Origin of the sequence: Microcoleus sp. Pol14D4 (assembly GCF_036701245.1) — a bacterium.
In the GTDB taxonomy this organism is placed as follows: Bacteria; Cyanobacteriota; Cyanobacteriia; order Cyanobacteriales; family Microcoleaceae; genus Microcoleus.
The window spans coordinates 1-115,343 of record NZ_JAUBQM010000006.1 but is presented as its reverse complement, the minus strand read 5'-3'; the positions used below and the strand labels follow the sequence as shown (position 1 = coordinate 115,343).

General features: G+C 45.6%; 95 protein-coding genes, 1 tRNA gene and 2 pseudogenes (1 of these 98 running past the window's edge). 49 read left to right on the top strand and 49 right to left on the bottom strand.

The genetic code is table 11. The features are described from left to right. Positions 1-83, bottom strand: the start of a protein-coding gene (locus tag QUA33_RS05000) for a molybdenum cofactor synthesis domain-containing protein (RefSeq protein WP_333146977.1). Its footprint begins 1,192 nt before the window's first position; only the first 83 of its 1,275 coding nucleotides appear in the window; its start codon is at positions 81-83; the stop codon falls past the left edge of the window. A gap of 117 nt (positions 84-200) precedes the next feature. Here QUA33_RS05000 and QUA33_RS04995 point away from each other — a divergent pair, with 117 nt between their 5' ends. From QUA33_RS04995 to cobO, 3 genes and pseudogenes are all read left to right on the top strand, one after another. Further along, positions 201-818: a hypothetical protein gene (locus tag QUA33_RS04995; protein ID WP_333146975.1), complete on the top strand. Its 618-nt coding sequence runs from the start codon at positions 201-203 to the stop codon at positions 816-818. Positions 819-988: 170 nt separating this feature from the next. After that, positions 989-1,567 (top strand): annotated as a pseudogene (locus QUA33_RS04990) (Uma2 family endonuclease). A 70-nt stretch (positions 1,568-1,637) separates the two neighbouring features. Beyond that, positions 1,638-2,273, top strand: coding sequence for a cob(I)yrinic acid a,c-diamide adenosyltransferase (cobO, locus tag QUA33_RS04985; protein WP_333146973.1), 636 nt, complete (start codon positions 1,638-1,640; stop codon positions 2,271-2,273). Positions 2,274-2,322: 49 nt separating this feature from the next. On the opposite strand, the gene QUA33_RS04980 is transcribed toward cobO, so the two are convergent. From QUA33_RS04980 to ribBA, 7 genes are all read right to left on the bottom strand, one after another. Beyond that, positions 2,323-4,860 (bottom strand): CHASE4 domain-containing protein, encoded by a 2,538-nt coding sequence (locus QUA33_RS04980; RefSeq protein WP_333146971.1) that lies wholly within the window; start codon positions 4,858-4,860, stop codon positions 2,323-2,325. Between the two features lie 188 nt (positions 4,861-5,048). Continuing rightward, positions 5,049-5,546 carry a hypothetical protein gene (locus QUA33_RS04975; protein WP_333146969.1) on the bottom strand — a complete coding sequence of 166 codons (498 nt, stop codon included), beginning with the start codon at positions 5,544-5,546 and terminating at the stop codon, positions 5,049-5,051. A 469-nt stretch (positions 5,547-6,015) separates the two neighbouring features. Further along, the gene (locus QUA33_RS04970) at positions 6,016-7,020 is read right to left on the bottom strand and encodes an RNA polymerase sigma factor, RpoD/SigA family (RefSeq protein WP_333079500.1); all 1,005 of its coding nucleotides are present in this window, start codon (positions 7,018-7,020) and stop codon (positions 6,016-6,018) included. 877 nt (positions 7,021-7,897) lie between these two features. Next, positions 7,898-9,631, bottom strand: coding sequence for an ATP-binding protein (locus QUA33_RS04965; protein ID WP_333096085.1), 1,734 nt, complete (start codon positions 9,629-9,631; stop codon positions 7,898-7,900). 98 nt (positions 9,632-9,729) lie between these two features. Further along, on the bottom strand, positions 9,730-11,169 hold the full coding sequence (locus QUA33_RS04960; protein ID WP_333096084.1) for a pentapeptide repeat-containing protein: 1,440 nt from the start codon (positions 11,167-11,169) through the stop codon (positions 9,730-9,732). A gap of 48 nt (positions 11,170-11,217) precedes the next feature. Continuing rightward, the gene (locus QUA33_RS04955; protein ID WP_333146967.1) at positions 11,218-11,673 is read right to left on the bottom strand and encodes an HAD domain-containing protein; all 456 of its coding nucleotides are present in this window, start codon (positions 11,671-11,673) and stop codon (positions 11,218-11,220) included. Between the two features lie 264 nt (positions 11,674-11,937). Further along, a complete protein-coding gene (gene ribBA, locus QUA33_RS04950) occupies positions 11,938-13,650 on the bottom strand; it encodes a bifunctional 3,4-dihydroxy-2-butanone-4-phosphate synthase/GTP cyclohydrolase II (RefSeq protein ID WP_333146965.1) in 1,713 nt (570 codons plus the stop codon). Positions 13,651-13,820: 170 nt separating this feature from the next. On the opposite strand from ribBA, the gene QUA33_RS04945 reads away from it, so the two are divergent. Both QUA33_RS04945 and QUA33_RS04940 read left to right on the top strand, forming a co-directional pair. After that, entirely contained in the window at positions 13,821-14,669 is an 849-nt protein-coding gene (locus QUA33_RS04945; RefSeq protein WP_333146963.1) for a site-specific DNA-methyltransferase, read from the top strand. 147 nt (positions 14,670-14,816) lie between these two features. Beyond that, entirely contained in the window at positions 14,817-16,169 is a 1,353-nt protein-coding gene (locus tag QUA33_RS04940; RefSeq protein WP_333146961.1) for a DUF4339 domain-containing protein, read from the top strand. On the opposite strand, the gene QUA33_RS04935 is transcribed toward QUA33_RS04940, so the two are convergent. Together QUA33_RS04935 and QUA33_RS04930 are read right to left on the bottom strand one after the other, a co-directional pair. Next, positions 16,143-16,382, bottom strand: coding sequence for a hypothetical protein (locus QUA33_RS04935; protein WP_333146960.1), 240 nt, complete (start codon positions 16,380-16,382; stop codon positions 16,143-16,145). The two genes, QUA33_RS04940 and QUA33_RS04935, sit on opposite strands and share 27 nt — an antisense overlap. Continuing rightward, a tRNA-Phe gene (locus QUA33_RS04930) sits at positions 16,353-16,425 on the bottom strand. Before QUA33_RS04930 ends, QUA33_RS04935 begins: the two co-directional genes overlap by 30 nt. A gap of 132 nt (positions 16,426-16,557) precedes the next feature. Here QUA33_RS04930 and QUA33_RS04925 point away from each other — a divergent pair. Next, positions 16,558-19,275, top strand: coding sequence for a phospholipid carrier-dependent glycosyltransferase (locus QUA33_RS04925; protein ID WP_333146958.1), 2,718 nt, complete (start codon positions 16,558-16,560; stop codon positions 19,273-19,275). A 77-nt stretch (positions 19,276-19,352) separates the two neighbouring features. Beyond that, the gene (locus tag QUA33_RS04920; RefSeq protein WP_333146956.1) at positions 19,353-20,306 is read left to right on the top strand and encodes a cobalamin-binding protein; all 954 of its coding nucleotides are present in this window, start codon (positions 19,353-19,355) and stop codon (positions 20,304-20,306) included. Positions 20,307-20,426: 120 nt separating this feature from the next. Here the strand turns inward: QUA33_RS04920 and QUA33_RS04915 are convergent, their stop codons facing one another. The 8 genes from QUA33_RS04915 to thrS form a co-directional block, all read right to left on the bottom strand. After that, positions 20,427-21,056: a fasciclin domain-containing protein gene (locus QUA33_RS04915; RefSeq protein ID WP_333146954.1), complete on the bottom strand. Its 630-nt coding sequence runs from the start codon at positions 21,054-21,056 to the stop codon at positions 20,427-20,429. 165 nt (positions 21,057-21,221) lie between these two features. Continuing rightward, positions 21,222-22,004 carry an MBL fold metallo-hydrolase gene (locus tag QUA33_RS04910; RefSeq protein ID WP_333146951.1) on the bottom strand — a complete coding sequence of 261 codons (783 nt, stop codon included), beginning with the start codon at positions 22,002-22,004 and terminating at the stop codon, positions 21,222-21,224. A gap of 265 nt (positions 22,005-22,269) precedes the next feature. Then, positions 22,270-22,857, bottom strand: coding sequence for an aminodeoxychorismate/anthranilate synthase component II (locus QUA33_RS04905; protein WP_333146949.1), 588 nt, complete (start codon positions 22,855-22,857; stop codon positions 22,270-22,272). Positions 22,858-23,038: 181 nt separating this feature from the next. Beyond that, positions 23,039-23,548 (bottom strand): diacylglycerol kinase family protein, encoded by a 510-nt coding sequence (locus QUA33_RS04900; protein ID WP_333146947.1) that lies wholly within the window; start codon positions 23,546-23,548, stop codon positions 23,039-23,041. 161 nt (positions 23,549-23,709) lie between these two features. Then, positions 23,710-24,246 (bottom strand): rRNA maturation RNase YbeY, encoded by a 537-nt coding sequence (gene ybeY, locus QUA33_RS04895; RefSeq protein ID WP_333146945.1) that lies wholly within the window; start codon positions 24,244-24,246, stop codon positions 23,710-23,712. A gap of 208 nt (positions 24,247-24,454) precedes the next feature. After that, the gene (locus tag QUA33_RS04890; protein WP_015179243.1) at positions 24,455-24,673 is read right to left on the bottom strand and encodes a DUF3285 domain-containing protein; all 219 of its coding nucleotides are present in this window, start codon (positions 24,671-24,673) and stop codon (positions 24,455-24,457) included. A gap of 202 nt (positions 24,674-24,875) precedes the next feature. Next, positions 24,876-25,664 (bottom strand): DUF4058 family protein, encoded by a 789-nt coding sequence (locus tag QUA33_RS04885; RefSeq protein ID WP_333146943.1) that lies wholly within the window; start codon positions 25,662-25,664, stop codon positions 24,876-24,878. Between the two features lie 117 nt (positions 25,665-25,781). Next, complete coding sequence (gene thrS, locus QUA33_RS04880; protein WP_333146941.1) at positions 25,782-27,611, bottom strand: threonine--tRNA ligase; 1,830 nt, start codon at positions 27,609-27,611, stop codon at positions 25,782-25,784. A 410-nt stretch (positions 27,612-28,021) separates the two neighbouring features. On the opposite strand from thrS, the gene QUA33_RS04875 reads away from it, so the two are divergent. The 9 genes from QUA33_RS04875 to QUA33_RS04835 all read left to right on the top strand — a co-directional run bounded on the left by QUA33_RS04875 (position 28,022) and on the right by QUA33_RS04835 (position 38,147). Next, a complete protein-coding gene (locus QUA33_RS04875; protein WP_333068139.1) occupies positions 28,022-28,351 on the top strand; it encodes a DUF2605 domain-containing protein in 330 nt (109 codons plus the stop codon). A gap of 158 nt (positions 28,352-28,509) precedes the next feature. Next, positions 28,510-28,821, top strand: a complete 312-nt coding sequence (locus QUA33_RS04870; RefSeq protein ID WP_333068140.1) for a DUF2973 domain-containing protein — start codon at positions 28,510-28,512, stop codon at positions 28,819-28,821. Between the two features lie 676 nt (positions 28,822-29,497). Continuing rightward, on the top strand, positions 29,498-31,513 hold the full coding sequence (locus QUA33_RS04865) for a DICT sensory domain-containing protein (protein WP_333146939.1): 2,016 nt from the start codon (positions 29,498-29,500) through the stop codon (positions 31,511-31,513). Positions 31,514-32,604: 1,091 nt separating this feature from the next. Beyond that, entirely contained in the window at positions 32,605-33,105 is a 501-nt protein-coding gene (locus QUA33_RS04860) for a peptidoglycan-binding protein (protein ID WP_333146937.1), read from the top strand. Between the two features lie 300 nt (positions 33,106-33,405). Then, positions 33,406-33,831: a photosystem I reaction center subunit II PsaD gene (locus QUA33_RS04855; protein WP_333100147.1), complete on the top strand. Its 426-nt coding sequence runs from the start codon at positions 33,406-33,408 to the stop codon at positions 33,829-33,831. Positions 33,832-33,994: 163 nt separating this feature from the next. After that, the gene (locus QUA33_RS04850) at positions 33,995-34,855 is read left to right on the top strand and encodes a GNAT family N-acetyltransferase (RefSeq protein ID WP_333146935.1); all 861 of its coding nucleotides are present in this window, start codon (positions 33,995-33,997) and stop codon (positions 34,853-34,855) included. 131 nt (positions 34,856-34,986) lie between these two features. Further along, positions 34,987-36,534: an anthranilate synthase component I gene (gene trpE, locus QUA33_RS04845; RefSeq protein WP_333146933.1), complete on the top strand. Its 1,548-nt coding sequence runs from the start codon at positions 34,987-34,989 to the stop codon at positions 36,532-36,534. A gap of 76 nt (positions 36,535-36,610) precedes the next feature. Beyond that, positions 36,611-37,495 carry a PhzF family phenazine biosynthesis protein gene (locus tag QUA33_RS04840; protein ID WP_333147008.1) on the top strand — a complete coding sequence of 295 codons (885 nt, stop codon included), beginning with the start codon at positions 36,611-36,613 and terminating at the stop codon, positions 37,493-37,495. A gap of 160 nt (positions 37,496-37,655) precedes the next feature. After that, on the top strand, positions 37,656-38,147 hold the full coding sequence (locus QUA33_RS04835; RefSeq protein ID WP_333146931.1) for a hypothetical protein: 492 nt from the start codon (positions 37,656-37,658) through the stop codon (positions 38,145-38,147). A 2-nt stretch (positions 38,148-38,149) separates the two neighbouring features. Here the strand turns inward: QUA33_RS04835 and QUA33_RS04830 are convergent, their stop codons facing one another. Beyond that, positions 38,150-39,001 (bottom strand): hypothetical protein, encoded by an 852-nt coding sequence (locus QUA33_RS04830; RefSeq protein WP_333146929.1) that lies wholly within the window; start codon positions 38,999-39,001, stop codon positions 38,150-38,152. Positions 39,002-39,036: 35 nt separating this feature from the next. On the opposite strand from QUA33_RS04830, the gene QUA33_RS04825 reads away from it, so the two are divergent. Further along, the gene (locus QUA33_RS04825) at positions 39,037-39,243 is read left to right on the top strand and encodes a hypothetical protein (protein ID WP_333146928.1); all 207 of its coding nucleotides are present in this window, start codon (positions 39,037-39,039) and stop codon (positions 39,241-39,243) included. A 79-nt stretch (positions 39,244-39,322) separates the two neighbouring features. On the opposite strand, the gene QUA33_RS04820 is transcribed toward QUA33_RS04825, so the two are convergent. The 3 genes from QUA33_RS04820 to petH all read right to left on the bottom strand — a co-directional run bounded on the left by QUA33_RS04820 (position 39,323) and on the right by petH (position 42,862). After that, the gene (locus tag QUA33_RS04820) at positions 39,323-40,639 is read right to left on the bottom strand and encodes a homoserine dehydrogenase (protein ID WP_333146926.1); all 1,317 of its coding nucleotides are present in this window, start codon (positions 40,637-40,639) and stop codon (positions 39,323-39,325) included. Between the two features lie 136 nt (positions 40,640-40,775). Continuing rightward, positions 40,776-41,510: a Uma2 family endonuclease gene (locus tag QUA33_RS04815; protein WP_333146923.1), complete on the bottom strand. Its 735-nt coding sequence runs from the start codon at positions 41,508-41,510 to the stop codon at positions 40,776-40,778. Between the two features lie 146 nt (positions 41,511-41,656). Beyond that, positions 41,657-42,862 (bottom strand): ferredoxin--NADP reductase, encoded by a 1,206-nt coding sequence (gene petH / locus QUA33_RS04810; RefSeq protein WP_333146921.1) that lies wholly within the window; start codon positions 42,860-42,862, stop codon positions 41,657-41,659. Between the two features lie 587 nt (positions 42,863-43,449). Between petH and QUA33_RS04805 the strand changes: the two genes are divergently transcribed. After that, complete coding sequence (locus tag QUA33_RS04805) at positions 43,450-44,454, top strand: phosphoribulokinase (protein ID WP_333035850.1); 1,005 nt, start codon at positions 43,450-43,452, stop codon at positions 44,452-44,454. Positions 44,455-44,545: 91 nt separating this feature from the next. On the opposite strand, the gene QUA33_RS04800 is transcribed toward QUA33_RS04805, so the two are convergent. The 4 genes from QUA33_RS04800 to QUA33_RS04785 all read right to left on the bottom strand — a co-directional run bounded on the left by QUA33_RS04800 (position 44,546) and on the right by QUA33_RS04785 (position 48,270). Further along, positions 44,546-45,742 carry a 5-methylcytosine restriction system specificity protein McrC gene (locus QUA33_RS04800; RefSeq protein ID WP_333146919.1) on the bottom strand — a complete coding sequence of 399 codons (1,197 nt, stop codon included), beginning with the start codon at positions 45,740-45,742 and terminating at the stop codon, positions 44,546-44,548. 56 nt (positions 45,743-45,798) lie between these two features. Then, positions 45,799-47,442 carry an AAA family ATPase gene (locus QUA33_RS04795; RefSeq protein ID WP_333146918.1) on the bottom strand — a complete coding sequence of 548 codons (1,644 nt, stop codon included), beginning with the start codon at positions 47,440-47,442 and terminating at the stop codon, positions 45,799-45,801. Positions 47,443-47,640: 198 nt separating this feature from the next. Beyond that, entirely contained in the window at positions 47,641-47,976 is a 336-nt protein-coding gene (locus QUA33_RS04790; RefSeq protein WP_333146916.1) for a PIN domain-containing protein, read from the bottom strand. A 66-nt stretch (positions 47,977-48,042) separates the two neighbouring features. Then, entirely contained in the window at positions 48,043-48,270 is a 228-nt protein-coding gene (locus QUA33_RS04785) for a hypothetical protein (RefSeq protein ID WP_333146914.1), read from the bottom strand. Between the two features lie 207 nt (positions 48,271-48,477). Here QUA33_RS04785 and QUA33_RS04780 point away from each other — a divergent pair, with 207 nt between their 5' ends. Further along, positions 48,478-50,130 (top strand): FAD-dependent oxidoreductase, encoded by a 1,653-nt coding sequence (locus QUA33_RS04780; protein ID WP_333146912.1) that lies wholly within the window; start codon positions 48,478-48,480, stop codon positions 50,128-50,130. Positions 50,131-50,201: 71 nt separating this feature from the next. Here the strand turns inward: QUA33_RS04780 and QUA33_RS04775 are convergent, their stop codons facing one another. Further along, a complete protein-coding gene (locus tag QUA33_RS04775; protein ID WP_333146910.1) occupies positions 50,202-50,579 on the bottom strand; it encodes a GxxExxY protein in 378 nt (125 codons plus the stop codon). A gap of 329 nt (positions 50,580-50,908) precedes the next feature. Between QUA33_RS04775 and QUA33_RS04770 the strand changes: the two genes are divergently transcribed. The 4 genes from QUA33_RS04770 (at position 50,909) to QUA33_RS04755 (ending at position 55,060) form a co-directional block, all read left to right on the top strand. After that, positions 50,909-53,632 (top strand): valine--tRNA ligase, encoded by a 2,724-nt coding sequence (locus tag QUA33_RS04770; RefSeq protein ID WP_333146908.1) that lies wholly within the window; start codon positions 50,909-50,911, stop codon positions 53,630-53,632. A 196-nt stretch (positions 53,633-53,828) separates the two neighbouring features. After that, positions 53,829-54,140: a DUF433 domain-containing protein gene (locus QUA33_RS04765; protein ID WP_333060152.1), complete on the top strand. Its 312-nt coding sequence runs from the start codon at positions 53,829-53,831 to the stop codon at positions 54,138-54,140. Then, complete coding sequence (locus tag QUA33_RS04760) at positions 54,141-54,488, top strand: DUF5615 family PIN-like protein (protein WP_333146906.1); 348 nt, start codon at positions 54,141-54,143, stop codon at positions 54,486-54,488. A gap of 74 nt (positions 54,489-54,562) precedes the next feature. Then, complete coding sequence (locus QUA33_RS04755) at positions 54,563-55,060, top strand: hypothetical protein (protein ID WP_333146904.1); 498 nt, start codon at positions 54,563-54,565, stop codon at positions 55,058-55,060. 142 nt (positions 55,061-55,202) lie between these two features. Here QUA33_RS04755 and crtB read toward each other — a convergent pair whose 3' ends face one another. Together crtB and pds are read right to left on the bottom strand one after the other, a co-directional pair. Next, the gene (gene crtB / locus QUA33_RS04750; protein WP_333146902.1) at positions 55,203-56,132 is read right to left on the bottom strand and encodes a 15-cis-phytoene synthase CrtB; all 930 of its coding nucleotides are present in this window, start codon (positions 56,130-56,132) and stop codon (positions 55,203-55,205) included. A 91-nt stretch (positions 56,133-56,223) separates the two neighbouring features. Beyond that, positions 56,224-57,597: a 15-cis-phytoene desaturase gene (pds, locus tag QUA33_RS04745; protein WP_333146900.1), complete on the bottom strand. Its 1,374-nt coding sequence runs from the start codon at positions 57,595-57,597 to the stop codon at positions 56,224-56,226. 140 nt (positions 57,598-57,737) lie between these two features. On the opposite strand from pds, the gene QUA33_RS04740 reads away from it, so the two are divergent. Then, entirely contained in the window at positions 57,738-58,367 is a 630-nt protein-coding gene (locus QUA33_RS04740; protein WP_333146898.1) for a DUF6009 family protein, read from the top strand. 93 nt (positions 58,368-58,460) lie between these two features. Then, positions 58,461-59,099, top strand: coding sequence for a restriction endonuclease subunit R (locus QUA33_RS04735; protein ID WP_333146896.1), 639 nt, complete (start codon positions 58,461-58,463; stop codon positions 59,097-59,099). Between the two features lie 79 nt (positions 59,100-59,178). Here the strand turns inward: QUA33_RS04735 and QUA33_RS04730 are convergent, their stop codons facing one another. From QUA33_RS04730 to QUA33_RS04705, 6 genes are all read right to left on the bottom strand, one after another. After that, positions 59,179-60,441, bottom strand: a complete 1,263-nt coding sequence (locus QUA33_RS04730) for a hypothetical protein (RefSeq protein ID WP_333146895.1) — start codon at positions 60,439-60,441, stop codon at positions 59,179-59,181. A gap of 86 nt (positions 60,442-60,527) precedes the next feature. Continuing rightward, the gene (locus tag QUA33_RS04725; protein WP_333146893.1) at positions 60,528-61,616 is read right to left on the bottom strand and encodes an SPFH domain-containing protein; all 1,089 of its coding nucleotides are present in this window, start codon (positions 61,614-61,616) and stop codon (positions 60,528-60,530) included. A 92-nt stretch (positions 61,617-61,708) separates the two neighbouring features. Further along, positions 61,709-62,755 carry a DUF6745 domain-containing protein gene (locus QUA33_RS04720; protein WP_333146891.1) on the bottom strand — a complete coding sequence of 349 codons (1,047 nt, stop codon included), beginning with the start codon at positions 62,753-62,755 and terminating at the stop codon, positions 61,709-61,711. A 124-nt stretch (positions 62,756-62,879) separates the two neighbouring features. After that, positions 62,880-63,110, bottom strand: coding sequence for a hypothetical protein (locus QUA33_RS04715; protein WP_333146889.1), 231 nt, complete (start codon positions 63,108-63,110; stop codon positions 62,880-62,882). A gap of 53 nt (positions 63,111-63,163) precedes the next feature. Then, positions 63,164-64,414, bottom strand: a complete 1,251-nt coding sequence (locus QUA33_RS04710; protein WP_333146887.1) for an FAD-dependent oxidoreductase — start codon at positions 64,412-64,414, stop codon at positions 63,164-63,166. Positions 64,415-64,506: 92 nt separating this feature from the next. Beyond that, complete coding sequence (locus QUA33_RS04705) at positions 64,507-64,677, bottom strand: hypothetical protein (RefSeq protein ID WP_333146885.1); 171 nt, start codon at positions 64,675-64,677, stop codon at positions 64,507-64,509. Between the two features lie 55 nt (positions 64,678-64,732). On the opposite strand from QUA33_RS04705, the gene dnaK reads away from it, so the two are divergent. The 8 genes and pseudogenes from dnaK to QUA33_RS04665 all read left to right on the top strand — a co-directional run bounded on the left by dnaK (position 64,733) and on the right by QUA33_RS04665 (position 72,919). Further along, positions 64,733-66,841: a molecular chaperone DnaK gene (gene dnaK / locus QUA33_RS04700; protein ID WP_333146883.1), complete on the top strand. Its 2,109-nt coding sequence runs from the start codon at positions 64,733-64,735 to the stop codon at positions 66,839-66,841. A 182-nt stretch (positions 66,842-67,023) separates the two neighbouring features. Next, positions 67,024-67,374, top strand: a pseudogene (locus QUA33_RS04695) (four helix bundle protein). Between the two features lie 77 nt (positions 67,375-67,451). After that, positions 67,452-68,675, top strand: a complete 1,224-nt coding sequence (locus tag QUA33_RS04690) for a DnaJ C-terminal domain-containing protein (RefSeq protein ID WP_333146882.1) — start codon at positions 67,452-67,454, stop codon at positions 68,673-68,675. 414 nt (positions 68,676-69,089) lie between these two features. Next, positions 69,090-71,525 (top strand): dynamin-like GTPase family protein, encoded by a 2,436-nt coding sequence (locus QUA33_RS04685; RefSeq protein WP_333146881.1) that lies wholly within the window; start codon positions 69,090-69,092, stop codon positions 71,523-71,525. Positions 71,526-71,610: 85 nt separating this feature from the next. Next, entirely contained in the window at positions 71,611-71,814 is a 204-nt protein-coding gene (locus QUA33_RS04680) for a hypothetical protein (RefSeq protein WP_333146879.1), read from the top strand. Then, a complete protein-coding gene (locus QUA33_RS04675) occupies positions 71,795-72,163 on the top strand; it encodes a type II toxin-antitoxin system PemK/MazF family toxin (protein ID WP_333146876.1) in 369 nt (122 codons plus the stop codon). Before QUA33_RS04680 ends, QUA33_RS04675 begins: the two co-directional genes overlap by 20 nt. A 28-nt stretch (positions 72,164-72,191) precedes the next feature. Then, positions 72,192-72,623: a KGK domain-containing protein gene (locus QUA33_RS04670; protein ID WP_333146874.1), complete on the top strand. Its 432-nt coding sequence runs from the start codon at positions 72,192-72,194 to the stop codon at positions 72,621-72,623. Positions 72,624-72,673: 50 nt separating this feature from the next. Further along, positions 72,674-72,919: an HNH endonuclease gene (locus tag QUA33_RS04665; RefSeq protein WP_333146872.1), complete on the top strand. Its 246-nt coding sequence runs from the start codon at positions 72,674-72,676 to the stop codon at positions 72,917-72,919. A 91-nt stretch (positions 72,920-73,010) separates the two neighbouring features. On the opposite strand, the gene QUA33_RS04660 is transcribed toward QUA33_RS04665, so the two are convergent. Next, positions 73,011-76,823 carry a sugar-binding domain-containing protein gene (locus QUA33_RS04660; RefSeq protein ID WP_333146870.1) on the bottom strand — a complete coding sequence of 1,271 codons (3,813 nt, stop codon included), beginning with the start codon at positions 76,821-76,823 and terminating at the stop codon, positions 73,011-73,013. A gap of 229 nt (positions 76,824-77,052) precedes the next feature. On the opposite strand from QUA33_RS04660, the gene QUA33_RS04655 reads away from it, so the two are divergent. From QUA33_RS04655 to QUA33_RS04640, 4 genes are all read left to right on the top strand, one after another. Beyond that, positions 77,053-82,560, top strand: a complete 5,508-nt coding sequence (locus tag QUA33_RS04655) for a PAS domain S-box protein (RefSeq protein ID WP_333146868.1) — start codon at positions 77,053-77,055, stop codon at positions 82,558-82,560. 152 nt (positions 82,561-82,712) lie between these two features. Further along, entirely contained in the window at positions 82,713-82,889 is a 177-nt protein-coding gene (locus QUA33_RS04650; protein WP_333146866.1) for a hypothetical protein, read from the top strand. Between the two features lie 72 nt (positions 82,890-82,961). Continuing rightward, positions 82,962-87,089, top strand: coding sequence for an ATP-binding protein (locus QUA33_RS04645; protein ID WP_333146864.1), 4,128 nt, complete (start codon positions 82,962-82,964; stop codon positions 87,087-87,089). 105 nt (positions 87,090-87,194) lie between these two features. After that, complete coding sequence (locus tag QUA33_RS04640; protein ID WP_333146863.1) at positions 87,195-88,517, top strand: response regulator; 1,323 nt, start codon at positions 87,195-87,197, stop codon at positions 88,515-88,517. A 264-nt stretch (positions 88,518-88,781) separates the two neighbouring features. On the opposite strand, the gene QUA33_RS04635 is transcribed toward QUA33_RS04640, so the two are convergent. Together QUA33_RS04635 and QUA33_RS04630 are read right to left on the bottom strand one after the other, a co-directional pair. Further along, positions 88,782-89,321 carry a GIY-YIG nuclease family protein gene (locus tag QUA33_RS04635; RefSeq protein WP_333146861.1) on the bottom strand — a complete coding sequence of 180 codons (540 nt, stop codon included), beginning with the start codon at positions 89,319-89,321 and terminating at the stop codon, positions 88,782-88,784. 59 nt (positions 89,322-89,380) lie between these two features. Beyond that, a complete protein-coding gene (locus QUA33_RS04630) occupies positions 89,381-89,707 on the bottom strand; it encodes a hypothetical protein (protein WP_333077206.1) in 327 nt (108 codons plus the stop codon). A 230-nt stretch (positions 89,708-89,937) separates the two neighbouring features. Between QUA33_RS04630 and QUA33_RS04625 the strand changes: the two genes are divergently transcribed. Further along, entirely contained in the window at positions 89,938-90,738 is an 801-nt protein-coding gene (locus QUA33_RS04625; protein ID WP_333146859.1) for a hypothetical protein, read from the top strand. Between the two features lie 83 nt (positions 90,739-90,821). Here QUA33_RS04625 and QUA33_RS04620 read toward each other — a convergent pair whose 3' ends face one another. Next, positions 90,822-91,685, bottom strand: a complete 864-nt coding sequence (locus tag QUA33_RS04620; RefSeq protein WP_333146858.1) for a sulfite exporter TauE/SafE family protein — start codon at positions 91,683-91,685, stop codon at positions 90,822-90,824. A 94-nt stretch (positions 91,686-91,779) separates the two neighbouring features. Beyond that, entirely contained in the window at positions 91,780-92,622 is an 843-nt protein-coding gene (locus QUA33_RS04615; RefSeq protein WP_333077249.1) for a pentapeptide repeat-containing protein, read from the bottom strand. Between the two features lie 241 nt (positions 92,623-92,863). On the opposite strand from QUA33_RS04615, the gene QUA33_RS04610 reads away from it, so the two are divergent. Both QUA33_RS04610 and ilvD read left to right on the top strand, forming a co-directional pair. After that, positions 92,864-94,114, top strand: coding sequence for a transposase (locus QUA33_RS04610; RefSeq protein WP_333146856.1), 1,251 nt, complete (start codon positions 92,864-92,866; stop codon positions 94,112-94,114). 139 nt (positions 94,115-94,253) lie between these two features. Next, on the top strand, positions 94,254-95,939 hold the full coding sequence (ilvD, locus tag QUA33_RS04605; RefSeq protein ID WP_333146854.1) for a dihydroxy-acid dehydratase: 1,686 nt from the start codon (positions 94,254-94,256) through the stop codon (positions 95,937-95,939). Positions 95,940-96,056: 117 nt separating this feature from the next. On the opposite strand, the gene QUA33_RS04600 is transcribed toward ilvD, so the two are convergent. From QUA33_RS04600 to QUA33_RS04590, 3 genes are all read right to left on the bottom strand, one after another. Then, entirely contained in the window at positions 96,057-96,587 is a 531-nt protein-coding gene (locus tag QUA33_RS04600) for a hypothetical protein (protein ID WP_333146852.1), read from the bottom strand. Positions 96,588-96,827: 240 nt separating this feature from the next. Next, complete coding sequence (locus tag QUA33_RS04595) at positions 96,828-98,756, bottom strand: ATP-binding protein (protein WP_333146850.1); 1,929 nt, start codon at positions 98,754-98,756, stop codon at positions 96,828-96,830. A 345-nt stretch (positions 98,757-99,101) separates the two neighbouring features. Next, on the bottom strand, positions 99,102-99,263 hold the full coding sequence (locus QUA33_RS04590) for a hypothetical protein (protein ID WP_333146848.1): 162 nt from the start codon (positions 99,261-99,263) through the stop codon (positions 99,102-99,104). A gap of 99 nt (positions 99,264-99,362) precedes the next feature. Between QUA33_RS04590 and QUA33_RS04585 the strand changes: the two genes are divergently transcribed. Together QUA33_RS04585 and QUA33_RS04580 are read left to right on the top strand one after the other, a co-directional pair. Beyond that, positions 99,363-101,006: a GTP-binding protein gene (locus QUA33_RS04585; protein WP_333146846.1), complete on the top strand. Its 1,644-nt coding sequence runs from the start codon at positions 99,363-99,365 to the stop codon at positions 101,004-101,006. Between the two features lie 233 nt (positions 101,007-101,239). Further along, positions 101,240-102,169 carry a phosphoribulokinase gene (locus tag QUA33_RS04580; RefSeq protein ID WP_333146845.1) on the top strand — a complete coding sequence of 310 codons (930 nt, stop codon included), beginning with the start codon at positions 101,240-101,242 and terminating at the stop codon, positions 102,167-102,169. A 110-nt stretch (positions 102,170-102,279) separates the two neighbouring features. On the opposite strand, the gene QUA33_RS04575 is transcribed toward QUA33_RS04580, so the two are convergent. Together QUA33_RS04575 and QUA33_RS04570 are read right to left on the bottom strand one after the other, a co-directional pair. Further along, positions 102,280-102,792, bottom strand: coding sequence for an ARC6/PARC6 family protein (locus tag QUA33_RS04575; RefSeq protein ID WP_333146843.1), 513 nt, complete (start codon positions 102,790-102,792; stop codon positions 102,280-102,282). Between the two features lie 154 nt (positions 102,793-102,946). Further along, entirely contained in the window at positions 102,947-103,153 is a 207-nt protein-coding gene (locus QUA33_RS04570) for a hypothetical protein (protein ID WP_333146841.1), read from the bottom strand. A gap of 109 nt (positions 103,154-103,262) precedes the next feature. Here QUA33_RS04570 and QUA33_RS04565 point away from each other — a divergent pair, with 109 nt between their 5' ends. Continuing rightward, positions 103,263-104,243, top strand: coding sequence for an ABC transporter ATP-binding protein (locus tag QUA33_RS04565; RefSeq protein ID WP_333146839.1), 981 nt, complete (start codon positions 103,263-103,265; stop codon positions 104,241-104,243). Positions 104,244-104,333: 90 nt separating this feature from the next. On the opposite strand, the gene QUA33_RS04560 is transcribed toward QUA33_RS04565, so the two are convergent. Next, entirely contained in the window at positions 104,334-105,983 is a 1,650-nt protein-coding gene (locus QUA33_RS04560) for an NB-ARC domain-containing protein (RefSeq protein WP_333146837.1), read from the bottom strand. A 376-nt stretch (positions 105,984-106,359) separates the two neighbouring features. Between QUA33_RS04560 and QUA33_RS04555 the strand changes: the two genes are divergently transcribed. Next, positions 106,360-110,130, top strand: coding sequence for a VWA domain-containing protein (locus tag QUA33_RS04555; RefSeq protein WP_333146836.1), 3,771 nt, complete (start codon positions 106,360-106,362; stop codon positions 110,128-110,130). A 174-nt stretch (positions 110,131-110,304) separates the two neighbouring features. On the opposite strand, the gene QUA33_RS04550 is transcribed toward QUA33_RS04555, so the two are convergent. Both QUA33_RS04550 and QUA33_RS04545 read right to left on the bottom strand, forming a co-directional pair. Beyond that, on the bottom strand, positions 110,305-110,715 hold the full coding sequence (locus QUA33_RS04550; RefSeq protein WP_333138237.1) for a type II toxin-antitoxin system VapC family toxin: 411 nt from the start codon (positions 110,713-110,715) through the stop codon (positions 110,305-110,307). Next, positions 110,706-110,906: a hypothetical protein gene (locus QUA33_RS04545; RefSeq protein WP_333146834.1), complete on the bottom strand. Its 201-nt coding sequence runs from the start codon at positions 110,904-110,906 to the stop codon at positions 110,706-110,708. Before QUA33_RS04545 ends, QUA33_RS04550 begins: the two co-directional genes overlap by 10 nt. 19 nt (positions 110,907-110,925) lie before the next feature. On the opposite strand from QUA33_RS04545, the gene QUA33_RS04540 reads away from it, so the two are divergent. Genes QUA33_RS04540 through QUA33_RS04530 form a run of 3 tightly spaced genes read left to right on the top strand, consistent with a single transcriptional unit; the run spans position 110,926 to position 111,940 of the window. Further along, a complete protein-coding gene (locus QUA33_RS04540; protein WP_333146832.1) occupies positions 110,926-111,195 on the top strand; it encodes a hypothetical protein in 270 nt (89 codons plus the stop codon). Between the two features lie 38 nt (positions 111,196-111,233). Next, positions 111,234-111,644: a hypothetical protein gene (locus QUA33_RS04535; protein WP_333146830.1), complete on the top strand. Its 411-nt coding sequence runs from the start codon at positions 111,234-111,236 to the stop codon at positions 111,642-111,644. Next, a complete protein-coding gene (locus tag QUA33_RS04530; RefSeq protein ID WP_333138225.1) occupies positions 111,644-111,940 on the top strand; it encodes a hypothetical protein in 297 nt (98 codons plus the stop codon). Before QUA33_RS04535 ends, QUA33_RS04530 begins: the two co-directional genes overlap by 1 nt. Before the next feature lie 78 nt (positions 111,941-112,018). Here the strand turns inward: QUA33_RS04530 and QUA33_RS04525 are convergent, their stop codons facing one another. Beyond that, the gene (locus QUA33_RS04525) at positions 112,019-113,035 is read right to left on the bottom strand and encodes an adenosine kinase (protein ID WP_333146828.1); all 1,017 of its coding nucleotides are present in this window, start codon (positions 113,033-113,035) and stop codon (positions 112,019-112,021) included. A gap of 159 nt (positions 113,036-113,194) precedes the next feature. On the opposite strand from QUA33_RS04525, the gene QUA33_RS04520 reads away from it, so the two are divergent. Together QUA33_RS04520 and QUA33_RS04515 are read left to right on the top strand one after the other, a co-directional pair. After that, positions 113,195-114,760, top strand: a complete 1,566-nt coding sequence (locus QUA33_RS04520; protein ID WP_333146826.1) for an AAA family ATPase — start codon at positions 113,195-113,197, stop codon at positions 114,758-114,760. An 86-nt stretch (positions 114,761-114,846) separates the two neighbouring features. Then, the gene (locus QUA33_RS04515; protein WP_333077221.1) at positions 114,847-115,173 is read left to right on the top strand and encodes a hypothetical protein; all 327 of its coding nucleotides are present in this window, start codon (positions 114,847-114,849) and stop codon (positions 115,171-115,173) included. The last annotated feature ends 170 nt before the right edge of the window (positions 115,174-115,343 follow it).

The following is a 115,343-nucleotide window of genomic DNA, read 5'->3' as shown; positions in this document are numbered from 1 at the left end:
TCTACAGTTTCTACATCCCGCTGACTGTCGAGGGGTTGCGCCAAATTTAGAACGATCGATTCTGCTTCTTTCACTGACAGCATGACTGTCTCCTTATTTTGATAACACTCATGATTAAGTTTAGCAAAATCTCCAGAGATATTGGTGATATAATTTTTTTGTATTTTGGCAGGAAACCTAATTTTTGGTATTAATTGCTGATGACTATTTCTCGCTTGGTTGTCCGACTAAATTGTTTATCCTTCTTCCTAGTGGCGCTGCTGATAATTTTTACTCAACTTTCCGGCTTAAAAGTCAGCGATTTATTCTTTCACCCTTATTTTTCCCCCAATCCCAATGTCGCCTTGTTAACTCGGACTTTCCAGATTTTATGTTCTGTACCAGTCATTGTTTGTACTTTTACCTATAAATTAGCTCAAAGTATTCAACCGCGCACTTCAGAAAATCGATTTATTCTCTCTTCGGCTTTGTTAACAGGTGGATTTTTACTAAATGAAATTTATAGAATTCATATATATATGGTAGCACTGGGAATTCCCAAGCTAGGAGTAAGTCTTTTTTACGCCGTTGTTTTGTCATCCTACGGATGGTTTTTTCGGCGAGAACTACAGTTGACTCCCTACCAAATACTGTTAGCTGGTTTGGGATTGTTGTTTTTTGCGATCGGCGTAGATTCCCTGCATTTAAAAAACAAAATATTCTCCAGTTTACTAGAGGGAGTACCTAAATTGTTTAGTGAAATCAACATTGCATTTTATTATTGGTATGTGTGTAAGTGTTTTCTCCAGAAAGCTTTTTATAAAACTAGGGAGATCTAGTTGTAAGTAGGTGATATAATGACATTACAATTGCCTGCAAAAAACTACTACTAAAATCCTCATTCCCACATCAATAATATTTACAGCATCTGCATTGCTCGGCATTTATCCGCATTCAGATACATTATATTATGTGGCTTAAAAATCCCAACTCATCCTGATAAAATACCATGATAGCAGTTACCATCAACTTCAACTCCATAGTTAAACTAACCGACGACCAATTTTATCAACTGTGTCGCGAAAACCCCGATGTCAAATTTGAACGCAATGCCAAAGGAGAAATAATCGTTATGCCACCCACAGGAGGATAAACTGGAAATTACAACTCAGAAATTAATGCTGACTTTGTGATTTGGAACAGACAAACTCAACTGGGAATTTGTTTCGATTCTTCAACTTGCTTCAAACTGCCCAGCGGTGCAAACCGTTCTCCCGATGTCTCTTGGATTGAAAAATTAAGATGGGATGCACTCACTCCCGAACAAAAACAAAAGTTTCCTCCCATTGCCCCGGATTTTGTCTTAGAGTTAATGTCGCCAACCGACAGTTTAAAAGATACCCAAGACAAAATGCAAGAATACATGAATAATCAAGTAAAACTCGGCTGGTTAATCAACCGCAAAACCCGGAGAGTCGAAATCTATCGCCAAGGACAAGAAATAGAAGTTTTGGAATGTCCAACAGAACTTTCAGGAGAAGATATTTTGCCAGGTTTCGTGCTAAACTTGAAAACACTGTGGCAATAACTAGAAATATTGCATCTATCAGCGTTTATTTTGGTTCATCTTTCTCGTTCATCTGCGGTTAAAAAATACTATGGAAACCAATATAGAAACCACTGCAACCACTGGCTTAACAGCCGAACAACACAAACAGAAAATGCAGCGCCGCCAAGAAGTACAGGCGCAGCGAATCGCTAACTCCTCAAAAGAAAAAGGTTTAATTATAGTCAATACGGGTAACGGGAAAGGCAAAACCACGGCAGCTTTGGGAATGGTTGTGCGATCGCTCGGTCACGGCTACCGCGTCGCCATAGTACAATTTATCAAGGGCGCGTGGGAACCCGCAGAGAAAGCCATTTTTCAACTGTGGGAAAAACAGCTAGAATTTCATGCAATGGGAGAAGGTTTTACCTGGGACACGCAAGACCGCGATCGAGATATCGAAACAGCTCAAAAAGCTTGGGAAAAATCCTTAACTTTTATCCGCAATCCCGAATTTAAATTAGTTCTTCTAGATGAAGTCAATATAGCATTAAAACTAGGTTATTTGCAAGTAGAGCAAGTGCTTTCCGGGTTAGACAAAAAGCCAGAAGAAACCCACATTATTTTAACAGGCAGAGGCGCGCCGGATGCACTGATTGAACGAGCCGATTTGGTGACAGAAATGACTTTAGTTAAGCATCCATTCCGAGAACAAGGCATTAAAGCTCAACCAGGGATTGAGTATTAATGTTGTTTGTCTTCAAGACTTTTTCCCCGATATAAAGTTTCAAAGAGAGCTATGCTGGCAACGTTAAAGTAAAAGTTGACCCCTTGCCAAATTCGCTACTCACAGTAATTTCTCCCCCCAGCATCTGAGAGTATTTCTGCGCTATTGCCAAACCCAAACCCGTACCTCCGTACTTGCGGGTAGTCGAAGCATCAGCTTGCGTAAAAGGTTGAAATAACTTTTGTAGCTGTTCAGGAGTAATCCCAATCCCCGTATCAGTACACTTAATAATTAACTGTTCCGAATCCCAACTATTTTCGTCATTTTTAATTCTTTCAACGCTGAGTGTAATTGTCCCTTTATGAGTAAACTTAGCTGCATTGCTGAGCAAATTAAACAAAATTTGAGTAAACTTAATTTGATCGGAATACAATTCGCCAATATTATTAGGACACTCCACCTTCAGGCGATTAATGTTTCGCAAAAATAGCGGTTCAACAGTTCTGGCTACATCTTGAACTGCCTCCGACACGTCAAAAGTGTCTAATTCAAGTTCCGCGTGACCGGCTTCAATCTTCGACAAGTCCAGAATATCATTAATTAAGGAAAGTAAAAGCTGGCCTGAATGGTGAATTCTCTCCAAATCCGACACAAAATTTTCTTCGCCCAAATCTAAAGCCTCTTCTTGCAGGATCTCGCTGTAACCGATAATCGCATTCAGAGGAGTTCGCAGTTCGTGGCTCATGTTAGCCAAAAACTGACTTTTAGCCAAACTAGCTGCTTCTGCGGCTTCCTTTGCCTTGTAGAGTTCTGCCTCAGCTTGCAAACGGTCGGTCACGTCGTGAGCCAGCACTAATTCAGCATTTCTGCTATCAAATACCAGAGCATAAGAAGTAATTTCTACATCAATAATTGTGCCGTCTTTTTTCTGGTGCTGCCACACACCTGCAAACTCAATACCGACATCTACTTGGGAGATATTTTCTAACAATCTCGGCAGCTCTTGGGGGGGGCGAATGTCTGTAACGGTCATGTTGAGAAATTCGTCGCGAGTGTAGCCGTAGTGTTGGACAGCAGCCTGATTGACGGCTATAAATTCCAGAGTTTCTAAATCGTAAACCCACATCGGATGGGGGTTATTTTTAAACAAAAGTCTGTAACGTTCTTCCGAGGCTCGCAGTTCGGCTTCGGCTTGCTTGCGCTCGGTAATGTCGCGGACAACAGTGCAAATAATCTCGCGGCCGCCGTAGGAAATCACGCTCCCGCTCACTTCTACATCCACGCAGGAACCGTCTCGGCGGCGGTAGAGAACTTCGCCAATTCTGAATTGTTTGTCCGTCAGCAGTAACTCGATATTGTTGTCAATTAGGTCTTTAGAGTAAGCGATGATATCGTAAATAGTTAGTTGCGAAATCGCATCAAGATTGTAATCGAGCAGGTCTCTAAACGCTGTATTGGCTTCCAAAAGGCGTTTGGTTTGAGCGTCCCACAGGAAAATACAATCTGTAGCTTGCTCGACTACGGCTCTGTAGCGGGCTTTTTCCTCAAGTTGTTCGCTTTCGGCTTGGGCGATCGCACTCAACATTCCGTTGATAGTATGGGCAAGGTCGGACAACTCGTCTTCGCCCGTTACCGGTAGTCGCACCGAGAGGTCTTGGCTGCTGCTGACGCGTTTCACTGCTTTCGCCAAACCGCTCAACCGAGACAGCACTAGACGCTCTAGCAGCAGCAGAGTGCAGCCGACCAACCCAACTCCGGCTAACGCTACAGACCCGAGCAGGTACAGCAAACTAATTTGACCTTGCCGATATATTTCTCTGGGGATATCAACCCGCAATAGCAGCGCAGGTTGGTTGTAAATATCCCGGATCAGAGCGTAACCCGCGATCGACTCTTCGCTTAAAGGACGCACCAAAATCGGTTTTTTTTCCGACAGTTTCTCCCGCATTTGCTGAAAGTCAGCAGGCAAATGAGCCTCATTAACGCTATGCACGATCAGCGGCAAGCGAGTAATTTTAGAAACTTTCGCAATACCAGCAGCATCCAAATTGCGCCCGAATATCAGCGTACCTCGGATCGGGCCGGTGCTTTTAGTCGTGAGAATAGGCCGGGAAGTAATCAGTATTGGCCCTGACGGTAGTAGCAAGATACCAGCGAGGCTGCTTTTGGCGTTGGGGTGCTGCAACAGCGGGTCGCTGAGAGAAATGCGCCGTTTTAATGCTTCTGGAACAGGCGTTAGTTTCAGCTTTTCGCTGTCTAAACCCGTACCGTAAACTATTTTGCCAGAAGTATTGACAAATATGGCTATATTAACTCTTATATTAGCCAGCCCTTCTGGAATTAAATTGGAGGCAATGAATTTTGAGTTGCGGTTTTGGATGAAAGTGTAGGTGTCGTCCCAGGACGACCAGTCGGCAAAGCGCGAGTTAAAGTCATCTGCGGTTTGCCCGAACACATTGAGCACTCCCTTGACAACCTGTGTGGCTTCTTGTTCCTCTGCTTTGATCATGCTGCCCAAGAGGATGCTTGAGGAGGCGACATACAGAATGCCAGTCAATCCAGCGATGGTAATGCCAATGATCGATAGTGTTTTCCGACGCAGTTTCATCTTGCCATGTGTGTGGTGTCCGTCCGAAATTCTCAACTCAGGAGCAATTTTACTACTGTTTCCTGAACCCTGACCGAAAGCAATTTGGTCCGGGGGCTCCCGATGTATCAGTGGGGTTGCTTTCTTCAAATCTAAAATCTAAAATCTAAAATCTAAAATCTATTGACTGGTGGCGCAGCGCGTGTTTCCTACTTTTCCCATACCTGCTGTTTGTGAGATTCTTTGCAAATACCCAAGATGCGCCGATCGTTGTCGCTGATGCTGGAAATTGGGTAATATTGTTGCAGGTTTACGGAGTAGGGAGAGCGACTGCCGTCGTAACTGTCCACTACTATTAAATTTAACTGAGTTCGATCGCTTGTGCCGTAAAAACAGTAAAAAGCAGACCGAGGCAGGTAAAAAGCGCCGACTACCTTACTTTGCCGCATTTCAAATACAAAATATTCTTGTTTAATTTCCTCTGGCTTGCTCGACTGGCCGTAGAGGTAAATGCCATCTGCTAAACCTGTGCTAGCTGTATCTGGCTCAGGATTTGGCGGAGATTGCGAGCTTAAAACGCCGGATTTGATGTCCGAGTCGTGTGCCCGGCGTGCGGGGAATGCGATGCTCAAGTTACCGGGCCAGAGAGCAAGCACGATCGCGATCGCTTCTAAACTTCGTGTCAATATCAAATAAGTCAAAACCACTCCCGACCCCAAAATTTAAAATAGCTGGTTCCAAACGCCTCTTGTACCAGTTTCACAAAGATTGTAGAGAAACCGGGTATTTTGCTTAATGTTGGCTATTAACTTGAAGGAACGATCGCCCGCCCGATGCCTGAACTTAAATCTAAGCTTAGCTGTGATAAATTTTGCGTCCACCCTGATTGGGAAATCCACCCGTCCAATAATACCATTTTAGATTTTAAGTTTTATAGTCTTGGACGCATATACTACGATTTTCTGTCCGAAGACAACGTAGTGAACCAATCTCAAACCCTTGATTTAACTTCGATAGTGCGTCAGTCCTGTTTGAGATTAAAGAATGCAGTAATTGGGAATGCCCTATTGCCTAATGGTTTGAATTGCTGGCCTACATTAACATTCTTTTTTTTTAACTGGTATAGACATAAAAAAAAGTTGAGATTTACCAAAATCTCAACTTTTTTATTAGTGACTAACTAGCCAAGTATTCTCGAACTTGAGATTGGCGTCGCCGCAGGTGGGCAAGGGCTTGATGTTCTAGCTGCCGCACCCGTTCCCGACTGAGATTTAACCGTTCTCCGACTTTCGCCAGAGACATTTCTGTGCCGTCCTCCAAACCGAAGCGCAGAATTATCACATCTCGCTGCTGGGGGGTCAGTTCTGATATCAAAGTATCGAGGTCTTGCCGCAGCAACTCCGAGGTAATGTAGTTGTCTGGAGATGCAGTTTCGTCTTCTAAGAGTTCTTGCAGTTCGGTATCTTGGTTGTCTCCTACCCGCAAGTCCAAAGAAACTGGATGTCTTGCCATCAGCAGGTATTCCCGAATTTGGGAAGGGTGCAGTTCCAAAGCTGCAGCAATTTCGGCAGGAGAGGGAGATCGGCCCAACTGTTGGGTAAGTTCCCGCTGCACTTTTTTGATTTTGTTGAGTTTTTCGGTGATGTGAATTGGCAATCGAATTGTGCGGGCGTGTTGGGCGATCGCGCGGGTAATTGCTTGGCGAATCCACCAGTAGGCGTATGTGGAAAATTTGTATCCCCGCATCGGGTCAAATTTTTCGACTCCTCGTTCTAAACCGAGGGTGCCTTCTTGAATTAAATCCAAGAATTCCATATTGCGTTTCTGGTATTTTTTGGCGATCGCCACTACCAGCCGCAAATTCGCTTCAATCATCTTTTGCTTGGCCCGCCGCCCTATGTGTAAGATGCGGCTAAGTTCAGGTTCGGTCAACTCCATTTCGGCAGCCCACTCTTGATTCGTCAGATCCCGCTGCCATTCTTTAGCAAGTGCTTGTTTTGCTTCGATTAATTTCATCATTTGCTGCACCTGCTTCCCGAAAACAATTTCTTCTTCTCGGGTTAGCAGGGGTACGCGACCGATCTCGTGCAGATAGGTACGAACCGTATCCGTTGAGGAGTATGGCCGGCTGCCCATGCGATCGGCTTTCACTGTTTTGTTTTTGGGGGTTGTGGTGGACATGGGTGAGTATTGCACTCCTTGTAACAACAGATAAAAAGTTGGTGATACCCTGTCCCACTTTTACAAGTGGGATAAAGACTGCGACAAGGGGGATGTTTTCCCTCCTGTTTATCGGTGACGATCGGTAGAAGCTTTTTGTTTGGGATTACTTTTGTGCTGGATTTTCCAGTAATCGCCGTCGATTTTCGGTAGCTCGCTAGCTTTAACGGCTAGTTCCAGGCGAAGTGAAGCAAGAGTTTAGTTTTCTCAATATTATTCCCAATTTTGAGGATCGTAAAGAGTAAAAACCTCTGTCTTAAGGTCAAGATTCTACATTTTTCCTTAAGGTTTTGAATTCCCTGTTAGTTTTAACTGCCACTCAACTTCACAATACTCATGCAAACAGACTCATGCAATTCGAGGGCTTTGTTTTGCTCTCTGTTCCATCATCGCTTGAAATTTTCTCGCTGCCTAGATGGTGGGATGCGAGATAACCGAACTCGATCGCCGTATTAGATGGGAGTAACTGTTTAAAATATTTATTGACATTTTTATTTAAATATGCTAGTCAAATTCTGCTACGAGTAACGACAAGGTGTATAAAGGCTGGCTGTTGCCCTGTTTGACTTTCATTGTGCCCTAGGCTCCATCATCTCCATCATGTTTAAGCTTATGCAAATTTTGGGCAGTTAGGGATGAGGGGTGAGGGGGTGAAAGGGGAAAAGCTTCTGACGGAAAGCTGAGGCCTAATTTTTTCGACGTTCGATCGCACTTTTTCGTTTATAACTGAAGCAAAAATCAGATATTTCTGTCATTGCCAGCGATCGCCAATTGTTCGCCAAGACTAATTTACAGTAACATTTGCTTAATTTCTGTAATGAATCTAGCAGTTGTCAATCTAAAATCCTAAATCCATTTTGGCAGATTCTGCCTCGGCAAATACTTGTTCGTCGGGCATTTCTTGCCAGTCAATATCCCCGATTTCCCTGTAGAATTGCTCGTCATAGGGGCGAGTTTGCACGACTACGGGCATGGGTACGGCGTGCCCCAAAACTAATGCTTGCTGTTTGGAGTCGAGTTTTGCCAAAACTGAACGCAAACTCTGCCCTCCAGAAACGCCGGTGAAAATAGCATCGATGTCTTTATCGTCGTTTAGCAAAGCTGTGATCCGCGTTCCGACTTGCGACATGACTTCGGCATCGATGCCGGAGGGACGCTGGTCTACAATCAGCAGGGTTACAAAGTATTTTCGCATTTCTCGCGCGATCGTACCGAAAATAGTCGATCGCACGATCGCCGGATCGAGAAAGCGGTGAGCTTCCTCTATGGTAATCACCAACGGCTGCGGGCGATCGCACGGATTTTTGCTCTGCAAAAACTTCTCCGCTTTCCGCACGTAAGCTTGGTGAATGCGGCGAGTAATCACGTTTGCCGCCAACATATACGACAGCAAATCCGAGTGGGAACCAAACTCAATTACTACATTCTTCCCGCCATCCAAACACTGCAAAACTTCAGTTACATAATTTTTAGGGCAGCGTGTGCGAATATACTTCAAATCATTCAGTCGCTCTAATTTGCGCTGCAAAGCCATAATCGAAGACTTATTTCCCCGCTTTTCTTCGCAAAACATTGAAATATCTTCATTGCTCATTTCCAGCAACTTGTTGATCCAACCGCTTCCCAACTCATTTCGCAAAATAATCGCATTTTCGATACTAGCTTCCGACAAATTTAACTCGCGCTGCACCAACGCGATGTCTTCCACCTCAATTTGATCGAAACTCAAAAACAACTCTTGAGCATCGCGGACTCCCCGGCGTTTTGTCGATTCTGGATCGAGGGTATAAATCTGCATTTTATCGGGAAACAACTGCCGCAAACCTTTAACAGTGCTGAACTGTTTCCCTTCCGAAACTGCTTCCCACCCGTACTCCGAGTGCATATCAAAAATTAGATTGACAGCAGCTTGCTTGCGAATAATTCCCGACAATAGCAAGCGAGTCAGAAAAGATTTTCCCGTTCCCGACTTGCCAAAAACTCCGTTGCTGCGTTCCACAAATCGGTCTAAATCCAAGCACACAGCAACATCCATGTCAATCGGTTTGCCGATCGCAAAATTGCGGCGGTACGGGTCATCTTCCCAGCCAAAAACTGCCCGAAAATCCGTTTCTTTGGCATCAAACACCTGCGAAAAGTGGCTGGGAATAGTTTTGACAGGCAGCAACTCAATATCCGCGCCCGTTTGTGACTCAAAAGAAGCCAAATTTCCTAACGCCAGCTTATTCTCGCGAACTCCGCCGTTTTTCGTCGGGTCGAAAATTGCCTGCTGTTTTTCTCGTTCAGCAGTCAACATCAACATCGGCGACAGTTCGATCGTACCGTAGGTGCTGCTACCGGCTAGCACTGCGAGCAGAAAATCGTCGTCGGGATTGGGAGGATTCGATAAAATGCGGGCGCTAGAAGTTCCGAGAGACACGTCGGTGAGCATACAGAAAAAGTGCGATCGCACCCCCCGCACTACTAGAAATTTCCCCACCCTCATATCTTCCACCGAAACGTCGGCGTGCAGTCGCACTTCTAATCCCTTGCTCAGAGAACCTTGAATAACAGAGCCTAACGGTCGATCCATTTTAGATTTTAGATTTTAGATTTTAGATTGTTAATAATCGAGCAATTTTCGCTGGGCGAGTTTTGATTTTAGATTTTCGATTGTTAACAGTCAACTAATTACCATTCCGATTCTAGTGGCAATTCAAAATAACTCGGACTCAGATGTATATCGGTCAAATCCGTTTCGCTCAAATAAGCGTCGGTCAAAAATACCCCTTTTAAACTTGCGCCTTTGAGGTTAGTACCTTTCAGGTTAGCACCTCTGAGATTAACTCGGAATAAATGAGCATCGCTCAAGTCTGCCTCAGTTAAATCTGCTCCCTCCAAATTTACTCTCATCAAATCTGCTTTTCGGAGGTCAGCTTCCGTTAACTTAGCGCCGCTGAGGTCAGCTTTTGTCAAGTCTACACCTCTCAAGTCGGCCCCGCTCAAGTTAGCGAACAGCAAAGTAGCTCCCGTGAAATCTGTCTCCCTCAAATCGGCATCCCTTAAATTAGCGCCGCTGAGGTCAGCCCTTGTTAAGTCTACACCCCGGAGGTCAGCAGAACTCAAGTTTACTTGGTGTAAAATTGCCCCACTTAAATCGGCTCCTCTCAAATCTGTTTGCTCTAAGTTTGCACCTTTGAGGTAAGCTTTTTTTAAGCTAGCTCTGCTGAGGTCTACATTTTTGAGATTAACCGAACTTAAGTTAGAACCGCTCAAATTAGCTCCGCTTAAATCTGATCCGTTTAAGTCGGCTCCCGTTAAGTTTACCCCTTGCAGCGATACATTGGGAGCAATTAAATAAGCTCCGCCCAGAGCGGGGTCAATGCCTTCTGAAAACAATGTTTTGTTGCTGTAAACAGCTTTCTCCAAAATCGTGCCGCTCAAACTAGCTTCCCTCAAGTCCGCTGCGCTGAGGTTGGCTCCTGCTAAGTTTGCCCGATCGAGTTTTGCGCCAAATAAAATAGCTTTGTATAAGTTTGTCCGCCGCAAATCGGCTCCTTTTAAATCGGCTTCGGTCAAATCTACCATAGCCAGATTTAAGCCAGGGAGCGAAGCATTGGGAGCTAGCAAAAATGCTCCCAGTGCACCCGGATCAATATCATCCGGAAAGATAGTCCGGTTGTTGTATACCGCCTTGTCTAAAATCGCCCCGCTCAACTGAGAACCGCGCAAATCTGCCCCGCTAAGGTTGGCTCTGGTTAAGTTGGCTTCGTGGAAATTGGCTCCAACTAAATTAGCCTTGATCAAACTTGCTTGTTTGAGGTTGGCGCCCGTGAATTCGGCTCCTACGAGATTAGCTTCTCGCAGGACAGCACCAGTCAAATCAGCTCTAGTAAGGTTAGCTAAATTAAGAAATGATTCAGCTAAATCCGCCCCGCTGAGATTAGCACCGCTGAGGTCGGCTTCAATCAAGTCTGCATACCTGAGCATAGCGCCGCTGAGGTTGGTTTCTCGGAGATCCGTGCCTCGGAGGTTGGCTCCCCGGAGTTCCGCACCGCCAAGGTTGGTGCCTTTAAGTGCTTGTCCCCTGAGATCGAGTCGGTGCAGAAAGTCACCAACGTTCATTTGCATGTCAAATTCACCCTCTCTATTCCGATACTTTTTTCCTAACCTTTGAAATCAAGTTAGATATTCTGAAAGTACCTTGGCTGAGTTCTGGTCAAAACCATTGTAATCATCAATAGCCACAACTGGTGCATCTGGCGGATAGTGTTCTGGAATATCGTCAATGGCTACCCAAGGTGAGTTTTCTGCTTGATTTTGTCGAAGATACTCAAGAACTTCCTGGTGTCGTAAATATTTGTATTGGTGAATATTTTTGGGGTTGAGAAAAGGGGTGAATCCGATAACACGGATAGCGATATCTGGTGAAAATAATGGCTGGATTACCTCGAAGGGGAATATTTCACGCCAGGAAGATGAAATTACTATTCGCGCATTAGGATAGGAACGAAGCACGTTTTCAAAGTGATTAAGGCAAACCGAATTAAATTTCATTATATCTGCGTGCAAACTCGATGTTTCATGTCTTCTGTCAGGAATAAGTACACCATCAATGTCTAAAAAAATTAACATTAACTAAAAGTCCTAGTGAATATTTTAATAACTATTAATACTATTTGATAAAATAAATGTGCAGCGACGATTCTCTCTCAAGTGTTCGCTACATCGAGTTGTTTGACTGCAATCAACATTGTTATTCACTGTTTTTATTTGTAGGTGCTTTCTGACGAAAGGAAGATGCTGGTATAAACAAGTATTGTTCTGAAATTCACACTTTTTCTTGGCTTCTGCCTTCCCCCCTGCTGGGGTAGGGGGGCTGGCTTCTACCTTCTGCTTTCAGGCAAGAGGAGCAAAACTGTAGATTTTTTGAGGTTCGAGCCGATCGCAAATCCCGGTTAATTCCGACAAAAGGAATGTCTCGCGATCGAGCTGGACTTGCAGGGTTTTGAGCGGATCTCCACCGGAGGAAACCATGAATTCTAATGTTTCCAAATTCGGCTCAGTGCTGATTTCGCCCAAAATTTGACCGATCGCCTTGACGTAAGGATGGTTTACATCCGAGTACCAGTCGGGGGCTGCGAGTCCGGGTTGATCGAAGCCGAGGTGAACGATGAGGGAGCCTTCTCCGAAAAGGGCTATTCCCACCGGCCGCGCTTCTTCTTGCAGCAGCAAGTGCTGGTTAGCCGCCAAATGCCGCAGTTTTTCGAGGTGTTCGTACCGATTTTGAATGGCAGAATCTTCCTCTTTTCCTTCTTTCTGGGTTCTACCTTCTTCCTTCGTTTCGTTCCACTGAATCGCCACTGTTACTAGATAAGTTTGCAGTAGCATATGACCGAGTTTTTCGGCTTTTGTTGCCAGATAGATCGAGTTATAATCTGTGGCTTCAATTAGTAATGGGACGCGATCGGCTACTTCAATCCCGTAACCTTTCAAACCGGCTATTTTGCGCGGGTTGTTGGTAATCAACCGAATTTTTTTTACTCCCAAATCGTTGAGCATTTGTGCTCCGACGCCGTAGTTCCGCAAGTCGGCGGGAAATCCCAACCGTTCGTTGGCTTCTACAGTATCCAATCCCAAATCTTGCAGCGAGTAAGCTTTTAGTTTATTTACCAATCCAATACCCCGACCTTCTTGGCGCAAGTAAACTATGACGCCAGAACCGACATTTTCGATCATTTTCAGTGCCGCTTGCAGTTGCATCCGGCAGTCGCAGCGCAGGGAACCCAAAGCATCGCCGGTCAGGCATTCGGAATGCACCCGCACCATCACGGGTTTATCTTTAAATTCTGCCGGGTCGCCCTTGACAATAGCAACGTGTTCTGAATTGTCTTGGGTGTCGCGGTAGGCGTAAATCATAAACTCGCCAAATTGAGTGGGCAATTTGGCGACGGTTTCGCGGCGGACGAATCGATCGTGCTTGAGCCGGTAGCTAATTAAGTCGGCAATACTGATTATTTTGAGGTTGTGGGTTTTGGCGTACTCGATTAATTCGGGCAACCTAGCCATCGAACCGTCGGGGTTTTGAATTTCGCAGATGACGCCGCTGGGATACAGGCCAGCGAGTCTGGCGAGGTCAACCGAAGCTTCGGTGTGACCGGCGCGTTTGAGGACGCCACCGTCGATCGCCCGCAGGGGGAAAATGTGACCGGGACGCCGCAAGTCTTGAGGTTTGGTGTCCGGGTGAATGGCTACTTGGATCGTGCGGGCTCTGTCTTCGGCGGAGATACCGGTACTGACGCCGTTGACTGCATCGATGCTGACGGTGAAGGCAGTTTGGTTGTTGTCAGTGTTTTTGCTGACCATCAGGGGCAATTCCAGGCGATCGAGCCTTTCGCCACTCAAGGCCAGACAAATCAAACCCCGCGCGTTCACAGCCATAAAATTGATGTTGTCGGGGGTGGCGAATTGGGCGGCACAAATCACATCGCCTTCGTTTTCGCGATTTTCGTCATCGACCACTACCAGGGGGCGACCTGCTTTGAGGTCTGCCAGGGCGCTGTCAATTGAGTCAAATTGAAAGGATTGAGTTGAGGAGTTGTTATTTGGCACAGAGAATTTCAAGCTATAAACAGTAATGTTATGGAAATAGAATGTATTTGTGATTGTAACCTTTTGTTTCCGACAGGGCGATTCCCCTGTCCAGATGAGTTTGACAAGTTTTTTAAACTCACTTACTATAAATTTTACACTTTGTCAACAAAATATCTCCCCAATATTTCATGAGCTTGACTGATATCGCGAAGATTTTAGGTAAACCGTACTTCCAAGCTCCTAATTGCGTAATTTATAACATGGATTGTTTGGAAGCATTGAAGCTGCTACCGGATCAATTTGTAGATTTAACCGTTACCAGCCCGCCTTATAACATCGGCAAAGAGTACGAAAAATCCTTGGTGTTAGATGAGTATTTAAACTGGTGCGAGCTGTGGATAGCGGAGGTTTACCGGGTAACGCTCGATCGAGGAGCGTTTTGGCTGAATTTAGGCTATTTGTCAATTCGCGATCGGGCAAAAGCAATTCCGATTTCCTACCTGCTTTGGGACAAAGTGCCTTTTTATCTGATTCAAGAAGTTGTCTGGAACTACGGCGCGGGAGTGGCGGGCAGCAAGTTCTTTTCACCCCGCAATGAAAAGTTTCTCTGGTATGTAAAAAATCAAGACAAGTATACATTTAATTTGGATGAAGTGCGCGACCCAAATGTGAAATATCCAAATCAGAAAAAGAACGGCAAGATTAAAGTAAACTTAAAAGGCAAAAATCCGACGGATGTTTGGCAGTTCCCAAAAGTTACGTCGGGGAAAAACCGAGCTTCAAAAGAACGCACGCCTCACCCCGCTCAATTTCCTGTTGCCGTTGTCGATCGCATCATCAAGTCTGCATCGAATTTAAACGACATTGTTTTAGATCCGTTTATGGGTTCCGGGACTACAGCAATTGTGGCTCTGGGTTTGCAGCGTCAAGTTATTGGATTTGAAATTAGGGCTGATTACTGTGAGATTGTAGCTAGTAGAATAGATAATTTTTTGAGGGACAAGGAACTCAGAGAAGCACAGTTATCTTTATTCTAGAGTTGGTAAATTGCAGCAACTTAATTTAAATTGTCCCAGAGCGGGCGATCGGTCTCAAGCGATCGGCCCTCAAGACGATTGGATCGCACTGCCCAGAACGATCGGCGCAATGGGACAATATTGATATCCCGTCAAATTATCCTAACCATGAATAATTGGCCGAAATTCCTCCCCAATCCTACATCGTGCGCCAGAGGGTTTGCCTTAAGCATTAGCTTTTGGCTGATTGTTTCTCTACTGTGGTCCAATGCTTACTATTATTCCTACGGATTTAGCAGGAGGTACTGGTACACCATCAGGAGCTCTGACTTTCAAGCCGTAATAACATTTGCTTGGTTGTGCCAAATCTTGTTATTTTCTTTCTATCACTGGGGAGTAACGAAGGTTGCCGAGTGGATGGAAATTCGCCGACACAATCAGCAACCGCCGACTGTATCGGCTTGGCAGCACTGGAGGGAAGGCGTTATTGCATTTCTCACGCTGCCAGCAGCAATCGTGATGGGAATTCCCGCGATCGCCCTTTTTATGCTGCCGATCAGAAGCTCTTCGGGCGCGCTCGTGGCTTTAATTCTAGGAAGTGCGATCGCATCTGCTTACCTGTATCACTTCCGCTTTGCAAAGCTGCTTAAAAATCTTATTAAATTCTTATGGGTTTTCTATGCAGGGCTTCTAAAGATACTTGAACTTTTGTTAGTTCCATTATTAACTGGTACTCCATTTTTCCTGCTAACTGTTGCGACGGCCGAAATCGTGCCAAAACAGCTACTGCCGCTGACAACCTTTCTGTTAGTTATTTGGGTACTGCTGAGCGGGATAGTGGGATATGCAGCTTTGCAGTATTGGTCAGCGCATCTTGTTAATTGGGCCGCGACGTGGTGGCCCGCTGACTCTCCTGGTTACGGCCGGATTCAAGCCCGAAAAGCCTGGAAACACAACAGGACAGCAACCAGCCAATCTTTTGTTCGGCACACAACCAGTTGGCACTTAGCCGCTAACGACGCTACCAACCTAATTTACCTAAACTTCATAGCGACCGTACTCGGTGCGATCGCTTTTCTGTTTTTTGGAGAGTCTTCAGAAGGGTCAGAAACACAAGAAGAGATTTTAGGATCTGCTGTAGCGCTAGTTTGGGTGGCCCTGTGGCATTTCTGGGGGTGGCCTCGCGAAGTTGAAATTGCTAGAGGTAAGCCGGAGGCTAAGAAAAAGCGATCGCCCAATTCTAACTCACCGCCTCCGAATCCGGTAGAACAAGAACTCAACCAGCTCAAAGCCACAACTGGAATGAATCGGATGAAGCCTGTGAGACCATCGACCCAGCCAACTCCTGAAGTTGCTCAATGGTACGTGTTTCGCAGCGGTGAAGCCAAGGGGCCCTATACCAAATTGCAATTATGGGAGGTTCAGGAAATCACAGCCCGAACCAAAGTCCGGCGCGGGGAAGCCGAGTGGCAGCGCGCCGGTGAAATTCCAGAACTAGCGTCGTACCTCACTCAAAAATAAGGCGCTATCCCGACAAAACTCTTGTCGGCGGGGCTGAATCCTTCTCCACAGCTTCAAATATTCAGGTCGAACAGATTCACCCATCTCGTTAGCTAAAATTTCAGGCAAATCGAGTTCGATAAATGACTGCATTGCCCGCATTTTTCCTAAAAAAAAGCCCTCAACTTTGTGAGGGCTTTGCGATGCCAGGAACGAGACTTGAACTCGTGACACGTGGATTTTCAGTCCACTGCTCTACCAACTGAGCTATCCCGGCTTGTTTTTTCGCGCTTTACTATCTTAGCAGACACATACAGAATTTAGCAAGCACTTTTCTCAATTAATTTTCGATCGCCCGGAACCGCCCGCCTGTAAGCTAAAAGCTGCAACCTAAAATCCAAAAATCGCAATGGCACAGCAACATCGGGACAGCGGGAGTAAGAGTCTGCTTGTCTTGGGCATAATTTGGCTGCTGGGGGCAATTAGCGATCGCCTCTGGTTTGCCCTCGATCGATCTGTCCCGGCGTGGGATCAAGCAGAATACCTGACTAGCACCCTGAAATACTTGCAGGCGTTGCAGCATCCTCAGTGGCTTTCCGGGGAGTGGTGGACAAACTTCTGGCTGCTTTCGACGAAAATTCCGCCCTTGGCATACATCTTAACGGTTCCGTTTCTTCAGGTTTTCGGTACTGGAGGCGATCGGGCAACCCTCGTTCATTTATTATTTAGTGCAATTCTCCTCGCCTCAGTCTACAATCTGGGCGTCCAATTATTTAACAGGCAAGTCGGTTTGTGGGCCGCTGCAATTTGCGTTTTGTTACCGGGACTTTATCGGTTCCGCTTGCAATTTTTACTCGACTATCCCCTCACTGCTGCGATTACTTTTGCTTTCTATTGTCTGACAATGTGGAAGGCTTCTGAAGGAACGAGGAAGTTCGGCAACGGATTCTGTAACGGATGTAACGGATGTAACGGATGTCAGGAAGAAGGAAGTTCGGCAACGAATTTAACCGATGTAATTGATAGAACTCAGTTGGAGGAACGAACAAAGAAAAATTATAAATTCTCCCCCTCTCCCAATCTCCCCCTCTCCCCGTCGTCTTTCTTTTGGGCGATCGCCTTTGGACTTTCTCTCGGCTTATCAATATTAGTTAAACACACTACAGTCTTATTTCTATTTACCCCGATTGTCTGGTTGGCTGTTGGTGCGGTGCGACAAAAAGCTTGGGGAAGATTAGGTCAATTAGCAGGTAGTTTGTTGCTGTCGGTAGCGGTATTTGGGCCGTGGGCGAAAACCAATTGGCTGTTAATTTTGACCGGGGGAAAACGGGCAACGCTGGATTCTGCGATCGCCGAAGGAGATCCGGCCCTCAATACGATCGACGCTTGGATTTACTACGCTCAACACTTACCCGAACACGTTTCTTGGCCTCTGTTACTTGTTCCCTTAGTAGGATTAATACTTTATTGGCGTCGCCGGCAAGATAGTTCGTCAATCTTACACCTCAACTCCTGTCAGTGGCTGGCTGTTTTCTGGGGAGGAGCTTATTTAATTAATTCTCTAAATATCAACAAAGACGGCAGATATGTGATACCTTATTTGCCAGTTTTATCTATTTTCTTAGCCTACTGTTTAACGCTGTGGCCTTCTCGGTGGGGACGACAAATTCGCTGGGGTACAATTGGCTTGGCAATTCTGGCGATGCTGTTCCATATGTGGCCGCTGGGAGGTGCTCTGGGAAATAGCTTAGTCCAAATTATCAGTCCCGGCAATTCTAACTATCCTTACTTGGGGAAAGATTGGCCGCACCCAGAGGTAATTGCAGAAATTATTGATAAGGAACCTTATTTGCAATCTACTTTAGGCGTGTTGCCTTCGACGCCGGAAATTAACCAGCATAATTTGAATTTTTACGGTGCTTTGGCTAATTTTCAGGTTTACGGGCGGCAGGTGGGAACGAATTTAAAAGAAGTACCGCAAGATGTGCGATCGCTCTCTTGGTTCGTAACTAAAAGTGGCCCGCAAGGTTCGATCCGCGAACGGATTAAAGAAGCTCAAAATGCAGCCGTAACGGCGATTGAAAAAGGGGATAAATTTGAGTTAGATAAAACTTGGGTTTTACCAGATTATACTAATTTAAATCTTTATCGCAAGCGAGTGCAGCCTGTCGATATACAGCCGTTGAATGAAGCGCGATCGCAAGTACAATTAGATCGAGTTACTGTGGCTGCAAAAGCAGTTCCCGGAGTCGCGCTACCCGTTACTTATACTTGGTCGGGGCCTTGGCAGCAGTTGCACTCTGGTTTAGTGTTGGTAACGTGGCAAAATCAGCAGTCTGGCAATATTCCACCGGGACAGACTTTCAGGATTTTACACGATCGCGCGATCGGCCAGGCGACTTTGCATCCGGGGATGCTGGAAGCGGATAAATTTGCTGTGGGGTTTCGAGTTGTCGATCGCACGGCGATGCTTCCTCCTGCTAATATTGCACCGGGAACTTACAATCTGCAAGCTACTTATCTAAATCGTAAAACCGGTGAAACTTATCCGATTAATGTGCCGGCACTTAGTGTTAAGATCGAGGCAGAGCCTCTGGATATGCGTTTCCAGGCAGAGCCTGGGAACGAGGATAATAAAGATAAGCCTGAGTTAGATTTGGTGACTCAATTGCGGGTGATGGCGGTTAATTTACCCAAAGGGTTGCCAGGTTTAGAACCCGTGTTCGAGCAGATTGGGCGCATCAATCAGTACGATCCAGTTCAAGATTATACCGTGCAAGCGGAACAAACCTTAGAATATCGGTTGCAGCAGGAACCAAATAATTTAGAATTGGCTTATGCTTTGGCATTTTCTAGGGTATTGCAGCAGAATGTTGAAAGTGCGATCGTCGCCTTAGAAAAAGTCACTCAACTAGACTCAAAAAACCCTTACGCTTACGCCTATCTCGCTTTCGTACACCTGTACGGCTGGCATCCCAAAGCCGCTCAAACAGCCTTAAAACCTGCTCTCGCTCTCAACTCCAATCTACCGGAAATTAGAGTTTTAAACGGTGTAGCGGCTCTGATGCAAGGTAATCTCATTCAAGCATGGCAAGATTTGCAATACTTAAAAAAACTCAAAATTTAACACTCCCTTTTATTGTGGCACGGGCGCCCCGCCTCTGCTTCACTTGTGCTTCCGAATCGGTAAAAAACAGAAAACCAATGAACAAACCAAGAATTGTCTCTCTAATTCCCAGTGCCACAGAAATTGTAGCGCTTTTAGGATTAACCGACGCCATTGTGGGCCGTTCCCACGAATGCGACTATCCCCCAGAAATCCAAAATTTACCTGTTTGCACTCAGCCTAAATTCAATCCCGAAGGAACTAGCAGCGAAATTCACAACCGCGTAACAGAATTGTTGCAAAATGCCCTCAGCGTGTATAAAGTAGAAATAGATACTTTGGAAAAATTGCAGCCGACTCACATTATTACTCAAGCTCAATGTGAAGTCTGCGCTTGTTCTCTAACAGAGGTTGAACAAGCGGTAAGCACGCTGGTAAATAGCAAGCCGGAAATTATTTCTTTGCAGCCGAATCTGCTAGCAGAAATTTGGACGGATATTCAGCGAGTTGCTGATGCTTTGGGCGTAAATGGCAAAAGTGCGATCGACCTTTTGCAGTCCCGCATCGATGCTATTATCTCCCAAACACAAGCATCATCTATTCTTACAACAAAAGAGAGACTTCCCAAAGTAGCTTGTATCGAGTGGATTGAGCCTTTGATGGCTGCGGGTAACTGGATTCCCGAATTAGTGGCAATGGCGGGAGGCAATTCGCTATTTGGAATTGTCGGGGAACATTCCCCTTGGTTAAAATGGGAATCGCTAGTAGAAGCTAATCCCGATGTAATTATTTTCATGCCTTGCGGCTTTGATTTAAACCGCACTCGCAGCGAAGCAATGCAGATAACTAAATACGCAGAATGGCCTAAGTTGCAAGCAGTAAAAACTGGGAAAGTTTACATAACTGATGGCAATTCTTACTTTAATCGGCCGGGACCGAGATTGGTTGATTCGTTAGAAATTTTAGCAGAAATTCTCCATCCCGAAATCTTCGATTTTGGCTATCGGAGTAAGGGTTGGCAGCCCTTTTTGTCAGTACCCGCAGCTAGCTAAAGCTTTATTTATATTAATTCTCAATTGCCTGCCATACAAATAAGGACACAACAATGTTGTGTCCTTATTTCGCCTTCATTTAACCGAATCTGACATCAATTGATGCAAAAACCGCTAGTCTTACTTCACATCAGGGGGCATCAGCACCTTGTCAATTACGTGAATAACCCCGTTGCTAGCTTTGATATCAGCTTTCACAACATTAGCGCCGCCGACAGTAACTTTGCCTGTGCTAACTGCCACGTTCAGCGAGCTCCCTTCAACACTTTTAACATCGCCGGATTTCAGGCTAGTAGATAAAACCGAACCCGGAACAACGTGGTAAGTTAAAATCTTAGTAAGTTTGGCTTTGTTTTCCGGTTTGAGCAAATTCTCCACCGTTCCTTTTGGCAAAGCAGCAAATGCCGCGTCAGTCGGAGCAAAAACAGTGAAAGGGCCTTTGCCTTGTAAAGTTGTAACCAAACCTGCCGATCCCAAAGCCTTTGTCAGCGTCTTGAATTGAGTGTCGCCAGATGCAATAGCAACAATATCCTTACCAGCGGCAGTTGGTGCCTGTGAAGTGCCAGTTGGTGCCGGTGAAGCAGCGGTTTTCACCTTTCCTGGAACTTGTTGAGTTTGAGTTGCATTAGCAACATTGGTGTTGGAGGTGATGTGAGCCCAAGCTGGGAAACCAATCAACGCGCTAGCGCCGATTACTCCTGCGAAACCGGTCAGTTGTTTCATCCAGCTAGGTAAATTTTGATTTTTCATTTCGCTTGCATTTCCTTATGAGATAAAACAGTGAACATGAATTGTTATGTTAGCCAAATCTCGACAAAAGGCAAGGTTGCCAGAGGCTAAGATAGCAAGAAAATTCTCTTGCATCCCCGATCGAACAAAACTTCCTTACTATAACGCAAGCTGAGAAATCGGGCATCAACCGCTAAATCTGTAACTCAAAACCTCAATCACCGAACCAGTTTGGGGTAAGTCAGCAGATTTGATCGAAATCGTGTCATTATTCAATCGGCGCACCGGCGTACCATCCATCAGCGCCAAGAATTCATCTAGCGGCACCAAATCGCACGCAGCAGCATCGGCGGCTTGCGTTTTGAAATGTGTCGGAATCACCATCTTCGGTTTGAGAAGTTGCAAAGTTTGCTTCGCTTCCGCCGGAGTGTAAGCTTTCGGCCCGCCGCCCACGGGAATCAGCACTACATCGGGCCGCCCGATCAAGATTTGTTCTTCAATGCCGATCGGGCCAGCAACTCCGCCCAAGTGTAAAATCTTAACGCCCGCTTGCTGCCACAGCCAAGCCACGTTGACCCCAAATCGCCTTCCTCCCTCACGGTCTTTTTCCGTCCGAATCCCTTGAATCCGCAGCCCGTTAGACCTGTAAGCCCCTGGCTCGTACAAAAGGCCGGGATTGCCCGCAAATCCGTCGATCGCCCCTTCATCGAGCAATCGGCTGCTAATCAGAATCAAATCTGTTTGCACTTTAGGAGAGCGATAGCCTGCGGTACAGCCTAGGGGGCGAAAAGGATTCACCAGCACCCTCGCACCGCCTCCGGCGAACAAGAAGCAAGTGTGGCCCAACCACTGAACCGACAAAGAATCAGCAGTTTGAGCTTGATAGCTTTCCCATCCAGATGGTAAACCAGTTGCTAAAGCTGCTAGCAAACCCGTCTGTGCGTAACGTATTAATTGTCGCCGTTTCATCTTGTGGTTGGGGTTGTCGGGTGTTGGTCGTTTGTTGTTATACCACAAAACACAGTCAGTCGATTTTAGATTTTAGATTTTAGATTTTAGGTTTACTTGCAGCATTGAATCTAGAATCTCGAACAGGAATCTAAAATTTGGGGTTCACCACGACAGGAATGGGGGGCTTGTATCCTTTTTGGGGCGGTTCAGGTGCGAAAATGTGTACCCTACTCTCACCGTAAGGTGCTATAAGAGCGAACCCTACAAATTCATAGAAATTCAACTAAAGTCTTTCCAAGAAATTTCGCAATAATTGCTTTCCGGCAGTCGTCAAAATACTTTCCGGGTGAAATTGTACACCTTCAATGTGCGGATATTCCCGGTGTCGCACACCCATAATAGTTCCGTCTTCAACCCAAGCGGTAATTTCCAAAACTTCTGGACAACTCTGCTTTTCAATTACCAAACTGTGATAGCGAGTTGCAATCATCGGCGATTCCACCCCCTGAAAAACTCCGACTCCTGTGTGTTCTACCTGAGAAGTTTTGCCGTGCATCAACAGGGGTGCAGGAACAATTTTTCCGCCGAATACTTGACCGATACTTTGATGGCCGAGGCACACTCCTAAAATTGGCAGAGTCGGCCCCAACTCTTTGATTAATTCCAGAGAAATTCCCGCATCTTCCGGCCGCCCCGGGCCTGGAGAAATCACCACTGCCGCAGGCTGCAATTGGCGAATTTCTGCTAAAGAAATTTGGTCGTTGCGGTAGACTTGCACTTCGCTGGCTACAGGCAACTCAGCACCGAGTTCTCCTAGATACTGTACCAAATTGTATGTAAAACTGTCGTAGTTATCGATGACTATAATCACGGGTTAAGTTAGATTTTAGGTTTTAGAGTTTAGATTTTAGGTTAACTCGCTGCCTGAAAGCAAGGGTTTCAAGATTTTAGATAGATGCCGAAGATAAAAATAGCTGCAATATAGACGAATAAAACTAAAAATCTTAAATTGGTCATCTAAAACCTAAAATTTGCGATCGCCCAATAAGCTACTAACGGGCGATCGCAATTTGAACGACTGCCCACAAAGGAGGCAGCAGAAGTGCAGTACCGACGATGAGCGCAGCCATTGCCGATACCAGAACCGCTCCGGCACCGCAGTCTTTGGCAATTTTGGCTAGTTCGTGGTAGGATTGCCCGACTGTCAAGTCTACCACCGATTCGATCGCCGTATTCAACAGTTCCATGGCTAAAACTATGCCAATGGTGACACCGATCACAGATATTTCTACAGGTTTCAGTTGCAAAAATAGCCCTAGTCCGATCGCCAAAGTGCCAATAACTGTGTGAATCCGAAAATTGCGCTGAGTTTCAAAAGCATAACTCAGACCCCCCCAAGCGTATCTAAAACTCGTAGCTAAGCTAGATGCGATTTTCCAGGACAGCTCTCGGTTGTATTTCAAGGCTTTTTTAGGCTCGTGGACTGTCTGGCTAGAAGAGTCTTGAGGCATGGGCAGAAACTGTGCGACTTGTGATGAAATTGAGGGTCTATCTAGTGTCATAAAGAACCAACTTTAATTTACAGAGATGAATGAAAGCTAAACTTTTCAAATTAACTTCATCAAGTCTAAGTAACTTTTCTAAGTTTTTACTAAAGTTCTGGTTTAATTTCAGAAAGTTATGTTGGGCTTGACATGATTTGTTAAATAACCATCAACTTCAGTTATGCTGTTTGGATCGTAAGACCGATCGCCCGCAGCAATGTTTCTTGTTGATCGAGCATTTGAGTCAGACTTTCTTCATCCGGGTGATCCCAGCCCAAAAGATGCAGAAAACCGTGGGCGGCGAGCCAAGCTAGTTCGGTCTTCAGGGGATGTCCTTGCTGCTGGGCTTGTCGGTTAGCTGTATCGATCGAGATGACGATATCACCCAAGTATAGGGGTTCCGATGACTGCATTTCCTCTAGCTGAGGACAGTCTACCTCTAAAGATGCGAAAGCTAGTACATCGGTTGGTCGATCGAGCTGGCGGTACTGGAGGTTGAGGGCTTGCATCTCCGTATCGGCGGTTAAACGCAGACTGACTTCGTAGCCCGGAGCGACTGGCACATAATCTTCCTGGTTTTCCAGCCAAACGCTAAACCAATTTTCCCAGGTTTCGGCCCAAATCTCCCCGCTGGCTGCACTCTCAGGGAGGTTGGAAGCGTCGGCTGACTGCTGGGCGAGCCCGTAACAGTCTTCGACGTTCACCTCAATTAACATTTTTTTGCTCTCCTGTCAAGGGATATATTCAATTTTTTGTACAAAAATTCCAATTGCGCGATCGAACGGCAGGGATTTTGCTGTTGCTGGCAAGATACAGTAATCTGTTAGAGATTGCAACACACAGGCAAAACAATCAGCTTAATTGCCTATTTATGAAAGATGAAATTAGAGATCGAAATTAGAGGCTGATTGTTGGAATCCTCGATTAAGAATTGAAATAGCGATCGAGAAAAGCCAAACCGACGAGTACGCCTAAAAGTCCGATCGCAGTCAAGGCAAAATGAAACAGAGAAGTCGCCCGCTTGCGAACCATATTCCGCATCGCCAGCTTGACATAACTCGGTGGAGGTGCAGTGTTTGTCGGCGCTGTCTGGGTTTCGGCGGACTCTTCGGAGGCGGGAATTGCTGAGGGAGGTTGACTCATAGTCGTTAGTTTAGAAGGTTAACACAGAGGCTGCCGAGAACAGACTCGCCCCGATGGTAACAAATATGTAACGTTTTGTGTAGGTGTTTTTAGTTTTTTGAGCCTCGCCACCCTATATTTTTGTAGGGGCCGGTTCGCCGACATCAAAAACCACCAAAAATTATCATAAACCCGCCCCATACCAGGGAAGAATCTACTTTCCTTATCCCTTTAACCCTCTTTCCCGCAACAAAGCATCCGCCCAAGCAGCATCTGATTCTGAAAGCGCAGGTACGGGTGGGGCGGTGTAATCTATTCTAAAGTCATAGGCGGCGCGATCGTAAACCCCATTTAATAACGCTTGTAAATCTACAATTGGTTCCGCATCACCCGCGCGCAAAGGCAATGGAAACGGAGGAATCATATCGGGTAAATTGAAAAGGTACAAATCTGCCAAAGGCCTTTGATTTGCCCGACTCACCAAAATTCGATAACTTGCCTCAATATCGTTACCAAAAACTGGCAGAGGTTGGTAACTTCGCAGCAAGTCAATCTCAACCAGATGAGTGCGACTGTTAAACACATTCTCTCGCTTTGTTTCGTACATTTCGCGCCCTTTTCCAGGGCGCTTGTTTGTTGGTGAAAGCACTTCAATTACCGTCACTACTTTTTTAGTTTCTATTTCGACTACCTGCAAATAAGTTTCTTTTAATTCCAAGGGTAAAGGTATTGTTACCTTCAAATATTTGGCGGGTGGAGCGGCGACAGCAACATTAGAATCACTCTCGGTTATTGGAGTCTGTGTGCGCTGTATTGTGACATCGGGAATGCCAATTAGTAAAGCATCTTCGCCACTGATTTGATAAATCCTTTGTTCGATATCTACTAAATATTTAGGCAGCAATTGCGGAGTTAACCAATCTGCGATCGCCACTATTAACCTATTGTGAACCGAACGCCACAATTCAGGATTTTCTAAATAAGGATTCATCCCTGGAAACGGATTAGCCATTAATTTAACTCCTGTTAATTTACCTAATTATATGATTTTAGCCGCTAGATTAGAAAAACGCAGACAATATCAAACTATCATCTGCGTTAATCCGCGTGCATCTGCGGTTAAAATTCCCTAAAAATCGCCGTAACTACTAATAGCGCCCTGCAACCTCCCAATCACTTCATCAACCGAAATCGCCCCCAACTCCCCAGAAGCCCGAGTCCGAATATTCAAACTATTCGCCTCAACCTCCTTCGCACCCACAACACCCATCACCGGAATTTTATCCTTCTCAGCATTGCGAATCAACTTGCCCAAACGCTCGCTATCCTCATCAGCTTCAGCGCGAATATTGAGCGCCTTCATCTTCGCTGCCACTTCCTTCGCAAACGGCAAAAACTCCGCGCTGACAGGCAATAACCTTACCTGAATCGGCGCCAACCACAGCGGAAAATCCCCCGCATACTGCTCGATCAAAATCCCGATCAAGCGTTCCAAGGAACCGAAAGGAGCGCGGTGAATCATCACCGGACGCTTGCGAGTGCCGTCTTCAGCAACGTATTCCAAATCAAAACGTTCTGGCAAATTATAATCTACCTGAACTGTTCCTAATTGCCATTCTCTATCCAAAACATCTTGGAAAATGAAATCGAGTTTTGGCCCGTAAAAAGCGGCCTCCCCAATTCCCTCAAAATAATTCATTCCCAAAGTTTCCACCGCGCGGCGGATTGCACCTTGAGCCTTTTCCCAAGCTTCATCGGAACCGATGTATTTCTCTAAATTGTTCGGATCGCGGAAACTCAAACGCGCCTTAAAGTTTTTCAGTTGCAGACTCTTGAATACTGACAGAATCAAATCCACCACATTTAAAAATTCTGCATCCAATTGTTCCGGCGTGACAAATAAGTGGGAATCATCCACCGTAAAGCCGCGCACCCGCGTTAAACCGCCCAATTCTCCCGATTGTTCGTAGCGGTAAACCGTTCCGAATTCCGCTAAGCGCAGCGGCAGTTCGCGATAGGAACGCAATTCGCTTTTGTAAATTTGAATGTGAAAAGGGCAGTTCATAGGTTTCATCACAAAACCCTGTTCGTTTGCTGCCGCTTCCTCATCTTCTGCCATCAGCGGAAACATATCTTCTTTGTATTTCTGCCAGTGGCCGGAAATTTTGAACAAATCGACTCTGGCAATGTGGGGAGTCACAACTTGCAAATAGCCGCGCTTGATTTGTTCTTGTTTCAAGTAATCTTCTAAAATACTTCTCAAAACAGTGCCTTTCGGCGTCCACAAAGGCAAACCCGGCCCCACCGGATCGGCAAAGATAAACAAGCCTAATTCTTTGCCTAATTTGCGGTGATCGCGCCTTAATGCTTCTTCTTTGCGGTGTTTGTATGCAGCTAATTGTTCGGGAGTTTCCCAAGCTGTGCCGTAAATGCGCTGTAACTGAGCTTTGGTTTCGTCGCCGCGCCAGTACGCGCCTGCTAGGCTTTCTAGCTCGATCGCCTTTGGATTCAACTCACTGGTATTATCTAAGTGAGGGCCAGCGCACAAATCCCACCATTCCTCGCCCAAATGGTAAAGAGTAATTGGTTCGATCAAACCTTCTAAAATTTCTAATTTGTAAGGTTCGTTAATCTCCTTAATTCTGCGTTCCGCTTCCTCGCGGCTGACTTCTTCCCGAATTACAGGCAATTTACGGTTGATGATTTTGATCATCTCTTTTTTAATGGCTTTTAAATCCTGTTCCGTAAAAGGTTCGGGAGTGTCAAAGTCATAATAGAAACCGTTTTCAATCCAAGGGCCGATCGTTACTTGCGCCTTGGGAAATAACTTCTGCACCGCCATCGCCATAACGTGGGAGGTGGTGTGGCGAATTTTTTTTAGTGCCTCCGACTCACTCGTGCGGGGCAACTCAATCTTAACGGACTCTTCTGGAGGGGACATGGATTGTGAGCTAGACATCGGCTGAATTAGCAATTAATTTAGTTGCAGTTGCTTCTATCTTACTCAGATTGGGACAGCAAGCGCCGACTTCCGGCTGGGGGACACTCCGGGAAATTACAGCAACGGCCCGTCAGGGTGGCGACGTTTAGTGCGTCCCGCACTCCGACTCTCAGAAACCGGGTTTTTTACTATTTGGGTGCGCTTTAACCCGTCTTGCCTGAAAAAACCCGTTTTCTAACCACCCGTGAGTTCGCAAACTAATTCGGCAGGATTTGGGGATTTCGACTCAAAAATCGCTGCTGACACAATTAAATTTATTCACACCCACCTGCTAATTGTTGTTAAATCATTGAATTTTTGTTAAAAATATGTTACAGATTGTAAAGACCGTCTAAGATTATAATAAATAAATAACCCAATTTTGATCCATGCTTAATTCCAACTTGCCCGAATCAGAATTGCTCAAAGCGTTACTGGAACCGCTGTTAGAGGATTTCAATTACTGGTTCGAGCGATCGGCAAACCTCTTAGAAACTGAGGAAATTCCTTTTCTGAGCGGGGAAGATCAATCTGACTTGGTGGCGCGAGTCAAACAGGCTCAGCAAGAAGTAGGCGCAGCTCAAGCTCTATTTCAAGCAACCGGAGGTCAAGTTGGGATTGAAACCGCAGCACTAATGCCGTGGCACAGACTGCTCGCCGAATGCTGGCAAGTATCGGCGCGTTTTCGCTCATTGCAGTCAGCTCCCCCTGGAAAATAAAAAGGCCTGTTCAAGTTCAACCCGCAGTCAAATCCCAAACCTTGGGAAATGTGGCCACCCACTTGACAACCTCAAACCGATTTCCAGTTAATAAGTTATTACTTGCTGAAACACATTTGTAAATTGCTGTGTGGCTGTTTAGCCCGGAGGAGAAAATAATGTTGCACCTGCTTTATATTTTAGCTTTTACCGTTCTAGCCTTTCTGGCAGTCGGTAACTTAATCCGCAGTCTAGTCACCGTAGGTATGGAGTCCCAGCGCCCTCAACAATTTAGGGCAAATAATCACTACGCATCCTATCCTCGCTCTCAATCTGTACCGCATCCAGAACTTTTAGACGAACACGGAAACGTTGTCAATGAGCCGCTGTTAGTGATGCGTTCGCTGACTGTGCAAGACGCCCGCGAACAATTAGATGCTCTCTACAAATCATCTCCGGGCGGCAACGACGAAGGGGGCGAACTAGCCTGATACAACCACAGCCACAGCATTTATACTCAGGCGCTATGCCTCAAAAAATATAGGACTTACACCCTAGGTGTCCGAAACTCTTTTTCTTCATAGATTTTTGCTGAAAATCGTTTCCGCTGGCATCGGAATAATCATTTTCCGAGTTCAGTGCGAGCTTACGATATCGCGAGGATGCTCGCACTCTCGGTATCATTCCGCATCTAACGAGATTGGATATAAGTCCTCAAAATAATTGGCCGTTAGTTTTTAACTAATGGCCAATTATTTGTGATTTTTGAAAGTTTAATTGCCGATTAGCCAGATCGATCGCCCAAAACCGGTTCGCCCAAAACCGATACAGATGGCACTGATATCAAATAGCTCAAGAATAGTATAATGCAAGAGATCCGCAAGCGGTGCCTAACAAGTCTGAATGGTGAGAGTGCTAACGCCCGAATCGAAGCCTGAATAGATGAGTTGGCGTCAAAACCTAGAGGTAAAAACAGGTGACTTTGGGATGAACTCAACGTCTTGGAGGCATACCTCTGCTTAGATTCGTCAAAATGATATGGCTAGCATGATATGACTTAAACAGTCGTGTTATGAAGCATAAATGTATCAGATACTGAAAAGGGATCGCTCTAAACCTCCTATCGATCCTGTTTTGTCATCGGCAAAAATGCACGTTTAAGGCTAGATGATCGTCCCTATTTCGCTACTGGCAGAACTTCTGCAAGCTTTGCCCCAACTGCGGGCACAAATTTATTTCAAATCTTCCATGACAGCTTTGTCTCACGCGATGGAAGACTTAGTTTTGGCGGGTTCCGACGACGAACCGCTAGTCATTGCCAGCTTTCAGCGAGAGCGCTTCTACCGCCAGGAAGCTCACCGCTACCGGCGAATTGCCTCACGCTCGTCTCAGGTATACGTGCTGGCAGCACCGGAAACTGACTTTAAAAATGCTTCGGAGTGTCACGAAACTGTGGCGTTTGCACCGGAGGACGGATTGAGTAAAGAGTGGCACTTAGTGGTGCTGGGGCAAAACTACTCAACTTGCCTGATTTGTCAAGAAAAAATTGTGCCGATCGACAATCAGGACGATCGCGGGCCGCAGTTGATGGATCAAGCTCGCAGATTTGAAGGAATTTGGACGTTCGATCGCGAGGTAAGCTCCAAAGCTGCCGCTTTGTTGCTCGATAGAATTGTCAATTATCGCCCGGAATTGGCCGAAAAGATCGATCGAGCGCGAACTGCTTACAAGCTCAAAACACCGAAAAAAACGCGGAAATCCGCCACTTCCAAAGCCGCCAAACCCGACATAAGTACGAGAAAAAACTCAAAAATTCCCAATCCCAAATTGAGCGATGCTTTTACCGAACGCTTAGTCACCTACTTGCAAGCAGGCCAGCACAAATTGCTCAAAGCATACAGCGCCATCGCCGCTCAGGAACGCAAAGAACGCCTGGTAAACTTAATTACCACGGCAATGCGGCAGTCTCTCAACCCGCAAGAAATCGTCGAAGTCGCAGTGCAAGAACTGGGCACTGCCCTGTCGGCAAGTCGGTGTTTGATTTATCGGTGCAAGGCCACAGATGTGACGGTCAAAATCGATCGCGAGTTTTTGCGTCCGGGCGCTAGTTCTCTACTAAATCAGACTTGGCTGTTGCAGGAAAATCAAATATGGAGCGACGCGGTGGCGCGGCAAGAGCGAGTTTACATCCAAGACACATCACAACACCCGCTGATTGTCAATACACAATTCCTGGAAAAAACTGTAAAAAATTGGCAAATTGTCTCTTGGTTAATGGTGCCAGTGCTTTATCAGGGGCGGGTTTTGGGAATGGTGGAAATGCACCAGTGCCGATCGGTTTTGCCTTGGGAAGAAGACGAAATTGCATTAGTAGAGGCGATCGCCACCCAACTCGGAGCCGCCTTAATTCAAGCAGAAACCTACGCTCATTTAGAAGAACTCAACCAACAATTAGAAGCATTAGACCGCACTCGCAGCAATCTAATTGCCATCACCGGACACGAACTCCGCACTCCGCTTTCTACGATTCAAGTTTGTTTGGAAAGTTTGAACTCCGAACCAGATATGCCCGCAGAATTGCGGCAAATCATGTTAGAAACTGCCCTCGGTGATGCCGATAGAATGCGGAAACTCGTGCAGGATTTCTTAACTCTTTCTCACTTAGAAAGCGGGCGAGTTCAATGGAATGTAGAATCGCTGACGCTGCAAGAATGCGTTGATTTGGCCCTCAGCAGCGTGCGATCGCGCACGGTCGATCAAGAGTTACCAGAAATTATCGCCGAGGTGTCCGCAGATTTGCCTTTAGTACAAGCTGACGGAGAGTGGTTGGTGGAGGTTCTCTCCAAACTGTTAGACAACGCTTGCAAATTCACCACACCTCAAGGAAGCGTGACAGTGCGAGCCAAATGCAACGGTTCTCGGATGGTGGAAGTGCTCGTAGCTGATACTGGGAGGGGAATAGAGGCTAATAGTTTAAAAGTAGTGTTCGATCGATTTTATCAAGAAGAAGGAGCTTTGCGCCGCAGCGCCGGCGGTACCGGTTTGGGATTGGCAATTTGCAAGCAGATTGTTGCTGGCTGGGGCGGTAAAATTTGGGTAGATTCCGCAGGGAAAGACCGAGGAAGTGAATTTCACTTTACTATTCCCACTGTTGAGAATCAATTGACAAGTGTTAACTCATGACTAATCACTAATGATTAATTACTAATGACTGCAAACTACCCCTCAGTCTATCCTACATTGGAATACCGATCGCAAACTCTATTCGACCTTCTAGCGATGACAAACATTTCCAAGTTACCCAATGTTTTTGAGTTACTATCTGATAGCCAATAGACAGTCCCAATCTCGTACCTTGGCCTTCTGCTTTAGTTATAAAAAATGCCGTCAACAATTTTGCTGTGGCTGATATCAAATCTGTTAGCAGCGGAATTATTTCTATCTCTCTTCTCGACTTTTGCGTGAATCTGCGTCAATCCGTTGTCATCTGCAGTTAATACATTCTCTTTTTCTGAACCGCAGATGAGGGCAGATCAACACAGATTAAGGCAGATGAATTCTATCTATTTCGGTTGCCCCATCCGTGATTGTTGCCCGTTGACTGGATTATACAGTTCCGATGCTACCGGAATTGATATGATTCCGGCATTTCCAGTCCGCTGTCAGCAATGCGAATCAAAATCCTGTGTATTATTTCCGGTTTTTTCAGGTAATGAAAATACTTGCTTAAAGTCCTGGCACAAAGTTAAAAAAACGGGTTTGTGAGTGTCAGATCGCGCAAGTATCGATCGAGTTAATCGATCGACCGAGACACGATAGCACAGAAAAGTTTTCACAAAACCAGCCTCGGCTGCTACACCCTTTCTCACCCTCAATCCTCACCCTGTGAGATCAGCCTTAAAGGTGATGTGACCGCGCGGTGTTCAGCTTTAGAATCAAAAGTATCAAAGCAGATTCAGGATGCGCTTGCCGTATTAAAGCCGGTTTGGCGACAGAATACCTAGGGAGGCTGCCGAAATTAATATCAGTTTAAAAAAAGAATCCAACTGTAGATAAGCTACAAACCCCGATAGTAATCAGTCATGCCGAATCTCAAATCTAAAATGGTGTAAGTCTCCTGTCCACAAGTCGTGAGATGGTAAAAGTCGCTCGAATCTGTTGAGGCACTGCCGACACCAGTGTTGATTCGTGAAAATTTGAGAATGCAAATGTTTCGCCCGGAAAAAGTTTTTTTCCAGAAGAATACTCAAACCTAGAGGTTAGGAAAATCGATTATGTCACCTACAACCCAGATGAAATCTACTCAACCTATGGCCAAAAAGCCACAACTACAATTAGGTTCTGAAGGTAAAGCGGTATTGGAACTAGAACAACTGCTAACCAAGTTGCAAGTTTATCGGCATCCTGCTAAAGGAATTTTTAACAAAGCAGTTGAATTTTCTGTGAAACTGTTTCAGTTTCGGGTTTTCTTGTCGCCGGATGGTATTGTCGGGCCGTTGACTTGGCAGGCGCTTTATACTGGTGCTCCAGTTAATATGCCGGTACTCCGATTGGGCAGTTCTGGGGAAGCAGTCGCTACTGTTCAGGAAGTTCTCAAAATTTCCAAGCATTATGGCGGTAAAATTGACGGCGACTTTGCTACTTTGACGGACAAAGCTGTTCGGGCATTTCAAAAAAGCTTTGGGATTGAGGCCGACGGGATTGTCAATCAAGAAACTTGGACTGCTTTGAGCCAAATTCCGCGTGGCTATGACCCTAATTGGTTCTTGACTTAGAGTTGGCGCGGTAAATTGTTCGATCGTGTGTGGGGGGAAATAGGGGGAATGTGCGATTATTCGGGTGCCTCACAAGCACCAGAATAATTGCTGTTTTTTTTTTGATTATTTTTTCGGGATTCGTGCTGCCTAATTCTGTTTTCTAGCTTTGGTGAAAATTACCAATTATCAATTATTAATTACTAATTATCAATTATCAGAAAAGATCGATCGCCAAAAAACTGTTAATTTTCCTTACAATTTCGAGAACAGCGTGCAGTCTCGATGATACGATGCCGTAAAAATCCTTTGGATATATCTATGGCCGAACAACTTACTGGACAACCCCCAATCTTCGGCGGCAGCACAGGCGGCTTGCTGACCAAGGCGCTAGTTGAAGAGAAGTACGCTATCACTTGGACTAGCCCCAAGGAGCAGGTGTTTGAAATGCCTACGGGTGGCGCTGCGATTATGCGTCAAGGCGAAAACTTGCTGCATCTGCCCCGGAAGGAGCAGTGCATCGCTTTGGGCGGCCAGCAACTGCGGGCTAAATTCAAAATCACGAACTACAAAATTTACCGCGTGTTTCCAGACGGTACTACTGAGTACCTGCATCCCAAGGATGGCGTGTTCCCTGAGAAGGTGAACGAAGGTCGTCCCTACAACGGTAAGATTGACCGCAATATTGGCAGCAATCCAAATCCGGCTAAGCTGAAGTTCAGCGGTAAGAAGACTTTCGATCCTTAGACCATGACTGCATGGCTGAGCAAAACATAGGTAATATTCCCTGTAAGGCTCAGCTTGTAAACTTGTTTTTGCAGTAGTATTCTGACGCAGCAGGCTAAGCCCGCAGCGCCAAAATACTACTGCAAACTTCTAATCTTATTAAAAGTTAATCGTTAAATTAAAAATGAATGTCGTAATCAGGCGAGCGCAGCCTTCTGATATCGATGTTTGCGCTGGCATTACTTATGAAGCTTTTAAAGATATTTCCGATCGCCATCAATTCCCTACAGATTTTCCGACGCTGGAGTTTTCAACTGAAATTATTGGTCTTCTGCTCGAAAGTCCGTTGTTTTTTGACATAGTAGCCGAGAGCGAGGGTGCGGTTGTCGGCTGCGGGTTTATGGACGAACGCAGCCCGATTCGCGGTATTGGGCCCGTCAGTGTCGATCGCACTTTTCAAGGCCGCGGCACGGGACGCGAAATCATGAAAGCTTTGCTGGAACGCGGACAGGACGCTGTGGGTATCCGTTTGGTTCAGGAATCTTTTAATATGGCGTCGCTGTCGCTGTACGCTTCTTTGGGTTTTGAGGTGAAGGAACCTTTCGTGTTAATGGAAGGGAAGTTTCGCAGCCAGCCTCCGTATGGGTTTGAAGTGCGGCCAATGGCTAGTGAGGATGTTGGTAAATGCACGGCTTTGTGCAAGAAATTATACAGGTGCGATCGAACTAGCGATATTGAGTACGCCCTGAATTTCTTTTCTCCTTGGGTTGCATGCAAACAAGGTCGGATTGTGGCTTATACTTGTGCGGTGTCGGCTTTGAGCCACAGCGTCGCAGAAACTGAGGCGGATATGCAGGCTTTACTGTTGGGGGCGGCGGCATCGAACTCCGAAGCACAGGTTTCTTTCCACTTGCCGGTGCGTTACGCAAGTTTGTTTCGCTGGTGTTTGCAAGAGGGGCTGCGCGCGCTCAAACCGATGGCGGTGATGGCAGTTGGCGAGTACCAGCAGCCTCATGGCTGTTGCTTTCCGTCTTTTGTTTATTGAACCCAAGACGGTTAGGACGCTTTTAATCGCTGAAATCCTAGGATTGCATTTTCCTTCTTCCTTCTATCCTTTACATCCGTTACATCCGTTACAGAATCCGTTGCCGAACTTCCTTCTTCCTTCTGATATATATGATATTTCCCGATTTCTCACAATTTTCGGAACTGGCCAAACAAGGCAATTTTGTACCCGTGTACCAAGAATGGGTTGCTGATTTGGATACGCCGGTGTCTGCGTGGTATCGGGTTTGTGCGGGCCAACCTTACAGTTTTCTGCTGGAGTCGGTGGAAGGTGGGGAGAAGGTTGGGCGTTATAGTTTGTTAGGGTGCGATCCGCTGTGGATTTTGGAGGCAAAGGGATCTCGTACAACTCAAATTTACCGCGACGGTTCCGAAAAAGTATTTACGGGCGATCCGTTTGCGGCTTTGACTGAGTGTTTGGAACCCTACAAACCGGTGAAATTGCCGCAGTTACCGCCGGGAATAGGCGGATTATTCGGGTTTTGGGGTTACGAGTTAATTAAGTGGATAGAACCGCGAGTTCCCGTGCATCCAGCAAGCGAGAATGATTTGCTGGATGGATTGTGGATGCAGGTGGATAATTTACTGATTTTCGACCAGGTGAAGCGGAAAATTTGGGCCGTCGCCTATGCGGATTTGCGGGAGGTTGGCGTTGATTTGGCCGATGCTTATCAGCAAGCGTGCGATCGCGTTGGCAAGTTAGTTGAGAAGCTGCAATCGCCACTTTCCCGGCAATCTACTCTCATAGAATGGACACCTCCCAATGACGGGCAAGATGCCCGTTCGACAACCGGAAATACCGAATTGGCTTACACTAGCAATACTACCCGTGAAAAGTATTGTGCCAATGTTTTAAAGGCGAAGGATTATATCAAAGCCGGAGATATTTTTCAAGTTGTTATTTCGCAGCGACTAGAGGCTGAATACAATGGCGATTCTTTTGCTCTTTACCGATCTTTGCGTCTGATTAATCCTTCTCCGTACATGGCTTATTTTCATTTCGGAGATTGGCAGATTATCGGTTCGAGTCCCGAGATTATGGTGAAAGCGGAAAACACTGCTGATGGCAAAAAGATAGCAACTTTGCGACCAATCGCCGGCACTCGCCGCCGGGGTAAAACTCCTCAAGAAGATGATGCTTTGGCTGCTGAATTGCTGCAAGATCCGAAAGAAATTGCGGAACACGTCATGTTAGTTGATTTGGGCAGGAACGATTTAGGCAGAGTTTGCCGAAACGGTACTGTAAAAGTTGACGAATTAATGGAAATTGAGCGTTATTCTCACGTGATGCACATTGTGAGCAATGTGGTGGGAGAATTGGCTGAGGATAAGACTGCTTGGGATTTGTTGAAAGCTGGTTTTCCTGCGGGTACGGTTAGCGGTGCTCCGAAGATTCGGGCGATGGAGATTGTGCACGAGTTGGAAGGTTGTCGCCGGGGGCCGTATTCTGGGGTTTACGGGTATTATGATTTTGAGGGGCAGTTGAATAGTGCGATCGCCATTCGGACTATGGTTGTTCGTTCTTTAGGTGGTGACAAACATTCGGTTTCTGTGCAAGCAGGCGCTGGTTTGGTGGCCGATTCTAACCCGGATATGGAGTACGAAGAAACGCTGAATAAAGCCAGGGGAATGTTGGAAGCAATTCGCTGTTTGAAATAGCAAGTTAAAAACTTCTTTTATAAGGAGGAGGCGGTTGAAACCGCTGCTACACAACCTACTGTTGAACGAGGGAAATGTGAATTTTTATATAGTTGACGTGTTTGCCGAGTCAAAATATGCTGGCAACCAGCTAGCTGTATTTTGCGGTGCGGGAGTTGCTGAACTATCTCAGGTCCAAATGCTGCTGATAGCGAGGGAAATCAATTATTCAGAAACTACGTTTATTCGATCGCCCGATCCGCGAGATGGCGGCTATGACGTGCGGATATTCACGCCCAAGAAGGAATTGCCCTTTGCCGGTCATCCGACTTTGGGCACTGCGTTTGTGTTGCAGCAAGAGATTATTCGCGAAAAGGTCGATCGAGTAATTCTCAATCTAGCCGTCGGTCAAATTCCAGTTACTTTTAATTATCACAATGAATCGGCAGATATTTTGTGGATGCGACAAAACCCGCCTAGTTTTGGTCAAGTTTTATTAGCCGAACGTCTGGCAAATGTCCTGAATTTAGAACCCGATGAAATTGATCCAAATTTCCCAATTCAAGAAGTTTCGACCGGAGTACCGTTTATAATTGTCCCGTTAAAAACTCTCGCCTCGCTCAAAAAAGCTCAAGTCAACTTAGATAAATATTTTGAGCTAGTTGATACAACGGAAGCGAAAGAAATTTTGATATTTTGCCCAGAAACCTACAGCGACCTTAATGATTTAAGCGTGCGAGTTTTTGCCCATTCATTAGGAATTCCAGAAGATCCGGCGACTGGCAGCGCTAACGGCTGTTTGGCTGGATATTTGGTAGAACATGATTATTATGGGTCAGCAAAGATTGATGTGAGAGTTGAGCAGGGTTATGAAATCGATCGACCTTCTTTGCTGTTGTTACAAGCCGCTAAGAATGAAGGGGAAATAACAGTTTTGGTGGGTGGTAAGGTGGTGATGGTTGCTAAGGGAGAATTTGTGTAGAATATTTAATGGCAAATTATTAACCGCCGATGCACGCAGCTAGATTTAGAGGCTTCTTTGGCGATCGATATCTTACAATTTTGCTAATATGAGGTAGCTCATATTAATTGACTCGCGTGATTGTTAGGCTAAAAAAGTCATCAATACCAGAGACTTTCCAATGCTGCAAACATTTTCGCGGACTTTAAATGTATCCCCTGACGCTTCTGAAGCCCTGCTTTCACTGCCATTAACCAGCTTGCTCGATTCACCGGAATTCAATCAAGTCTTGGGAAGTCTGGATACTACTTTACTCAAAGAAACTTTGCCAACTGCTGGAACTGTTTTAGCTCAAAAGCTGCCGCCTTTTTACGACTGGTTGCAAACAGAACTAGGAATTAAAAACGTCCCTGACAGTCCAGATCATACTACGAAATGGGTAGTCGGTTTTTTGAAGAATCAAGAAAGTTTAACTCGTTTAGTCGATCTGCACAAATCCATTCCCAGACAGGCATTAGAACGAGCTATCCCTCGTTTAGTTAGCGCCTTTGATGAAGTTCAACCCACGGCTGTAAAGAAAGAATGGGAAAAAGCGATCGCAGCACTTTGTCTGGTTCTCGCAGTCGCAGCGCGGGAAAATCAGCCATCGGCGGCTGGAAGCAATTCTGTCTGAGTTTAAACAAAGCGCTTTTTTCGGAAAATTTGCAATTGAGTGCGATCGATCTGAACGACTACTGGCCGTCGCTTGTTGAGGACGATCGCATTGTGTCTGTTTAGCAAAAGCAACTGAGCCAATATTGCCACAATCGCGCGTCTTTTGAGAAACTTGCCTTCAAAACGCGCCATTCGGACGATCGCCTCTTCGATTTTATAACAACAGTTGTTGCCTTTCGGGGAAATCACAAAAATCGTTCCCGGTATGTAATCGCCTTCATTGGCCCAGAAAGCATACCTTTCGCCTAAAGTAAAGTAGTGAAAAACATTCTTAGCGGTGCAAGTTTTAGCTAACTTTTCCGAAACGCCTAAAGAATTAAAAATTACAGTGGATCTAATATAATCCGGGTATTTTGCTGCTATTTGCTGAGCAACTTTGCCGCCCAAACTTTCTCCGATGATATCTGGCGGATTCCCGCTGTGAAATTGCTGCTTTATCCAATCAATAGCACCCGCAGTTTGCGCCGATTTTAACTGGCGTTCTAGTTTGGCCATAAATACATCGGGCGTATCTTCCAAAACGCGCTCGAAAGGATACCAAGAACCGTATCCGCGAATCACGAAAACAGGCGGATTATTGCCAGAAATGGGGAGGCGACTTTCAGCATAAAAACCAGTGCGAGAGTCTTCAAACACTTTTTTTATGATATAATTTCCATCAATAACTTGCCCTTCTTCGTGCCGAATGTAAATTGAAGGATTATTGGGTTTAAAAGTATCGTGCAGTTGGGGTTTGGCAAACTTTTCATAGAGGGAATCTAGCAAGTGCCTTCCCGTTTGGCGATCGACAAAATCCAATTCTGTTCCTTTCATTATCTGGTAGGGGCGGGTTTTACCAACTATATTTAATGACTACAAACAATATACATAAACCCGCCCCCGCACAACAGATAGCCCACATCAACTTTTACTTATATCCAATGCGAAAAATGTATATCGGGATTTATCGTTGGGCGAGGGCGGGTTTTAGAAATTGTCAATTCTTGGCAGATATTGTAGGTGAAACCCGCCCCTACCAAATGCGAAAAATGTACGTGACATTTACCGTTGGCTGAGTGAGAGGGCGGGTTTTAGATATTGTCAATTATTAACAAATATTGTAGGTGAAACCCGCCCGCCCTTAGCAAATCACTTTTACAAAACTCGCAACGTGCTAGCAATACTATCGACTGCTTCCAGCGCGCGAATTTCATCGAGTGCTTGTTGAAAATTACCTTCCATAACATCGTGAGTCACGACGACAATTTCTGCTAAATCGCCGCGAATTCCCGTCTGCACAACAGATTCCAAACTAACTTTATGGTTGCCGAAACAAGTGCCGAGTTTGCCAATTACCCCCGGAGTATCGCGCGTCAGAAAACGGGCGTAAAAGCGAGTAACCAGTTCCTGCATCGGAGCAATTTTGCAGTAGTGTTGGTGACTGCAACTGAGTAAAGGATGGGGAATCGGAACAGTTTCGGTTTTCAGGATGGCCGCCACATTCATTATGTCGGATACTACGGCGCTAGCTGTTGGGCCCGCACCGGCGCCGCGCCCGTACAGCATCAATTGCCCGATCGGCTCTCCTTCGACTAAAATTGCATTGTAAACCCCGTTAACACTCGCCAGCGGATGAGTTTTCGGCACAAAAGTAGGATGCACTCGAATTGACAGCAGTTCGCTTTCTCCCTCCACTTGCTTGCCATTGTAGCGGGAGGTTTCTTGAGCAATAGCCAACAATTTAATCGCAAATCCCAGCTTGTCGGCGTAGTTAATATCAGCCGCACTAACTTTTCTAATACCTTCGCAGTGAACATCTGCTAATTTGATGCGTCCGCCAAAAGCTAGCGAGGCTAAAATAGCAATTTTATCGGCAGCATCTAATCCATCTACATCTGCTGTGGGGTCAGCTTCAGCATAACCTAATTGCTGAGCGTCGGCGAGCACTTCGGCAAAGTCTGCACCTTCTGTTTGCATCCGCGTCAGGATGTAATTAGTTGTGCCGTTGACGATGCCGGTGACAGTTTTAATGCGGTTTGCACCTAAAGATTGTTTGAGGCTTTGAATGACCGGAATGCCGCCGCCGACAGCAGCTTCTAGCATTACGTAAACGCCTTTTTTGTTGGCGGCCTCGAAGATTTCATTCCCGTAGCGGGCGATAACTGCTTTGTTGGCAGTGACGACGTGCTTGCCGCTGGCAATAGCTTGTAAAATCAGCGATCGCGCCGGTTCCAATCCGCCAATCAATTCAACTACAATATCAATTTCCGGGTCAGTTGCGATCGCTTCTAGGTCAGTTGTCAGCACATTTTCTGGCAATTGTAAAGACCGAGTTCGAGAAATATCGCGCACTCCCACCCGATAGATTTCCAATTCCTGCAACAGCGGATGGCGGCCATCTGGGGAGAGCAAAATCTCTGCTGTTCCCGCACCAACTGTACCCAAACCTAGCAAACCAATTTTGAAAGCCACGACTTTGACCCGTTGAAACTCACTTCATCTAGAATCATTGTATGATAACCGCGGCTTCACTGAATACCCAGAGACCCGACTTCTTAAAAAAGTCCGGGATCTACATGACTAATTAATCCAGATTTTACATGGCAATTTAAAGTTCTGTATCCATCTCTATCCCCATTTCTCGCAGCCGCTGCGCCAATCTTTCGGCCCGCTGCCTTTCAGCATTAACTTGCTGTTCTAGTTGCTGATTTTGCTGTTCTAGTTGCTGTAGCTGTGCTTGTTCTTCTCGAATTAAATCTTCAACTAGGGGCGGACATAGCACTTGATTAACCGATAAAATAAATTCAGCGAACTGTACAGACTGAACTTGCTGTCCCGGCAAAAATTCCTGATGAGAATAACTGCCTTCATTTTCCGGGCGACTGCATACTCGTATTTTCGGTTGATTTGGGTCTACAATCCAATATTCAGGGATATCAATTAAGTCATATTCTGCCCGTTTGCGAATGTAGTCGTCCCGCCAATTTTGACTGGTAACTTCGATAACTAACAGCGGTTTTTCTTCAAAATCTAGCACTGCGGAACCAGGTTCCGCGCAGACTTTTTCCCACAGACTCTCAGTGCAAATCACCACATCAGGAATGCGAGAAGAGTTTTCCTCAGTTCGGACGGCGGTAGTCACAATTGCAACTAGCGGTAGGTTGTGTGCTGCAAAGAAGCGCCGGAACTGATAAACTAAAAATTCACAAATTTTGATATGTATTGCTGTAGGTGTTGGCATTTCGATCAGATTGCCCCGATATAATTCATAACAAACACCTGATTCTCCCTGATAGTTCAAATATTCTTCAAAGGTGAGCTTTTGGGTAGAAGTTATAACCATGTCAGTCATCTCCCTTTTTCGGTGAGCTTACTGTATATTGTACACTTTTTGTGGGTCGTTCAAGCTTCTTAAAACTAAAAACTGTTTAAAACAATTGTAGGGCGAGCCAAGCCCACCCTACAAATCAGATTAAATCAGGTAACACATTAATAAGTTTCAACGTGCCAACGGTGTTCTTTTTTCAACTGTTTCTGATAGGCCGCCCAGTCAGCACCGTGCTTGCTAGATGCGGCCGACATTCCCTCATCAATTCCGCCTTCCATACCCTTCAAACCGCAGATATAAGTGTGAGTATTCGGCTTTTGAACTAATTCCCACAATTGGTCTGCGTTCTCTTGAATCCGGTTTTGAATGTACATCTTGCCGCCGTCAGCATTCTTTTGCTCGCGACTGATAGCATAAGTCAAGCGGAAATTATCGGGGAACTCGCGCTGCAATTGCTCCAACTCTTCCTTATAGAGAATGTTGGGAGTGTAAGCAACTCCAAAGAACAGCCAAGCTAAACCTCTGAACTTGTAATCGGGATTGTTTTCTTTAAACATCCGCCACAAATAAGCCCGGAAAGGAGCAATACCCGTACCGGTAGCCATCATAATAATGGTGGCTTCTTCGTCGTCGGGTAACAGCATTTCCTTGCCTACGGGGCCGGTGATTTTGACATCATCTCCAGGTTGCAAACCGGTGAGAAAAGTCGAACAAACACCAAAGACTTTTTCACCGGTTTCTGGGCTTTTGTACTCTAGGCGGCGGACGCACAGAGAGACTGTTTTGTCGTCTACATCGTCTCCGTGACGGGTGGAGGCGATCGAATACAGCCGAATTTTGTGAGGTTTGCCGTTTTTATCTGTGCCATCGGGAATAATCCCGATACTTTGACCTTCGAGATAGTGTAACTTGCCTCCAGAAATGTCAAATTTGACGTGACGGACTGTACCCTCGCCGCCTTCTCTGACCAATTCTTCTGTAGAAATGCACTTACCAATATAGGGATTGGCCGGCTTGTAGAGGTTAACAGGAACCTGAACTTTTTCCTTGGCTTGAGTCATGGGCTTAGTTTTTTCTCCAGATTTCTGACTCTGTAGCCCTGCTTCTGGTGCGACTTTGCCATTTGTTTCGGGAGCGCTGTTTGAGGGGCGAATGCTGACAATTCTTCCACCCATGCGAGCAATTCTACGCATTTCCTGATTCATGCGCTCGTAGGGCACGGAGATAAATACGCTGCCACTACGGCGAATCGGGCTACTTGTTTGGTCAGTTGCTTGGCTCTGACGCATACCCTCCACTTCGTAAACAAAGATGCGGCTACCTGATTCTGAGTTGGCCGCCACACCAGATATGCTTGGGCTGTACATTTGTTGCTTGTCCTTCACGATACAGAGTTATAAAGAAAGAGAATGTGACGTTAGACTCAATTTACTTTTTTCTTAAGGCCATCGGGACTAATTGGCCGCGCCAATTTTTGGGCCTCGCCACGCCGGCGGGAGTGTTGAAGTTGCGATCGCTCGCGTATCAAATCCCTACTAGCCGAACGCCGCGCTCACCGAGCCCTAATGCGTTCGGCTGTTGACCTATAGCTATTGTTGTCTGCGTACTGCCAATATTTTACCCGATCGGGGGATCTGCCCCGATAAGTCATTGTGATTTGGGGAGCGCCCCTGCAGAGAAAGGAAGATTCGAGCAGTTTAATGAGGTTGAGCTTGTAGGGGGCGGACGCATTCTGGTAAGATTAACCGCTAAAGTTAGTATTAATTACTTGCCTTGAAGATTGCTTGGGTCTGCCCGGGCAGGCAGTCAACTCACTGCTGTATGCTGGTGAGAACTCGATCCTCTCGGGGTAGCAAAGCAGCACAAAGCCTGCTTGCCGCTACCTGCGGGCTGAAATTTTGTGGAATCTAGACTTGAGTTAGTTAGTAAACAGTGATTTTGTTAGAGGGAAACTATGACCAGTAAGCCGGATCGCGTGGTTTTAATTGGCGTTGCCGGAGATTCCGGATGCGGAAAATCTACTTTTTTACGCCGATTGACAGATTTGTTCGGGGAAGATTTCGTTACTGTAATCTGCCTTGATGACTATCATTGTCTCGATCGCAAGCAGCGCAAGGAAACAGGGATTACAGCCCTTGACCCCAGAGCGAACAATTTTGACCTAATGGCCGAGCAAATGAAGGCTCTCAAAGAAGGTCATGCGATCGACAAGCCGATTTACAACCACGAAACCGGTCTGCTCGATCCTCCTGAGCGGGTAGAGCCGAATCACGTGATTGTGATTGAGGGGCTGCATCCCCTTTACGACGAGCGAGTTCGATCGCTCCTCGACTTCAGCGTCTACCTCGACATCAGCGACGAAGTAAAAATTGCTTGGAAAATCCAGCGCGACATGGCGGAACGGGGCCACCGTTACGAAGACGTGCTGTTTGCGATCAATGCTCGCAAACCGGATTTTACCGCCTACATCGACCCGCAAAAGCAATATGCTGATGTGGTAATTCAAGTGTTGCCGACCAACTTGATCAAAGATGACAAGGAGCGGAAAGTTCTGCGGGTGCAGATGATCCAGCGCGAAGGCATCGCCAATTTTGAGCCTGCGTATTTGTTTGACGAAGGTTCAACAATTAACTGGGTTCCTTGCGGCCGCAAGCTGACTTGTTCCTATCCCGGAATTAAGATGTACTACGGGCCTGATGCTTTCTACGGTCACGAAGTCTCGATTTTAGAAGTAGATGGTCAATTCGAGAATCTCGAAGAAGTTATTTACATCGAAAGCCATTTGAGCAAGACTTCTGCGAAGTATGAAGGCGAGTTAACTCACCTGTTGCTTCAGCACCGCGAATATCCTGGTTCCAACAATGGAACTGGTTTGTTCCAAGTGTTAGTCGGATTGAAGATGCGGGCGACTTACGAGAAGTTGACTGCAAAAGAAGCGAAAGTGGCTGTTAGTGTTTAGAACACAGACATGAAAGATTTGAGAGGCGCGATCGCGCCTCTTTTTTTGTGGAGAAATGAACCGCAGAGGGCGCAGAGGGCGCAGAGTAGAGTTAGGGGAGGGTGTTTGGATGTAGAGAGGTTAAGAAGGTTTTTCCGGCTTCATTCAGGTCGCTATCTAGGGAAAAAGTTAGACTGCGAACTCGGATATCGTCATTTTTTATATCTAGTGGCTGTTTGAGGTTTTGCGGGTAAACGAGAATTGCATTTTGGCACTTTAAGGCATTGGCGTAAGCAACTATTTGATGAATGTCATTATTGGCTACTTTATCGGGAGCTTTGTATTTTGTATCGAGGACGTATTGGATTTTTTTTGTTTCACTATCGCGTATAATTAAGTCAATCTTATCGAAATAATTTGTGTCATGTTCAACTCGGTGTTGTGGTTCGACCTCAAAGCCTTTTGGTGTATTTGCTTTGAGCCATTCAGCGACAAATTGTTCATATAACTTAGCCATGTCTATCAGAAAAGGGAGCATTTCGCGATCGCCTGTTTCGTGACTCGGCCCTGTGTTATCTAAAAAGAATCGACATAAGGCGTGTAAAAGTTGATAATCTTGATTCAAACGGTGATAATTTCTATCAATACAAGCTTCTGATTTAAAAGGTTTTAATGTGACAAATCCTTGGAGTGCGTGAAAGGCTTTTCGCACAGTGGATGAAACAGATTCACGGCACAAACCGCTGCGGCCAATTATGAAGAGTGTCCAAGCGAGTATTTGATTGTCTTCGATATCGCCTGTTTGTTCGTTATAGTGGCATTTTAGTTTAACATCCCAAGGTTTTTGCAGGGCTGACCGCAAATCGACGCGGCCGCGAATGTAGGCGAGTCTTTCTGTTTTGGATAAGTAATCGCGATATAATCCTTTGCGACAGCGTTCTAGAATTTTGTGGGCAAGAATGTTAGCTAATTTCTCGTAACTTTCTTGTAAAGATTGGCACTGAATCGATCCTTGGGGAAATTTTATCTTAAGGTTGTAGGCATAGTCAAGCATTCCAAAGAGGTTGTTTATGGGAACCTTTGGGCGGATGGCGATGTGAAATTCTGGAGTGATGGGAATGTTGCCCACTCTGCCTTTAGATTTTAAGTGCCATTGATATTTTGTTTTAGGGTTGGGAAATTCTATCTCGATTTCCTTGGCATAATTATGGTATATTTTATGTCCTACTGATTCGGGGATAGAGTCTTGTTCAAAAGTTGCTAATTGATATTCTGTAAGTTCGATAATTCGGCGGGATTCTGGTTTCATAATTGTGGTGGATGCAGTAACGCCACTGTCTCGGCGTTAATGACGGCGTTAGATTGTCAATAGCCCAATTTTTTATGGATTTTATCCCAAAGAAATTCATCCATTTTTTCCGGCTCGTCAAAGAAGTATTCTTCGAGGTATGGCTCAATTTCCATTTGCCAAATATCTTGGATATCTTCAGATAAAGTTTTTGTCAAAAAGAATGAGATGCCTAGTTGATAGTATTTGTTATTAATTGCCACATTTATATCTTTTAAAATACCAATTAAGCGATTTAATCTAGCAATGGGAAAACCTGTTTGCCATGTTTTGTGATAGTGACGCAAGACTTTATAGTTAGGAGATAGGGGGATAAATGCGAAGCGGCGGCGGAGTGCGTTATCAACTAAGGCTATAGAGCGATCTGCCGTATTCATTGTACCGATGATGCAAACATTTTTAGGTATTGTAAATTGTTGGCCGCTGGCTAGTTTAACAGTGCGAGCGCGATCGTCCAGCAAATACATTAATTCTCCAAATACCTGAGATAAATTTGCACGGTTAATTTCATCAATAATGAGAACGCAAGTGTCTTCACGGGCTTCGGCTTGTTTGCAAAATTCTAGGAATCTGCCGGGAACTATGGGATAAGTTAATTCTCCATCTTGACTTTGCGGACGGATGCCTTGAATGAAGTCTTCATAAGTATAAGCTGGATGAAATTGAATAATGTCCGAAAAGCCGTCACCGCCACCGATTAAGTATTGGGCGAGTTTTTGAGCTAGGAAGGTTTTTCCGGTTCCGGGCGGGCCTTGAATGATGGCTTGTTGCTTACGGTTAATGGTGCGTATCCAGCGGTTAATTTCCGATGTTTGAAAACCAGTTAGCTCCGAAATTTCTTCGAGATGGTAGGCTTGATTCAATTCTTTTTTGTATAATAAAAAATATTCATTTACCAGAATAGATAAGTCATTTTCATAAAAATTAAATAATAAAAACAAGGGAAATATTTTTTTAAATGTTTGTGCTATTTTTGCGATTAACTGTTTAGCAGAATATCCTAATACCTCTGATGCTTCTAGTGAGACAGCAACATGAATGTTATTGACTTTAGGTGTGATCAATAAATTCTTGGGTATTTCTTGCCAACAAAAAATCTCTTCTAGCAAACTAAAAACAGATAGTGAATTTTCACTCTTTCCGAACCTAGAGTCTTCAATTACGTAATTATAAGAATGAACGTGGCGATTTAACTCGCAAAAAGTTTGATGGGGCAGCTTATATAATTCAAGCAATGTTTTCCAGGAATCACTTCTACATTGAGAGCTATAATTGTTAATTATATTTTTTAAACTTTTTATTTTTGAGTATAATCCAAAAGTGACTTTTTCAGGTTCAATATTTAGCATGAACTGCCCATTATCTAAAGAATTTATATCTCCCAGACCCAAAGCTACACTGTAGGATATTGATGGGACTCCTTGGAATAGAAGGAGAGAACCAAATTGGTCAATCCTGAAATTTATATAATTTTTGATAAAATCAGGTAACAGATCTTCCACCTGGCTTAAAATATACTTTAAGGGATTTTCAACATATTTAAAGAAAACTTGTTTGTGTGTCCTGTAAAAATCCGATCTAGGGTCTTCATAAAAATCGGTCAATAGGTTAAATGTGTTTTCTGAAAAAGGACATTCAGGATGTACAAAAACTTTTTCCATTTTTTCTGTATGTTTAAGGTGACTCAATTGTTGTTCTTACATTATTGTAACCGATCGCCCTTCCCGACACCAGATATCTGAAATGCGATCGCACCCACCATCCTTACCCACATCAATAGCCCTCCCAAACCAGTAACACAGGCAAAACCGCTAACAACAGTTCCCGGAAAATTTCAACTTGCGCCGAGTGACTCAGATTTACCAAATTGTGTCTATACTAGATAATTGAATCCGGCGATCGCGACTAATAACGGGTAGATTAAGATACAAAGCAGTAGCAGCAATAATGCGATCGGGCAAATCGGGAATTTGCGATCGGTCAACTTGCCTTAAAGTCACAGCTATATTGCGATCGAAAGGAATTTCAACCAATAAGGCATCATCGCTCTCAACTTCTCTCAATAATAGATCTAGAGTAGTTGAATTAATCCGCCCTCTCTCGCTCAAATAGACAATTTCTGCTAATGTAATTGATGAAAAAGCCACCTGATTTCCCTCGGCAGCTATCTGTTCTATTGTCGTTATAGCAGTCACCAAAAGTCGATTGCTCGGCAAATATATACCAGATTACAGCATCAGTATCAGCTACAGCACCCAGCATTAGAAATCCTCCATTGGGAAATTCCCCCATTCTTCGCTGCGAGCTTCATCTATATCAGCGGCAGAAGGTGCAATTCTCAACTCAGCACATAAACCCCACAATGATTTGCGGAGAGCGGGCCGAACAACTAATTCTCGTTCTATTTCAGGAACTATCCACTTAATCAATCGTAACTTTTCGGCTAGAGACAAGTGCTTGACAAGATTTAAAACCGCCTCAAAAGTCATGTTTTTATGTTTCAATTTCTGATTGATGTAATTGTAGCATTTTGGCTGCCCAGGACAGCATCACCAGGTTTGGGTTGAGAAGATTCGTTTACCACAGTTCCCGGAAAATTTAAACTTGTGTCGAAACTATCTAAACGTGCTATATTCAACTCCGTAAACCCTGAACTGCGCTTTCAGGTATTGCAAATTTATCCACGAGTCAACTGAATGCTCTCTACTTTCAAGAAATTAGCTTCAATTGCAATCATCTTTGCCGCCCTAGAACTTTTACTTAATTATCCGACTTTCAGAGAAGTAGAAAATTATATCGCAAATAGAAACCCAGCAAGTGCCACCTTAGATACTGGAACTCAGCAGCAAAAATCCAGCAGCCCGCCTCCGGTAGTTCCCAAAAAATCACCGGAACAAAAGTTTGATGTAGTAGTATATGGTGATGAAGTACCGGGGATATGTGCAGCGATATGGGCTAAGAAAACTTTAGGCGCAAAGGGCAAAGTTGCGATCGTGCGATCGAACTACGGAAGTGCTCCTTTGGGCGGCTTACTCACCCGCGGCGGTTTAGCTTACATCGATGTAGATAAAATCCCCGGTTGGTATCGCCAACCTTACGCCCAATGTTTTAAGGAATTCTTAGATAAAGCGGATGCGCCCGAATCTTGCTTAGACCCAAAAAAGGCAGATAGAGCTCTCAAACAGATGCTTTCAGCAGCCGGAATCAAAGTTATTTCTAACTCAACTCTTACTCCCCGCGTCGTAGATAAAAAAATTGAATATGCCGAAGTAGAAGGCACCAATCTCATAATTAAAGCCAACTCTTTTATTGATGTAACTCAAGACGCCGAATTGGCAAGAAAAGCAGGGTTATCTTATTATACAGGATATGAATCTCAAAATATAAAATCCAAAAATGAAACTTTAGCTGTATCTATAGTTCCAAGAATTACAGGTATAACGATGTCCGAGTTCCGCAAAATAGAAGATGAAATTCTTTACAACAGGTCTTTGGTAAAAAAGATTAAAGAAAGCATTATGAAATCTAAAGATCCGGCTAGTACAAAATTCTGGATGAGGAATTTCTGGAGTACGATTTATCAGCCATATACAGACGGCTACGACATCAGAAGCGTAGCTATAGGTGCAGCGTATCACATAGACAGAAATCTGCCATTTAGTCAAAATAAAGGATTCTTTTTCGATAAGGGCAATGTCTGCGTTTATAACAAAAATGTGCTGTCCTGGAACGGGTTTCTGTTTAAATACCAAGTTAACCAAATCATGAAGATGGAAGCTAACGGCAGAAAACCGACTCCTGAAATGATTAGAGAAATGTCATTTCTCCAATACTGGCTACAAAAGAAGTCTGGTAAAGATGTGAGAGTATTTATTCCAGACGAGATTTATATCAGGCAAACTTTGAACGTTCGCGATGTGGTAGATCCGCTGACGGGGCAGGAGATTATCAAAGGGGGAACAGTACCCGAAAAGTCGATCGGCAGTTTTTCCTACGATTTCGATATGCGGGGCGGAGTCAAGAATTTATCTGCCAGAATTCCGCCGCTACCAGTCTATAATTTCGGGATAGAAAGCGCTTTGGCTAGCAAAGTCAAGAATTTAGCCATTGTCGGGCGATCGTCCGGTTATGTCGGTATGGCTGTATCCGTCGGGCGAATTGCGACGGTGAATATTTATCAAGGACAAGGTGTGGGCGTGGCGGCTGCCTTGGCTAGCAAGTTCGGCGTACCTCTGAATTCGATTACTTCCGCTGAAACTAAAAAAACTCTGGAGACTTTAACCGGGAAAACTACGTATTTGTCGGGGAGAGATACGAGTTATGGGGTGGATTATAAGGAGGTGAAGTAATTAGAGATCTTAAGAGGATTTAACCGCAGAGGGCGCAGAGGGCGCAGAGAGGAGAGGGATGAGAGGTTTATTTAGGAGAGGATGAGGCGGCGGATTCCTTCTTTTAAAAAGCGGACGTTAAAGTTGATGAGAAGACCGAGAGGATAACCAGTCATTTTCAGATATGAAATAACTTGAGCTTCATGGATAGGAAGTATAGTTTGGACTGACTTTAATTCAACTACGATAGTGTTGGCAACCAGCATATCGTATCTGCCTTCCCCAACAACAACACCTTTATAAGTTACATTTACTGTAGGTTGAGGTTGAAAAGGAATTCCCCGGCGCGAGAGTTCTTCACGCAACGAATTCTCATATACCGCTTCCAAAAACCCCGGCCCCAACTCCTTATGAACCTCCATCGCCGCCCCAATCACAGCATAAGTCAACTCATTCAGATCATCTTCCAACTCTCCTCTCTCCTCTTCTCAAACCAATAATCACAATCATAATCCAAAACCCTCCCCACACTCTTCCCTCTGCGCCCTCTGCGCCCTCTGCGGTTCAAAACTCTTCTCTTAATGGAGTGGATTGTAAAGAGGTGAATAGATATTAAGAGGATTTTACCGCAGAGAACACAGAGAGCGCAGAGAGGGGAGGGATGAAAGGTTTTTTTACGACATCCAAAACCCTCGCAACACTCTTCCCTCTGCGCCCTCTGCGCCCTCTGCGGTTCAAACCTCTTCTCTTCCCCCCGCTGTGGCACAATCTTATATATAAAACCTGCACCCTCTCGCCAATGACCGCAAACCTACCCCCGCAATACGACCCCAAAGCCACCGAAACCAAATGGCAAAAATACTGGGAAGACAACCAAACCTTCAAAGCTGACCCCGAAAAAGGTGGCGAACCTTACTGCGTAGTTATCCCGCCGCCCAACGTGACCGGCAGTCTCCATATGGGACACGCTTTTGAAGAGACGCTGATTGATGTCCTCGTCCGCTATCACCGCATGACTGGACGCAATACCCTGTGGTTGCCGGGAACGGATCATGCTAGCATCGCAGTTCAAACTATTCTCGAAAAGCAACTCAAAGCAGAAGGCAAAACTCGCCACGATTTAGGCCGAGAAAAATTCTTGGAACGGGCCTGGGAGTGGAAAGCTGAATCGGGCAATACTATTACTAATCAATTACGCAGTTTGGGCGTGTCTGTCGATTGGTCGCGCGAACGCTTTACGATGGATGAAGGCTTATCCGCTGCGGTTTTAGAAGCGTTTGTCCGGCTGTACGATGAGGGGCTGATTTATCGCGGCAATTACCTGGTGAATTGGTGTCCGGCGAGTCAGTCTGCTGTGTCGGATTTGGAGGTAGACCAGCAGGAAGTTGACGGTCATTTGTGGCATTTCCGCTATCCTTTGACGGACGGTTCTGGTTATTTGGAGGTGGCGACGACTCGGCCGGAAACGATGTTGGGCGATACTGGGGTGGCGGTAAATCCACAGGACGATCGCTACAAACATCTTATCGGTAAAACTGTGACTTTGCCGATCGTGAATCGCGAAATTCCCATCATTGCTGATGAGTTTGTCGATCGGACTTTCGGAACTGGTTGTGTCAAGGTGACTCCCGCCCACGATCCGAATGACTTCGAGATGGGTAAGCGTCACAATTTGCCGTTTATTAATATTATGAATAAGGACGGTACTTTAAATGAAAATGCCGGAGAGTTCCAGGGACAAGACCGATTTGTTGCCCGGAAAAATGTGGTGCAGCGCTTAGAAGTTGACGGGGTTTTGGTTAAAATAGAGGATTACAAGCATACAGTTCCCTACAGCGAACGCGGCAAGGTTCCGGTCGAACCTTTGATATCTACGCAATGGTTTGTAAAGATAGATCCTCTTTCTCAACGTGCTTTAGAAGCATTAGATCGAAGTAACTCACCAGTCTTTGTTCCTGACAGATGGACAAAGGTTTATCGGGATTGGTTGGTGAAGCTGAAGGATTGGTGTATCTCCCGACAATTGTGGTGGGGACACCAAATCCCGGCTTGGTATGCTGTTAGCGAAACCCAAGGAGAAATTACTGACACGACGCCGTTTGTGGTGGCGAAAACTGAAGTTGAAGCTAGGGAAAAAGCAACGGCTAAATTTGGTAAAGACGTGCAGTTAGCAAGAGACCCAGATGTACTGGATACTTGGTTTTCGTCTGGGTTGTGGCCTTTCTCAACTCTGGGATGGCCTGACAAAACTAAAGATTTGGAGTTTTACTATCCGACAACTACTTTGGTTACAGGTTTTGATATCATCTTTTTCTGGGTTGCTAGAATGACGATGATGGCCGGACATTTTACTGGAAAGATGCCTTTTGATACTGTTTACATTCACGGTTTGGTGTTGGATGAAAAAGGTCAAAAAATGGCTAAGAGTAAAAATAACGGTATCGATCCGCTGCTGTTGATTGGCAAGTACGGTACTGATGCTTTGCGCTACACTTTGGTTAAGGAAGTGGTTGGGGCAGGTCAAAATATTCGCATGGAGTACGATCGCAAAACTGATGAATCGAAATCGGTGGAAGCTTCGCGGAATTTCACGAATAAGTTGTGGAATGCGGCCAGGTTTGTGATGATGAATTTGGAGGGACAGACTCCGCAGCAGTTGGGAAGTCCTTCTGGGGGAGGTGGTTTGGAATTGTGCGATCGCTGGATTCTTTCTCGCTATTATCAAGTTGTGCAACAAAGCCGCAATTGTTTGGAAAATTACGGTTTGGGGGAAGCAGCCAAGGGACTTTATGAGTTTATTTGGGGCGATTTCTGTGACTGGTATATTGAGTTAGTCAAGTCTCGCTTGCAACAGGATGCTGAACCAAATTCTAAAAAAGTGGCCCAGCAAACTTTTGCTTTTGTGTTAGAAGGGATTTTGAAACTGCTGCATCCTTTTATGCCGCACATTACTGAGGAAATTTGGCACACTCTGACTCAAACAGGTGATGGTGAATGTTTGGCTTTGCAAGCTTATCCTGAAGCTGATATCTCGCTAATTGATGCTGAATTAGAACAGCAGTTTGAGTTGTTGTTCGGTACAATTCGCACTATTCGCAATTTACGGGCAGATGCTGATATCAAACCCAGTGTGAAGGTGACGGCGATTTTGCAAAGCGAAAGCGAGAAAGAACGCCAAATCATCTCAGATGGAGGTGTTTACATTCAGGATTTGGCAAAAGTCGAAAATCTGACAGTTACTGCTAGTGTGGATGCAGATTTGGGACAGACAATTGCTGGGGTTGTCGGTACTGTGCAAGTATTGATTCCTCTGGCTGGGGTGGTGGATTTGGCGGCTTTGCGTGCTAAATTAGAAAAGAAGTTGAGCAAGGTGGAAGCTGAAATTAAGCATACTGCGGCGCGCTTGACTAATCAGAAGTTTGTGGATAAGGCTACTCCTGATGTGGTTCAGGGGGCGAGGGATGCTTTGGCGGAAGCCGAAAAACAAGCGGAGATTTTGCGCGATCGACTAAAGTTGTTTTAATAGTTGACTGTTGACTGTGGACTGTTGACTGTTTTTAGTCAATTTGTAGGCTGCGTGAGGGCGAAGAATCTTGGAATCCCAACGAAAATATTGACTCTCACGCACCGCAGGCGCGATCGGCTATAATCAAATAAGATTTTACAAGGTCTTTCGTTTTTAACTTAACTATTTAGAGATTTTAGTTTGGGATATCATTATGCTATCAATAATTTATCCTCATATCGAGAAAGTAGCGGGTCAACCCGCACGGTTGCAGCGGATACCCCGCGTGCGGGTTGTTCAGATTGTGATGGATTATTTAGCTTACGGTTGGTCAGTCGAAGAAATGTGCCGCCAGCATCCTTATTTGATGCCGTCGGAGGCTCATGCAGCAATGGCTTATTACTTCGACTTTCAATCTGAAATTGAGCAGGAGATTCGCGCGGAATGGGAGCAGGTACAACAGGAAAAATCTTTGCTTTTACCTTCACCATTTTTCGTGAGAATGCGAGCTAAGGGATTATTGTAAGTGGCAATTTTTCTGTACATGGACGTTCACATTCCCCAAGCAATTACGGAGCAGTTGCGCCGTCGTGGTGTAAATGTTTTGACTGCGATCGAAGATGGTGCGACAGAATTGCCGGATGATGAACTTTTGGAACGTGCCACTCAGCTAGGGAGAGTATTGTTTACTCAAGATATCCGTTTTAGGGCAATGGCTCAAGATTGGCAGCGTCAGGAAAGACAGTTTGCTGGTTTGATATTTGGACATCAGCTAGGCGGTACGATCGGACAATTTGTTAAGGATTTGGAACTCATTACTTTAGCCTCGGAATCTGATGAATGGATGAATGCTGTTGAGTATATTCCTTTTTAGGACGCTCACACTTCCGTGTGAGAAAAATAGTAAAAATTAGGTCAAACAAAAATTACCAATCACTAATTACCCTCATGTTATATTTAGCCCAAGTACAAAATCAGGAAATTTTAGGCGAGATAAGTCTGCAATTGCTGGCTTGCCAAAATTCTGATGATACTTGGGCTATTCTTAGTGAAGAAAGTTTATTGACATTACCGAAAGATTTTGATAAAAATCAAATTAACTCTGCAACTAATGTTTTAAGTGAAGGGATTTTAGTATTAGCAGATATTGGCGAAAATAGCCAGGTTTTGCATATTCAAGCAGCTACAAACTGGGTACTACAATTAGTAGAGAAATATTTAACAACAGGCTTTACTCCCGATTTTTTGCAGCAAGAAGCCCAGAAAGCAGAAGATTGGAGGCAATCTCTCACTTTGCAGAGTCAAGAATTGTCTCGCCGCTTGATTGAAGTTGAAGCCCGCCGAGAACAAATTCAAAATTTAGAAGCAAAACTCCAGCAGGAAAAGCAATTGTTGGAAAGTTCGATCGACCAATTGAAAATTTCACCCGCTACACCGCCACTTTGACTCCAATTAACACACCAAACGTAGGGACACGCCACTACCGCGTCCCCACAAACCTAATATGCAATTTGCTGGACATCATATAATTTGTAACTTGACAAATACCCCTTACCCGTTGCCGAATCGCCAGCAAAATTGCCCGCGGCTAAAGCACTTTTGACTTCAGCCAAGCGGCGGGGAGACACAGCAGTTTCTGAGAATTGCTAACGTAAGCCCGCTTCTGGAAAACATCGTACTGATTGCGTTCGATCGCATTTAAGATTCTGCTGTACAGCATAGTAGCAGCCCAAACAGTCCAGCGGATATCGGGACTGAGCACTTTAATTCCCGGTTCGGCGCTGGCGTATAATTTGCGAGCTCGCTGAATTTGAAACCGCATCAATTCGCGCCAGCGGTTGTCAATGACACCGTTGAATAAATCTTCTTCGGTGTAGTTAAACAAGGCTAAGTCTTCTAAGGGAATGTAAATGCGGCCGCGGCGGGCGTCTTCTCCGACATCGCGCAGAATATTAGTCAACTGCTTGGCAATACCCAGGGCTATCGCTTCTTCTTTGGGAATTCTATTCCCCCAGTGCCAATTCCAGTTAGCAGCGGAGTTCGATTCGCCTACACCCATGACAGACATCGACATCAGCCCTACAGTACCCGCTACTCGATAACAGTAAAGATTGAGCTCTTCAAAAGTTTCGTAGCGGCTGCGGTACAAGTCCATTTGCTGGCCCGCAATCATTTCTCGAAACGGCTGAATGTCGATCGGGAAACGAGACAGCGTATCCACCAACGCTACGTCGTAGTCGTCGTGAGGATGGCCGGCAAACACAGATTCTAGGCGTTTTTCCCACAGATTGAGGGTTTCAGGGGTCGTTGCATCAGAACCCGGCCCGTCTACGAGTTCGTCGGTGCGGCGGCACCAGACGTAAATCGCCCAAATCGCCCGACGCTTGGCTTCGGGCATGAGTTGAGTGCCTAAATAAAAATTTTTGGCATAACTCGCCGTGACTTGGCGGCACAGTTCGTAAGAGTCATCCACAGAGGCCAGAGTTCTCATGCACTGGAGTTTTGACAGTTGCAGCATCCGAGAATAAGAAATTTAAAGATTAGAACTGATTTTCCCCCGTTTAGAAAACGGGAGATTTTTTACGTCTTTATGAAAAATTCTTAATTTTTCATTGGTTATTGGCCGTTGAAATAGCCTGCGCTGTCAGCTTACCAGAAAGCACGGCACCTTCCATACTCGCAAGATAACGCTGCATTGTATAATCCCCCGTTAGATAGAAATTGCTAATGGGAGTTGTTTGTGTGGGACGGCACTGCTGGCGTCCGGGAGTGGCTTTGTAGACGGAACGTGGGGTTTTGACTACGTGATATTTGAGCAGTTTGGCGGGTTCTGGGATTTGATCGGGAAAGAGTTTTTCTAACTCGACCATTGTCGCTGCGACGATATCTTCGTCAGATTTCCCTATCCAGTCTTTGGCCGGTGCTAAAACCAGTTCCAGCATTGATTTGTCTGGGTTGGCATATTCGCGGCAGGTGTTGCTCATGTCGGCGTAGACGCTTAGCAAGGGCGATCGCGAGAACAGCAAATGATCGATATCAGTTAATTTGCGATCGAACCACAAGTGTACATTAATGACGGGTACTCCCTCCAAGCCTTCGAGCTGTTTGAAATAATCCATTTCGCCCCAAGGTTTCGGCATCATCAGCTTCAGCGGGTCAACCGGCATCGCGGAAACGTAAATATCGGCCGTCAGAATTTCTGACTCTGCCCCTTTTACTCCCCGAATCTGGAACCCGCGCACCGTGTTGTCATCGTTGAGCAAAAACTCCCCGATGGGTGCATTCAGCCGTACTTCACCACCGCGCTCAGTTATGTAGTCTACCATCGGCTGACACAACCTCTCTGTGGGGGAACCGTCTAAAAAGGCCATTTTCGAGCCGTTTTTCTCTTGCAAGAAGCGGTTGAGGGCTGTCAGCAGTATGGTTGCCGATATTTCGTGGGGGTCAATGAAATTGAGCGCCTTGGACATGGCGATGAATACTTCTTTTTCGACTCTGGGGGGGACGTTTTGCTTTTTCAGCCAGTCGGAAAACGAGTATTTGTCCATTGCTTCGACATAGTTTTGACCCTGAAGCATCGCCGGAATCAAACCTATACCGAAGCGGATTTTTTCGGGCCAGGTGAGCATATCGTTGTTGCTCAAGATGGCTGCGACGCCGTTGAAGGGGGCAGGAAGGTCGGGAAAGTCAAAGCGGGAATAGGTTCCGGGGGTTTCCGGCTGATTGAAAATCATGCTGTGCTGTTTCCATTGCAGCCGGTCTTCGATGTCAAGTTCTTTGAAGAGTTGGAGCATATTCGGGTATGCACCGAAGAAGATGTGGAGGCCGGTTTCATACCAGTCGCCATCTGCATCTTTCCAGGCGGCGACTTTGCCGCCGAGTACGTCTCGACTTTCTAGGACTATGGGGGTGTGGCCCGCGTCGGTGAGATATTTAGCGCAGGAAAGTCCTGCTAAGCCTGCTCCGGCGATCGCAACTCGCATTTGATACTACTTGGCCTCTGTGTTCGCTTCGGTTTAATTATACTTTACAACTCGTTACATTTTTTGGGTTTTTGGGAAAGGGCAAAGGTGCAGGAGTGAAAAGTACGAAGGCTCTCGGTTATCTTTGAGATCTTTTTGCCATGCACTTGCCATATAACGCCATGCGTGTTAATCTGATTATCATCGACATAGAGGTAAGAATTATGGGCGATTTTGTCAGAGACGAGACTTTACTACACGAAGCTAAAATTGTCTGGCTTGAAGATATCAGTAAAATGCCTTGGGTCCGAGAGATAGAAGTAGGGTTTTTTAGCAAAAAAGGGATCTCTAAAAAACTGCTTTCAGAGCTTCAGAAAGGTCAAATCTTAGTGGGATACGCAGAATTAGAAGACAATGCTCCTCCTCTGTGTGTTGAAGGAAATCGCAAGTATTTTCACAGGCGGATTTTCACACTTCGTGAAAATGACTATGAACTTTACAGAGTAGATGACCCGGCCACGGCAAATCATCCTACTGAAGCAGTGGAACCATTAAGTGTAGAACCTAAACACAAGGGGCTATCTCCGAGTAAGAAATCTCAAATAGCTGTGAGAGTTCCCCGTACTCTTTTTAGCAAGCTCAAAAGATATGTTCAGCAAACGGGCATATCTCAAACTGATGTCATAGTTAGCGCTCTAGCTAAGCATCTAGATTCTGTAGAAGATTTACCAATGATTCAAAGGATACTAGAACTTGAAAAAAGAGTTGCTGCATTGGAAATTAAGATATAGTAGAGGCCTAAATTAGGTAAATAATCGATTTGTAAGGTGGCACTCGCCACCTTAATGCACAATTTATATAGACTCCAAACTTAGTGTAAAACTATGGTACAAACAATTCAAGCTCGAAATGTCACGATGTACGATTTGAGAACAAAATTTGAAATTGAGTTAGTGGAAGATGACCAATTCTTTCGCGAGTGGCAAGATAATTTGCCAGAAATCTCGGAAGCTGAGAAACAGCGACTAGACAGAGTTAAAGCAAGTTACAGGAATTTGCTAGAATATCCCCCACTTCTAGAAAATACAGTCAAAATGGTGGTGCTGTCTCCGCTTTTGGATTTAGCTGATTTTTATCTTTCTCCTTTTCATGTTACTTCAGAAAAATCTGTAGAAATTGTTGAGGAAGACGAGGGAGTGATTGTGAGGGGACAGTTGGATGTTGTGGCTTTGTTTAAGGAGTTTTGGGTAATAGTTATCGAGTCCAAGCAAGCGGCGTTTTCTTTGGAGGTAGGGATTCCGCAGTTACTGGCTTATATGTTAGCTAATCTGAGTGCCGATCGACCTACTTACGGATTGTTAATGAATGGGGCAGATTTTCTATTTGTCAAATTAGTTAAGCGGGAAACAGCACAGTACGCTTTTTCTCGGAAGTTTTACCTTTTCAATCCGGGGAATGATTTGTACAGTGTGCTGAGTATTTTGAAGCGCCTCGGTCAGTTGAATGTTGGCAATCTAGTTTAGAAAGCGATCACACTCTTCTGTGAGGGCGATCGCTCAGAGATGCGGTTGTACTTCGTTTCAATAAAAAATGAAGAATGAACTAATTAGCAGAGGGAACAGGCGCTGTTGGTAATTTTTGGCTCGGTACAGGTGCGGTAGAGGGAACAGGCGCTGGCGGTAATTTTTGGCTCGGTACAGGTAAGGAAGTTGGTTGAGGTTGCGGTTGAGGGAGACCGGGAACACGGATATATTTCCAATTACCAGTAAACAATAGGTACATAACACCCGCAAGCACGACACCGCTAACAACAGCAGCAGTAATCTTCCAAACACTGTAGGGACGTTCGCCTTGAACTTCAGCGGTGCGAGCATTAACCATTACTTGATATCGCTGGTTTTGATAGCGATAGGCACATAGCCACACAGGTAGCAAAATATGTTTAAAAGTGATAGCATTGTAATCAGTAGAAATGCTGTGAACCCGCTGCTCGTCGCCACCAATATTCCTACAAACATCCGAGTGAATAGTACCGGCCATGACATTTTTAGCAGATTCAAATCCTTGATCGAGAGAAACTTGCGATCGCTGCGCTTCAAACCCAGCTAAATAAGATGAATTGTAAGCGCGCAGCGACTCCTTGAGATGCCAAGGTTCTAACGCATCCAGACGGGGGCGATCGACTGAAGTTGTAGCCGGAATCAGAATATCGTCAAAAGAGCGATCGACTCTGCCAGAAGCAGGCCACCACCTGGTATGTTGCACTTGGCGAGTTTTAGTTTCTGTTTCGCCCTGCGAGTTTGTTTCCGTATAAGTTTCAGTTACGTAGTAGTGTTCTCCGCGATCGCCCCTATAGTAACTAACCGTATAAGTGTCGTAAGTCCAAAACGGCAAATAAACCCCTTGAATTTTCTCCTGTTGGGCTAGGGATTTCAAAGCAGAGGGGGCAAACCAGCGATTGCTTAGCCACTTCTGAATGCTTTCTCTGGCCTGTTTATCACTAACTTCAAAGGGTACAATTCCCTCTGGGTGCACGCTAGGGCTAGCCTTTGCAGGCTGCGTCACAATTGGAGAAGCACAAAATGGGCATTTACCCGCTACTTTCGGCGGTTCAAAAGAAACACTTGCTCCGCAATCATTGCATTTTACTTCAAGGGCTGTTGTTGATAAAGTTGTCAGCGTCGTGCGATCGAGTTGGAGATATTGTTCGTAAGAATTTTCCTTTACCTCTTCAGCAGTTTGGGCAATTGCATCTTCCCAGCCGCAGTAAGCACACTTGAGCTTTCCTGCTTGGGGGTTGAACTCTAAATAAGCCCCGCAGCTAGGACAGGGAAAACGTTTAACAGCAGGTTCAGAAGTATTCATAATGGTTAAGTGGTGATGTAATTGCTAATCGGTAATCGGGAAACCATACCAATTACCAATTACCAATTAACTAAATATGCAAAATTTTAGGCTGCTGCTGGCGGGGGAGGTGGCGGTACTGTCGCCAACAAAGATGCTAATTCTGGCACTTGCGATGCTAACTTCCAGCCGTCAAATCCCGCACGCCACACCATTACCTGATGTGTCAAACCATTTTGCAGAAGTTGATCCAATCCAAAAGGGCCTGATTGTTGACCGTTTTGGGCAATATACCACTGAGTTTGTGTTGGCGGGGGAGGTGGCGGCGGAGTTTGCGATGCTGGCGGCTGCATCATATTTGTCATTTGCTGACCTAGGGCTATTCCCATGCCAAATTCTAATGCTTGATTGCCGCCGCTAGGGTTATTTGCTGATGCTTCTATGGCGTTAGCAGCTTGATATTGGGTATATTGCTGCATATTTCCCAGAAGTCCGATTGAGGCTCGTTTGTCGAGTGCTTCTTCAACTTCAGGCGGCATCGAGATATTTTCTATTAATAGCTGAGTTAACTCTAACCCAAACTGCTGGATACTTGGCTCTATGGCAACTCGCACCTGTTCGCCCATGTGGGTGTAGTTGGCTGCAAAGTCCAGCAGGGGAACGCGGGAATTGCCAACCCAATTGGCAAAGGCACTGACTATTGTATTGCGGAGTTGATCGGTGATTTCATCTACTTGAAATAGTCCGTCAGTGCTGATTAGTTGTTTTAAGAGTTGTTCTGGATGAGAAACTTTAATGTTGTATGTGCCAAAAGCCCGCATTCGCACTGGACCGAGTTCTGGATCGCGGATAATTACAGGGTTAGAGGTTCCCCATCTCAGGTTGGTAAATATTTTGGTGTTAAAAAAGTAGACTTCTGCTTTAAAGGGAGAGTTGAAACCGTAGGGCCAACCTTTTAAGGTGCTCAGAAGGGGTAAGTTGCGGGTGTACAGTTCGTACATTCCCGGATCGAAGACATCGGCAACTTGGCCTTCGCTGACAAAGACTGCTATTTGTCCTGGCCGTACAGTTAGTTTAGCACCTTGTTTAATTTCGTTTTGGTGACGCTCGAATCGATAGGCAATGGTGTCGCTGGTATTGTCCAACCATTCGATGATATCGACAAATTCGCCGCGAATCTTATCAAAGAGTCCCATAGATTTATTTGGGGTTGTTGTTTGATTTTAGCTTCAATAGGATCGATCGCAGTTCCAGATCGCCATTGTAAAGTTTTACTGTTTGTTGCAATTCAAGTTTGTACTGAAAAATCCTCATAATCGACTCCCCAATTCACCCATTTAATCGCTTCTCTGGCTGAGTTGATATCGGGCGGGACTCGCAAAGCGTGAATAAATCCGGTGCTGGGACAAGTCATCTTTAACAGATAAATCGGCTCCACGTCAACCTTTGTATCAATTTTTAATAACGTGTATTCTTGCCAAGTATCTAATTCAACGGCTGCTAATTCGCGGGCTATGCGATCGTAACCAATTCCTTGAATTAGCACTCGCCTGATTTCCGCGTTTTCTTCCTCTAAAACCCATTGAGATTGCCATTCATGGGGGTGCAGTTTTCCGTATTTTTCCGGTAAGGTGACGCCGTGATAGGAATAGATGCTGTATCCGTCAGAAAATTGAATTGCGGGCCCTCCTTCGGCGTGGAGGCGGTGTTGGGAGTCGAAAGAGAAGATGCGGGGGCGATCGCACACAATACAAACTTTTTCATAGGGAAATATCCAGCCGCATTGAGTTGTAAAAAATAGCAGTGCTTGCCAGTTAATACCATTAGGATTGCACTTTAATACGGAAACAAAGAAGTCACAAAATGCACAAACTTCTGCCCATAATATAGGATCGATATAGCTATAAGCATCTACAGCTAAAGAGTCTTGGTTTTGATACAATTTTTCGTCTAACATATCTCGAAAAAAATCATCAATATGAGTCCAAAATTCTAGGTTAATCTGGCAATATACCTCTTCGGAAATCTGTGCGTTGAAGTTGGACCAAGCACGATCGTACACTTCCTCATTAAATCTGTCAACAAGGTTGACTCCGAATTCTTCGTATAGCTGATTAATCGCTCGCTCGTAGCCAAGAACAAGATTAGCACCTTCATAGGGGCTGCTGCAAAAAATAATTTCCGGTTCTTTTTCATCAATTCCAAGGTAAGCTTGTTTAACTGCTTTTGCTGCTTTTTCGCGATCGATAGGTGCAGTAGAATATATAAGTTTCCTCCACTTTTCATCATAAACTAGGATTAAGTTTTCTTGTTCGGGAGTAAGTTTTTCAATCATCGCTTTCCTCTAAAATCGATTCTGCCAAAGAAACCGGTTTTTTTACCGAATCTGTGGGTGCGAAAAATTTTAATAAAAAAAACTGGTTTCTGAAACCCGTGCGTAATTCCTACTTGTAATAACCTCAATCTTCATCCCACTTATCTTTAACTGCTTCCCATTTAGGCCAACCGGCACGATCGCGATTTCCACCAGCAGCTTTTAACTCATTTAATGCTTTTTTGGCAATTTGTAAATCTTCTAAAGTCTCTAACCATTCGATGATTGCTTGCCAAGTTTCGAGATCTAAGACAGCAACTTGTTTGCCTTTTATCTTGAGAAACTCAACTGACTGCAATACTTCTAATCCGGTCATTCAGGCTACCTCTATGTTGATGATAGGTATAACTTAAGTATAGGTGTCTCTCATTAATTTCGCAGCCGAACCCTAGTTAATCCAAAACCAATTAATCGCGCTGGAATATTTCGCAAAATTGGTAACTGCAAAAAAGGTGGCGGTGTAAACGGTCGATCGCTATTTAATGCCCCTTTAATAATTTGCTCCTGTACAAACGACTGAAATGCTTGAATGATGCGTGTGGGTAACTCCCGCTGTCGCTGCACCTCTGCCAAATCCCACAGATGCACGCGATCGTTTTTCAGGGAGGCGCTGAGTACATTAGCCGCGACGACAGCATCTTGAATAGCATAGTTAATTCCCACACCGCCTACGGGCGACATGACGTGAGCGGCATCCCCAATTAAGAGCAAACCCGGACGATACCAGCGGGGAAGGCGACTGGATTCAACGGACAGAAAAGAAATTTGCGACCAATCTTTCAGTTGCTCGACTCTATCTGCAAATTCTGGTGCTAATTCAGCAACAGATTTTTGCAAAGCTTCTATTCCTGATTCGCGCAATTTCTGATAGCTGCCTTTCAGAATAATGTAACCGAGTTGCCAATAATCCAAGCGGTCGATCGTGACTAATAAATGACCTCCAACAGCTCGACCTCCCACGCCGGAATCTTTGACATCATCGGCACTGCGCGGCAAACGAAACCACAGGACATCCATCGGCGGGGAAGTTTTAATCGGTTCAAAACCTGCTAATTGGCGAAGGCGGGAAAAGCGACCGTCTGCACCGACTGTGAGGGTCGATCGCACTTCATGCCATCCCCCGCGTCCCCGGTAGCGAATGCCGCACACAACCCCATTTTCTACAATCGTTTCTTGGACATTAGCTCCCATTACTAACTGAAAGCTGGGGTAGCGCTGTGCTTCGGCAATGATGAATTCGAGAAACTTGACTTGGGGAAGGATAGTGATGTAAGGATACTTGGTTTTGAGACCGGACAAATCTACGAGCGTGGCGGTATTTCCAGCAGCTTGGATGGTGAGTTGGCGCATTTTTGTATGGGGCAATTCCAGCAATTTTTCTGCTAAACCCAATTGCTCCATAATTTCCATTACTGACGGATGCAGCGTATCGCCGCGAAATTCTCGATCGAAATCTTTGTGTACTTCTAGCAGCATGACTGGAATGTTTTGCCGCGCTAAAAGTAATGCTAAAACAGCACCTGCAGGCCCACCTCCCACAATGCAGCAGCTTGTATGCTGCACGTCAACGAGCGAGTGTTCTTGAGAGGATTCTGAATTCTGAACAGAGTTGACAGTCATATTTGTATGTTCCTGTTTGCTCAACAATCCTGCTAGCTGCTTTTAGTTTAGCAAAACGCATTAGTTAATCTATTCTGAAATTTTTTTGGCTGTCAAAAGATGAACATACACTGCTTTCCCAAGTTGACACTCCTACTCCTCGCAGGATCTGGCATCCACCAGCGGAGCGATCGCAACCCAGCCAATCCCAGCAACCTGAACCGCAGGTGAGGCAATCCCCCTGCAGCCCCCGCTTCTCGACGCGGTACAATAAATGCAATCATACTTAACGCTTATATTGAAAAGGCTACACACAACGCCACAGGAGACAACTGACGCATGGGTAAAGTAGTTGGCATTGACCTCGGAACAACAAACTCAGTAGTAGCCGTCATGGAAGGCGGCAAACCGGTTGTGATTGCCAATGCAGAAGGGATGCGGACAACTCCCTCGGTAGTCGCTTTCACAAAGGAAGGAGAACGCCTTGTGGGACAGATGGCCAGACGCCAGACTGTTCTCAACCCGCAAAACACCTTTTACGCCGTCAAGCGGTACATCGGACGCAAATATACCGAACTGACTCCAGAATCAAAGCGCGTCCCTTACACAACTCGCCGGGACGAAAACGGGAACATTAAAATCAAGTGTCCCCGCCTGAAAAAAGATTTTGCCCCAGAGGAAATTTCGGCGATGGTTTTGCGGAAACTGGCCGATGAAGCCAGCCGCTATCTCGGACAAGAGGTAACGGGGGCTGTAATTACTGTTCCCGCTTATTTCAACGACTCCCAGCGACAGGCGACGCGGGATGCGGGACGAATTGCGGGACTTGAGGTCAAACGGATTTTAAATGAGCCGACAGCGGCTTCTTTGGCTTACGGTTTGGAGAGGCGAGAAAGTCAAACTATTTTAGTGTTTGATTTGGGCGGCGGTACTTTTGATGTGTCGATTTTAGACGTGGGAGACGGAGTATTTGAAGTTAAAGCAACTAGCGGCGACACTCAATTAGGTGGCAATGATTTTGACTCCAAAATAGTTGACTGGTTGGCAGATCAATTCTTAGAAAAAGAAGGAATAGATTTGCGACGGAATCGGCAAGCTTTGCAGCGCTTGATCGAAGCGGCAGAAAAAGCCAAGATTGAACTGTCGGGAGTCGGTGTCACCGAGATTAATTTGCCGTTTATCGATGCGAACGAAGATGGGCCTTTGCATCTGGAAACGCGGCTGACTCGCGGTCAATTTGAGGGGCTGTGCACAGATTTGGTGCAGCGGCTGCGGCGACCAGTCAAACAAGCTTTGGCGGATGCAAATTTGAGTCCTTCTCGCATTGATGAAGTTGTGCTAGTCGGCGGTTCGACTCGCATTCCTTTGGTGCAGGAAGTGGTTCGCAGTTTGATAGATCGAGAACCGAATCAAAATGTGAATCCCGATGAAGTTGTGGCGGTGGGTGCGGCAATTCAGGCGGGTATTTTGGGTGGGGATGTCCGCGATGTGCTGCTGTTGGATGTGACGCCGCTGTCGCTGGGTTTGGAAACGATCGGCGGGGTGATGAAAAAACTGATTCCTCGGAATACTACTATTCCCGTCAGGCGATCGGACATTTTTTCGACTGCTGAAAACAACCAAACTGTGGTAGAAATTCACGTGATCCAAGGGGAACGGGAATTAGGCAGAGATAATAAGTCTTTGGGACGGTTTAAACTAACTGGAATTCCGCCGGCACCGCGAGGGATTCCGCAGGTGCAAGTAGCTTTTGATATTGACGCTAACGGGATGCTGTTGGTGACTGCTTTGGACAAAACTACCGGCAGGGAACAAAGCATTACTGTGCAAGGTGCTTCGACGCTGACTCAGCAGGAAGTGAATCAAATGATTCGCGATGCGGAACAATTTGCTCAAGCCGATAAGTTGCAGCGGGAAAAGGTGGAAAAACGCAATCGCGCTGAAGCTTTAGCTTATCAAGCCGAGCGGCAGTTGCGGGAAGTTGCGCTCGATCGCGGAATGCAGTTTGCTCAAAGAACCCGCCAGCGAATTGAAACTTTAATTCGCGAATTGCGAGACAGTTTGGAACGCAATGATGAGCGGGGAGTTGACCAAGTTGGTTCGGATTTGCAGGATGCTCTTTACGATTTGAGCCGGGAAGTTTCCGCGTTTGCGATGGATGACGATGATGACGATTTCTTTGAGTCTGTGAAGCGGACTTTTACGGGCGACAGTACCAAGCGGCGCAGCGATGACAGCAGCTATTATACCAATCCTAAGCCGTACAGGCGATCGACTGTCGATCCAATTCCCGATCGACCCTACGATCGACCCTACGATCGACCCTACGATCGTATGGGCGATCGTATGGGCGATCGTATGGGCGATCGTAGAAGCAGTGCTAATCGCCCCACTCGCCCTTATCAAAATCAAAGCGACGATTGGGATGATGACGACGATTGGCTGTAATTGAAGGAAGAAGGAAGAAGGAAGAGGGAAGAAGGAAGAAGGAAAATAACGGATTTTCAGCAGAGAATTTGTGACCGATCTTTTCCTAATTCTTCTCAGATCCTTTCTTTCTTCTCTCCTACACTAGACTTCTTTGAATTAAATAAAGATTACTATGATAAGTAAGGAGAAAATTATGTTGTATGACCCATAGAGAACAATACATCTGGCAGCGGAGTATTTATCTTTGTCAAGTTTGCTACGAATTAACTAAATCTTTTCATACGTCTGAAATTTATGGTATTACCAGTCAAATTCGCCGTGCATCTGTATCAGTACCCGCTAACATTGCGGAGGGATATGGGCGTGTTACTAGACAAGAGTATATTCGATAGTTGCGAATAGCTCTCCGTTCGCTCAGAGAACTGGATACTTATCTAGTTATTTCTGAAAGAGTAGGGTTAGCAGCACCCGAAAAAATCTCACCAGTTATAAAAGAAGCAGATGAACTCACACGATTAACGATCGGTACAATCAACAAACTACAAGGATAAAACCTCATCCTTCTTCCTGACATCCGTTACATCCGTTACAGAATCCGTTGCCGAACTTCCCTCTTCCTTCTCCAACTATGCAGAATTTTCGCAATTACTATCTAATTTTGGGAGTGCCCAAAGATGCCACGGCTGATGAGATAAAAAAAGCTTATCGACGGCTAGCCAGACAGTTGCACCCTGACGTAAATCCAGGTGATAAATCTGCTGAAGATAGGTTTAAGGATATTAATGAAGCTTATGATATTCTTTCCGATCTAGACAAGCGCGCTCAATACGATCAGTTTAGTAAATTCTGGAAACAAAAGGGATTTCAAGGAAAGCAAGGGGTGCGACTTCCCAATTTCAAAACTTGGGGAAATGGTAAAACTACCCGCAAAAAACCGGCCGAGGATGTCGATTTTAGTGATTACTCGGATTTTAACAAATTTCTCGACCAAGTGCTCGGAAGGCGCCGGGAAGTGAGGATGGCGACAGCTAATGATACAGCGGGAGTAGCCTCCTCTGAACCGTGGAGTACGGCTTCTAAGAAAACGAGTTATGTTGCTAATTCTCGCCCACCGAGAAGGGATTTCGACGATCGCGAAATGCGACGAGAAACAGACGATCGCGAAATGCGACGAGAAACAGACGATCGCGAAATGCGACGGGAAACAGACGATCGCGAAATGCGACGGGAAACAGTCGATCGCGAAATGCGACGGGAGATAGTCGATCGCGAAATCAGAAGGGATATAGCCGATCGCGAAATGCGACGGGAAATTAGGGAAACAGTCGAGCGCGAAACGAGAAGAGACATCGAGGCTAGGCTAACTCTGCCTTTGGAAAGGGCTTATTCGGGCGGTACCGAGCGAATTCGTTTGGAAGACGGGCGAGCTATCGAGGTAAATCTGCCTCCTGCTATGGTATCAGGCCAGCGGATTCGCTTGCGAAATCAAGGTATTGGCGGCGGAGATTTATATTTGAAAATCACGGTTTCTCCCCATCAATTTTTTCGATTGGAAATGTCGGATGTTTGCTGCGAATTGCCACTGACTCCCAGCGAAGCGGTGTTAGGCGGAGATATTGAAGTACCGACGCTGGACGGCTTGGTAAAGATGAAATTGCCACCGGGAGTAACGTCTGGAAAGCGGTTGCGGCTGGCTAACAAGGGCTATCCGACGGGAAATGGCGATCGGGGCGATCAATTGGTAGAAATTCAGGTGTTAATTCCCAAAGAAATTACTGAAGAGGAACGGGAATTATACGAAAAGTTGCGGCAGGTTGAGTCTTTTAAACCGCGTCAGGATTTATCGGTTTAATGTAGAGTAAGCAAGGTGCCAGTTTAATTTTGTAGGGGCGCAATAATGCGTGCCTTACTACTAATTGTGTACGAAAAATTAGGAGATGCTTGGCTAAATTTTACTGACATATCACATTTAGCCACTTGGCTGTAAATAGATGATATCAAATCCGTGGGTATACCAATTATTCCTCTTATTCCTCTCTCTCTTCTCTAACTCAGCGCCCTCTGCGGCCTCTGCGGTTTAATAATTCCGAAACAACCGTAAACGATAGGATTTGTCGCCAGAATAGCCGTTAGCGCAGCCCTCGAAGAGGATCGCACTTTCAGCAATCCTGAATCGCATAAGTAAAATTACTGTTGTGATTATTCCTGAACTAGCAGAGAATTAATAATAAGGTAATTTTCCCACAATCAGGAGCAGTCTGCAGCGATGACTCAAATGCCACCTCAATGCAACAATCTGCAAGAGCAAGTTGACTCTTTACTGCAACTGCTGCGTCAGGAATCATCTTTGCGACAACAAGATATCACGGCGGTACAAGCTTCTCTGAAAAAGGCAATTTCTCCTGAGTTTGAAATTGTGTTTGCTGGCGCTTTCAGTGCGGGAAAATCGATGCTGATTAATGCTTTGCTGGAGCGAGAATTGCTCTACAGTGCTGAAGGACACGCGACAGGTACGGAATGTTATATCGCCTTTGCTGAGCCGGAAAAAGAGCGCGTTGTTCTCACTTTTTTGAGCGAGTTTGAGATTAGTCAGCAAGCTTCTGTGCTTTGCCATCAGTTAGGTTTAGCTACTGAACTTAATATTAATCAAACAGATGTAGTGTCGCTGTTGTCTCAGGGATGTAACATAATTATTGAAACGGAAGGCGGCGAAAATAAATCCGAGGTAGCAAAAAAAGCTAAGGCTTTGATGCTGCTGTTAGAAGGTTTTGAGGCAAATCGCGATCGCATCCAAACTCTCGAAAACGCTACCTACTCAATGGAACAGTTTAACTTTTCCAATCTCAAGGAAGCTGCTAGCTATGCCCGTCGCGGTAGCAACAGTGCTGTACTCAAGCGAGTTGAATATTACTGTTATCATCCGCTGCTGCAAGATGGCAATATTATTATCGATACGCCGGGAATTGATGCGCCGGTGCAGCGGGATGCAGAATTGACTTATGATAAGATTGAAAGCCCCGATACTTCGGCTGTTGTCTGTGTTTTGAAAGCGGCTTCGTCTGGGGAAATGACGACGGAAGAAACCGAGTTGATGGAAAAAACACGGGGAAATCCGGGAATTCGCGATCGGCTTTTTTACATTTTCAACCGCATCGACGATACTTGGTACAACACTCAACTGCGACAGCGCTTAGAAAATCTGATTAATTCCGACTTTCGCGATACTGCCAGAGTTTACAAAACTAGCGGATTGTTGGGATTTTACGGGAGTTTGATTCGAGGGACAACAGGGCGCGATCGCTTTGGTTTAAATACAATCTTTGCCAGCAGTCAAGGGCGAGTTTCTGGAGATGATAAATTAGATTCAGAATTGCTCGGTAATAGTGAAGAAACTCCGCAATTTGTTAGTGAATTTAATCGCTACTGTGCGAATTCCGGCAAGTTGTCTCCGAGCAAATTTCGCATTTCAGTTAACAGTTACGAAACACCAAATGAAAACTACGTGCGGATTCTGGCAGAACAAGGACAACCATTAATTTCTCAATTAATTCAAGATAGCGGTATCGAAGATTTTCGCACAGCAATCACCCGTTACCTCACAGAAGAAAAACGCCCGCAACTGTTCAAAAATTTAGCTGACGACTTAGAAGACTTGTGCATTCAACTGCGGAAACATTACCAAACAATTCAGCGGAACTTGGACAGCCAGCCCCGCGAAATTGAAGCAATGAAAGCACAGGAACTTTTGCGACTAAATCAAGAGTTGCAGCAAGTCGGACAGGATTTTCGGGAACATATCGCCGAAGAAGTCAATGAAATGATTATGAATAAATGCGATATTTTCGATATAGACTTTCGGCAACTGCAATCTCGGATGATCCGGCGCTTGGATGAATTGTTAGACGGATTTTCTGTTGAGGCGGCTTACGGACGCACTTTGCGGAATCATCCCCGCAATGCGACAGCACCTTTAATTGCTGTTTTAGTTGAGGCACTTTACTATTTAGCCAATCAGTTGGAAGATATTTTAGTAGAGGCTACTAAGTCACTGGTTGATAATTATTTTCAGTATTTGAAAGATAGCGTTCGCAAGTCGGAATACTATCGATTACTCTATCGGTTGTTGGGGAACGACGGGGGAATTGAACAGCAGTTAGAGGAGTTATCAAAGCGGGTTTCTGATGCTTTGGTAAATGCGGCGGGCGTTGAGTGCGATCGCTACGTGCGAGAAAGTCCCCGTTTTTACGACGAAGGCACATTTTCAATTTATCAATTCCGGGAAACTTTGCAGCAAACTTCTCAAGGTTTCGACTGCGAAAACATGGTAGATGCCCAACCGGCAATTCGACAATTATTGCGGCTAGATTTTGAGCCAAAAGTATCGAGAACTATTCGGCAAACTTTCCGCCAAACTGTCAACCAAACGCTGAAAGAGCATTTGTTGCCGCTGGCCCACAAGCAAGCTGATGATATTTTGCAGCAATACAGTCAAGCCCGCGATTATTTGGAGCAAACTTTGGCACAGGAGGCGGAGGAAAAGATTGCTGGGAATCTGCGGCGGCAAGCTGAGAATGAGCAAAAGATTCAAGAGTACGATCGGGCGGTTTCTGGAATCAATAGTTGTTTGCAGGCGATGAAGTTGCACGAGCATTTGTTGCCTGTAATTGGACAGAATGATAGCGTTTCGGGGGATGGTGAATAATTGAAATCCGGGTGAATTATATTCACCTGGTTTCTTTACTGTGTTTATTGTGATATAATAGCCAACAAAGAGCGACTTTAATCCTATGAACATTCGCCAAAAACTTCTAACAATAATCGAGCAACTTCCCGATGATAAGTTAGCAACACTTCTCAACCTAGCGCTGTTCTTGAAAAGTGGAAAAGAACCTATTCAGCCGATGCTTGTATCCCAAGCTTATCAAGATTGGCTGAGTGCGGAAAATGACATTTATGACGAAATATTTGCCGATGAACTTACGACGCGGTGATGTAGTGTTGGCTCAAGTGCCAATGCCTTCTACTCAGCTAACACAGTTTAAACTGCGTCCGGCTGTGATAATTTCGGCAGATAATTTCAACCAAATTCTTGACGACGTGATGGTTGTACCTTGTACTTCTAAGACAACTCGCCCTTTGACTGCCGCTCAATATTTGATAACAGGAGATGAAATTGTATTAGCTGGTATTAGAGTTGAGTCTGTAGTTAGGTGCGAGTCTATTTTTACCCTTAACAAGTCAATGATTACCCGGAAACTGGGTTCTCTTTCAAATGAGGCAATAAACCACGTTAATCGCTGTTTGATGGTAGCTTTGGAATTAGAAAGTGTAGTAGATTAAATAGGACTTACGCGAGGCTGGCAAGAATATGGAAGATAAATTTGATTTGCACAACTGCGGTAATGATGATGCTTTATCTTTTGGTAACGCAATGCTTAAAGTAGGAAAATTGAAGGAAACAGTAAATCAAGTTTTGCCGGAAAATGGGTTGGGACAGACACTCATTCAGTTGTTAAGCCAAAAGCAACTAAATATTGATGTAGGTTCAAAGACTCATCGATATGTTGCTTATGAAAACTGGTTTGGTAAAGGTATAGATTGTGAAATTCTCAGAGTGGGTGCTCAGGGCTGGAAGAAAGGAAAGATTAAGCTCAAACTCAATGTCACTATAGAGTTTTGCCCCGACGAACCCGAAGTAGAAGAAACACCAGAAAACAACGAGTCAGAAACTAGCCAACCAGAATCCCCCCTCGATGATTTGCGCCGCCAACTTCTCAATCAAGAAAACTCACCCAGCTAATCCATCAAACATCCGCGTTAATTCGCGTTCATCTGCGGTTAAAAATCATCATGTCTAAAACCCCTAGAATCCCGATTCCCCCAGAAGTCAGAAAATATGTATTTACTCGCAATAAATACCAGTGCCAAAGCTGCGGCCAAACCAAACTAGAAACCCAACTGACGATCGATCATATCATCCCCCTAGCGCGCGGCGGCAGCAACGACATCAGCAACTTGCAAACCCTCTGCAGCACCTGCAACCAAAAGAAAACCGACAAATTAGACCCGCGCTTCCGCCGTCACTTTGACCTTTGATTTTGATATTTAACAGTATAATAAAATCAGCATTATTCATCTCTCTCTTCTCTTCCTCTGCGTCCTCTGTGCCCTCTGCGGTTAAAAAATCCTACCATCGATAATACCGATAAGGATCGTCCCCCTTCTCAAAATCCGTTCTGTAATCCCAGTGATAAAACTCCCGACTCGCACCGTTAAACACAGATCCATCCGCCTTAAAACTCGCCCCTAAATTAGCCAAAATCTGAGCATTTGCCCTGGTTTGCCGCCAGCGAGTAAAACGCAAATAAGTCTTACTATCAGCATTCAAACTATCCGGTTCAATCTGAGAAAAAATCGCCACACCCTTGCCAACTTTTACCCGACTTAACAAACCGTCAGCACCGACTTCTCCCCCAGACTTAATCAACCAAGTATCATAAAAAGAGCGCGATCGCAAATCTGAAGCACTAACCCCCTTCACCTCATCCCAACTCGGAACCGCCAGCGAACCCCCGAAATCCTGCGCTTGCTGCAAACCCATGCCCAAATCCGCAACAGGCACTTGACGCGGCAAGAAAAACGCCTTCCCGCCAGCATTTAAATAACCGCGCAAATCTGCATCTTTCACATTCGCTTCTCTCCCCACAATCACCAAACCAACATCCTTAGAAAGCGAACTAGCGCGCTGATAAATTACCCCCAAACTCTCCAACTTTTGGGCATCTTCATCTCCCCCTATTAAAACCACTTTATCCGGCTTTCCAACCACCGGAGAATTCATCCCGTAACTCACAATTTGTTGCACTAACTGCGCCGCCCCAGCATCTACAGAATAATGGTCTTCCAAATCCAACTCGTTTAAAATCAGCCGCCCTTTTCCGTAATCCAATTCCATCAGCGGCGAATAAGCTAAATCAAACTCAGATTCCAAAATTGGGCGCCAACCGCTGCGGTGCGGCTTCTCAATAGAAGCGCTACTGACACCGCCGCGATTTCCCCAACGCCAGCCGTACCAAGGTTTATTTGCCGGACTCAAATTAGGGCCAGTTTGGATGGTATCTGGATAAGCTTCAACCAGCGTGCTTTCCCCCGCCCAATCCCGCAAATCTTCACTGTCTAAACCGCTAATTGCCGGATGGTTGCTGTCAACTGGATAAGCGCGGCGGCTGACGTGGGCAGCAACCCGGAAACCAGTATTTTCCAGCCATTCCCGGCGCTGAGGAAACACAATTGCTTTGCCGCCGTTTCGGACAAAACTTTCTAAACTTCCCGGCAAGTTTTCCCCGCTAGAAAACGCTTCCCTACCGATAATTAATAGCGATGAAACTTGCGAACCATTCCAGGGTACAACCTGATGACCTAACTGTTTTAACATTGCTGATGTTTTGCCCGCTGGATCGAAGATTGTCACCGAATCTTTGATGTTAGATTGTTTGGGAAAAACGCGGAAAGCAAATGTATCAGAATGCGATCGCTCGCCCACCCGTGCAGTCAAGCGTATTTCGCCGTCAGCTTTGCTAGAAATGGTATTTGGCAAATTTACGTCTATTGGGAAAAACAGCGTGCCTGCCGGAGCAATTATCCCTTTGTTATCGCTTTTTTTTACTTCTTTCCCCCCCACCAAAACCCGCCAATTAAACGAAAATTCTTGCGCCGCCCGCGTATCGTTAATTAACACTACTTGCTTTGCCAGTTTTCCGCCCACCAACAAATTGTGATCTTTCGCAGTAAAAACCGGGCTAGCACCAGCAATCCAAGCCAAAGTCGAGCTATTATTCTTCATAATTGCCTCGCCCCCTGGATGAACAGTGTAAGCTTCCGGCTGCAAATAATTCAGAAGATTATTCGAGACTTGCTTCAAATAAACTCCCCGGCGACCCGGTTGAAATTCCCCAATCTCCACCTTTTTTTTGCCAGCTTCGGAAACTTCCCAACCATGTCCGTCATTCCAAGGAATCATCCCCCCAGACATTCCAAAACTCCGCCAACTCCGCCAAGTATTTGTACTGAATAACTGCTGCAACTTTTGAAAAGCTGGTGCAAAATCTAACTCTTTTTTACCATGCCAGTTTTGATACTCCTGACCGCTGACAAATTGCTCGCGAATTTTAGATTTATAAGCCGTCGTTTCCAAATCGTAAGCCTGCTTGCCAAAATAAATTGCGGCAAACTCAGTCATCCAAGGTTCGCTGAGAATCACCTGACCAAAACCTTTGCGGTTCCGCATCATCGTTGCGTGCAGAGGAGTCCCAAACTCGACTGCCATGTAGGGCATTTCTCCGGTTTTACTCCACTCAGAAATCCACTCTTCCCGTTCTTGCAAGGGAATCATATTTAAATAAGTATTCAGCGCATAAACATCACCGAAGTGGGCGCCTTGGTGTACCATCACAGGTCTGGTTTGGTCTGCCGATTTAATCGCACCTATAGCGTCATTTCCTAGGGGAGTGTTCACCCGCAAACGCTGGTTTTCGGAGGGGCTGAGAGTTCCTTCTACTTTGCTTTTGCCGATGCGACGGGGATTTAGGTCGTCAGCGTTGCCGAAAAAATTAGGACTTGTCGCCCACATTAATACTGATGGATGATTGCGGTAGCGGCGCATTTCTGTCACCATTCGGGCTTTCCAGCGGTCGTTCCAGTAAGGGTTTTTCCACTTGCCGTTCCAAGCGATAGGACTAATATCTAAAGCGGGGGCCATAATGGGAAAACCTTTGAGGTCTGCTCTTTCGGAAAATAACTCTCGGAAGTGCCATCTACCCCGTTCGTCGTGATTCCAAGGCCACATTTCTGTTATGTTAAAACCTGCTTTTACGTAGCCATCAATTAGGCTATCAGCAACTTCTAATGTCCCGCCTTGCCAAGTATCCGAGTGCAAGATTGGTCGCAGCCGAAATTCAGTTCCGTTTAAGAAAAATTTGCGCCCTTCTATCCAAAATTCGCGGAAGCCAAAAGGTTGGTAGTATTGCGTGTCTATGCCGCTGCCTTTTACTTCTAATTGCAGGGTGTAAAGGTTTGGTTGCCCGATATCCCAAAGACGGGGATTTGGCCAATTCCACTGAACTTGTAGGGTTTGAATGGGTTTAGCTTGAACCTTGGCATTTGCGGTAAATTTTTGTTGTACTTTGCCTTTTTCGTCGAGCATTTCCGCGATTAATTCAACTTGACCGTTTTGGGCAACGTCTTTGAGTTCTACATCTAATTTAACTTGCTTTTTTCGGGTGGAAGTTTGGACGAATACGTCGCTAATTAGCGGGCCGGGGGGAAGGCTCAGAAGTCGCACTTCGCCGATGATTCCCCGCGATTGCAAGTTGGCTTTTTCTGTGTAGATTTCTGTGGGACCCATGATGACGGCTTTTTCCTTTTCATCGGATACTGCCACCACTAAAATAGATAGGGTGTTTTGACCTGGTTTTGCTACTTTGGTAATTTCAATAGTGCCGTAGGGCCAGGGGATTTCACCGCAGCTAATGCCGTTGACAAAGATGACTGCATCGGTGCTGACTCTGGCTAAGTCGAGAAAAATTCGGCGGTTTGTCCAGTCGTCGGGAATGTCTATATTTCTCTGATACCAAGCTTTTGATAGTTGTTTGCTGTTGAAGTTTTCCCAATCTTTGCCGCTGCCGCGAGTGATGATTCCGGGTACGGATTCGTTGTTTTCTTTTTGCCAGTCTCCGGGTACTTGGATGGAACCCCAATTTGGGGAGACGGGGGGGTTTTGGGGGTTGCCAACGGCGGGGACAAATTGCCAAGTTCCGTTGAGATAGATTTGGGATCGTTTGTTGTCGATCGCCCCGGCGGCCAGAGTGGTAAGATTGGGGAAGCCGATCGATATCGCTGAGTTGCTGGCGAAGTTGGGATTTTGCAGAGCGTAACCGACAAATCCAAAGAGGGTGGCGGCTGCGAAAAATAACCCGATAATTTTTGCCAGCTTGTGATTCACTCGCTTATTGCTCCCAGAAATTAGATAATCTAATTTTTCCCTGAATCTATGATAGCAGTTGATTCAGCATAAATCCCCCTGCCAATCTGTCTCTGGGAAGATGGCACAAGACCCACAAATGTGGTTTTGTATAGAAAAAATAAATACTTAGTTTTAACTAAGTTTTAACAAGGTTGTTTCATCAACACAAGCAATAGTGCGATCGCGCCATCGCTACAGGTCAACAAAAATGAGCCAGTTTGAGGTATTGCCCTTACCCATTAAATCTTACAGTATTGCTACATTTAGTGCCGGCACGGCTTTACTGCTGACAACTCTGTTACTGTTTTCCTTCCAGGCAGCTCCTGCAATCTTACTTTTGGCCGCTGCAATGGTTAGCGCTTGGTATGCTGGCTTAAAGTCCGCAGCACAAAAACTAGAAATAGAACGTAATATTATTTCCAAAGTAATTGACACGACGGCTTGCTTAATTGTAGTTCTCGACAGCCAAGGACGGATTGTCCGCTTTAACCAAGCTTGCGAAAAAACTACAGGCTACTCGACAGCAGAAGTAATCAATAAATATGTGTGGGATTTGTTCTTAATTACCGAAGAAATAGATCCAGTTAAAACTGTTTTTACCAAGCTGAAAGTCGAAAATTATAACAGCGAATATCAAAACTATTGGCGCACTAAAAACGGCGACAAGCGCTTAATTTATTGGTCGAATACTGTGACGACAGATGGCGAGGGTTTGGTAGAATATGTGATAGGAACGGGGATCGATATTACTGACCGCAAAGAAGCAGAAATAGCCCTGGCTTTATCCTACACTAAGCTAGAAAGTCGTGTTAAAGAACGCACAGCAGAACTAACAGTAGCTCAAGAAGCACTGCAAGCTCAAGAAGAACGATTTCGCTGTTTGAGTTCGTGTTCGCCAGTCGGCATTTTTATGGCAGATTTTGAGGGGCGCTACACCTATGCAAACCCTCGCTGTCAGGCTATTTGCGGCTTGAGTTTGACACAACTTTTAGGAGACGGTTGGGAGAATTGCATTCACCCGGAAGACAGCGATCGCGTATTGAGCCGATGGCTGGATTATACTCGGCAAGGTGGGGAATATGCGATCGAGTATCGCCTGCAAACACCACAGGGGATTGTCCGCTGGATTAACGTTTGTTCTTCGCCGATGTACTCGGACTCCGGCGAACTCATCGGATACGTGGGCACGGTGAGAGATGTCACGGAAAGACAACAAGCGCAAGCAGCATTGGCAAGCAGCGAACAGCAACTGAGAAGGCTGCTAGAAAATACGCCAGACATCATTATCCGCGCTGACAAAGAACAGCGTTATATTTATGTCAATCAAGCAGTGGAAAGAAGCCAAGGAAAACCGCTTTCATTCTTCCTGGGTAAAACCTGTCAAGAAATAGGAATGTCGCCAGAAATGTGCCAGATGTGGGATGAAACCCTGCACAAAGTGTTAGAAACAGGTCAAGAAGAAATTGTCGAATTTCAGGCTTTCTCAACTAACGGCATCCGAAGTTACCAATCCCGCGTAGTTCCCGAATTGGACAAAAATGGCGTACCAGAATCGGCCTTAATTGTCGCCCGCGATATCACAGAAATAAAACTTGCAGAAACTCAAAGATTGCAGTTAACAATCGAGCAAACAGCGAGGGAAAAAGCGGAAATAGAACAGCAGCGCTCGGCATTTTTAGCAGAAGTCAGCAAAATGCTGGCTGATGCGTTTGACGGGGAAACGGTGCTGCAAAAGGTAGCAGAATTAGCAATAAATTCGATCGCCGACGGGTGCTGCATTCATTTGACCGAAACCGACTCAAGCGTGCGTCGAGTCGCTGCGGCTCACGCAGAAGCCTCTATAGTTGATAGTCTGAATAACTTGAGAATCCGAAGTTTGAGCGCCGACAATGCTGTTAACGGCTATCCGCTGGTAATCCGCAGCGGGAAATCCGAACTAATTACCGAAGTGGATGAGGAGATTATAGCAGCAGGAGCAGAAAATGCCGCAGAAATGGAAATATTGCGATCGCTCAATATCGGATCTCACGCTTGCGTACCGCTGAAAGCTCGCGGGCGGGTAATGGGTTCCATCACTTGCTTTACGTCAAAGTTTGGCCGCCGCTACAGTGCAGAAGACATGGCAATGCTAGAAGATTTAGCATACCGCGTGGCGATCGCCCTAGACAACGCCAGACTTTACGCAGAAGCGCAGCAAGCACTATCTCAAACATCGCAATCTTTTGCCTTAATTGACGCATTGTTAGAAGCATCTCCCCTAGCGATTTGCTTTATGGATCGCGAAATGCGCTTCATCCGTATCAATCAAGTATTAGCCGAACTCAACGGTTTCTCGATAGAACAGCATCTCGGTCAAGACTTCCGGCAATTGTTGCCCGAACATGCAGCCAAATTTGCGCCGATAATTCAGCAAGTTTTAGAAACCGGCCAGCCTGTTTTAAACTTAGAAATGAGCGGCGAACCTGATGGGAAACCGGGATATTTCGGTTACTGGCTCGCCAACTACTACCCAGTGAAAAATGAAAGAGAAGAAACAATCGGAGTCGGGCTAATTATCACAGATATTACCGCAGCCAAACAAACAGAATTAGCTTTGCGGGAAAGCGAAATGCGCTTCCGCAGCGTGGTAGAGTCTAACATGATCGGCATCGGTTTCTGGGATGCCAGCGGCGAAGTTACGGACGCTAACGACGCCTTGCTGGAAATGATTGGATATACGAGAGAAGACTTAGTTTCAGGACGGATTAGCTGGATCGATATCACGCCGCCGGAATACGGAGAACTCGATCGCGCCGCCACCGCTCAAATCGCAGCAGGAGTAAGTTGCGCGCCTTATGAAAAAGAATACATCCGCAAAGACGGCACGCGCTTCCCAGTTTTAGTGGGCGGCGGAAACTTCCAAGGATGCACAGACAAAGGAGCATTCTTCGTACTCGATATCACCGATCGCAAACAAGCTCAAAACCAACTTCGAGAAAACGAAATACGCATTCGCCGCCAACTAGCAGAACTCGACTTAGTTTACAACACAACACCAGTCGGGCTGTGCTTTCTCGATACCAATTTGCGCTACATCCGCATGAACCAATGCCTTGCTGCGATCAACGGCCGCACGATCGCAGATCACATCGGGCGCACCATCAGAGAAGTGATACCCGAAATTGCCGATATGGTAGAGCCGATTTACCGCCAAGTGCTGGCGACGCAAACCCCCGTACTCGACTTGGAAATTAAGGCCGAAACCAAGCAACAGCCGGGAGTTTTGCGGGATTGGCAAATCAGCTTTTACCCAGTGATCGATGAATCAGGAACACTGCTGGGAGTTAGCACGGTGGTTGCCGAAATCACCGATCGCAAACAAGCAAAACGGGTAATGCAGCAAAGCGAAGCGATATTCCGGCGGCTGTTCGAGTCAAATATTTTCGGAGTCGCGATCGGCGATTTTAGCGGCCGCATCGCCTACGCCAACCAATCCCTGCTCAACATGGTCGGCTACACCCGCTCAGACCTGCTCTCCGGTCAAATGCGGTGGGACATTATGACCCCTCCCGAATACCTGCACCTAGACGCCCTGGCGGCGCAAGAACTGCGGGCTAAGGGAGTCGCAACTCCTTTCAAGAAAGAGTACATCCGCAAAGATGGCAGCCGCGTGCCGGTTCTGATGGGCGGAACCACTCTGTGCCCGGACGATCGCGAACCAGAGACGATCGTCGCATTCTACATCGACTTGACCGATATCTCGCGCGTCGAAGCAGAACTGAAACACAATCAAGAACGGCTGCAAATCGCTCAGCAAGCAGGGAAAATCGGAACTTTTGAATGGAACATCCAAACCGGCGAGATCGCGTGTACGCGGGAGTTAGAGGCTTTGTACGGGCTGCCGGCCGGTGGTATCGACAGCTATCAAAGTTGGGTGGAAATGGTGCATCCAGACGATCGCGCTTTGACTCAACAGCAGGTAAAAGCTGCGGCGGTGTCTGGGGAAGAATTAAACATAGAGTTCCGCATCTGCCGCCCGGACAAAAGCGTGGGCTGGATTGCTTGCAGGGCGAAGGTGTTTCAGGACGATCGGGGTTTGCCTTTGCGGATGATCGGGGTGAACGTCGATATCACCGATCGCAAACAAGCAGAAGCCGCGCGATCGCACATCCATCAAACTTTAGAAGCCTTGATTCAGGCTTGTCCCCTAGCAATTACCGTTTTGGACTGCGACGACGGGACTGTGAAAATGTGGAACCCAGCGGCAGAGAGGATTTTTGGCTGGCATGAATCAGAAGCGGTAGGTCAATTCGTGCCCTGCGTTCCCGCAGACAAGCGGGAGGAATTCACGGCTAATTTGAAAAAAATTCGCCAAGGAAAGGCGATCGCCGGCATGGAAACCCACCGCCAAAGGAAAGACGGCAGCTCGATCGACATCAGTTTGTGGGCAACTCCAGTCCGCGACAGCAACGGCAACATCAACTGTATGTCGATCGTCGCCGACATCAGCGATCGCAAGCAAATCGAGGCCCAACGCGCTCAGTTGCTCGAGCGCGAACAGGCCGCGCGGGCGGAAGCAGAAGCTATCAGCCGCCGGAAAGACGAGTTTCTAGACTCTCTTTCCCACGAATTGCGAACGCCTATAAATGTGATTCAGGGGTGGGCGCAGATCCTGCGCGCCCACCCCTACAACCCAGATAAATTAGCTTCGGGTTTGGAAGCCATCGAGCGTCAGTCGAAGGTGCAGATCCAGCTAGTGGAAGATTTGCTCGACGTTTCCCGGATTATTCAAGGCAAGCTGACCCTGAAACCCGGCTGGTTCTACATGGTAAGGACGATCGAGGCCGCTCACAATTCAGTTCGTTTGGCAGCCGAAACCAAGTCTGTCACCGTTTCGTTAGAACTTGACCCCGCAGTCGGCTTGATGTGGGGCGACGCCCAGAGGTTGCAGCAGGTAGTGTGGAATTTGCTGACTAACGCCGTGAAGTTTACGCCTTCGGGGGGAAATGTCGAACTGCGCTTGTCTGCGGTAGCTGTTAGCGATGCCTCACCACCCAATTACGTGCAAATTACTGTCAGCGATACCGGAAAGGGCATTCCTGCTGATTTTCTGCCCTACGTGTTCGATCGCTTCCGACAAGCAGACGCCTCGAAAACTAAGGCTGAGGGCGGTTTGGGACTGGGATTGGCGATCGTCGAGCACTTGGTGCAACTCCACGGGGGCACTGTGACTGCGGAAAGTCCCGGTAAAGACCAGGGTGCGACATTTACGGTGACACTGCCATTCAAACAGCCTCGGAGTAAGCAGCCGCAGTTGAGAGGAGAAAGGAAATCCCATCCAACGCCTCCGGGTATTTTGGCTGGTTTAAAGGTGTTGGTAGTTGACGACGAACCCGACAACCGCGAGCTTTTGATGGTTGCCCTCGAACAGTGCGGGGCGACTGCGACGGCGGTTGCTTCGGCTGCGGAGGCGATCGACATTTTACAGCAGTCGCCGCCGGATATTTTAGTCAGCGATATCGGTATGCCCGTTGAGGACGGCTACTCGCTGATCCGCAAAGTGCGATCGTCCGAATCCGACCAACTCAAGCGCTTGCCGGCCGTGGCGCTGACAGCTTATGCTAGCGAAGAAGACCGCGATCGGGCGATCGCCACTGGTTACAACGAACACTTAACAAAGCCGATCGAACCCGCTCTCTTCGCCGCCGTTTTAGCCAAGTTAACAAATTTACAGTAAGGCGATCGGGTTCGATGAACGCACAAATAAGATCGTTTCTGTTTGATTCCGATTTGTATGATCTTAAATCTTTTAGGAGCGGGTTTACTAATAATAATTGCCCATAATCTACAATCTTATAAACCCGCCACCACTGCCTTTTTATTAACCACATGATGACCGATATACGCAAAGCAATTAGAAAACTTATCACAGTTTTTGCCAGTAAAAATGAATCAAATTTCCAACAGCTAGAAACACAACTAACAGAAGCAAATTTTTCCATCCGCGTCCAATCTTCGCTAGTAGTTGGCTGTATTGAACCGGGCGGCAATTTTCCCAGTTTTTAGGGCGCGCCAATTGCCGGGAAAGGCACGCTACAGCAGTTAAAATAGGATTATCAGCGCAATTGGTTTACGCCCATGCCCATTTATCACTTCAACCGCCTAACCGCCAAATTTTTCAGCAAGCTTCCGCTGCGAACGGTTCTGATTGTTCCGTTAGTTTTGCAAACGGTAAGTGTAGTTGGGCTAGTGGGCTATCTTTCTTTCAAAAGTAGTCAGGAATCAGTCGAAGAGGTGGCGCATCAGTTAATCGAACAAGTAGCAGAGCGAATTAGCGATCGCCTCACCGATAATAATGGACTGTCGGCCATCAATACCTTTCTGGCTGGGCTGCACTTCTCGGCTTCAGGACAAACTTTTATTATGGATCGATCGGGCAATCTGATTGCCACATCGACACTAGAAACACCCTTGGTGACGCCCGCAAAAAAGCAACCGACGCCATTGCTAGCCACCAACAGCAAGGATGCCCGCACGCGAGATATTGCTCGACAACTCGCCAACCGATTTGGTAACTTCCGCACCCTGCAAACAACCGAGAAATTGACCCTGGCGAACAAGGGCGATAGGCAGTTTGTCCGCCTCACTCCCTATCGAGATTTCCGTGGTTTGGATTGGTTGATTGTGGTGGTTGTGCCAGAGTCTGATTTCATGGGGCCGATTCAAGCAAATACGCGCAACACATTGTGGTTATTGGCCGGTACGCTGCCGCTGGCGATCGCGATCGGATTGTTGACTTCCCGTTGGGTGACAAAACCAATTATGCGCTTGAATACCGCCGCCAAAAATGTTGCAAAAGGAGAATGGGATAGACCTTTAGAAATTAGACGCTTGGATGAAGTCGGAGAACTCGCCCATTCCTTCAATCTTATGGCCGTGCAACTGCAACAGGCTTTTGCAGACCAAAAATCTTTAAATGAAGCTTTAGCGCACAGCGAGAGCCAACTCAAGCAATTTATCGAAGCCATACCTGCAGGAGTATCTATTCACGATGCCTCCGGTAAAGTCGTGTACTTCAACGAAACTGCCAAGCATTGGCTCGGCGTAGAAACTATCCCCGATGCGACTTTAGAAGAAGCCGTAGAAGTTTATCAAATGTACCGCCAAAACCAGCCGTATCCAATTGAAGAACTGCCCGCATTCCGAGCACTGCGCGGCGAAACCGTATTCGTTGAAGATATAGAACTTTATCGAGAGGGGAAATTTATTCCTTTTGAGGTGCGCGCCACACCCATTTTCGACGAAGGCGGAAACATTATTTATGCCATCAATGCTTTTTATAACATCACACAGCGCAAACAATATGAAAAAAGCTTAAGCGACTACAATCGCACTTTAGAAACCGAAGTTGCCGAACGTAGCTACGCCTTAGCTGGTGCTAACGAACTATTACAATCTGAAATTGCATATCGCAAATTGCTCGAACAAAAACTTTACAGTTCTACTGAGCAATTTGTGAAAATATTTGAGTCTATTACAGATATTGTATTGATTTTTAATGTGCAAGAAAAAACTATCCAAATTATACCTACAAAAGGGATTTTTCAATACAACTATCACACGAATCAGATCGACTCCATCATCGAACAATTTTTTGATGAGGAAAGCGAGGAGATTTATTTCGCTCAAGTTCTACAGGCATTGGAAGTTCAACAAACTATTAGTTTTGATTACAGTCTGCAGATTAATAACCAAGAAGTTTGGTTTGCTGCTAAAATTTCGCCGCTGTCGGATAGCTCTGCGGTTTGGGTAGCGCGCGACATTAGCGATCGACAGTTGGCGGAAGCCCGACTGCTGGAAGCCCAAAAAATTGCCCATATTGGCAGTTGGGAACACGATATCGCCACAAAAAGAACTACTTGGAGTGAGGAACTATATCGCATTTATCAGCTCGATCCTACTCAAAAACCGCTGCCAACCGAACAATTAATCGAACGTTTTCATCCAGAAGATCGATCGCGCTATCTGGCAGTGGTGCGCGATCGAGCTATGTCGGGGCAAAGCTTTGAAATTGATCTGCGGCTGATCCGAAGAGATGGCTCGCTCAGTTACATAGAAGTTCGAGGGAAACCTGTTTATGATGAAAAAGGGCAGTTGATCCGTTTGTTCGGCACTGTCTTGGATATTAGCGATCGCAAACAAGCCGAGTCAGCTTTGCGAGAAAGCGCCCGGGGAGAACAAGCCATCGCCCGATCGATCGATCGCATCCGTCAATCCTTAGATATTGACACAATATTCAAAACCACAACCTCGGAACTGCGACAAACCCTAAAATGCGATCGTGTCGGTATCTATCGCTTTAATCCTGATTGGAGCGGAGAATTTGTTGCCGAATCAATGGCTGCCGGCTGGATATCTCTGATGCAACCTGACGATTTTAGTGTGCCAAACACTCTCGTCGAAGACTCTCGCTGTACCGTGAAAACTATGCAAGCCGGCGGTACACCAGTGCTGGATACCTATCTACAAAAAAATCAAGGCGGTATGTACGCTAGAGGCGTTCCTTACCGCATAATTGAAGACATATACAGCGCTGGCTTGAGTCCTTGTTACCTAGAACTGTTAAAACAATTTCAAGCTCAAGCCTACGTTATTTTCCCCATATTTTGCGGCAGTCAACTTTGGGGTTTGCTAGCCAGCTATCAAAATTCTGGACCCCGCACTTGGCGCGAAGCAGAAATCAACATTGGGCTGCAAATTAGCACCCAATTGGGAGTCGCCTTACAACAAGCTCAATTGCTCGAAGCCACTCAAAAGCAAGCAGTGCAGCTTCAACAAGCCGCCTGGGCCGCAGAAGCCGCCAACCTTGCCAAAAGCACTTTCCTCGCAAATATGAGCCACGAACTTCGCACCCCGCTAAACGCAATTCTGGGATTCTCCCAATTGATGCAGCGCTCTACCAACCTCACTCGCGAACAACAGGAAAATATTCGCATTATCAACCGCAGCGGAGAACACTTGCTCGCTCTAATTAATCAAATATTAGATTTAGCTAAAATAGAGGCGGGACGCATTACAATCAACCCAACAGACTTTCAATTAAGCAGCCTGTTGAACGATTTGGAAGAGATGTTTCAACTCCAGGCAATGGAGCAACAATTGCAGTTAATATTTGACTGCTCTAGCGAAATTCCCGAATACGTGCAAACCGATCAACTTAAGTTGCGTCAAGTTTTAATTAATCTGCTTTCTAACGCGATTAAGTTTACCAAAGAAGGAAGTATTGCGGTAAGAGTAAGTGCGGTGAGGGAGAGTGAAAAGCAGCAAATACCAATCAGTAATTACCAATTATATTTTGAAATAGAAGACACTGGCTCCGGCATGGCTCCTGATGAGTTAGATAAGCTTTTTCAAGCCTTTGTGCAAACCAAAACAGGAACCAAATCTCAGCAAGGAACAGGCTTGGGGCTGGCTATCAGCCAACAGTTTGTCAAGCTGATGGGCGGCGTGATTACTGTACGCAGTGAAGTAGGACGCGGCACCACCTTCGCGTTTGATATCCCCGTCAGTGCCGTTGATGCCCCGGCGACTCAACCCGTAGAGCCACCGCGTCGAGTGATAGCCATGGAACGCAACCAGCCACGCTATCGTATTTTGATTGTGGACGATCAATCGGACAACCGCCAACTGCTGATCAAACTCCTCGCTGGCTTTAACTTTGAACTCGAAGAAGCCAGCAATGGCATGGAAGCTATTGAAATGTGGTCGAGTTTTGAGCCACACTTAATTTTTATGGATATGTGGATGCCCGTGATGGATGGACATGAAGCGACCAAACGCATTAAAGCCACCGTTAAAGGTCAAGCTACGGCAATTATTGCCGTGAGTGCCGGTAACGCCGAGGAAGCGCAAAGCGTTACTGTATCAGATGATTGCGATGACTTTATCCACAAACCCTTCCGAGATACAGAAATTTTTGCCACCCTGCACAAACATCTGGGAGTGCGTTACATTTACGATGAACCGGAGAGTGTTCCCGAGTCAAATCAAATCGAGGCTCTTACTCCAGAGACTCTGGCAGTTTTACCCGCAGATTGGCTGGCAGCTTTAGAGAAAGCCACAATTGAGTGCGATTTAGAGTTAATTCTGATCCAAATTGAGCAAATTCGCGATCGCAATGACGCTTTAGCTAGCGCTCTAGCCACATTGGCTAATGAGTTTCAGTTCAATCAAATACTAGCTCTCATCCATCCCGAAGCAAAATAATAAGGATATGAGATAGGTTTGTAGTGAGTACGATCGTCCTCATAAAACCCCATCGGGCGATCGTACTCACTACAAACCTATAAAGGTTATTTTACCCAACTAAATATGAATTGCGAACCAACTCCCGTCTTAAAAGGGAATATTTTAATTGTTGATGATATTCCGGCTAATTTGCAACTTTTAGCTCAAATACTCTCGCAGCAAGGGTACAAAACACGCACCGCACCCGACGGCAAACTAGCGCTGCGGTCGATCGAGTTAACTCCTCCTGACTTGATTTTGCTCGACATCATGATGCCCGGTATGGACGGCTACAAAGTCTGCGAAGCATTAAAAGCTTCTCCCACAACCAAAGATATTCCAGTTATTTTTATCAGTGCTTTGAATGAAGTATTAGATAAAGTCAAAGCATTTGAAGTTGGTGGTATAGATTATATCACAAAACCGTTTCACGAACAAGAAGTTCTCGCCCGCGTCTCAAATCAACTCGTGCAGCGCCAGTTGTTCCAACAAACACAATCCTATGCCAAAGAACTCGAACAAACCGTAACTGAACTAAAGAAAACTCAAGCTCAGTTAGTACAGAAAGAAAAAATGGCTTCTTTAGGTCAGCTAGCGGCAGGAATTGCTCACGAAATCAACAATCCCGTAAGCTTTATCTACGGCAATATTGCTCTAGCGGCGGAGTATGCGCGAGATTTGCTTCGCCTCGTTGAATTGTACCGACATTACTACCCCCACCCCGTTGCAGAAATTATTGGGGAATTGGACGAGATTCAACCCGAATTCATCGCAGAGGATTATCCAAAACTGCTGAATTCGATGACAGAAGGTGCTTCTCGGATTAGCGAAATTGTCATGTCTTTGCGGAACTTCTCCCGCCTTGGCGAACAAAAGTACAAACCAGTGGATATTCATGAAGGCATTGACAATACTTTAGTTATTTTGCAGCATCGGTTGAAGGGAGCAAACAAAACGGGTGAGATAGAGGTCATTAAAAACTACAGCCAACTGCCAAGAGTCACTTGTTACGCCAGTGAGTTAAATCAGGTGTTCATGAACCTGCTAAGTAATGCTATTGATGCCCTGGAAACTCAACCTTCTCCCCGAAAAATTACCATCAGCACTTCAGTAGGTTTTGAGTCAGAAGCTGCGCTGCACAATCACGATTCAATATTAGTCACTCCAAACAATCAATCCGTTGTGATTAACATTGCCGATAACGGTTGTGGGATGAGTGAAGAAGTGCGCCACCAGATATTTGACCCATTTTTTACTACGAAGCCTGTAGGCCGAGGTACTGGATTAGGGTTGGCAATCAGTCACGATATTGTAGTGGAAAAACATCGAGGTCAAATCAGTTGTATTTCTACTCCGGGTCGAGGAACCGAGTTAATTTTGCAGATTCCGATATCTGTTAAATTTTAATAAATTTTAACCTTTTAAAATTTAATCAAACCCAGAGAATATATCACATAGATTGTACGCGAGCATCTGTAGGGAAACGGCATTAAGCTGTAGTGCATTTAAATTGTATATTCAGGGCGGGCGGGACACCCCACAAGACTTTGATTTTTTTGACACACAATTTCAATGCCGCAACAGCTTATTGGTATTCACTTAAGGTAAAACCGATATTCCGCCAGTCCGTCAGGGAATTCATTCCCTGGCGGACTGCCGGGTGAGCGGTATTTACTTTAAATCCAGCAATCCGCTAGTTTTTAGCTTGGGATTAAACCGGATTTCTTCAGTTACGCCGCGATCTTTCAATAGCGATAAAATTTCATTTTCCACACGCCGCGCGACATTTTTCAACAATTGATCTTTGGCAATTTCATCTGCGAAGATACCTTCATAATTTGCTGTTTCTTGGGCGGTCATCACTGTTTTGGTGTCGATGGGATCGTTCCACTTGGCAGCATCGGCACCGTTACCCTGGGGTTGGGAACCGTTTTCGGCAATCCAACTTTCTCTAATGCTTTCTAGAATAGTGCGGCTGGGCTTGTCAATAGTTTGGACTTTCAGCCAGTAGCAATATTGGGTTTGGCGTACTAAATGCTGTTTGAGGCTGAGGTAAATGTCGCGAGAATAGCCGACAAATTGCAGGACCTTCTCGCTGTCAAAAATCGCGTAAACGCCGATTTTTCCGTGGACAAAATCGGGTAATTTTCCCTCAGAGTCTATGTATGGAATGAATTCTAAGCTGGCGAGAGATTGAATGTCTTCTGTCATCCGATTTTAGATTTTAGATTTTAGATTTTAGATTAAACCACAGATTAACCAGCCTTTACTTAACTCTTGAAAACTCGATAAATTGCACAGAGGCGGCTGGGTTTAAATATTTTGGCTTGGAACATGAAATTAGGCGGGACGTTGACGATCGCAAAATCGCTCGATTCGTGATACTTTTCAAATTCCGCAGGCATTCCCTTCGGCGTCTCGCTGCTGTAAGGGACTGGCTGAAAAAGTAACTCGGCAAACTCAATGCGCGAGCATTGCAATTGTAGCGCTACTTGTTTGACAAAGCTTTCACCGGTTAACAAACCGAACAGTGCAGTTTTAGCATCGGGTTCGAGGACAAAACTGCTATCGTAACTTTCAATAATCTTAAGACCCATTTTCTCTATACTCCTGACAGACGGCGGTGAATGGTTATCGGTTAAGTGTTTTGAGCGATCGACTTATTTTGAATTTTACCTGACACTGACCGTTTTGAAGGCAGAAGGTATTCGGCACGAGGTCAATAAAAATACCACAATCAGGAAATTTTGACAAATAGCCCTGATTTATTTGCCGATCGCTTTTATCATGTCCGTATCGCCATCTATCCGACTACGACTAAAAGGCTATGCAGAAGATTGAAAAAGCATCATTCCCAGCTTCCAGAAGTGCCCCGAACCAGCCGGACTGGCTAGAATTGGTAGAATACGCCTCTGTTGCTGGTTCAGCGATTGGCACGATTGCTGCAGGATTGTCGGGCCAAATTGTCTACGCTGCCGCCCCCTTAACCGCAGCACTTTCGCTGAATCTCGCCAATCGCCAGCGTTTCGAGCAACAAATGCAACAAAAGGCAAATTCTGCGATTGCGGACGTACAGGCTGCAGTAGAACGTCGCTCGCAGCAAGTTCAGATACTACCTGGAGAACCTGCGGAACTCTACACCGCCGTCTCCGACTTGCGGCAGAAACTCCAGGGCTTGGAATCCGGCGCCATCGCCGAGGTACAAGCTGCCGTAGCCTCCCTCGAACGCCAAGCCCAGGCGCTGCCGGCTGACTCTCAGGAAATCTACACCACTCTGTCCGATTTGCAGCAAAAACTCCGCATTTTGGAAACTAGCGCCCTCAGAGAGCATGATTGGGAAAATGTCAACGTCCGATTTTTATTGATGGGCGAAAAGTTAACTGAAGTTAAAACTATTACGGCTCAGTTACAGGAGCGATCGAACGAAGTAGACTTCGATACAATCCAAGGTTCTCTCAAGCAATTGCAGGACTTGCTCGATCGACCCACAATAGACACAGGGATGCTGCAAACCGAGATTCAGCAGTTGCAGCAGCAAGTTTCCGAATTGCAGAGACAAAATCAAGAAATTGTCAAGCCTTATTTGCAGCGTCTGACTCGCGCCGTGAAGAAACTATCAGCAAATTAGCCTTAGTTATTAGTTTTTCGTAGGGTGCTGCGCGCGTACCTTCCCGGATTCTTTCGTAGGGTGCTGCGCGCGCACATTACCAATTACCCATTACTAAATTTTTGCCAAGCTTGCCAGAAAACATAAATCGATAAGATTGCCAAGAGCGATCGAAAAGCTAAACTAACAATACGATCGGGCAATCTCGGCAAAAACCGCGTGCTCACCTGCGCGCCCAACAAACCGCCGCCGCCAAGAATTAACCCCACAACCCACAACACATTCCCGCGCGCCGCGTGTCCCGCCGTCGCCGAAATTGCCGTGATGACGATGACGCCCAAGCTGGTTTGAATTGCGGTTTTAATGCTTTCTCCTAACAGCAAAATTTGCAGGGGAACCATAATCACGCCGCCGCCTACGCCGAACAAACCCGCTAATAAACCCGCCGCACTGCCGGTAGCAATTTTAGCAAAAGTTGGATGGAATAAAATATTTGAATTATTGGGTAATTCGTGATTGGTAATTGGTAATTGAGCATTTTCTCCTTGTCCCGCTTGTCCTCCCAGTTGCCCTTGTTCTAGTTCCGCTTTCTTCTTAGCTGTCAGGTGCTTGCGAACTTCAATCAAATAAATATTCAGCCACAGCAACAGCCCAAAAGTAAGTAACAGCAAGTAAGGCGGAAATATCCCCGCCAAATAAGCACCGATTTGTGCGGTGATGACGGCAGGAAATCCAATGCCTGCGACTTGGCTCAAGCTGAGGTAGCCCATGCGCCAATTCTGGATGCTGCCAGAAATAGCTGTAATGACGATCGACAAACCGCTAGTAGCAACCGCTTCCACCGGGGCGTACTTGAGAGCTACCAACAAAGGCACGAGCACCGTACCGCCGCCAATACCCAAAAATCCAGCTAGAATTCCGGCAAAAATTCCCGCCGCACCCAACATCAATAATTCAGTGATAGTCATTAGTCATTAGTCAACAGTTAACAGTCCACAGTCAACAATCAACAGTCAACAGTTAACAGTTAACAGTCAACAGTTAACAGTCAACAATCAAATTTTAAGAATCATTAGTCGTGCCGTCGGGCATAATTGCCCGCCTCAAATCTGCATCGCGGAAGTTAGTTCGATTGAGATTAGCGTCAATCAAAACCGCTTCCACCAAAACAGCCCCGCTAAAATTAGACCAGCACAGCTTGGCCCGGTACAAATTAGCTCCGCTCAAATTAGCTCTTGCCAGGGTTGACCAACTCACATTAGCAACTCTCAAATTAGCATTGCTCAGATTAGCTTCGCTCAGATTAGCTCCCACCATCGTTACTTGGCGCAAGTCTGCACCAGCCAAGTTGGCCCCGCTCACCATCGCCCCGCTGAGAATTGCCTGATTCAGGTTAGCTCTTTCTAAAAGCGACTCGCTGAGGATGGCATTTGTCAGGTTTACCGCTTTGAGAGTTGACCAACTCAAATTTGCCTTCATCAAATTAATGCGAATCATGCTAGCGTCGGTTAAGTTGGCCGCAAACAAATTCGCTTCGGTAAAGTTGGCTTCGGTCAAGTTAGCTTCGGTCAAATTAGCCTTGGTCATGTTGACTTCTCTTGCCATTGAGCCGCGCAGGTTGGCTCCCATCAGGTTAGCCCCGCTGAGATTGGCGCGGCTCAAATCGGTACCGATGAGATTTGCTTCGCTGAGGTTGGCTTCCGTCATATCCACCCCTGCCAATTTCACCTCACGCAAGTTCGCTCCCGTCAGGTTAGCGCCTTTGAGGTTTGCGTCTTGGAAATTCGCTCTGGTAAAGTTAGCCTCGCTGAGGTTTACCCCTTTTAAGTCGGCCCCGACGAGGTTAATCTCTCGAAAATTTCTTTCTCCGGCCGCATATTGCCTCAGAATTCGATCGGCCTCCATGTCATTCGCCTCGCAATTTTTTTTAAACGTTAGAGTGATGGGTGTTACCACATCATCCCAGATAACTACGGTATTCACTCTGCACGCTGTACTATCTGTAGAATCTTTGCATTGCTTTCCGGGCAGTGGCACTGCTGTGCCACTGCCTCTTAAAGGGCATGACCGGAAATTTGGGTGCAAGCCCCGTCCTTCGCTCGACGGCTTTAATTATTTTATTGAAAAAGCGTCCAGACGTTCGCTCATGGTTGTGGTAGAATCAGGTAGGAGGATAGAGCAACTGTTTAATTTAACCTACGAATTCAAACTTAAACCAACAACGGGACAGACAGCAATCTTTGAGGATTGGCTAGAACAATGCTGTCGCGTTTATAACTACGCATTAGCTGAACGTAAAGACTGGTTTAAGTCTCGTAGTTGTCAGATTAACGCTTGCTCTATCCGATCTGAGTTCATCATCGGAGCCGAAACAAAACGACCCACTTATGCCAGCCAGTGCAAAAGTTTAACTGCGGCTAGGGCAAACATACCCGCTTTGGCTGATGTTCAGGTACACGTTCTACAACAGACACTGAAAAGACTTGAAAAAGCTTTTGTAAGTATGTGGGAACAAAAGCACGGTTTCCCTCGCTTTAAGAAACCAGGAACAATGCGATCGTTTGTATTCCCACAATTGGGGGTTAACCCCGTCCAAAATCAAGCGGTGAAGCTTCCTAAGATTGGTTTGGTTAAGTTTCACCAATCACGTCCTATCCCTGATGGCGCAACGATTAAGCAAGCAAGGGTAGTTCGTAGGGTTAGCGGTTGGTACGTGATGTTAACGCTGCAATGGGATCTGTCAGTGCCGTCGGTCATGCCTCACGGTAAAGGTATTGGGATCGATGTTGGATTAACTAATTTCATAGCAACTTCTAACGGTCTTTTAGTCAAGCGCCAAAGATTTTTCGTCGATGCAGAACGCAAGCTTAAATTGCTGCAACAAAGTGTCAGTCGGAAAAAACTCGGCTCGAACAATTGGCGTGAAGCTCAGAAGAAAGTTGCCAAACTGCATGAGTACGTTGCTAACTGTCGGAAAGATTGGCATCGCAAATTATCTCATCAAATCTGCAAAGACGTGGGGATGATTTTCGTTGAGGATCTGAATCTGATTGGGCTGTGCAAGGCGATGCTAGGGAAACATTGCTTAGACGCAAGCTGGGGCCAGTTCTTCACCATCCTAGAGCAAACTTGTTTGAAATATGGCGTGTACTTTCAAAAGGTAAGCGCCCACAAGACAAGTCAGACTTGCCCTAACTGCCTAACTGAAACGGGTAAAAAAAAGCTGTCAGAACGTACTCATTCATGCTCGAATTGCGGCTATACAACCGACAGAGACGTTGCAGCAGCCCAAGTAGTTCTAATTAGAGGACTTGCAGCCGTAGGGCATACGGTCAAGATGCTTTCTGAGGGTAAATTCGTCGGAATCCCTGCGAAGAAAGAATCCCCATGCCTTTAGGCTGGGGGATGTCAAAAATATCAACGCTTCTGAGAAAATCAAACATAGGGTAAAACTCTCGGCACTGGGCAGTAAAACAGCCAGCAGCAAAGAAAAACAGAAAACTGAACAACAGACAACAGACAAAGGAAATTTTAAAATGCCTGAAAATTTGAGAAGCCAAGCTGTGACTGGGGGCGTGCAGCGCGCGCCCAACCGAGCAATGCTGCGGGCAGTCGGTTTTGGTGACGGCGATTTCACTAAGCCGATTGTGGGGATTGCCAACGGGTACAGCACGATTACGCCCTGCAATATGGGATTGAACGACCTCGCTTTGCGGGCGATTGCGGGTGCAAAAGAAGCCGGCGCCATGCCACAGATGTTCGGTACGATTACTATCAGCGACGGAATCTCGATGGGAACTCAAGGGATGAAATATTCTCTGGTTTCGAGAGATGTAATTGCGGATTCCATCGAAACTGTTTGCAACGGCCAAAGTATGGACGGGTTGCTGGCTGTCGGCGGTTGCGATAAAAATATGCCGGGGGCGATGATTGCGATCGCCCGCATGAACATTCCTGCTATTTTTGTTTACGGCGGCACGATCAAACCAGGACACCACAACGGACAGGATTTAACCGTTGTCAGCGCTTTTGAAGCAGTCGGTCAATTCAGCGCGGGCAAAATTGACGAAACAGAACTCAAAGCAGTGGAAGAGAAAGCTTGTCCGGGTGCGGGTTCCTGTGGCGGAATGTTCACAGCAAATACGATGTCGAGTGCTTTTGAAGCAATGGGCATGAGTTTGCCTTATTCTTCGACAATGGCTGCTGAGGATGCCGAAAAAGCTGACAGCGCTGCCGAATCTGCAAAAGTTGTGGTGGAAGCGATCCGCAAACAGTTGTTACCGAGCCAAATTTTGACTCGCAAGGCCTTTGAAAATGCGATCGCGGTAATTATGGCGATCGGCGGTTCAACCAATGCTGTGCTGCATTTATTGGCCATTTCCAATGCGATCGGCGTTGAACTGACCCTCGACGATTTTGAAACTATTCGAGCGAAAGTGCCGGTGCTGTGCGACCTCAAACCCAGCGGCAAATATGTAGCAACCGATTTGCACAAAGCCGGCGGCATTCCCCAAGTAATGAAAATGCTGCTAGAAAAGGGTTTACTGCACCCAGACGCGCTGACAATTAGCGGTCAAACTGTTGCTGAAGTGTTGGCAGATATTCCAGCCGAACCCCGCACCGACCAAGATGTCATCCGTTCTTGGAACAACCCGCTTTACGCCCAAGGACATTTAGCAATTTTGAGAGGAAATCTGGCAACCGAAGGAGCCGTTGCTAAAATTAGTGGCGTTAAGAAACCGCTAATTACCGGCCCGGCGCGGGTATTTGAATCTGAAGAAGATTGTTTGGATGCAGTTTTAGCGGGCAAAATTCAAGCCGGAGATGTGATTATCATCCGCTACGAAGGGCCCAAAGGCGGGCCGGGAATGCGCGAAATGTTAGCACCAACTTCGGCAATTATTGGCGCCGGTTTGGGCGATTCTGTAGGATTAATTACTGACGGGCGCTTCTCTGGCGGAACTTACGGCATGGTGGTCGGTCACGTTGCACCCGAAGCACAAGTTGGCGGGACAATTGCTCTGGTAAAAGAGGGTGATTCGATTACGATTGATGCTCAAAATCGCTTGTTGCAGCTCAATGTTTCTGATGCAGAATTGGAGCAGCGGCGCGCTCTTTGGCAGCCTCCTAAACCTCGCTATACTAAGGGCGTTTTGGCTAAATACGCTAAGTTGGTTTCTTCTAGCAGTGTCGGTGCTGTGACTGATTTGGGTTTGGGTTAAAGTAGGAATTTTTTTAACCGCAGATGAAGCCAGATAAACGCAGATGAACGCAGATAAAATCCTATCTGCGTTCATCTGTGTCCATCCGCTGATATCTGCGGTTACAAAATTCCCAAGTTAACTGCGCTGATTCAAAAAGCGGCCTGCCATCGACATGGCGTCAGTAATATCTACGTCGCCGTCTCCATCTGTATCTAAAAACGTATTCAAAACGGGATTTCCGCCCTGGGCTGGATTTTGGGCGTTGCCGCCGGTTTGTAGCAAATTCAGTATGAGCGGCACCAAAACAGGTATCATCGCCTGCACTGTGGCGTTATTCAAACCGGTTCTGTGGGCGATATCGTTCACTATCTGCGTCAGTTGGCCGACTCCGAACAAACTCTGTACCGCTTGGGGATTGGGATTTGTGCCGCTAAATTGGTTGACAAGTTGTTGAGCTTGTGCGTCTCCTGACTGCGATCGCACGTCTTGTAATGCCGATCGCACGTATCCGCCCAAAACCGACATTGCTAGCTGAGTCGTACCCGCATCGACGCCCTGGTTGCCGCTCAACTGCTCTACCGCACCGAGAATGTTGCCCAACTGATTGGGACTTGCTTGTTGGTTGGGATTGTCGATCGCGCTCAAAATTTGGTCAAATAGTCCCATAATTTCGCTCCGTACAGTGATTGCTCAACTTTAAATTATAGCAAATCCTGTTTTTAAAGATTACTAAAAATAGTTTTGAGTTGGGTATTATCACTCAGCGAGTCGGGTAGCAACAGCCAGTCAGTAAGCAATCTCAGACCATTTTAGATTTGAGATTGGGAATGAATTATGACATCAGAGTTTGGAGCGTACCCTTGCAGTTGGGTGCTTTTTTTAAACTGCTATAAAAAATGATAATTTTTAATTTTTTACAGTTCCTCTCTCCTCTGACTTGGTTGGTGCGTTACCGTTGCAGAGGGAATTATATTCGCTAGGAATTGGAAGTTTGACCTGCGGATTTGGCATTGAATCCTCATGCTTAATCGGCAGGGCGATCGAAAATTCCGTCCCCGTTCCTACCTCCGACCAAAAGTTTATTGTTCCCCCATGTTTCTTAACGATAATTTCGCGACCAATGGCCAATCCCAAACCAGTACCTACACCTCTCGGTTTAGTAGTAAAAAATGTTTCAAACATTTTTTCTTGACTCTCTGGCGCTATCCCCATACCGTTATCTGAAATCCGCACTACCACTGAATCTTCGTCCAAGTATTCTGTAGCAATCACAATTCTCGGCGTAAAACTCGGTGCTTCCTGGAGTGACTCCGAAGCCAATTGTTTTTTCGCCTCGGCTGAGCTGGATTTCTCACTTTTTGCTTTCTCTTCCACAGCATCTAGTGCGTTGTTGAGAAGGTTAACAAATACCTGGTAAAGCAAACCCATATAGCCTTCAACAGTCGGAATATTCCCGTAATTTCGCACCACTTCAATGCCCTGTTTAATGCGGCTGTTGAGAATCAGCAAACTGCTGTCTATGCAGGCGTGCAAATCGACGGGATGAGGGGCTGCATCGTCAAGACGAGAAAAATCTTTCAAACTTAAGATAATAGCTTTGGCTCTTTCAGCGCCTACTTGCATCGAGTTAAATATTTTGATCAAGTCTTCTTTGAGAAAATCGATGTCTATTTCTTCGCCTTTTGCCAGCACTGCGGCAGGGGGGGTGGGAATTTCTGTTTCATAAGTTTTGAGAAAATCTAAAATATCTTCAACATAATGTCTCGCCGGGTCGATATTGGCATAGATAAAATTGATTGGGTTGTTAACTTCGTGAGCAACACCCGCTAACATCCGCCCCAAAGTTGCCATTTTTTCATTTTGAAGTATCTGGCTTTGTTGTTCAGATTTCAATTCTTCTAGCAACTGATTTACTTTCTGAATCAGTTGATTCAGCGAAGCTGCTAATACTCCCACTTCATCGGTGCTGGTAACTGGTACTTGCAACTGAAAATTAGATTCTTCAGTTACTCGCTGAGCAATTTTAGTAACAGCGGCGAGAGGTTTGGCGATCGCCCGACTGGTGAAGCCCGCCAGCACTGCTGCAACGACGATCGACAGTGCCATGCTACCCAAAATTATTTGCACCCGCAGCGCCTGGGCTCGCAGCATAGCCTCCTGCCCTGCATCTTCTTGCTCTTGGGCGCGATCGATAATTTTTGCTATATCATTGACCGCCCTATCTAGTTGCAACCCAATTTTATCTCGATCGAAATTCAACAGCAACTTACGTTTAATACTTTGTTGAGCGGGGTTATTTGGCAGTTGAATAATTTTTTTGTTAACTATTTCTAGTCGATACAGATAATTAGATAATAGCGAATCGCAAGTCTTTCTAAAATTTTCTAGACCTTCTATGTCTTCCAGATATTTATAATTTTTGACTTCAGATAGCAACCCCTTCAAATTGTAAAGATTGTTTTGTAGCTGTTCGTATTTGCTGTCAAAAATTTGCGGCTTTTCGATCCAGTAACTCAGCCCGTCTTGGCTGTTTTGCATTCGCAGTAACGCCACCTGTAACTTATTTAAAAGCTGAGTTTCTCGATCGATGTGTACTTGATTGTTAGTTCTGCGATAGTAATGAGTGCCCACCAACATCCCGATAGTCGTTCCCCCAATCGCAACACAAAGAGCCAGTGCGTAACCACTGCTGATTTTGTCACGAATACTGAGGTTGCCCAAGGAATGGGCTATATTAGCGAAATAATTGGGCTTAAGTGCCGGGGTCTCTTTGATGTTATGCTCGCAAGAGGTAGAGAGTTCTTGTGAAGGCTGATTCAGATGTTTGAGCTGCATAGATGCTAACCTGTGAATTATTCACGCACTAACAATTCAGTCTAACTTAACTCGTGGCTGATTTGAGAGTACCACAGTGATATTTAATGTGATAATTTTTGTAAATTAGGATGCTCTTAGCTTGCCTCAGAAACCCGGTTTCTCCTTTCTACTTTCAGAGCTTCCAGGAGGCACTGGTGTTACAAAACCGGGTTGATCTGTACTTAATGTTATATTTGTTTGTTAATAAAAAAGTATTGCTAGACTCGCGATCGAATAAATCACCGAATAAATAAGTAGGTAGATGCAAATAAACCAGCCTGCGGTTCCAGCGGGCGATCGACTCTAGGTGAGTTATCGTGCAAGCTACAATTGCAGCAAGAGGGCGATCGCACTTGTCCGTCCTGCTGGTGCTACAACGCCGTAAATCGCGCCTGCAGTGCGACATAATCGGGATTTGCGGGTTCGCGCAGCACGATCCTCTTCGAGGGCTTTCCTTCGGATCGCTTCGCTAACGCTAACGGGCACTTCGGCATTTTAGATTTGAGATTTTAGATTTGCAATGACTGATGACTATCGGCGTAATGTAAAAATCAAAGCATAACCCTTTTATTTGCCACTCCCCTCATGCCTTTGCCGCGCCTGTTAACCTTAATTGCTGCTTTCTGCCTCGCCCTGGGGCTGATTATTGGGCTGGTGAGTTCCTTAACAGGGCTTTACAGTCAAGTTGCGTGGTCTGCTTCTCCGCTGCTGGCTAATTTGCTGATTTTCCTGATAATTGTACTTTTGGGAACCCTAATTTTTGCGCTGGTTTACTATTTTAGGCTGCTGCAACGCCCTCGGAAAGTTAAGGGAAAACGGCCGATTACTCCGAAGGTTCCTGTTGTCAAAAGTGAAGCAGCTTCGGAAAATCTCAAAGCAATTCGGCAACAAGTCGATCGCATTCAAGATGAAGTAGCGCGGCAAGCTTTGCTGTTGAGAGCTCGCGAAATTGAAGCTAGCATGGCTCGCGGCAGCGTTCGAGTAGTTGTTTTCGGCACAGGTTCTGCGGGCAAAACTTCCGCTGTTAATGCGCTGGTGGGGCGGATGGCGGGACAGGTGGGCGCGCCGATGGGAACTACGGAAGTTGGCGAAACTTACACTCTGAAATTGAAAGGAATCGATCGAGAATTAGCAATTACCGATACCCCAGGTATCTTGGAAGCGGGAGTTGCGGGGACTTACAGAGAAGAATTGGCGAGGCAGTTGGCGGCGAGGGCAGATTTAATCTTATTTGTTTTGGACGGCGATTTGCGAAAATCCGAGTACGAACCGCTGCGGACTTTGGCGGAAATTGGCAAAAGGTCGATCGTGGTTTTTAATAAAGTTGACCTTTATCCCGACACCGACAGAGATGAAATTCTCGATCGGCTGCGGCAGCGAGTCAAAGGTTTTGTAGCAGCAATGGATGTAGTAGCCATTAGCGCCAATCCGCAAAAAGTTGTACTAGAAGACGGCACAATTTTTCAGCCAGACCCGGATATTATGCCATTAATTCGGCGCGTCGCTGCGATTTTGCGAGCTGAAGGCGAAGACTTAATTGCGGACAATATTTTGCTGCAATCTCAGCACTTGGGAGACCAAGCGCGCAAGTTAATTGACGCTCAAAGAAGGCGGCAAGCTGATAAGGCAGTAGAGCGATTTCAGTGGATCGGAGCAGGAGTAATTGCCGTAACCCCTTTGCCCGTCGTGGATTTGTTAGCGACAGCAGCAGTTAACGCTCAAATGGTAGTAGAAATTGCCAAGATTTACGGCTGCGAATTAAATATCGATCGCGCCAAAGAATTGGCATTGTCTCTAGCCAAAACCCTAGCAAGTTTGGGAATAGTTGAAGGCGTAATTCAAGTAGTGTCAAGGGCGCTGCAGTTAAGCGTAGCGGGGTTTGTACTGGGCAAAGCAATTCAAGCAGTCAGTGCCGCTTATTTAACCCGAATTGCTGGTAAAAGTTTTATTGAATATTTCCGCCACGACCAAGATTGGGGCGACGGCGGCATCGCCGAAGTCGTGCAAAGGCAGTTTCAGTTAAATCGTAAAGACGAGTTTGTCAAAGCATTTGTCAAAGATGCGATCGCCCGGGTTGTCGAACCTCTAAACATTTATCAGCAGGAATCGGAACCAGAGTTAGAAATGTCAGCCGAATTAGAATCAGAAATAGAACCAGAAGCATTGTATCAACAGCAGCAATACGATGATTGGGAAACTTACAACAACAAACGAAAGGATGACTGGTAATGAGGCATTGGGAATTGGGCAAACAGGGAATTGAGAATTGGGTAATTGCGATCGTTCAATGAGATGTTCCCTGAGTATGCTTTGTTGAATTTTATTAAGAAATTTTACAATAATTTTACACCTCGGATAGACTCCGGGGAGATCAAATCAAACCGAGCGATCGGATGGAACATAATTTTGATAAGATTTAAGCTTGATAACAAAATTTGCTATTGTGCGTCCGGGTAAAAACAATGAGCGATCGACCAATTATTCTCGGTATTGTCGGAGACAGCGCAGCGGGCAAAACCACCCTGACGCGGGGAATTGCCCAAGTATTGGGGCCAGAAAATGTCACTGTGATTTGCACTGACGACTATCATCGCTACGACAGAAAGCAGCGGGCCGAAATCGGAATTACAGCATTGCATCCCGACTGCAATTACCTCGACATCATGCAACAGCACCTCAGCCTGCTGCGTACCGGACAAGCAATTCTCAAACCCATCTACAACCACACGACAGGTACATTCGACCCGCCGGAATACATCAAGCCCAGCAAATTTGTCATAGTTGAAGGTTTGCTGGGTTACGCAACCCGAACAATCCGCGATTCTTACGACGTAAAAGTGTATCTTGCTCCTCCCGAAGAGTTGCGAACTCAGTGGAAAGTTAAGCGCGATATCATGAAGCGCGGTTATACCGAAGAACAGGTGCTGGCAGAAATAAAAAAACGGGAACCGGACTCGGAAGACTTCATTCGTCCTCAGCGCAAATCGGCCGACGTTGTAGTTAGTTTTTACCCGCCAGAAGCGGACAATGAATCCAATTTGAGCGTCCGTTTAGTGCTCAGACCGACAATTCCTCACCCTGATTTTACTGAAATTTTAGGTCGAGGCAGCGATAGTTTTCAACCTGCAATTCGCTTGGGACTCGATCGGGATATGGGCAAACCTGTTGACGTTTTGGAAGTAGACTCCCACGCTACCAGCGATCAAGTAAACGAACTGGAAATGATTTTGTGCAGCGAGTTGCCCCACCTGCGGGGGTTTTGCTCCGCCCAAGGCAACCCGGAAATTGGCAAACTTATCGGTACAACTGGCGAAGTTTTGCAAAGTTACCCGCTAGCTTTGACGCAGTTGCTAGTTGCATATCACATGATGAAAGCAATTCATGTCTATTAGTTAGTTGTTAGTTGTTATTTGTTTATTGGTTATTGGTTATTAGTTACACTAACCATTAGCAATTACTAATTTTCCTTAGTAAAAAATAACAAATAACAACTAACCGATGACTAATGACTTATAATTTGAGAGTCGGCAATTTTCCAGATGCCATCCCAATACTCTAAGGTATAGCGAACTAGCTTAGTATTGAAACTGCTACTATCGACTTTGCCATTTCGGTAAACTGTGGCATCTTCGGTGACTCTGACTTCAATAGTGGCTTTGTTCCCAGATGCTGCAAAGCGTTCGACGGATTCAACTTTTTGGACACCGTATCTGTACTGAGAATTGGTGTTTGTCAGATAGTCTATCCCTTTGACTGTATCGGCATACAAAATACCTGTAGTCATTTTAGCCAGCAATTGGCGATCGAATGGAGGAGCAAATATTTTCTGCTTTGCCTCCAACCACTTGCTAATTAAATCCGAAGCTTGTCCGAGAGTAATATTCTGAGCTTGGCTAATATGATCTTTGCAGTAATTTGTTGCAATCTGTTGTCTGGTACAAGTAATATTTTCCGCTTTCGCGGGCGGAGTCAACCACAAAGGAGTTAAGATAGCGATTAGAATTATCGGTTTCATATCTAAAGTCCTCCATCATGCTAAATTGACTTTATTTAGCCAAAATATAGGTGAGAATTATTAGCCGATTATCTCAACCTATCGTTAGTTGATCGGTAATTTTGTCTACATCATGTGCTAGGGAAATTTCGGAATTTTAATTGTATGATTATTCTCACTCGTGAGAATAAATCCTGGGTGCTCGCAAAGTCGGGTTAGCAGTGCCTAATTGCTGAAGTGGCATGGAGACTGGCAACTGACTTTGAGGTGCGGGCACCATTTCGCCTCGGAAGTCGAGGATGGTCACGAGCAGCAGGTAGGCAACTGCTAAAATTAGAGAAATCACCCCAGTGATAATAGCAATAATTTTTGAACGATCCATATTGAGAAAAAATTAAGTGAAGCTAAGATTAGTTTAACATTAAAAAAACAATTATTACTGAACTTATGCCATAAAATATAATCAGGTGCTACTTATTTAGCTTACGAAAATGGAACCTCTTGTAGATGCGCCAAATCCCACCGAGATGCCCGGAGCTACCCCTGTGGTGGAAACATTTAATCTGGGGAAGTTCTACCGTACCGGCTTCTGGATGAACCAAAAGATTGAATCGCTCAAAAGTTGCACTCTGACTGTCTCTGAGGGGGAAACTTTCGGGTTGTTAGGGCAAAATGGAGCGGGGAAAACTACGCTGCTGAAAACTTTGCTGGGTATAGTGCGCCCCACTTCTGGCCGGGCGCTGCTTTTGGGGAGGCCTTTGGGCGATCGCACTGTGAAGCAGCGAGTCGGCTATTTGCCAGAAAATCCATATTTTTACGATTATCTCACGGGTTGGGAATTCTTGCAATTTGCGGCGGGGTTATTTCAAATTCCCCCCTCGATTCAGCGGCAGCGAATTCCGAATTTGCTAGACTTAGTTGGGCTATCTCAATCGGCGGCAATTAAAAAACAGTTGCGCCAGTATTCTAAGGGAATGCTCCAACGGATCGGCATGGCTCAAGCTTTGATTAACAATCCAGATGTGGTATTTTTAGATGAGCCGATGTCGGGTTTAGATCCGATGGGGCGCTATCAGATGCGGGAGATAATTTTATCGCTGAAAAATCAAGGAAAAACAATTTTTTTTAATTCGCATATATTGTCGGATGTGGAGAAAATTTGCGATCGAGTGGCTATTTTGGCGAAGGGTGAGTTGATCTGCATTGGTGCGATCGACGAACTCTTGGGTAATACTGACACTTACCGGGTTGAAGGTAGGGGAGGCCACTTGAATATCCTGAAAAAGTGGATACCGGATATGGAAGTTGATAATGATTTGTGGTACGGTCATTTGCAGGGAGACCCGAAGGAGTTTCTTTCTAGTCTGAGCGGTACCGGAGGGCAGCTAATTGCCATGAATTTGGCTAAGCCTAGTTTGGAAGAGTTTTTTATGCAGCAACTGCAAGAAAGAGGGATTTATTCTAGTGGTTGAATTCAACACATCAAATTTCTTGTGGGCTGTGCATCTTGCCCGCCCTGACTAATAATAAGAAAACGGGCAAGATGCCCGTTCCACAAGAGTTTAATTTTCTTGTGGGGAGTAGGGGTTGGGCATCTTGCCCACCTCTGAAAAGCTAATGTTTTGTACTTCAGTTAACAAGGGCAACGGTAGATTTGCACATACTAACTCTGCACAATTCCACTGCCGCAAATACTCATATACTTCAGAAATAATCGAATTTGCTGCATCTAAATCTCCTGCTTGAGAAGCATGGTAGTGCGCTCTGATTAAGGGCTGAATATCCTCGATATCTTGCCATTCCGATTTTGGTTTGAGGGGAATGCTAATATAATAACTATAGGCTTGGCTGTGGGCGGTACGGAGATTTTCAGGATTTTGACTTAGCAGGTACTCGCCCTTTTCTCGGACTAGCGGATGCAAGTGATAGGATTTGAGGTGGCGATCGTAATATAGCAATTGTCGGCGCTTCAGTCCTTGAATAATATTTTCTTTAAGTTCATACTTGCTAACTTCAGGCATTTGAGCGCTAATTCCTGCCAAAGATAGCGGATATTCTGAGGTTTGGTAGACCGAAATTCGGCTGAGACAAGTTTGCTCGCCGTCGCCCAGACGCGCTATCATTTCATCGATCGCTCTTTCAATGTCTCGAATCAGCAACCAGTCTCTCTGGTGCAGAAAAATCCCGACATTTCCTTGAAACTCGGTATCATCTCGAATCAAGGCTGCGACGAGTTGTAAGGCTTTGGGATGTCCTGAATAGCGATCGCACATTTCGGCTAATTCCTCTGGATTTGCAGTCAGATTAAAAGATTGCAATAGGGCAACTGCGGCATCTCGATCCAATCCGTTTAGCTGGATTTCGCGGGTGACTGTTGACGGCAATTCGGCTAAGCTTTCGCGACTGGTGAAAATAATTTTGCTTTGATGTTCTGTTTCTAATAGTTGTTTGAATAACCAAGCATATTCTGCACAATCGTCGGCGAAATAACCAGCGGCTTTGGCTTCTCCTGTTTTCAAAAGTGTGTCGGCGCGATCGAAAACGAGCAAGCAAGGTTTTTCTCTGAGGATTTTGAGCAGATTTTCGGTTTTTTTGAAATAGTCATTTTGAGCATTGATGGCTGCGGTAATGTCGCCGTTGGAGAGGGTGAATAGCAGGGAGTCAATTGTGCGATCGAAGGGGGGTGCTTTGCCTGTTGCTGATTGCAAGGATTGCCAAGCGGCGCAGGTGAAGGGGGTATTTTCTGTGTGGAGTTGGCGAATTAGTTGGCTGACGAGGCAGGTTTTTCCGATCCCCGGTAATCCCACAATTGAGATGGCGGTGATATCTGAGTTAACGATAGTAGTTTTTAAGATATCGAGTTCTTTTGTGCGCTGTACCCAATTTCTGACGGGGGGTAAGTTTTCTGGGAGGGGGAAAGTGCGATCGTTTTCACTGTCTTGGGGGATATCTGCGATCGCGGCTGATAGTAATTCTGGTTCTTGAATTTCCCGCGCAACAATGTCTTGCCAGTTTTTCACACCTACAGCTTTGCAAATGTGTATAAAAGTCTCTCGTCTAATTGGTTGCTGCGTCCAAAATCGCTTTAAAGTTGCTTTTGAAGTGAGAGCAGCCTGACACCAGAGCTCATCTGCTTTATTCCATCCGAGATTGCGTCTTACCATGTCAATGATTTTTAGCCCTTCTTCGGATGCTCTGAGCAAACCTGCCATTGCGACTCCTCTACGGAAATTCTGCCTTAGTAAATAATGTTACATGATTTGGTGAGCCAAAAAGTGAGCCAAATGAGCCAAATGAGCCAAATGAGCCTTTTATGTTGAGCCAAATGGTGAGCCGTTAAGCCGATACAGATTCAGGATTCTGGAGTATTGTGAAATGATGTATTTGGCTGTCAGCTACGTTTGACGGTGCATCTGGCGGGCGATCGGGGATACAGCTTATCTGCTCTTGGGAGCAATGTAAAGTTTTATTACAAAAACTGGGCGAACTGCATAAAAAGCAGATGAACGCCCTGATAGATATCTAGGAAGGCTTGCAAGGCGGGCTTTGCTGGTTTTGACGCAACTATTTTTGTGAGGAGATGGGATTATGCAATTACTGACAGATGATATGTTGTTGGGTAGTGCAGTGGATGTGAGTGCGATCGCGCCTCTGGAGGAAGAGATCAAGGGCGATCCAATCTTGTCCTATGGTTTGGATACCCGCAGTGCTAGCCAGTTAGGGGCCAGTTCGTCTTTCATTTCGACCTTCGACGGACTAAGGGGACAAGTTGGAACGATCGATCCGTCAGCCAAATTTACTCAAATTGCTAGTACCTTCAGTTTCTCCGACATCGCTGTTTCTAAAGACGGGACGATTTTCGGAATTACGCCCACTCAGTTATTCAAAATCGATCCAGTATCGGGTTTAACTTCATATGTTGGCGATCTGGGTGCAGGTGTTGTCAACATTAATGCTCTAGAATTTGCCAATGATGTCCTCTATGCGGCTGGCAATTCCAACTTATATACAATTAATACCAGTAACGGGGCAGCATCTTTCGCAGCTAACTTAGGCCCTGGGTTTACCAGCAGTGGGGATTTAGTATTTGACGCTGCGAACAATCGATTTTTAGCCACATCGAGAGGAGATACAAGCGATAGTTTGTTTGCGGTATCTCTCACAGGTCAAGCAACGAAAATTGGTGACATTGGTATCAATAATGTTTGGGGCTTGTTGTTTGAGGGCGGAAAACTTTTCGGTTTCACAGGAGATGGGAAGCGAATTGCGATCGATCCTGGAACGGGAGCGGGGGTTTTTGATACCCTTGTCCAGGGTATTAGCGATCGAATTGGGGGAGCATCTGGTATTCAAATTAAGAAAGGAGAGATACTGTCGAGCACTCCGGGAACTATTCTGTCAGCGGATACGATAGATGTGTTTTTACCGCCAGGTGGCGAAATTACTTTAGATATTACAGTGACAGTGCCTGGGGATGCTTCTAGTTCAACCACTCGCAGCGCATTGAGTGTTGAAAGTGTGGATACTGTGGCTGCTCAGATGCCAAGTTCTTCAACGGTTAGTGCGAGTGCGACAACTGACCAGCTTCCACTTGATGTTTTTCTACTGCAAGACGCTTCGAGCTCGTTTAATGACGATCTGTCCACCTTTCGGGATTTAGTACCCACTTTAGTTGATACTCTGCTAAGCCAGCAGCCAGATACTCGCTTTGGTCTTGGCAGTTTTGTGGACAAGCCAAAGCTTCCGTTCGGAAACTTTGCAGATGATGATTATGTTTACCGCACCAATCTGTCGCTAACACAGGACACAACGGCACTACAATCAACAGTGAATAACTTGACAACTCGCCGTGCGGGAACAACAAAACCAGAGGCGCAACTGGAAGCTCTGCTGCAAACGGCACTTCGTAGTCAAGGTGAAATTGGTTTTCGTGACAGTGCTCGCCGTGCCGTTGTTGTAGCAACGGATGCAGGATTTCATCAGGCAGGAGATGGGAGAGAAGCGGGCATTACGATACCCAATAATCTCGACACGATTCTTGATGGGAATCCGCCGGGAACTGGAGAAGATTATCCGAGTATTCAGCAAGTTCGCGAGGCGTTGATTGATGCAGGTATAGTGCCTATTTTTGCTGTTACGCCTACATCAGAAAATATTTCAGTCTATAACGACCTAGTTAATCAATTAGGTTTCGGTAAAGTTGTCAGATTAGACTCGGATAGTGCTAATTTGGTGAATGCAATTACAGAAGGGTTAGATAAAGTCAGTCAGGAAATTACTCTCGTACCTGCTGATGATGACTTCAACTATGTGAAAGATATTTCACCCAAGAAATTTGAAAATGTCAAGCCTGGTGATCAGCTGAATTTTAAAGTCACCTTAAAATCGGATAGTACAGGTGGTGACGATAATCTGAAACTGCAAATACCTGGATTTGGTAATCTGGGTGATACGAAGGTTAATGTGCGAACAGAGCGAGTTCCCACCGTAGTCAATAACGATACAGGTGGAACTTCCCCAGCCATCGGGTTTATTAGGAATAGAACCTCTCTCGATATAACTTTTAGACCTCCCGTAATCATGGGGTTATTTCAAGATACAAATAATGATGGAACTCCTGATTTCACTCCTAATATACCCGTAAAGAATATAGAAACCTATGTTGTGATTCATGGAAACAAAGATAGTTTCAATAAAGGCAAAATGGCAGATTTGGCAAAAACAATTAGCGAGCAAGACAAACAAGTAATAGTTCTTGATTGGAGTGTATCCGCTGATAATTTATTACCTAATATATCAGCAGGATCGATTCACGATGTTGCCAAATTTGCCGCAGATACACTCAAAAATAAATGGAAAATAGATAGTAAAAATTTGAACCTGATTGGACATAGTTTGGGAAGTTATGTCGCATCTGAAATTGGATTTATTCTATCAAACAAAGAACCTGACAAAGAACTCAATCCCCAATATCGACAAAATCCAAATATTGACCCAGAAAATCGAGTTAACAGTTTGACGGCCCTAGACCCAGCAGCTCTTTTAGGTAGTAACGTACTGTTATCTGGTCTATCATCTGGTCTATATGATTTAGAGAATAGTATAAATTCTACTGATGTGGCGGGCGCTCAGAACCCCATTAAGTTTAGTTCTGTCTCTAAATTCTCCAGGGCATTTTGGGGTGATACCTTTTCAGGTGATGGAACTGGCTCATCGGATTATGCTACAAGTGCTAATGAGTCTATTTACATAGATTTTAAAAGACCGACTGAAAATCCTAGAGCAGGAAGAGATAATTTAATTCCGACCGATAGTCATGGTAACATTGTCTATTTATACAGAAACCTGCTAAAAAATCCTAGTGAAATTGGCTCACTTTTTAAGCTAGGTGCTGGCGAACACAAAGAGTGGAAAAAAGATAGTTACGAGGGAAACGAAGCAATCCTTGTCGCTACAGTTTACAAAGATGAACGAGAGGAAGGAGATGAAGGCAAGTTTGACTATAAACCATTTAACGGAAATGATCCCAATACAGAGCCAAAATTTTTGTTTATTAAAGATGCCCAACCTCAAAATGATGGCATAGCTTATGGCAGCACAGGAGATGATAAGTTAGATGGTATTATATCCGACACAAAGATATTTTTGGGTCTGAGCCAAGTTAACGATGCTGGCAATGATAAGTTATACGGTGACTCCGGAAATGATAGTATCTTCAGCGGTTCAGGCAATGATACCATCTTTGGCGGTCTAGGCAATGATTTCATCAATGGTGAAGCAGACAATGATCTGATTGAAGGTGGCGATGATAACGACACTATCTTTGGTGCGAAAGGAGACGACACAGTTAAAGGAGGTAAGGGTAACGATAGTTTAGAAGGCAATGATGGTCAAGACACTCTCATCGGTGGAGAAGATGACGATACCCTCTGGGGTGGTGGTGGTAACTGGGCTGATAGCCTGGAGGGTGGTGATGGAAATGACTATCTTTTGGGAGAAGGTGGTGACGACATTTTAATTGGTGGCAAAGGTTCAGATACCATTGATTGTGGAGATGGCAATGATACCTTAGTCTTTGGACTTGATGATGGTAGTACAAGTCGTGATGGAGCTGATATGATTACCAACTTTCGTACAGGTAAGTTAGGTTCTATTTCGACTGGTGATGTGCGGGGTGTTACTAAAATTAAGCTGAATGGCTTAACTAAAGACGATCTAGAAGTCGTAAAAATTGACGATAACAAGACTCTGTTATGGGGCAAAAAGAATGATTTAGACTTATATACACTGTTCAAACAGGATACATACTTCGCGATTTTGGATGGCTCATTCAATAAAGATCAATTGACCTTTATTTGAAGCATTCATCATCCGCGTCCATTCCCATTCATCTGCGGTTCCTAAAAAGAGCGAGCGCCCTTACGACAAAAAGTGCGATCGCCCTTTCTTCCCTCCTCATCCATCCGCATTCATCTGCTGTTCAAAAAAGTGCGATCGCCCTTACGTCAAAAAGCGCGATCGCCCTTCCCATACTCATGCTCTTGATTCGACGGTGGGGATAACTTGAATTAGCCCCGTGTGAAAGGCTGTGTCGTAGGTAATAACCGGCAAATTTTCGAGTTCAGCTTGTGCCATAATCATCCGGTCAAAGGGGTCGCGGTGGGCAATGGGCAGGCGGCCAGCGCGGAGGGCATGAGCTGAAGTTATAGCTAGTTCGATAAATTTGGCTCGGTGGAGGATTTGCGAATATTCCTCCACAATCTGTTTGGCTTCGGGAAGTTTACCGATGCGATATTTGGTGGCTATTTCCCAAGCGGAAACAGTGCTAACAATGATATTAAAATCGGGGTTGCGAACGATCTCGCGGCATTGGGCATTGAGTTTGGGGTCATCAAAGAGCCACCACAGCAGGATATGGGTGTCGATAAGGTAGCTTATTCCCATTTTTCCAGTTCCTCTTCTGGTAGGGGTTCAAAAAAACCATCACCGAGTTCTCCCGTCAGTAAACCAGGGGTGCGGGGCTGTGGCTGTTCCCGTCCTAATCCGAGGCGAAAATAGTGAATCAAATCATAGATTTCTGCGAGTTTGTCTTCGGGGATGTCTTGTAATTCTTGAACGATTTTCTGAATTAGCATAAATCAAATTCTCTGATGGTTGCTGGTTAATCGATCGGGCTACAAGGGTTGCGGCTTTGTCTATTATGGCTCATTCTACAGGGGTCTAAGTCGGCGACGGGCGGCGGCGATCGCCCTTAATCCCTCCCCATCCATCCGCCTTCATCTGCGGTTGCTAAAAAGTACGATCGCCCTTAACACAAAAAGTACGATCGCCTTTCCCCCATCCACATCCATCGGCGTTCATCTGCGGTTGCTAAAAAGAGCGATCGGCCTTACGACCAAAAGTGCGATCGCCCTTCATCCATGATAAAATTAAATCACAGCAGTGAAAGCTAACTCGCATAAATGACCGACGAAACTCGACGAGAAATAGCGAGACGACTAGCTAGAGAACTAGCATCAAGGACAGTCATCTCACCCATAACACCCGGACAAGGCTTTCAAACTTTTGGTGAATTTAAAAGAACGATCGGGGTGGCAGGAGCGGGGTTAGCGTGGCATCATATAGTTGGGCAAACAACATCAAATTTACAGAGATTCGGGGCAGAAGCAATACACAATACAGGCAATCTCGTCCGGCTAAAACACGGTACTGGGTCAATTCATCAGGAAATTACCAATTTCTACAACTCCGTCCAACCTGAATTAACAGGTACGAATACTCTAACCGTGAGAGGGTGGCTCAGCACTCAATCTTTTGCAGAACAACAAGACTTTGGCATTAGAGTTATTATAGCTTTCGGAGGAACAGTTTAATGCTGACTCTAGATATCCAATCAATCCTCAATTCTATTCCCAATGAAATTAGCTGGCAAGACATCGTACAGTTTGAAAATCTAGACGCTCGTGTTAGCATTGCTAATGACCTTTGTGCTAACATTATTGGTGTCAATGAAAGTACGATCGAATTGTGTCCTAATGAAAATCCTCCCGATCGTTTAGAACAACTGGTTTGGTGGTGGGTTGTGCGTCCAGATTTAGGAGCGGCGATTGCCAAAGAAGCTCCTCAAGAACTCAAAAATATTATCAGTCAATACATTCTGCAAAATTGACAAAAACCAGCGCTCGTCTGTGGTTCAAAAAAGAGCGATCGCCCTTAACACAAAAAGTGCGATCGCCCCTTTCAATTCCTAACCCGAAATCACCTCACTCAAAAGATGAGCCTGAGAACCCTCCAGACGCGGCCCGTGAATCTGCACCACCATAGAAGCCAAATAATTGCCCCAGCGAGCCGCTTGTGTAGAACTCAAACCGTTAGTAATTCCAAACAAAACACCCCCCGCAAAAGCATCCCCAGCACCCACAGTATCGATCGCCTTTACTGGAAATCCCGCCACATCAACAATCTGTTTGTTCTCCACCACCATGCAGCCTTTATCCCCATTAGTGATAAAAGCCAAATCCGAAATCTCGCTCATTTTCCGAGCGCACTCTTCCAGAGATTCCTCCTTAAAAAAGCTCCGAACTTCATCAGCATTGCAAAAAATTACATCGCAATATTCCGAAACCACCTTGTGAAAATCATCAGCAAATCGATCGACTAAAAAGCCATCCGAAAAAGTAAAAGCCACCTTCACACCCAGACGCTTAGACTGTTCCATCGTCTCAATGCTAGCCTTTCTCGGATCGGGAGCATCCCAAAGATAGCCCTCAACATAACTGTACTTGCAGTGAGCCAGTCGATCGACATCAATATCAGTCGCCGCCAGAGTAGTAGAAACACCCAAATTAGTACACATCGTGCGTTCCGCATCCGGCGTAGTCAGCACTACACAAGTACCAGTGGGCTCCTTCGACTCAGCAGCAGGATGCACGTTAAAATCAATCCCCGCCGCCAGCAAATCTTGCCGGTAAAATTCCCCGTTAGTATCCTTAGCAACCTTCCCCGAATAATAAGCTTTACCGCCGCTCTGAGCCAAACCAATCATCGTATTTGCCGCCGACCCCCCCGATCGCATTTGCAGCGAATTGTGCTCTAAATCGTGCAAAATCCCCCCCTGCGTTTCCGAATTCATCAGCGTCATCCCGCCGCGATTCAGCCCGTGGTCGAGTACAAATTCATCTTCTACCAATGCTAGGATGTCTACCAGGGCATTTCCCACGCCAAACACATCCACGGAACGGGAATCTTGATTGTTTTCTGTCATCAGTAATTTTTGGTTTACACTAATTATCAACTTTATAATAAATCGAATTCAACTCAACATCTATTTTCTTTAAGTTATCTTTATCTAAATCCCCAAGCCCAAATCGATTTCATCCAAAATTCAAAATCCAAAATCTAAAATCTAAAATCTAAAATCGATATGACTGATACTTGTCTCCCACCTCTGATTCAGCAAATGTTGGAGCCCGGCTTTTACCCGCACGGGGTGACAGAACCAGTGCAGCTAATTCAGACTCATGCTTCCTTTGTTTTGCTGACAGGAGATTATACTTACAAAATCAAGAAACCCGTCAATTTTGGTTTTTTAGACTACTCAACCTTGGAGAAAAGGCAGCATTTTTGCACCCAAGAATTGCTGATGAACCGACGCACTGCACCGGAAATTTATATAGAAGTTTTGCCCCTTATTAAAATTGGGGATTCGTTTCAATTTGGCAGCAACTTACCTGCTATAACTCCGGCTGAAGTTGCTGTAGAATACGCATTAAAAATGCAGGAGTTTCCTCAAGAGTCGCTGTTGCTTAGTTTGTTGGAGCGGGGACTGTTAACAGAGCAAATAATGGTAGACTTAGGGTGGGAAGTTGCAAAGTTTCACAGCACGGCAGTTAGTAACAGCTACATTCGCACATTTGGCCAAGTCAGTCAGATTCGTACAGCAATAGAAAACAATTACCTGATTTCCCAAAAATATATCGGCGGCCCGCAGACTCAGACACAATATGAGGAAACAAAAAATTATACTGATGCGTTTTTTGCAGAAAATCAAGAGTTATTTAACCTGCGGATTGCCCATAATAAAATTCGCGAGTGCCACGGAGATTTGCACTTGCGGAATATAGCATTCTGGCAAGATAAAATATTACTGTTCGACTGCATTGAATTTAACGAGCCTTTCCGCTTTGTTGATGTCATGTACGATGTGGCTTTTACAGTAATGGATTTGGAATCCCGGGGGCGCAGAGACTTAGGCAATGCTTTTCTCAATACTTACATCGAACAAACAGGGGATTGGGAAGGACTGCAACTGTTGCCTCTGTATTTGAGCCGTCAAGCTTATGTTAGAGCGAAAGTAACTTCGTTAATGTTGGACGATGCTGCTATTGCAATAGCCCAAAAAGCAGAGATTTCACAGACAGCAGCTCATTACTATAAACTGGCTTGGCAATACACAAAACCGCACCGGGGAAAGTTAACTTTGATGTCGGGTTTGTCGGGTTCTGGCAAGAGTACAGCAGCTCGATATTTAGCTCGCCGCACAGGGGCAATTCACATTCGATCCGATGCTGTTCGCAAACATTTAGGCGGAATTTCTTTAAACAAACGCGGGGGGGAAGATTTGTACTCGGATGAAATGACGGCACAGACTTATGGTAGATTGTTAAAGTTGGGGATAATTCTGGCTGACCGAGGTTGGGATGTGATTTTAGATGCAAAGTTCGATCGCCAAAAAGCGAGAACCGATGCAATTAATCACGCTCAATCCCACGGGTTGCCCCTGCAAATCATTTACTGCACCGCACCAATTGAAGTATTGCGAGAACGACTGCAACAGCGCAGGGGCGATATTGCCGACGCGACAGCCGAACTATTGAGTTCGCAGCAATCAGCTTTTGAACCTTTTACGGAATTAGAGCAAATTTCTGTAACGATTGTAGATACCGCGCAAGAGTTAGAGGTACAATTAAACGTGATTTGTGGGGAGTAGTTGCAGATCGATCGCCCTTGGCAATTTGATTGTCTGCTAATATTGTCAATATCTTTCTGTATTATTAAAAACAAAACTTACAGCTCATGCCAAAATTTACTGGAGACTCCAAGGGGTTTAGCCCCGCGCTGATATGGTTTGTGTTGTTTACCGTTGGGTTTCGCTTAGTAGGATGTACGCTGCCCCTGAGTCTCGGCTTGGGTGTCATCGGTGGCGTGGCAGCAGGTTTAATTGTCGCTTGGTGGCACAATGAATTACTACTCAACCCGAATATGAATTCCAAGGACAAAACCTCGGATGCTATCGTCAATAAAGAAGTAGTGCAAAGGGACGCCCATAAATATAGCAAAACCTCTAGGGGTGATGCTGCTACATTTTTTGGCTGGTTATCTGGACCCGAGGATCGTCGCTAGCACCGAAAATAGTTTTGAGTATTGAGTTGTAAGCTTTAAGTTAAAGAGTTCATAATTCACAACTCTATACTAAAAATTAACCTCTCCCGCCACCAGGGTAAGAGCATCTCAATCAGTCTTGACAAAAGGACTTGAGAAGAAGCATCATGTATTCATCATTCATTGCAGCC

Coding starts and splice junctions, on each gene's coding strand:
- QUA33_RS04995 (WP_333146975.1), top strand. CDS start 201: ATGACTATTTCTCGCTTGGTTGTCCGACTAAATTGTTTATCCTTCTTC.
- cobO (WP_333146973.1), top strand. CDS start 1,638: ATGGAAACCAATATAGAAACCACTGCAACCACTGGCTTAACAGCCGAA.
- QUA33_RS04980 (WP_333146971.1), bottom strand. CDS start 4,860: ATGAAACTGCGTCGGAAAACACTATCGATCATTGGCATTACCATCGCT.
- QUA33_RS04970 (WP_333079500.1), bottom strand. CDS start 7,020: ATGTCCACCACAACCCCCAAAAACAAAACAGTGAAAGCCGATCGCATG.
- QUA33_RS04965 (WP_333096085.1), bottom strand. CDS start 9,631: ATGGATCGACCGTTAGGCTCTGTTATTCAAGGTTCTCTGAGCAAGGGA.
- QUA33_RS04960 (WP_333096084.1), bottom strand. CDS start 11,169: ATGCAAATGAACGTTGGTGACTTTCTGCACCGACTCGATCTCAGGGGA.
- QUA33_RS04955 (WP_333146967.1), bottom strand. CDS start 11,673: ATGTTAATTTTTTTAGACATTGATGGTGTACTTATTCCTGACAGAAGA.
- QUA33_RS04945 (WP_333146963.1), top strand. CDS start 13,821: ATGAGCTTGACTGATATCGCGAAGATTTTAGGTAAACCGTACTTCCAA.
- QUA33_RS04940 (WP_333146961.1), top strand. CDS start 14,817: ATGAATAATTGGCCGAAATTCCTCCCCAATCCTACATCGTGCGCCAGA.
- QUA33_RS04925 (WP_333146958.1), top strand. CDS start 16,558: ATGGCACAGCAACATCGGGACAGCGGGAGTAAGAGTCTGCTTGTCTTG.
- QUA33_RS04920 (WP_333146956.1), top strand. CDS start 19,353: ATGAACAAACCAAGAATTGTCTCTCTAATTCCCAGTGCCACAGAAATT.
- QUA33_RS04915 (WP_333146954.1), bottom strand. CDS start 21,056: ATGAAAAATCAAAATTTACCTAGCTGGATGAAACAACTGACCGGTTTC.
- QUA33_RS04910 (WP_333146951.1), bottom strand. CDS start 22,004: ATGAAACGGCGACAATTAATACGTTACGCACAGACGGGTTTGCTAGCA.
- QUA33_RS04900 (WP_333146947.1), bottom strand. CDS start 23,548: ATGACACTAGATAGACCCTCAATTTCATCACAAGTCGCACAGTTTCTG.
- ybeY (WP_333146945.1), bottom strand. CDS start 24,246: ATGTTAATTGAGGTGAACGTCGAAGACTGTTACGGGCTCGCCCAGCAG.
- QUA33_RS04890 (WP_015179243.1), bottom strand. CDS start 24,673: ATGAGTCAACCTCCCTCAGCAATTCCCGCCTCCGAAGAGTCCGCCGAA.
- QUA33_RS04885 (WP_333146943.1), bottom strand. CDS start 25,664: ATGGCTAATCCGTTTCCAGGGATGAATCCTTATTTAGAAAATCCTGAA.
- thrS (WP_333146941.1), bottom strand. CDS start 27,611: ATGTCTAGCTCACAATCCATGTCCCCTCCAGAAGAGTCCGTTAAGATT.
- QUA33_RS04875 (WP_333068139.1), top strand. CDS start 28,022: ATGCTTAATTCCAACTTGCCCGAATCAGAATTGCTCAAAGCGTTACTG.
- QUA33_RS04870 (WP_333068140.1), top strand. CDS start 28,510: ATGTTGCACCTGCTTTATATTTTAGCTTTTACCGTTCTAGCCTTTCTG.
- QUA33_RS04865 (WP_333146939.1), top strand. CDS start 29,498: ATGATCGTCCCTATTTCGCTACTGGCAGAACTTCTGCAAGCTTTGCCC.
- QUA33_RS04860 (WP_333146937.1), top strand. CDS start 32,605: ATGTCACCTACAACCCAGATGAAATCTACTCAACCTATGGCCAAAAAG.
- QUA33_RS04855 (WP_333100147.1), top strand. CDS start 33,406: ATGGCCGAACAACTTACTGGACAACCCCCAATCTTCGGCGGCAGCACA.
- QUA33_RS04850 (WP_333146935.1), top strand. CDS start 33,995: ATGAATGTCGTAATCAGGCGAGCGCAGCCTTCTGATATCGATGTTTGC.
- trpE (WP_333146933.1), top strand. CDS start 34,987: ATGATATTTCCCGATTTCTCACAATTTTCGGAACTGGCCAAACAAGGC.
- QUA33_RS04835 (WP_333146931.1), top strand. CDS start 37,656: ATGCTGCAAACATTTTCGCGGACTTTAAATGTATCCCCTGACGCTTCT.
- QUA33_RS04830 (WP_333146929.1), bottom strand. CDS start 39,001: ATGAAAGGAACAGAATTGGATTTTGTCGATCGCCAAACGGGAAGGCAC.
- QUA33_RS04825 (WP_333146928.1), top strand. CDS start 39,037: ATGACTACAAACAATATACATAAACCCGCCCCCGCACAACAGATAGCC.
- QUA33_RS04815 (WP_333146923.1), bottom strand. CDS start 41,510: ATGGTTATAACTTCTACCCAAAAGCTCACCTTTGAAGAATATTTGAAC.
- petH (WP_333146921.1), bottom strand. CDS start 42,862: ATGTACAGCCCAAGCATATCTGGTGTGGCGGCCAACTCAGAATCAGGT.
- QUA33_RS04805 (WP_333035850.1), top strand. CDS start 43,450: ATGACCAGTAAGCCGGATCGCGTGGTTTTAATTGGCGTTGCCGGAGAT.
- QUA33_RS04800 (WP_333146919.1), bottom strand. CDS start 45,742: ATGAAACCAGAATCCCGCCGAATTATCGAACTTACAGAATATCAATTA.
- QUA33_RS04795 (WP_333146918.1), bottom strand. CDS start 47,442: ATGGAAAAAGTTTTTGTACATCCTGAATGTCCTTTTTCAGAAAACACA.
- QUA33_RS04785 (WP_333146914.1), bottom strand. CDS start 48,270: ATGACTTTTGAGGCGGTTTTAAATCTTGTCAAGCACTTGTCTCTAGCC.
- QUA33_RS04780 (WP_333146912.1), top strand. CDS start 48,478: ATGCTCTCTACTTTCAAGAAATTAGCTTCAATTGCAATCATCTTTGCC.
- QUA33_RS04770 (WP_333146908.1), top strand. CDS start 50,909: ATGACCGCAAACCTACCCCCGCAATACGACCCCAAAGCCACCGAAACC.
- QUA33_RS04765 (WP_333060152.1), top strand. CDS start 53,829: ATGCTATCAATAATTTATCCTCATATCGAGAAAGTAGCGGGTCAACCC.
- QUA33_RS04755 (WP_333146904.1), top strand. CDS start 54,563: ATGTTATATTTAGCCCAAGTACAAAATCAGGAAATTTTAGGCGAGATA.
- crtB (WP_333146902.1), bottom strand. CDS start 56,132: ATGCTGCAACTGTCAAAACTCCAGTGCATGAGAACTCTGGCCTCTGTG.
- pds (WP_333146900.1), bottom strand. CDS start 57,597: ATGCGAGTTGCGATCGCCGGAGCAGGCTTAGCAGGACTTTCCTGCGCT.
- QUA33_RS04740 (WP_333146898.1), top strand. CDS start 57,738: ATGCACTTGCCATATAACGCCATGCGTGTTAATCTGATTATCATCGAC.
- QUA33_RS04735 (WP_333146896.1), top strand. CDS start 58,461: ATGGTACAAACAATTCAAGCTCGAAATGTCACGATGTACGATTTGAGA.
- QUA33_RS04730 (WP_333146895.1), bottom strand. CDS start 60,441: ATGAATACTTCTGAACCTGCTGTTAAACGTTTTCCCTGTCCTAGCTGC.
- QUA33_RS04725 (WP_333146893.1), bottom strand. CDS start 61,616: ATGGGACTCTTTGATAAGATTCGCGGCGAATTTGTCGATATCATCGAA.
- QUA33_RS04720 (WP_333146891.1), bottom strand. CDS start 62,755: ATGATTGAAAAACTTACTCCCGAACAAGAAAACTTAATCCTAGTTTAT.
- QUA33_RS04715 (WP_333146889.1), bottom strand. CDS start 63,110: ATGACCGGATTAGAAGTATTGCAGTCAGTTGAGTTTCTCAAGATAAAA.
- QUA33_RS04710 (WP_333146887.1), bottom strand. CDS start 64,414: ATGACTGTCAACTCTGTTCAGAATTCAGAATCCTCTCAAGAACACTCG.
- QUA33_RS04705 (WP_333146885.1), bottom strand. CDS start 64,677: ATGATTGCATTTATTGTACCGCGTCGAGAAGCGGGGGCTGCAGGGGGA.
- dnaK (WP_333146883.1), top strand. CDS start 64,733: ATGGGTAAAGTAGTTGGCATTGACCTCGGAACAACAAACTCAGTAGTA.
- QUA33_RS04690 (WP_333146882.1), top strand. CDS start 67,452: ATGCAGAATTTTCGCAATTACTATCTAATTTTGGGAGTGCCCAAAGAT.
- QUA33_RS04685 (WP_333146881.1), top strand. CDS start 69,090: ATGACTCAAATGCCACCTCAATGCAACAATCTGCAAGAGCAAGTTGAC.
- QUA33_RS04680 (WP_333146879.1), top strand. CDS start 71,611: ATGAACATTCGCCAAAAACTTCTAACAATAATCGAGCAACTTCCCGAT.
- QUA33_RS04675 (WP_333146876.1), top strand. CDS start 71,795: ATGAACTTACGACGCGGTGATGTAGTGTTGGCTCAAGTGCCAATGCCT.
- QUA33_RS04670 (WP_333146874.1), top strand. CDS start 72,192: ATGGAAGATAAATTTGATTTGCACAACTGCGGTAATGATGATGCTTTA.
- QUA33_RS04665 (WP_333146872.1), top strand. CDS start 72,674: ATGTCTAAAACCCCTAGAATCCCGATTCCCCCAGAAGTCAGAAAATAT.
- QUA33_RS04655 (WP_333146868.1), top strand. CDS start 77,053: ATGAGCCAGTTTGAGGTATTGCCCTTACCCATTAAATCTTACAGTATT.
- QUA33_RS04650 (WP_333146866.1), top strand. CDS start 82,713: ATGATGACCGATATACGCAAAGCAATTAGAAAACTTATCACAGTTTTT.
- QUA33_RS04645 (WP_333146864.1), top strand. CDS start 82,962: ATGCCCATTTATCACTTCAACCGCCTAACCGCCAAATTTTTCAGCAAG.
- QUA33_RS04640 (WP_333146863.1), top strand. CDS start 87,195: ATGAATTGCGAACCAACTCCCGTCTTAAAAGGGAATATTTTAATTGTT.
- QUA33_RS04635 (WP_333146861.1), bottom strand. CDS start 89,321: ATGACAGAAGACATTCAATCTCTCGCCAGCTTAGAATTCATTCCATAC.
- QUA33_RS04630 (WP_333077206.1), bottom strand. CDS start 89,707: ATGGGTCTTAAGATTATTGAAAGTTACGATAGCAGTTTTGTCCTCGAA.
- QUA33_RS04625 (WP_333146859.1), top strand. CDS start 89,938: ATGCAGAAGATTGAAAAAGCATCATTCCCAGCTTCCAGAAGTGCCCCG.
- QUA33_RS04620 (WP_333146858.1), bottom strand. CDS start 91,685: ATGACTATCACTGAATTATTGATGTTGGGTGCGGCGGGAATTTTTGCC.
- QUA33_RS04615 (WP_333077249.1), bottom strand. CDS start 92,622: ATGGAGGCCGATCGAATTCTGAGGCAATATGCGGCCGGAGAAAGAAAT.
- QUA33_RS04610 (WP_333146856.1), top strand. CDS start 92,864: ATGGTTGTGGTAGAATCAGGTAGGAGGATAGAGCAACTGTTTAATTTA.
- ilvD (WP_333146854.1), top strand. CDS start 94,254: ATGCCTGAAAATTTGAGAAGCCAAGCTGTGACTGGGGGCGTGCAGCGC.
- QUA33_RS04600 (WP_333146852.1), bottom strand. CDS start 96,587: ATGGGACTATTTGACCAAATTTTGAGCGCGATCGACAATCCCAACCAA.
- QUA33_RS04595 (WP_333146850.1), bottom strand. CDS start 98,756: ATGCAGCTCAAACATCTGAATCAGCCTTCACAAGAACTCTCTACCTCT.
- QUA33_RS04585 (WP_333146846.1), top strand. CDS start 99,363: ATGCCTTTGCCGCGCCTGTTAACCTTAATTGCTGCTTTCTGCCTCGCC.
- QUA33_RS04580 (WP_333146845.1), top strand. CDS start 101,240: ATGAGCGATCGACCAATTATTCTCGGTATTGTCGGAGACAGCGCAGCG.
- QUA33_RS04575 (WP_333146843.1), bottom strand. CDS start 102,792: ATGAAACCGATAATTCTAATCGCTATCTTAACTCCTTTGTGGTTGACT.
- QUA33_RS04570 (WP_333146841.1), bottom strand. CDS start 103,153: ATGGATCGTTCAAAAATTATTGCTATTATCACTGGGGTGATTTCTCTA.
- QUA33_RS04565 (WP_333146839.1), top strand. CDS start 103,263: ATGGAACCTCTTGTAGATGCGCCAAATCCCACCGAGATGCCCGGAGCT.
- QUA33_RS04560 (WP_333146837.1), bottom strand. CDS start 105,983: ATGGCAGGTTTGCTCAGAGCATCCGAAGAAGGGCTAAAAATCATTGAC.
- QUA33_RS04555 (WP_333146836.1), top strand. CDS start 106,360: ATGCAATTACTGACAGATGATATGTTGTTGGGTAGTGCAGTGGATGTG.
- QUA33_RS04550 (WP_333138237.1), bottom strand. CDS start 110,715: ATGGGAATAAGCTACCTTATCGACACCCATATCCTGCTGTGGTGGCTC.
- QUA33_RS04545 (WP_333146834.1), bottom strand. CDS start 110,906: ATGCTAATTCAGAAAATCGTTCAAGAATTACAAGACATCCCCGAAGAC.
- QUA33_RS04535 (WP_333146830.1), top strand. CDS start 111,234: ATGACCGACGAAACTCGACGAGAAATAGCGAGACGACTAGCTAGAGAA.
- QUA33_RS04530 (WP_333138225.1), top strand. CDS start 111,644: ATGCTGACTCTAGATATCCAATCAATCCTCAATTCTATTCCCAATGAA.
- QUA33_RS04525 (WP_333146828.1), bottom strand. CDS start 113,035: ATGACAGAAAACAATCAAGATTCCCGTTCCGTGGATGTGTTTGGCGTG.
- QUA33_RS04520 (WP_333146826.1), top strand. CDS start 113,195: ATGACTGATACTTGTCTCCCACCTCTGATTCAGCAAATGTTGGAGCCC.
- QUA33_RS04515 (WP_333077221.1), top strand. CDS start 114,847: ATGCCAAAATTTACTGGAGACTCCAAGGGGTTTAGCCCCGCGCTGATA.